This window comes from Paenibacillus xylanilyticus (genome assembly GCF_009664365.1).
GTDB lineage: Bacteria > Bacillota > Bacilli > Paenibacillales > Paenibacillaceae > Paenibacillus > Paenibacillus xylanilyticus_A.
The window spans coordinates 5,205,172-5,320,514 of the sequence record NZ_CP044310.1 but is presented as its reverse complement, the minus strand read 5'-3'; the positions used below and the strand labels follow the sequence as shown (position 1 = coordinate 5,320,514).

Here is a 115,343-nt window from a genome sequence, read left to right as displayed (position 1 = left end):
CGGGTCATGCGGACACTAGGCTGGTTCGTGGATGTACCATCCTCCGGCCAGAAAGTAAGCACTCGCCGCTGGCTCAGTAAATGGGGAAGCGGGCTACCCTGGAATGCAGGGAAAGCCTATCGCTATCTCATTACCAAAACATTCATTCGAACCGAAGTGTTCACGATTGTGCTGCGATTGATCGTACTGGGCATGCTGCTCAGCTGGTGGACAGCGGGAAGTTACTTTGGCGTAGGTGTATATCTGTTCTTCCTTCTGCTGGTTGGTGTTCAGCTTGGCGCATTACGCCGCAGTCATGGTGAATCCTTCTGGATCATGATCTATCCCATCTCTGCAGAGAGCCGCCGTTCCCAGGTGCTCGGCTTCATCTTCAATCTGCATGCTATTGCGGCTCTATTGATGTGGCTTCCGATGTGGGCTGCAGGAATAAGTGGGTTGAGTGTTACGGGAATAGCGCTGGTGCTTGGCGCGCTGGTGATCTACCTCATGAGGCGTTCACAGGCCAACAAATGGTTGAAGGAAGAAGAAGACGAGTGACTTGACCTTATTGCTGCAAACGTGGATTGGAGAAGATGAACTCCAGCGGCGAGAGTGTTACGATATCATCAATCACGAAAAAGACGGTTATGTTGGGGCTGAGTCCCCAAATAACCGTCTTTTTTGCTGCGGTTAGCCTATCTGGCTCTCCCGCGTAGGAAAGATGGAACTAACAGAGGAATGATTTAGTGATGATTACCAGCAGGATGAACAGGACAAGAATCGCACCTGTATTTGTAAATCCTCCGAAACCGCCGCATCCGTAACCGCCGTATCCATAACCGCCTCTTGTTTCTTCAACTCCAGACATGGGTCATTCCCCTTTCGAGTGGTGTTTGGCACGCCCTTGCGTACACCGTATACTATGTGCCCTGGGTTTCTGCTGATTGGGCCACTGCCCGGAATCGTTTAGAAATAAATTTATTTCAGGTGAAGCACAGCAGCTTCTGCCGCTGAAAAGAAAACATGCCAAACAGCCCTCTATGGGACGGTAGTGTACACGTCACTGGATAGAGGGCTGTTTATATTACAGGACTTGCCCAGAAGCCTGGGAATGTCCTGAGCTATTCATTTTTACAAGAGCGAAGCCTGATCGGAATCAGTCTTGCTTCAGATCGGTGATGCCACGGTAGATGGTATCAAACAGATCTTCCAGTCCGGACTCTTCAATACAGGAGAAGGCGATGCGCAGATCAGCTTCACCCAGTGCAATGGTACCTACACCGTACTTGTGCAGCAAGTGGGAACGAAGTGTTTCTGCATCAACGTCTTTTAGCTTCAGACACATGAAGTAACCGGAGTTGAATGGATAGTAATCCCAGACCTCGCCGTATTTGCCGCTATCGAGAATGGCTTTCACCTTGTTCGCACGGCCTTTCATGATCTCAAACTTCTCCTGTTTCTGTGCTTCAAACTCCGGTGCTTTCAGTGCATCCAGGACAAATGTCTGTGATGGATGCGGACCACTGGAGATGGTTGCCCGGATAATGCCAAGTGTTTTTTGTTCCAGCGCATGCAGAACCGCAGCATTTTCATGTGCATAAGTGATGAAACCAACGCGGAAGCCCCATACGAACTCTTCCTTCGTTGCACCGTCCACTTTTACAGTGAGCACGCGTGGATGAATGTTTGCCAATTTGCCAAACAACGATTCGTGAATGGAATCCTCGAAGAACAGACCAAAGTAGGCATCGTCTGTCACGGCAATCACATCTACGCCTGCTTCCGCAGCCTGACGGATCGTGTCCACAATCGCATCGGCTTCTTGGCCGCCAGGTGTGTAGCCTGTTGGATTGTTCGGGAAGTTGAGCAGCACGATGGCTTTGCCTTTGCCCTTCTGTGCAAGCAGTGCTTCAAGCAGTCCCTGACTATTAAAGTTCAGTTGCTCATCGAACAGGGGATAATGAACCAGCTGGCCATGACGACGAATTCCGAAAGTCAGCTCGTAATTTTCCCAGTTTTTATCCGGATATATAACAGCGTCCCCTTCTTCAACGAAGAGATCGGCTACAATACTAAGTCCATGAGTCAATGCATTGGTAACAATAGGGTTGCCAAACGTTTTGCCTTCAAGTGAAGGGGTCTCCTTCAGCATCTTGTCTCTCCATACCGTCCGCAGTTCAGGCTTACCCGCAGGCGGAGCGTAAGGATAGAGGTCCTTCGGTTGGAATGCAGACAGCTTCTCCTGAATAACCGGAAGATGCATCGGCACACCGCCCTCCAGAGCAATACCAATCGTAGCATTATAGGTCTTGGCCAGGCTTGCTGCTTCAGCAGACTGACTCAGGATACCTTCTTTTGGGAAATAGATCTCTTTGCCGAGCTGCGACAGCATGGAGTAGACGTGACTGCTGCCTGCCTGAATACTTTCGTTCAACTGTTCAGCCAGTGGATTCATTCTTTTCATCCTTCCAAGTCTTTGGGATTCAACTGCCTAACATTATATCACCTTGACATCCCCCCGTCACGGAAATTACGCAATATGACAGTTATATCACTTCACCGCGTTGTTGCAGGAGGTCAAAAGGCGGAATTTAGGCACGTTGTTCCCTAGGGTGTGGCAGGAAAATATCGGTTTATTGCTGATGAAAAGGACAATATTTCCGCATCATTTCGGCTGTTTCGGCATCTCTTCCTTCATTGCGCTGTTCCAGCTGCCCGCTAATATGCTCGAATCGCTCGGTGGAAAGATTCTGACCAAATTTGAATTTGGCACTGAGGTGATCCGGTACAATCCGAACGACAGCAACCGCTTTGAGATTACCCTTATACCGGGAATCGGCAGCATCAATGGGAACATATCCACCCTGCGGCTGCAGCTTCTCCATGAAGCGCTGCAGCACTTTGCCCTTGATGTCCAGATTCTGAACAGGCTCTGCCTGCCCGGATGCCATGACACTTTTGAAAAAGGAGGTTGCGGGACAAGCGAGTTCGGGATCACTGAAATAGGAGGGGATCAGGGAAAACTCTTCAGCCACCGTAAAGCTGACCGAGGAATCATGCTTGATCTGTTTCATTTTCTCTCCGGCAAGACTGCCATGGAAATAAAAGCATCCGTCCATATATACGAAATTGAGCGGTGTTACCCGTGGTTGTCCATCCGGACTGACGGTTCCCAGAAATCCGAAGGAGCACTGATCCAGAAATGTTGTAATTTCTTTCTCTTCATCCACTGTAAATTCCTTACGTCTCATATGGTTTTCCCCCTTGGTTGTGATTCATCTGAACTTGAATGGCAATTGAAATGTTGCTCTAACGATAAAACATGCATTGACATAAAAATAGATCCAATTTACATTCATTTTTATAGGCCAATTATTGATTTGAAAGATGGAGAATACAATGAACTTGGAGTAAGAGGCACCGCCATATGGTTTGAAAATATGAAAGAGAGGGGAGCGAGAGTTATGGAACTATGGCTGCCCTTGGATTCCTATGAACACCAGCATCGTTATAAATACACGGCACTATATCATGCCTTGCGCGATGCTATTCATGCCGGAACACTCGTGGAGGGGGCACGTCTTCCTTCCACGCGAGAACTCGCGAGCCAATATGACATGTCGCGCGGCTCTGTGGCACAGGTCTATGACATGCTGCTCGCGGATGGTTACGTAGAGGCACATCGGGGCAGAGGTACGTTCGTTAAAGGTACATATAGGACAGAGACACAGGGGGAACAGGAAGCCGTCATTCAGCTTTCTCCATGGGGAGAACGCGTGAGCAGACTGGATACCCAAAAAAGAACGGAATCTGTCTCTGTGCCAGATCGGCATATCATTGATTTTCATGTCCATCGCATGCCGGCAGGCCACTTCCCCACATCGGAATGGAAAAGTGCACTCGCCGCCGTACACCGAAGCGATTGGCGGGAGCAAAGCGGTGCAGCAGGAGACCCTGAACTGCGTGAGGCCATCGCTTCACATCTGAGATGGACACGGGGGATTCAGGCGGATGCATCCCAGATTGTCCTGTTCAGTGGTTCGATGCAAGGCATTACATTGCTGGCACAGCTGCTGATCCCGGAAGGGGCGCAGGTCATATTGGAAAATCCGGGGTACCAGGGAATCGCGCATGCGGTGAACGCCTCTGGGGGCAGAGCTGTCCCGGCAGCTGTAGATTCACAGGGCATCATTCCTGAAGATTGGAACGCCCAGACGCTGTTCGTTACCCCAACCCGGCAGTTCCCGACTGGGGCGGTGTTAGGACTGGATAGACGAAAAACGCTGCTAGCCTGGGCCTCAAAGCGTAACGCCGTCATCATTGAAGATGACTACGACAGTGAATTTCGCTGGGGAGGCAGACCGATTGAACCGCTTAAAGTATTGGATCGCGAGCAGCGGGTGATCTATGTCGGATCATTCTCACAGACCATGATTGCTTCCTTCCGGCTGGGCTATGCGGTCCTGCCATCAAGCCTGGTGCAGCCACTCCTTGCAGCGAAAGCCCTGTATGAGCCGGTACCCCCTGCGTTATTGGAACAGCGAGCCTTGGCCAAATTCATGAGCAGAGGTGGATATCTGCGGCATTTGAGACGGTTAACCCGGTTATATGGGGAACGGCATGCTTTTTTTGTCCAGGAGATGGTACATCAGTTACCAGAGGCTTTCACCATGCAGCCAGGAGATGCAGGACTTCACATCTACGCGACCTGGAATGGCAGTCCGGACAGCTTTCTGAAATTCAAAACGATAGCAAAGGAAGAAGGTGTGTTATTTCGGGATGCCGAGCGTTATCAACTGATCCCTGGTCCTCCTGCTGTTTGTTTTGGCTTTGCGCACCTGGAGAAAGAGGAGATCACGGAAGGCATCAGAAGACTGCGCCTGGCTTGGGAGAAGAGTACATTTTCGTTTCGCTGAAATTCGCTGTATAATGGATGAAGACATTTCGCTCCGGAAGGAGCAGGAATCACATACAAGCACTTTGCATCAGATTCCAGGAAGTTCTACTGAGCTTAGGGACAGGCTGAACCGAAAGGATTTTGTTCTAATTCTAAGGCTTGTTAACCGTAAGCGATCTATACGCGATTGGAATTCAATGATGATGCAACATGCGGAGAGATTAACTTTCAAGGGGGAGTGGCGACATGCTGCAGGCATCGCCGTCATCTTTTGTTATTTTGCCCGCCGTCGCCAAAATTGTCTGCGAACCGGGATGGAAGTGGCAGAAGCGGGAAAAACCGATGCAGAACTATGACTTATTTTATGTATGGAGTGGGGAAGGGACCGTTGTGCTGAATGACCGGTCGTATGAGGTCGGCAAGGGCAGCTGTTTCCTGTTTAGACCAGGTGATCATCCTACTGCGACACATAATAAGCAAAAACCGCTGGTACTTACGTATATTCATTTTGATGTAGATATACCTGTGAATGATGTGCCCCAGTCTTATCGTGAGGTACAGGAAACCGTGGAATTCGAGCATTTGCTGGCCCGGTATGTAAGACTGTTCCTATCCGATGTATATGGGCGGGACGAGGAGAGTCGGCTTATATTGAAACAGCTGATGATTCATTTGCTGCGTGCGGATACGGAATCACCTGTGGAGAAAAGGGTCAGCAACCAATTGTCTGATGTCATTCAGGAAGTGGCAAACTATGTACGCCAGCATCCGGGGATTACCCATCGGGTAGAGGATCTGGCTGCACGTGCGGGCTTGTCGCCCAGATACTTCTCCATCAAATTCAAGGAACTAATCGGCTCTTCTGTTCAGTCGTATATCATTCGCATGCGCATTGAGCGAGCAGAACATTTGCTGGTGCATACGGGCATGAATGTAACCGAGGTCGCGGATGCCCTCGGGTATCGGGATATCTTTTTCTTCAGTCGTCAGTTCAAGCAATACACCGGCAAAAGTCCTTCCGAGATTCGTTAGGTACGCGCCGGAGATCAGGGTAACGTTTCAAGTCTGGAGGCCAGGGGTAAGTAAGTAGCATTCCAGACGAAACGAAAGGGGGAACTTGTGATGAACGGAAAACGGCGGATCCGCAACCGGGGATGCTCTATGAAGGGATGCACTATTTTCCGGAACCGTCTGCGTCGCTTCAAACCGGCGGAGGAACTGCAAAACGTGTGGTTTTGAAGAAAAGTCAGAGGGCCTGTACATACGGAGCGATGTTTCGTATTGAATGTATATATGGAATCTCCAGTGACTAACGTAGAACAATCATATTTCAATCCTAAAGAGGATGGCGCAAGCACCTGCAATCAGGTCTTGCGCCATCCTCTTTATTTGGATCTGGAGTATTCAGCGATTTGGCTTCAGGCGGCCAAGCAGTGTACCCATTTTGACGGAATCACCCGGCTGGAGACGGGGATCAGGTTCAAAGGTGCCGCTCTGCGTCAGCAGTACCACAGTGGAACCGAATTCAAAATAAGCCAGGTCATCCCCTTGTGCCCAAGTGCTTGCAGCCGTATCCGCGTACTGAATGCTGCTTACGTTCATGGCGCCGACTTTGACGACAGCGACTTCTCCATAAGCATGACCGATATACGTAATCAGACGTTCGTTTCGACTTAGCACCGACTTCATATGCGTCAGTCCAAAATCATTTACAGGGTAAACCTTCCCCTTGATATGCTCACTTTCGATTCTGTGCCCGCTAACGGGAGCATGAATCCGGTGATAGTCACGAGGGCTGAGGTACAGGACGAATGCATAACCGTGCTTGTACTTCTCCAGATGTGGTGAGTGGTTTAATAATTCAGCAAGTGTATAATTTTGTCCCTTAACATTCAGGAGTGTGCCTGCAGATACGGGCCCTGCTGCCGTGATTTTGGCATCGACGGGGCTGATGAGTGCATGTTCCGAAAGATCCAGCGGGCGCATGCCCGGCTTTAATTTGCGGGTGAAGAAATCATTCAGTGAACGATATTCCTTCCAGTCTTTCTCGGCTTCCTGAACAGGGATGTTGTAGGTCCGGACAAAATAAGGGATAAATGCCTTGCTTCCCCTGCTCTTGGAGAAGGCTCCCACGGTCCGGGAGATCCACTTGCGAGAAGAAAGCTCGGTCATTAACCGCAACAGCGTTTTTGCCATGAATATCCCCCTTAGGGTTAGTGCGAACTTCAAGGCCGGCAGGACCGGCCGTTCTGCATAATATTGACACAGAATGCCAGCGAAATCAATACGGGTACTTACGGTAGGTTTGCGGTTGACGCGGGATCTGCGAATTTTGCTCCATCAGCAGACGTCCATATGCCATGGGCTCACGGTAGCTGGCCTTCCAGTGTTCGGGCATTCCCGCCTTGAGAAAACCGTACCGCTGGTCCCGTCCATTACATTCAATGAAGTAAATCTGTCCGTTTCTGGCAATCCCCAGATCAAGGCCCAGGTCGGCCAGATGCGGCAGGCTGGAAGCCAGTGTGCGTGCAATTCGGAGCCCGACTGAACTGATCCGGGCTTCGAGCTCTGGAATGCTGATTCCCAGTTCTTCTTCATCCAATGCTTCTGCCAGGGTCATCACCTTGCCCCCTTGAGCAATATTGGTGACAAAGGTGTGGGTCGGTGCTGCCTTGGCGAACATGCCCGTGATGCCCCATAGACCGTCAATCCCCCGCTGTACAGATACACGCAGATCTACGGGTCTTCCTTCGTAACGAACCAGTGGAATCCGTTCTTCAATAAGATATGCATGGCGAAAAATGCGTCTTAAAGTGGCGGATGGCAGTTGTCCCCTGCTGAGCCGGAAGGTCGCCCATCCTTTGCGGGAAGCCCTGGTTTGGCACGTCAATTTCCAGTCCCCGTCTCGTTTATACAAACGCATGATACCGTGACCGATACTGCCGCTGCACGGTTTGATGATCAGGTCATTATAATGTTCCATCATATAAGCCAGAGACTCCGGCGTAGCTTTGGCGGCATAAGGGAGATGTTTCTTCAGTGCAGGATCCTGGTGCAGCATGTCATGAATATGATCCTTGCGATACCGATTCCGAACGTTAAATACCTGTATGCCCTGCAGCAGCAGCTTGGTCACCTCATGCTGATCTGCCCGGCGAAGCTGGAGAGCCCGATTATGGATAACGGGAGGCAGAGGCATTTTTTGACGAACGTAAACGCCATCCTTTTTGACATATGCCAGACAGGTCTTCGTCTCCGAATCCACATCTTCAAGCCGCAAAAAGCAAGGCATTAATCCATAACAGGCCGCTGCCTGCTCATAATTCGCGAGCGATTCCTGACCGGTCCTTCCGGCCGGTATCCCCCGGTACATGCGTGAATCGAACATGATGCCGATCGTTTCTGGGGGCATGACCGTTCCTCCTTCAATATTATCGCGACATGGATCGTCCATATATGGGATGCCGGTCTGTCAACGCATGATGGACATCACAATCACGCAGACCGGAATAATGATGCACCTTCATGCACCGGCGTGTTATTCATAGCTCCACACATCCAATTGAACCCAGGTAAGGGGTGAAATGAATAAAGCGCATTGCATTGTAAGCCGTTTTACGGATGTATACGGAAGGCTTATGAAGTATCGTATGACATTTTTCCAGCAGGGGCGTGGACAGCCGCCTTACATCCATAGCCGGGCACAGCCTATTTCACTATGGACAGGTTTATCTTTTGCAGTTAGGCCCCCTCATCCACCCAATCTTACCTTCAAAAGTCGTGATATGAAGTGGCAGATGCCCATATCAGCGCATATGATGCCGGAGATGAACGTTAGAGGAAGGAGCAAGCTGCATGAGTAAAAAAGGCAATAAGAAGGTTCCTACGCCGAAACTGCGGCATGTGAGCCCCAAATTCAAGGAACTGGAACTGACCGAACGCCGTGCAGGCACCATGAATTCAGGTCTAACCCAGAATAGGGAAGAGCGCTTGAATACCAATAAACCAGATTCGAGAGCAAATCAGGCACCCGGAGAAATCTTAGACGAATCAACAGAACTTCCTGCCTCTACGAACGAGCTGGAAGATCTGGTTATTGCAGCCGAAACGAATGATCCGGAACCGGCCGCATCGAATAGCGAGGATGTCCAGACGCAAGATAGCCCTGAAAAGCAGATTCAGGTAAGCAGTGTGGCTTCGCCTGCTCTGGAAGAGCAAAACATCATCCAGCAGGAGACCGCAGGTAGAGACCGGTTGGAGATTCTGAACCAGAACCAGATGCCGGGCCATACCGGACATTATATCTACACGGATGATTTGAGTGATTATGCGGTTACGGAGAGCAAGCTGGCTCCATTCTCTGTGGATGACTCCAAGCTGAAACCGGGTTCAGTCGGCAGTGAAGCATTGCAGGATTATGCGGTGACCAGCATTCACATTGCAGATGGGGCGATTGTCTCCGCCAAACTTGCTGAGGCTTCGGTATCCGAGGAACACCTGATTGATGGCTCGGTGTCCGGTCACAAAATACGCAATGCGTCGATTGCCGGCGAGAAAATCAAAGACGGCAGCATTACATCGCAGAAGCTCGGCAATCAGGTCATCGATTCAGCCAAAATTGCCGATGGTTCCATCGGCACAAGACATCTTAGCCGCATGCTGGTTACAGAAGATTTAATCAAGAATCACGCGGTAACTGGAGATAAGATCGCCATTAGCGGTGTGGATACCCGGCATCTCACGGGAGGTGCGGTGCATACATCCAAATTGGCTGACGATGCAGTAACCACTTCCAAAATTCGTGAAGGTGCTGTCACAGGCAGCAAGATCGAAGATAAATCCATCGAGTCTCACCATATCCAGGACGGAGCAGTGAAACAGTCCCACCTGGCGGAAGGAGCGGTCGGTCGTTCGCAATTATCGATTGGCAGCATTGGAAGTGATCAGATCGAGGATGGATCCATACAGACCAGACATTTGGCTGAGGGTTCACTCAGTGGAAAGCATTTGCTGGATGGTTCCATCGGTTCAAGCCAGATTCGTGCTCAGGCGGTAGGTAAGGAACAGCTGGGCAAAGGGGAAGTCGGAAGTGAACACCTGGCTGAGGGAGCCGTAACCAGCAGCAAACTGGCTGACCAATCGGTTGGAACGGCAAAATTGCTGGAGCAATCCATTACGGCTTCCAAGATCTCGGACCAAAGTGTCATTGCTTCCAAAATTGCGGATGAAGCGATACAGGGCAAACATCTTGCCAAAGGCTCCATTCGAGCGGAACATATCGTCAATCGGGGAATTACACCGGTACATGTGGATAATGCTGCGATTCATTCGATCCACATTGCAACTGGAAGCATTGAGGCACCTCACCTGTCTGCCGGAAGTGTGTCAGGAGAAGCGCTTGCAGATGGCGTGGTATCCGAGCGGCATCTGGCTGAGGCTGCGGTGGGTACGTATGAATTACAGGATGCTGCAGTGACAGAGGCGAAGCTTGCGGATGGAAGTGTGACATCCGAAAAACTGGGAACCGGATCGGTTAGCAGCAGGGCGCTCGCTCCGGGAAGTGTCGCATCCTCACATCTTGCAAGCGGTGGTGTTACGGGTACACATCTGGCTCCAGGAAGCGTGGGATCCGAGGCCCTGAGACCCTATGCCGTGAAATCGGAGCATCTGACGGAACACGCCGTAGGTGTCCCTCACCTTCAGCCGGGTAGTGTTGAAACGGAGGCCATTGCACGTGCGGCAGTTACAACAGACAAATTGGCTCCTGGCAGCATAACTTCGGCTCAGCTGGCTGGAGGGGCCATTTATCCGCCGCATCTGACAGATCATTCGGTCACCTCCCCCAAGCTCTCACCAGAGAGTGTTGCTACGGATAAACTGGCGGATTTTGCTGTCACATCAGCCAAACTGGCAGACGGCAGCGTGACTTCTTCCAAGATCATGGCAGAAAGCATTAATGCGAAGCATATCCCTGCCGGAACCATACGTGGTTATCATTTGAAGCAGCATGCTGTATCACTGGAACATTTATCGGAGGAAATACGTTCACCGGAGCTATTCGCCGATGGCAGTATCACAGGCAACAAACTGCGCCATGGGTCCGTAACTGCAGACCACTTAACAGCAAACTCGGTATCGGGGACAGAATTACAAGAGGGTGCCGTAAGCAGTAAGCATCTGCAGGCTTCCGTTGTGCAAACGGAACATCTGGCAGACGGCAGTGTGAAGTCGGACCATCTGGATCATCATGTCGTAAACTCACAGCATCTGAAGCCGGACATTATTCATGCCGAGCATATCGCTGAACAGGTCATTACCTCCCATCACCTGGCTCCGGGGGCTGTTGAAACAGATCATTTGGCACCTTTATCCATTACAGCGGCTCACCTTCAGCCCGGCTTGATCAGTGGGCTGCACCTTCAGGCAGAGTCGACAAGTGCGGTTCACCTGCAGCAGGGCGCAGTACATTCCCGCCATATTCAAGATGGTGAAATACTTCCGCATCACATCCATGAACGCAGCATCGGCACGGTTCACCTGGAGGAAGAAGCAGTAAGTACAATTATACTGCAGGATGGAGCAGTAACAGGCTCCAAGCTGGCAAGCGGCAGTGTGGATGGCAGCAAATTGGCCGCAGGAACGATTGAGGCTGCCCACATTGGAGACGAAAGTGTGCAGTCCCGTCATATCCAGGAGGGGGCCATTCTCGCACATCATATTCAAGAGGGCAGTATTGGCGAAGCTCATCTGGAAGAGGAGTCGGTAAGTGCGGTTCACTTGCAAGATGGGTCGGTAACGAGTGCGAAGCTGGCGGAAGGCAGCATCAGCGGCAGCAAATTGCTCGAAGGAACGATAACCGCAGCTCATATCGCAACGGAAAGTGTGCAATCAGAGCACATACAGGCAGATGCCATCCATGCCGATCATATTCAGGAGCGGAGCATTGGTACAGTTCATCTGGAAGAAGATGCCGTAAGTGCAATTCACCTGCAAAATGGATCTGTCACGAGTACCAAACTGGCCGACAACAGTGTGAGTGGAAGTAAGCTGCTCGAAGGTGCGGTATCCGGTATTCATATCGCCTCCGAAAGCGTGCAATCCCGTCATATCCAGGAAGGAGCCATCCTTGCTGACCATATCCAGGAGCGCAGCATTGGCACACCTCATCTGGAAGAGGAAGCGGTAAGTGCGATTCATTTGCAAAATGGATCTGTAATCAGCGCCAAACTGGCAGACGGCAGTGTAAACGGAAGCAAGCTGCTTGAGGGAGCCGTATCCGATATTCACATTGCAGATGATAGTGTGCAATCCCGGCATATCCAAGAAGGGGCAATCCATGCTGGCCATATTCAAGAGTGCAGCATCGGTACAACTCATCTGGAAGAGGAGTCGGTGAGTGCGATTCATTTGCAGAATGGATCTGTAACCAGTGCCAAACTGGCCGATGGCAGCGTGAGCGGCAGCAAGCTGCTGGATGGAACAATATCCGGAATTCACATTGCAGATGATAGTGTGCAATCCGGGCATATTGAGGCAGGTGCCATCCATGCAGATCACATCCAGGGGCGCAGCATCGGCACAAACCATCTGGAAGAGGAAGCGGTAAGTGCGGTTCACCTGCAAAATGGGTCCGTCACGAGTGCCAAACTGGCCGACGGCAGTGTGAGCAGCAGCAAAATACTTGAAGATACGGTAACGGGAGTTCATCTTGCATCGGATAGCGTACAATCCCGCCACATTCAGGAAGGGGCCATCCTGGCTTACCATATCCAGGAGAACAGCATCGGTACGATTCACTTGGAAGAGGAAGCGGTAAGTGCGGACCATCTGCAAGGTGGGTCGGTCACGAGTGCCAAACTGGCTGATGGCAGCGTAAGCAGCAGCAAATTGCTTGAAGATGCCGTATCCGATGTCCATATTGCGAATGGAAGTGTGCAATCCCGGCATATTCAGGAGAAAGCCATTCATGCCGACCATATTCAGGAACGCAGCATTGGAATCTCGCATCTGAAGACGGAATCGGTGAGTGCGATTCATCTGCATAATGGTTCCATCACAAGTGCGAAGCTTGCCGATGGCAGTGTAAATAGCAATAAATTGCTTGAAGGTGCAGTATCCGCTATCCACCTGACAGACAAAAGTGTGCAATCCCGGCATATTCAGGGTGGAGCCATTCTGGGTGACCACATTCAAGAACGCAGTATCCGCACAGCTCATTTGGAAGAGGAAGCGGTAAGTGCGGTTCACCTGCAAAATGGATCCGTCACGAGTGCCAAATTGGCTGACGGCAGCGTAAACGCCAGCAAACTGGCTGAACAAAGTATCACTTCCAATCACTTGAACGCGGGCATTGTAGGCCCGGCGCACTTGAGTGAAGAGATCTGGAATGCGATTCGACAGTTCAGTGGAGAAACGCTGGAGAAGCTGGCAGCGATCAAACGTCAGGAAGCGCTGCTTCAGGAAGAAGAGGAGGCTGTACAGCCATCACAGTCTGCCATCCTAACTGAACAGCCGAGTGCTGATCTGGGGGAAACTTCAGCGTTCCACACTCCGGGTCAGGAGCTGGGCCAACAAGTAACAGACCAACAAGTACAGTCCCAACAAGTACTGGACTCACAAGTACAGGAACAGCCATCACTAACCAATAATGTAGGAGAAACATTGGCGGAGGGTCCCTTGACGACAGTGGATGCAGTTCAGCCAGAGGTACTGCAGCCAGAACCTGAACTTCCGCAGGAGATCGATAAAATTACGGAGTTTGAGCTGAGTGAGCAGGCGGTTAAACAGGAGCATCTGAGTGAAGGTGCTGTTGGAAGCAGCCAGCTGCAGCATGGGGCAGTTGGGCCTGAACACCTGTCATTCCAGCCGGTTCGCAGTGTCAGTCGTCAGCCGGTCGTTCAGCAGTTCGGCATGGAAGCTTTTATCCTGCCTGAAGATGAAGAATGTGTTGAGGTAACGGTAGCATTCGAGCAATCATTCGCATCAGAACATTATGTAATTGTAGGAATGAGTAATGATCGCGGATTCCAAGTATCATTGCTGTCCCAGAGTGAGGATGAAGCGGTATTGGAAGTGTTCCGTACACCTGGATGCAAGCACACCTATGGTTTGTTGTCCTGGATTGCAGCGGGTCCTGCAAATTAAAAAGATACGTCAAGTCATGAAGTTCATGCACAAAAGCGGTTCCTGGAATTGTCCGGGACACCGCTTTTGTTCCTATATTAGAAGGTCCTCTCTAAAAAGAGAAGGAGGAGGTGTGCGACGTTTATTTTGACGAATAGGCACTAAAGGGTGAGGCTGAATAACTCTTTTCCTGCCAGAAGCTTATGGAAATCAAGGACAAACGCCGTTTCCACTATTCCCTAATTACATAGAATAACGTGTACTCCCTTGGCATGTTGAGTATTTTTGAGGGTGGGAGGTGACAGTATTGCAGCAGCGTCGTCGTACTGTTCATTCAGCCGCCAAAGTGGTGAGCCGAAAGAGGAAGCCGTTGCACAAAAGACGTGTAAAACCCATGCGCAAGAAGGGTGCGGGAACCCCCAGATACGTCATCTCCCCAATACGGGAGGAAATCCATCCAAACAACCCCATGCTTTCGGTGATCATACCGGCAATGAATGAAGAAAAGACGATTGGCAGAGTTGTTAGGCAGGCGCTTCGCATCTGCAAGGATTCCGAAGTGATTGCCGTTGTCAACGGCTCAACGGACGGCACGGCAGCAGCGGCACAGGCAGCAGGTGCAAGAGTGCTTTTGTATACGGAAGCTCTGGGTCACGATGCAGGAAGACGTATGGGAGCAGCGGCTGCCAGAGGAGGAATTATCCTTTTTACCGATGCAGATATCCCCATACTTGCAGAGCAGCTCGCTCCCTATGTGCAGGCCATATTGGATGGGACAGATGTAGCGCTTAACGATTATGACGGACCGGTTAAACGAAATCCTGTACATCCCGTGGTGGAGGCCAAGCATGTCCTGAACAGCATCCTGGCCAGGCCGGACCTGCAGGGAGCTTCAATGACAGCCATTCCGCATGCGTTAAGCCGCAGGGCACTTGATGTTATAGGCATTCCTTCGCTGGAGGTTCCTCCGCTTGCATTAGCCAAAGCCGTGTCGAGTGGGTTAGAGGTACGCGCCGTTCATCATGTACCTGTAGGTAAAATGAATGCGGTTCGGGTGAAACGGCGAAGCGGGCCAGATCCGCTGAGCCAAGTGGTGCTGAATGATCATCTGACAGCGATCAGGTGGATCACCGACGAACGCGGTCCACGCGGAGGGTATTCCGACCTGCAGCGTGTTCGCTGTCTGACGAGGTGAGAAGATGAAAGAACGTTCGAGAGTTGTCCGCCATCGTCAGACGATGAAAAGACAACTGGCGTCCAGACGTAACATTCCCGGGAGAAGGCGGCCGAAGGGACCAGCAGCCAGAGCTCCAGAACCCAGTTTGAATGCAGTATGGAAGTCGGGTCATCAGGCAGGACGCAGTGCACCTGAAGATAGGGCGCTGGCTGCCCAACATGCACGTCTTGCCTGGCGTGAGCACTGGCAGTCCATCTCGGGAAATTTCGGAAGCTATGAAGCTGCCATGCAGGCAGGGAAAGCATATATGCAAGGATACGAGAAGAGTGCAGGATATCCAGTGGATATCGTTCCGCTCCCCCTCCATCATTCTGCTGCCGCTGTTGTCTGTGCGTGCAATGAAGAACGGACACTCGGTAAAGTAATGGCACAGTTAAAGCGGCTGCCGCTGAAGGACATCATTGTTGTGTTGAATGGAACAACGGACGACAGTTTGAATCTGGTGCTGGCCGAGTCCGATATAACCCTTGTGTATGAACCAGATCGGGCAGGACATGATGTAGGCCGTGCACTTGGAGCGAAAATGACCGAAGCGGAAGCGATTCTTTTTGTGGATGGGGACATGGTGCTTCCGGCCGAACAGCTGGCCCCATTTCTATATGCAGTGGACCGGGGAAGCGATGTGGCCTTGAATGATCTCAATTCGTTACTGCCGCCTTTTGCCCGGCAGGATGATGTGAGCCGGATCAAGGCGTATCTCAACCGTACTCTCGGAAGACCTGATCTGGGATCCAATTCCCTGACTGCCGTCCCGCATGCCCTTTCCCGCAAAATGGTTCTGACCGTGAAGCCTGAATCTCTGGCTGTTCCACCGAAGGCGCAAGCCATGGCGATCCGGCATGGTCTAAGTGTCACGGCGCCTTGCCAAGTGGACGTGATTCGTTCCAATCGTCTGCGTACCACGAATACAGGCAGTGGTAACGAAGTCGCGGGATTGATCATTGGGGACCACCTGGAGGCGATTGCAGCCTGGATGGCGTCAGCAGAGCATGAGCCGGCTTCGCGGATGTTAACCCGAGCCGAAGTGGCTTACAGGAGGAACGCCCGATGACACTGACGAGCATCGTGATTCCAACGTATAACGGACTGGACCTGCTGAAGCCGTGTATTGATGCCATTCGGGAGTATACCGGAGCAGGCACGCCTTACGAGATTGTGGTAGTGGATAACGGTTCCGTCGATGGTACGGCAGCCTATTGTGCCCGTGAACAAGTTCGATTTGTTCGATTACCGGAGAACCGGGGTTTCCCAGCAGCCTGTAATGCCGGGCTGCGTGCGGCCTGCGGTGATGAGCTGCTGCTGCTCAACAACGATGTCACGGTGACCCCGCGGTGGCTCGAAAATCTTCGGCTCGGACTCTACAGTGAAGCAAATATCGGAATCACCGGACCGGTAACCAATTATGCAAGCGGGATTCAGCAGGTTGACCTGGACTTTGGGAGCATGGAACAGTTCCAGCAATTGGCGGCAGCCAACAATGTCTCCGACCCAACCAGGTGGAAGGAAGTCAACCGCATCGTAGGACTGTGTATGTTGTTTCGGCGAGAGGTCATGACGTCCATTGGCTTGCTTGACGAAGCCTATTCGCCAGGACATTATGAGGACGATGATTATTGCTACCGGGCTCGCATGCAAGGGTATCGACTGCTTGTATGCAGAGATGTACTTGTGCATCATCGCGGCAGTGCGAGTTTTCAGAAGACAGACCCGGCTGCATGGAAGCAATTGCTTGAACGGAATCGCTCGATATTTATCCATAAATGGCATGTCGATCCACTTGAATATATTGAGACATCCGATGAGGGAGGGAATGTGGAATGAAAGGTGTAATTCTTGCTGGAGGAACGGGAACACGGCTGTATCCTCTGACGCGGCTGATTAACAAACATCTGCTTCCGGTCGGTAAACATCCGATGATTGTGTATGGCATCGACAGACTCCGTCAGGCGGGCATTGAGGATATTTTGATTGTAATGGGCAAACATTCGGCGGGACTGTATACGGAGTATCTGGGCGGCGGAGCCGAGCTTGGGGTCCGGTTGACCTACCGGATTCAGGAGCAGGCGGGAGGCATTGCAGAAGCACTTGACCTGGCAAAGTCCTTTATTCTTCCTGGTGAAAAGTTTGTTGTACTGCTGGGTGACAATCTGTTCAGTGATGATCTGAAACCTTATGTTGATCGTTACGTGCAGCAGCCAGCGGGAACAGCACGTGTGCTGCTGAAAGAGGTGGATGATGCCAGACGTTACGGTGTACCTGTCTTTGACGCGAACCATCCGGAGCGCATATCGTACATTGAGGAAAAACCTAGCCAGCCGAAAACCTCGTACTGTGTAACGGGGATTTACATGTACGATGATCATGTATTCCATCTGATCGATGGCATTACGCCTTCGGCACGCGGGGAGCTTGAAATTACGGATGTTAATAACCACTATGCCTCTGCTGGCGGCCTGGAGTATGACATCTTGCAAAAATACTGGAGCGATGCAGGTACCTTCGAATCGCTGCAGGAAGCTGCAGTCCGCATGAAGGGACAACTGCCATAACATCATGCGCCTGATGCTGCCGCTGTGCGGTGCCCCATGGGACCCGAGTAACCTGCGCCGGAGCTGGAAGGAGGCTCCGGCGCTTTGTGCAGCGGCGCTCCCGTGCATGTCAAGGGAGGGAATGCCATGAGAGTAGCGAAACGGACCGGGCACACGGAAGCCAGGGCGACAGGTAAGCCGCGAGGTACTCGCCCGGCAGCATTTCAAGGGCAAGGCGTTCTGATGGTGACTGGAACCCCAGAGGCCGGAATCCGGCGGGCTGCCGTCAAGCCCGGGCATCGCACTGCGCGGGCCCCGGCAGGCGCGAGTACTGCTGTGCCGCGTAAGCCTGCCGGCAGGAAGGCCGCTGCACGCCGCCGCTCCGCTGGCAGGCGCGGGCATACCGCGGCTCACGGCCGCCGCCGCGCAGCACCCCGGCGGGCGCCGCGCCCGGCTGCGCGCCGTGCGCCTGTGCCCGCACCGCAAGCCAGCACGCCGAAGGCGGTGCCTGCCCGCGGTGCGGGCACGGCCCCGCTCCGGGCGACACACCACCCGCACGGTGGTGTCGCCCCTGCGGGGCAAGCTGGCGCTGCTGCCGGCTCTGCGGGCAGCGCCAAGGCCCTGCCGCCTGCAGAGCCGGCAGGTGCACCCGGCGGCTACGCCGAGGGCTACCGCGACGGCGTATTCGCGGGCGGAGAGGCGCTGGTGGCGCAGCACATCCCGCCGGACCATATTCTGCCTGCCGTAGCGGCGGCAGATCTGATCGCGGCGGGTTTCCGCCAATATGCGCCCAGCCTCACCCGTCTGGCCAGCCCCCACGAGGTGGCTGACCAGATCCGGGGGGCGCTGGATGCACAGCGCCCCCTGTCGGTCGTTCGCCTCGGAGATGGCGAACTGCTCACGCTGGCAGCCGATACGGTGCTGCCCGGCGAGCAGGTGCAGGAGCTGGCACCGTTTCTGCCTTACGCAGGGGTGCCGCGCTCCGTTCCCGAGATTCGGGCTGCGCTGGCCGAAGCAATACAGGGGGCGGATTGGGTAGGCGTTCCGATCTCCCGGGCGCCCACGTTTCAAGGCTTGTTATTCCCGGTGATGCGCCACTTCGGGATTGACTGGTCCCGGTTGAAGCTGACCAGTTCCACTATCAACTATAGCCTGCATCAGACGGGGCTGCTGCTGCCTATCCTGCAAGGTCGCCGCGTGCTGGTGATCGGCAGTCAGGCAAGCGGGCTCGGTGCACTGCTTCTCAGTCACGGAATCCATGTGACAGGCATCATTGGTTCGGTTGCGGGGGTTATGGATGTGCCCAGGGTGGTGCAGGAAACGGCAGCGCATTCCTTTGATATTGCTCTGGTTGCTGCAGGAGTTCCGGCCGTAATCCTGTGTCGGCGCATTGCCGGCGAACTCGGCAGGGTTGCTCTGGATTTTGGGCATTTGGCAGATAAATTGGTTACAGGAGAGCTTCATCTCTAATGGAGTCTGGCGGATGGCTGACGCGACGCGATGCATCCGGACGAGGGGAAATGGGGGAAGCAGCATGAGCAAACCAGGTATCATATCTAAGCATCGGGGCTCCGGACCCGCCAAAGTTGTTCTGCATTCCGCTGGAAAGAGCACGGTTCGGAAGTCGGGATACAGAGGGAAAGGCAAACGGGGGGCTCGAGCTGTCAAACTGTACAAACAAGGGTACAGTAGGGGATACGATGAAGGGGTAAGACAGGGTCAGAGTTCTTTTGGATTGTTATTTGAAGGGGTCAGCATCATTATTCCGACCTATAACCAGCGGGAGTATGCCCTTAAATGTGTATCCAGTATCGAGAAACATACGCCTGCTCCCTACGAAATCATTGTAGTGGATAATGGTTCGAAGGACGGGACAGCAGAAGCGATGCTGCGTAAAGGCGGCATGGTGAGAGTGGCTGCACTGGAGGTTAACCGCGGATTTGCCGGAGGTGTCAATCAGGGGCTAATGATGGCGAGAGGCCGTCATATCGTGGTGCTGAATAACGATACGCTGGTCACGCCAGGCTGGCTTGATAACATGATGGCCTGCCTGGACAGTGATCCGGAGATTGGCCTGGTCGGCCCAGTCACCAACTATATAGGAGGCGATCAGCAGATCGATGTTCCGTATTCCGAGGTGCAGGATATGTGGTCCTTTGCCGCCAGACACAACCGGCCTGACCCTGGTAAACACCGGGTAACCGAACGGCTTGTCGGCTTTTGCTGGCTGTTCTCACGAGACCTGCTGGAGCGGGTGGGATATCTGGACGAAGGATATGCGGTAGGCAACTTCGAAGATGATGACTGGATGATTCGGGTGAAGATGGCAGGATACAAGCTTGCGGTCGCAGGAGATGCCTTCATTCATCACTTTGGCAGCGTCAGCATGAAGGCGCTGGGGGAACCGGATTTTGCGGCTGTGAACAAGGGGAACGAACAATTTCATTCCAGGAAGTGGGGAGATCCTCACGCTTTGGTCGCGAAGACATTGCAGCTTGCACAACATATGGCACAGGAGAAATCATCGGCAGCGCCGGATTCCGCCCATTTGGGCAAAGCCAACCCGCGTCAGCAATTGTCCACGAAGGGCAGTCAGGACGAGGTACCGAAGACAAGACGCAGCAGCGACTTTTATCCTGAAGGCTGCTTCGTGTCCGATGCAAAAGGCGATGTATACCGTCTGGCGGGAGGACTGCGCCGCAAGCTGAATATTCCCGTACCGCGAGGCATATCCCCTGTTCAGGTAGCCAAACCGGATCTGCTGGGGATCCCTGCCGGAGAAGCTGTAGTGTCATCAAGTGAAATTCGGGGCTGGCCGCTTGAAGTGAGGCATGTGCATGTTTCATCGATTCATGACTCGGACACGGGTTGGACGGAAGGCTGTATCCTTGCGGCAGCTGATGCGCCGGAGGTTCGGTATCAGATCAGCGAGGGCAGACGAAGAAAATTCGCAACGGTATATGCAGCAGAACAATGGGGCGTACATTCCGGTCATGTATTGAGCGTGTCTCCGGAACAGCTGCATGCAATTCCGGAAGGCTTGCCCATCATTGCACCGCCGCAGCTTTTAAACGAAGATCTGTAAAGATGAGGCTCGCTGTGAACCGGTTCGGCATGATGCGAGATGTAATGTGCAGCGTACGGCTCCATTTCATTTCGCATCCAGGCTTTCCATGCGTTACATACAAGGCAATCTTTGTGTTTATGGATGATTGTAAAGTAAGCGATTTCATTTTACACTATGACCAATTGAATCATCGCAGAGCTAACTTAAGCATGCGATATGGGGATGGTGCATGATGAAGAATGAAAGCATCGTACTGGCTGAACGAATAGCCAGTCATTTTTTGCAGGAAAAAGTTAAGGCAGCACATCAGATTGTTGGGAAGGGTTTCGTCAATCAGGTTTGTGTGGTCGAGACGGAGCAGCATAATGTTATTGTGCGTATGAACGATAAAGACCAATATCCGATTTTTATGAAGGAACGATGGTGCTTAGAGCAAGTAGCAGCCGTTGGGGTTCCAGGACCTGAGACGTTATCGGTTGGTATTATGGATGAAACAGCTTATATGATACAAACGGTTGTCCAAGGAGATAATGGACTGGATGCAAAGACAGACACGGTTGAAATCTGGAGAAAGCTCGGCGAGTACGCCAAACGGATTCATTCCATTCCAGCAGCAGGTTTCGGCGAACGGATGGACCCGGTCTCGGGTACATTTTATTCCCCGCCGCATGCGGGATCAGATGGCAGCTGGGAGGGATACGTCCAGTACAATATCAATAGCTTGACGGAGCATGATACCTTAATTGAGCTGGGCGTACTAACTCAAGCAGAATCGAAAAGGGTAAGACAGCGGTTCGAGCGTTTGAAAATGGAAACGTTCCGTTTTGGCCTGTGTCATGGTGATCTCTCTTTGAAGAACACGATGGTTGATTTGGCGGGCCAGATTACACTTTTGGATTGGGGAAATGCAGAAGTCACTGTGGTACCGTTCGGCGATATCATACATATGATACGATGCCAGATCCATGGAGAAGGACCCAATAAGGTAGAATTAGAAGCCTTTATGGAGAGCTACGGACTGAATGAACATGAGCTGGAACAGATGAGACTTGTGATGGTCTTGAAGACCTTTGATACGCTTAGATGGGCTATCGATCAAAGTCCAGATGAGGTTGATTTTTACGCCGGGATGGCCCGGAAAGTCCTTACTCTGGTCAAGGAAGCATGCAGAGATGGATGGATGTAATCGCTTTTTCAAAAAAATTAAATTTAATCTTTCTATGCTGCTATAGGTTTATTCTATTAGGAGCTCCATTGACGCTTGAGGGTACGAAGAGTACATTTATAGCCATAATTCTTATTTAACAGGTAGGAATTAAAGGTCTGAGGCATGCCTCGATCTTATCCTTGAATACAATCAGGAGGGTTATCGATGTCTACATCACCCAAAAAAGTAGTGCTATGGAGCAAAACAGGCTGTCATTTCTGTGGAGAGGTCAAAGCGTTTTTGACATCACGGAATCAGCCTTTTGAGAACATTGAAGTGGAAGGCCATGATGTGCTGAGGGATGTGCTTGAAGCGAAATACGGCATTCGGCATGTTCCTGTGATTGAAGTTGGAGGAGAAGGCAAGTTTGAGGCTTTGCTGGAACCGGATCTGGAGAAGCTTGCCGCGCTTTTGGCCCATCCGGATGAGGCAGCAGCGGTCTGATCGTCCTTTGCACTATCGGATTAAATTCGTCGTTTCCGGCTATAGAAAGCTGCTGGGACAGTGGAACGTAGCCGGGAGCGTACGAATGAACCTGTCTTATACAGATCTCTGATTTATATATAGAAAAGTTCTATTAGTCACCCCGTTGACCCTTTCACAGGGCAGTGATAAGATTTGTGAAATTATAAAACTGACCAAACTCATAGGAATAGTTACTTTTGAGTTTCGAAAATGTAAATGTCGTGTCCTGGATCCTGTTGCATCAACCTAAATCCAATATGAGGGAAGGCGGAATGTATATGACGGCAAAACGCAGTTTGAAATTTGGAGCCATTGTTCACGGTGTCGGAGGCAGCATGACCACATGGAGACACCCGGAGGTTCAACCGGATGCGAGTGTGAATTTTGAGTTCTATAAGCGCCAGACGCTGAAAGCGGAAGAAGGTAAGTTTGATCTCGTTTTTATTGCCGATGGTCTGTACATCACCGAAAAATCCATTCCCCACTTCCTGAATCGGTTTGAACCGATCAGCCTGTTGTCTGCCTTGGCAGCCGTCACTTCGCGGATTGGTCTGGTGGGAACGCTCTCCACGTCCTACAGCGATCCGTTTACCGTTGCCAGACAGTTTGGTTCGCTTGATCTGATCAGCGACGGCCGCGCAGGCTGGAACGTGGTTACCTCCCCGCTTGAAGGATCAGCCAAAAACTATAGTAAAAGCAATCACCCTACCCATCCAGAGCGATACCGAATTGCAACCGAATATTTGCAGGTAACCAAAGGCCTGTGGGATTCATGGGAAGATGATGCGTTTGTTCGAGACAAAGAGAGCGGTGTTTTCTTCGATCCATCCAAACTGCATACACTCAATCACGAAGGGGAGTTCTTCTCCGTACAGGGACCACTGAACATTGCCCGTTCACGCCAAGGTCAGCCGGTGATCTTCCAGGCAGGCTCCTCCGATGATGGCAAGACCCTTGCAGCGAAAGAAGCGGATGCGGTGTTTACCGGACATGATACGATCGAGGATGCACAGGCCTTTTACAAGGATGTCAAAACGCGTGCGGCTTCCTATGGACGTTCCTCTCAGGATATCGTCATTCTGCCAGGCATCAGCCCGATTGTAGGACGGACGGAAGAAGAAGCCGAACGTAAATACGAGGAGATTGCCAGCCTCGTTACGATCGACAAAGCGCTGGATTATCTGGGACGATTCTTCGAGCACCATGACTTCTCCCAATATCCGCTGGATGAACCGTTCCCTGAACTGAACGGCATTGGCAGCAACAGCTTCCGCAGCGGCACGGATAAAATCAAGAAGGATGCCAAAGAACAGGGATTGACCCTGCGCGAAGTGGCATTGCGTGCGGCTACGCCGAAGAGCAAATTCCTGGGTACACCGGAACAGGTAGCTGACAAAATACAGGAGTGGTTCGAAGCAGAGGCTGCTGACGGGTTCATTATCCATTCGGAATTGCCAAGTGGTCTGTCTGATTTTGTGGAACTGGTCGTTCCGATTCTGCAGGAGCGCGGCATTTATCGTACGGAGTACGAGCACGATACACTCCGTGGCAATCTCGGTGTGCAGATTCCGGTGAATCGTTATACGGCTGCCCGGGAGCAAGTGCAGCAGGCATAAGATGAACTGCACGTGAGATGGGCGCTAGAGCGATATGAATTCTTAATTGCAATACTTCCGTGTTTTAAAACCGACTTATCTCATAGGTTATATATAAAATAAAAAATGACACCTGTATACACAGAGGGGGAAACGATATGAACAGGTCTATCGCATGGATGAAATTTATGGCACTGGCAGCAGTATTGGTAATGGTATTGTCCGGTTGCGGAGCGGGCAGCAGCTCCAGCGGTGCGGCTCAGGCATCGGGTGGTGAACAGGCGAGTGAAGCGGAGGGCGGGAATCTGACTTTCGCACTCGCAACTTCACCGGATACGCTGGATCCTCACCGAAGCGGGCTTGCCGTTACGGTACGTGCCATCCGGACCATTTACGACAATCTGGTGGTGCAGCTGCCTGATGGTTCCATCAAACCATGGCTCGCCACGGAATGGAGTGTATCTGAGGATGGCAAGAGTTACACGTTCAAGCTGCGTGAAGACGTGAAGTTCCACGATGGCACGCCGTTTAACGCAGAAGCCGTGAAGTACAACCTGGATCGTGTCATCGATCCTGCTACCAAAGCTGCCAATTCCCTTGCGCTGATCAGACCCTATCAATCTTCCGAGGTCATTGATGAATACACCATCAAGGTGAATCTGGAAACACCTTCACAGGCCTTCCTGGGCAACTTAAGCCAGGCTCTGCTGGGTATCGTGTCCCCTACAGCTGCCAAGAAATATGGCGATCAACTGGGCAAAAACCCGGTGGGCACCGGGCCGTATACCTTCGTGAAATGGGATGAAAATGCCGATATCGTCGTTGCCAAAAACAAGGATTACAACTGGGGCCCAGAGACGGTTGAAAACAAAGCTGCACCTCATCTCGATACGATCACGTTCAAAATTGTACCAGAGGAAGCGACACGGATTGGAAGCGTACAGAGCGGTCAGGTTCTCGCTGCAGAGACCGTTCCACCGCAAAATGTTGCGGCTCTGAAGAATGATCCGAACCAGCAATTGCTGCAGGCCAATACGGTGGGACTGCCGTATACTCTCTTCTTCAATCTGCGCAAAGCCCCTTGGGATGATGTGAAGGTCAGACAGGCGGTACAATCCGCCGTAGATGTGGAATCCATCGTCAAAACGTTGTATCTGGGCAACTATGAACGAGCATGGTCTGCATTGTCTCCTGGCATTTTGGGTTACGATGCCTCGCTGGAAGGAAGCATCAATCCGGACATCAACAAAGCCAATCAGCTGCTGGATGAGCAGGGCTGGGTGAAGGGTGCGGATGGCATACGTGAAAAGGATGGTCAGAAACTGACGCTGCGTTATGTGGATGGTTCCCCAAACCGGGAGAAGCGCAATGATATCGCCGCCATCATTCAGCAGCAGCTGAAACAGGTTGGCATCGCCGTTGAAGTTGAAATTACAAAAGACATTGCCACGGTCATTTATCAGAACTGGGACTATGATCTGTATGGCAACAGCCAGGTCAATTCCGATCCGAATGCCCTATACGCCTTCTATCATACAAGCGCAGAAGGGGAGCGTCCTACGTTGTCCGGGTTGTCTGATCCGAAGATCGACGAGCTGCTGGAACAGGGAGCGGTGGAAACGGATCCCGAAAAACGTGTGAAGATCTATAACGAGATTCAGCAATTTCTGATTGATCAGGCTGTCATTCTACCGATCTATGTATTCCCTTATACGGTTGCAGCATCCAAATCCGTTCAGGGAGTCAAGTTTGATTCGCTTGGGTACCCATTGTTCAACGATGTGCGAATTCAGCCCTAACATGACAGCCCATCACGCATTCAGGAAGGAGACGACCCGGTATGGTTCAAACGATACTGACTCGGCTTGCAACATCACTATTTGTAATATTCGGAGCTTCGGTGCTGGTGTACTGCATCATGTATCTTCTGCCGGGTGATCCGGTCCTGCTCATGCTGGACCCATCCTCGGCTACGCCGGAGATGATTGAGAATTTGCGGGCGCAGCTTGGTCTGGATCAGCCGTTTTACATTCAATTTGCGAACTATTTCGGCGACATGCTGCGGGGCGATTTTGGCAAGTCCATGATGAACTCGGATCCAGTACTTCCCAAAATTCTGGAGCATTTCCCGGCCACCCTGGCACTGACGGCACTGAGTTCCATCATCGCCATTACCATCGGCATCACGCTTGGCGTGCTGTCCGCCATCCACCGAAATGGCGTGATTGATTTTATTGCCCGTCTTGTTGGACTGTTTGGTATCTCCATGCCAACGTTCTGGACCGGCATTCTGTTGATTCTGCTGTTCTCGGTTCAGCTCGGCTGGTTCCCGGCCATGGGTTCGGAGGGCTTCGCCTCATTGGTTCTTCCAGCAGCCACCCTCGGTCTGGTTGGTGCAGGTTTCATCGTGCGGATGGTACGTAACAGTATGCTTGAAATTATTAATGAACCGTTTATCGTCGCCTTGCGTGCCAAAGGGCTTACGGAGCGAACCATCATGTACGTTCATGCACTGCGCAATGCACTGATTCCCGCCGTAACGGTCATTGGCATGTTGATTGGGGATCTGCTCGCGGGAACCGTCGTGGTCGAAACGGTATTCTCCAGACAGGGAATCGGACGGATTATTGCCGATGCCTTGATGGCGAAAGACCTGCCTGTGGTACAGGGCGTTGTCTTTTTTACGGCAATCATCTACGTGGTGCTGAATCTGTTGGTGGATATCTCGTATGCGTACATCGATCCAAGGGTCAGACGTGCAGTACGTACTTGATTGCGAGGACCATCTGTACTTTGAGGGATGAGGAAGGAGGACTCTTATGAGCATGAAACCATTGGTGGGTGACAAAAAGGCATGGGCCGGCAGCAAAGGGCGTGTACGCCTGTGGAATCGCCGTTTGGGACGTTACCGCTTCTCGTTTGCGGTTTCCCGGTTATTCTTTTATGCAGCGCTGCTGGTCGTGTTATTCACCGTTACCTGTGCCATTGTTCCGGGCTGGATTGCTCCTTATGATCCAACTCAGATGATGACGGATGCGATCCTGCAGGCACCTTCTGCTGCGCATTGGTTTGGAACGGATTATTTCGGAAGGGATATCTTCAGCGTCGTCGTGCACGGCAGCAGGGATTCACTGCTAATCGGATTCGCTTCAGTGCTTGTCGGTGGCCTGGTGGGAAGTGCCCTGGGGATTATCTCAGGGTATGTTGGTGGAATGGTAGATACGGCGATTATGCGTACTGTCGATATTCTGATGGCTGTCCCGGGAGTACTGCTGGCCTTGTCCGTAGCTGCGGCACTGGGTCCTGGACTGCTGAACATTGCACTGGCCGTTGCGGTAGCCTCCATTCCGGGATATGCACGGGTCATGCGCGGACAGGTGATGTCTGTCAAAAGCCTGCCGTTTATCACAGCGACACGGTCGCTTGGCGGTTCGAACGGACGTATTTTCTGGCGGCATGTCCTGCCGCATTCCCTGTCTCCGCTGCTTGTGATGGCAACATTGGGGGTGGGTACTTCCATCCTGACGGGTTCCGGTCTCAGTTTTCTTGGACTTGGGGTGTTGAAGGAAATTCCGGATTGGGGCGCACTGCTCTCGCAGGGACGCGGTTACCTGACCGTAGCCTGGTGGATCTGTACTTTCCCTGGACTCGCCATTACCATGTTTGTACTCGCAGTGAATCTGATTGGAGACGATATTCGTGACCGGCTTGATCCAAGAGTAAAAGGAGCGGCTTGACCGCTATTCCAAGGAGGAGATTAATGATGTCTCATGTCGTTATTATTGCCGGAGCACCTTCCAAACGTTCACGTTTGACCGGCCTAACCGAGTATAGCAGCAATAAATTAACCGAAGCAGGCATTACTGTTGAGGTGATACATGTAGCGGATCTGCCAGCTGAAGATCTTGTGCAGGCCCGGTTCGACAGTTCACATGTGCGAGACGCGCTTGCCGTCGTTGAAGCCGCAGACGCAGTAATATTGGCTACGCCTGTGTATAAAGCATCCTACTCCGGTGTACTGAAGCTGTTCCTGGATCTGATTCCACAGGAAGGGCTGCACGGTAAAGTGTCACTTCCGCTTGTTATCGGCGGCTCCATTGCGCATCTGCTGGCTATCGATTATGCATTGAAGCCTGTACTTGCCGCACTTGGGGGAAGACATATTTTGGGTGGGGTTTACGCGGTTGATCAAGGCGTAGAGCGTCTGGATGACGGAAAATATGCGCTTTCGGCTGACATTGCAACCCGATTGGACCGTTCGCTGGATGAATTGATATTGACACTGGAAAAGGATGGTATTACGATTACTTAAACCCAAGTAAATTGATTGGTTAAATTGATATAAGGTCAAACGTCTGTGGACCTGGATGCGGAGGCGCTTATGAATATTGAGAACATTGAAGCATTTGTATATATCAATCATTACGGAAGCTTCAATAAGGCTGCCGAAGTACTCTTTTTGTCCCAACCATCTGTAACGGCTCGTATTCAATCCCTGGAACGTGAGCTTGGCTGCAAGCTGTTTGATCGGCTTGGCAAACAGATCGTGCTCACGGATGAGGGGAGAAAATTCCTACCTTACGCGCAGCAGGTGCTGCAGGTTATCCAAAAGGGCAGGCAGAAGATTCAGCAGCGCCGGACGACACCAGACGCGCTTCGTCTCGGCAGTACCGTATCGGTATCCAACTATGTCATTCCGGACTTCCTCCCCAAAATCAAGGAAGCCTATCCTGAGGTCAACATCAAGCTCACAACGGCTACAACCGATCAATTGGTCGCGAAGCTGCTGAATCAGGAGATTGATCTGGCATTTGTACGCAAGGTTATGCACCCGGCCATACGTACCATTGCTTTTTATGAGGACCCGATCCAGCTGTATGTTTACAAGGGACACCCATTTATAGAACGCGGACACGTCAGCATGGAGGCGATTCGCAATGAGCGGCTGGTTTTCTTCGAATGCGGTTCCCTGGACTGGCTGCGTATTCACCGTGCGTTCGACTCCCTGGACCATCCGCCGGATATTACATATCATGTGGACCATTCGGAAACGGCGAAGAAACTGGTTCTTCAGGGAGCGGGTATTGCCTTCCTGCCGGGACTGACGGTGCAGAAGGAAGTGCAGGACCAGGAGCTGTTTCCCATTCAGGTTCATGAAGTGGCTGGTGTATCGCTGCAGATTAGTGTCGTGACGTTAAAAGAAGAACATTCACCGTTTGCAGAGCCCTTTGGGGAGCTGCTGCGGCAGTTATAGAAGCAAGAACGGGCTTGGCAGCCGAATACGGCAGCTTAATTGGAGGAGGAGAAACGTATGGGGATTCGTCTTGGCATATTGGATCAGACCCCAATCTATGAAGGGGAGACACCGGTGGATGCATTCCGGCATACCATTGAGCTGGTGCAGCGAGCAGAGCAGCTTGGATTTCACCGATTCTGGGTATCGGAGCATCACGATTCAGGACATGTGGCAGGTTCTTCACCAGAGGTGCTGATTTCGCATTTGCTGGCACATACAGAGCGAATTCGTTTGGGTTCCGGTGGGGTGATGCTCCAGCATTACAGTCCTTACAAGGTTGCCGAGAATTTTAATGTGCTCGCAGCGCTTGGACCGGGAAGGATCGATCTGGGCATAGGACGTGCGCCAGGAGGACTGCCCCGTTCTACGCAGGCTCTGCAGCAGGGCATTCAGGAGGCAGCGTCACTGAAGGAGAAAATACGTCAAGTGAAGCAGTATATTCATAATGAACCGTACGCAGATGAAGCCCATCCACTTGCCGGTTTAAGTGCTGCACCTGTGTCCGAAATACCTGCCGAGCTGTATGTGCTTGGAGCAAGTGTCGATAGCGCTGGCATGGCGGCGGAACTAGGACTCCCTTATGTGTTCTCCCTGTTTATCAATAGCAATATTGAAGTGGCACAAGAAGCTCTTCGGGTATACCGCGAGCAATTCAACCGCTCAGAAGGCCGGGAGCCTTACGCTGTTCTTGCGATCTCCTTAATTGTGGCAGAGAGCAAGGAAGAGGCTGAAGAGCTGGCAAGTGAGCATATGCTGGTCAAGATCCACCTGGAGAATGGCAAAGTACTGACGGTTGGTTCAGTGGAGCAGGCAGAAGAATTCGGACGGCAATCAAATGAGAAATATCGCATTGAGGTTCTGGAGCCGAGTGTAACCCGTGGAACAAAGGAAACCGTAGGTCAGGCTCTGCAAAAGTTTCAGGATGAGTTTGCCGTGGATGAGTTGATTGTCACAACAGCCACACGTGATTTCGCGAAACGCATTCGCTCTTTTGAATTGCTGCGCGAGGCATTGGATGAACAGGGACTGGGTGAATTCTGGAGTGAATCCGAACCTGCGCAAGCGGCTATTGGTTAGATTGGAATTCAGAAACTGCTTTTTTTGCAGCACATAGATGACGATGAAGGAGGCAGCGTTATGAAGAGTGAGCTGGAACAGCCCAAGCAGCAGATAGGGCAAGAGGAAAGAGGCACGCAGCGCATCCCTGCGGTAACCGATGAAGCATTTGCGGAGCGGTTAATCGCGATTCGGCGGCATCTGCATCGCTATCCGGAATTGTCGGGCGAGGAAAAGGAAACGACGGCCGCCATCCGCGGCTGGCTGGAGGAGGAAGGGGTACGTATCGCAGATGAATATTCACTGCGTACGGGTCTTGTCGCCGAAATCGGTCAAGGGGACGGCCCTGTTGTTGCCCTTAGAGCAGATATAGATGCTTTGCCGATCCAGGAAGAGACGAAACTTGAATTTGCTTCCCAGGCTGCAGGCAAGATGCATGCTTGCGGGCATGATGCACATACGGCCATATTGGTTGGTGCGGCTCGTTTGCTGAAACAGCGGGAGTCCGGACTGCCGGGCAAAGTGAGGCTGCTGTTCCAGCCTTCGGAAGAAAAAGCAACGGGCGCACGGCAGGTTATTCAGAGCGGAGCGCTGTCTGACGTCCGTGCCGTGTTTGGTCTGCATAACAAACCGGATCTTCAGGTTGGCACCGTCGGTATCCGTGAAGGAGCACTTCTGGCAGCGGCGGATGGTTTTGTGATAAACGTTGAAGGGGTGGGCACACATGCTGCGGTACCCGAAGCGGGAATCGATCCGATTGTTGTTGCCTCGCATATTGTAACGGCTTTGCAGGCAATTGTGAGCCGGAATGTGGGTGCACAGGAGAGTGCCGTGATTAGCGTAACCAAGATTCACAGCGGTACAGCCTGGAATGTCATTCCGGATCAGGCCATATTGGATGGCACGGTGCGTACCTTTGACGAGAAAGTCCGTGCACGTATTCGTGAACGATTCAACCAGGTCGTGTCCGGTGTGGCGGCTGCATACGGTACACGGGCGACGGTTCGCTGGATTCAGGGACCGCCTGCGGTGGTTAACGATGCTTCGCTGGCTTCCGCGGCGGAACAGGTGGCTGCTGAAGTAGGATTGAACAGTGTTAGACCGCTGCCCTCTCCGGCAGGTGAAGATTTCTCCTTTTATCAGAAGCAGGTTCCAGGCCTGTTCCTTTTCCTTGGTACATCCGGACCACATGAGTGGCATCATCCTGCATTTGATCTGGATGAACGGGCGCTGCCGCTGGGAGCGCATCTGCTCGCTGCTTTGGCAGAGCAAGCGCTGCAAAACCTGCAGCAGCAGGGTGAGTGATGCGATAAACGCAAGTACCAAACAGTGTGCTTTGAAAGGACGGTTATCCTCATGGGGTGACCGTTTTTTTGTCTGGCAGGCAGAAAAATGAATGCACAACAAAGAGATGGATTCAAATCAAAGAAGCTTCTTGAAATGGAAAAATATTGTTGACGGTCTCAATTTTGTATGCTATATTTTTCTCGATTATTAATCGTAATAATTACTATTAATGCAGTGAGGTAGCGCACAGGTGAAACTCATCCGAATCTGAATGAACAGGAATAGAGGTAGCTGGGATGAAACAGGAGATCGAATTTATCAAGTTTAATCCAACACAGAACATGACGGTTTTGGTGAAAACAAGTCATCCAGCAGAGGAGTACCAACATATCGCTTCAAGCATCATGTCCTACGATCATGTCTATGCGGAGCAGGTCGGATTTATTGTGCCAACCCTTCAGCGCGGAGCTGCAGCGCGGTTGCAGATGGCCGGAGGAGAGTTTTGTGGTAATGCCTGCATGGCTCTGGCAGCCTACCTTGCATCTGAACAGGAGCTGGGTTCTCGAGATTACACTGAATTGCTGCTTGAGGTATCGGGTACAGAGCAGTTGATCACCTGCCAAGTGAGAAAACAGCTGAATGAATACTTTTGTCAGGTGAACATGCCGATTCCCAGACAGATTGAACGGCAGACCATAACGTACGAAGGATTCGATCAGGATATGATTATTGTCCGGTACGAGGAATTCATTCATATCGTGGTGGAGGTGGATGGGTTCGATGATGGGATCCGAACAAGAGCACAAAACCTCGCGCGTCTGCTTGGACTAACCCTGGGAGACAAACTGATTGGCATTTTGTTGTTCAACCCACTTTCGGAAGAGTTGGCTCCACTGATTTATGTTCCCGGACTGGATAGCCTGATATGGGAGAGAGGATGCGGTTCAGGTACAGCTTCGCTTGGTGCTTACCTTGCATGGAAGACAGGAAGAGAGATTACCGCCCTAATTAAACAGCCGGGAGGTTCGATTAACGTCGTGGCCCGGTTTGATGAACATGGGCTGGGAAGCATTCACATTGAGGGTTCTGTCGGCATTGTGGCACAGGGGACAGCTTTTATTGATGTACAACAGATGGACATGAATAAGGGGGAAACACATGAATATGGTCGTGGATTTTACCAGACAGTTGAATGATTTTCTGAATACCTTTGAACAACTTGCCCGGAAATATGATCATTCCATTCTTCATGCAGAACAGATGGAGCTGGCCATCAATGCCTATTCCCAGTGGATCACGGATAAGCGCCATGAGTCGTTCTGGGCAGAGCAGGAGCATGAGGAGGGCACCGGGTTCACACAGCTTGTACTGGATTTAAGGCATCAATCCTCCCGCTGCGTAGCGATCATGGAGAAATATCGGGCATTGAAGCTGCAGCACGGAGAAGTGGAGATTGCGGATTATTTCAAAAATATTGAGGAATGCATTGAGAAGGAATTCGGTAGTTTCCATGTAACTTCAGACTCCAAGGTGCTTCTGATCGGATCGGGAGCATTTCCAATGACTCCCCTGCTTATCGCCAGAAGAACGGGGGCACAGGTGGTAGGCATTGATATTGATGAAGAGGCGATCGGCTTAGGCCGGGCGGTTGTGAATACATTGGGGGCTGGTCTCCGCATCCATTTGCAAAAGGCATTTGTTCAGGAGCTCGATTTTACGAAAGAAGCCACGCATATCATTTTCAGTTCCACAGTCGCCATGAAATATGACATCCTGAATCAGCTTCATTCGCTTACTAATGAGCACGTTGTTGTTGCGATGCGATATGGCAATGGATTGAAGTCCTTGTTCAATTACCCTCAGCAGGAGACGGACCCGCGGAAATGGCGATTGGTTGATAACATCTTGCGTCCACACGATGTGTTTGACATTGCACTGTATCAGAAATCTTCGCATGTCGGATAAGGAGGAGGCACATATGAGTGGTTTTGAACGAGTCTTAATCATGGGAACCGGGCCTGCATCCATTCAACTAGCTGTATTATTCAAGAAACAACGAGGATCCACCATTGGTGTGGCCGGAAGGGAATCGGTTAGATCCAATGAATTCTTCGGTGCATTGGACCGTCATGATCAGCACATTCTTGTAAGCGTTCAGAATGAGAAGCATCGGAGTCTGGCAGGCGAGTGTAGAGTGGATCGGGTCTTTACCGGGTACAGCCGTATTGAAGGCAGCTGGGATACGCTGATTCTTGCTGTCACGACAGATGCTTATGTTCAGGTATTAAGTCAGGTGGATCCGGACGTTCTGAAGCAGGTCCAGTGCATCGTGCTGGTATCTCCCACATTTGGATCGAACCGCCTGGTTCATCAGTATGTAAGTGAGTTAGGGTACACGCCGGAAGTGATCAGTTTCTCCACCTATTGCGGGGATACGCGATGGACAGATGGACAGCCTTCCAATCATGTCGTGACAACCGGAGTGAAGAAAAAACTGTATATCGGCTCCACTCGAACCCCTTCAGAAGCAGTAAACGAATTATGCAAAATGGTTGATCAGCTCGGAGTGGTGATGGAAGTGATGGCCTCCCCGTTTGAGGCGGAGACACGAAACATCTCGCTGTATGTGCATCCGGCGTTATTCATGAATGAATTTTCTTTAAACGCGATCTTTGGAAATGCTGGCGTCCAGAGGTATGTCTACAAGCTCTACCCGGAAGGGCCTATCAACCAACATCTCATACGGGATATGCTCGCAGGATGGAAAGAAATCATGAGGATTACAGACCGGCTGCACATAACGCCGCTCAACCTGCTTCAATTCATGACGGACGATAACTATCCGGTTCATTTACAGAGTTTATCGCGTTCTGATATCGAAGAATTTGTCGGTTTGCAGGACATACATCAGGAGTATTTGCTGTACATACGGTATACCTCGTTACTGATTGACCCTTTCTCGCAGCCAGACGAACAAGGGAAATATTTTGACTTTTCGGCTGTGCCATTCCGGAAGATGTTCATCAATCACGAAGGACAGCTTGAGATCCCAAGGATGCCCCAGGAAGATTATTACCGGATCAAAATCATTCAGGGCATTGCAAGGCATCTCCGGGTGGACTGCCCCACCTTAGACAAATTCATCGCAACCTATGAGAACAAACTGGTGCAAGTAGCACAGGAACAGAGAGAATTGCCGTTATCCAGCACATTTCAGATCCGGACGTTTGCTGATGATCTGAACATGATCTGTGAAGGACTTGAAATTGATCATCAGGAGGAAACATTGTGAAAAAGGGAACATCCAGTATGGGCTTAAGTATTATATTTGCGCTGATGTTGGTCGTATTGGCCGGCTGCGGCGAGAAGGGAACTGCACAGACGGGGGCAGCCGAGGGAGAGAAGAAGACGGATCTGATCTATGCTTCCGCCAAGGATATTAATGATATGAATCCCCATTTGTATACAGGCTCCATGCCTGCTCAAGGTATGGTATATGAGTCATTGGTCGAAAACACGGCAGATGGCATTCAGCCCTTGCTTGCGGAATCATGGGATATTTCCGAGGATGGGAAGGTCTATACCTTTCATTTGCGAGAAGATGTGAAATTCCAGGACGGAGAACCGTTCAACGCCGAGGCGGTCAAAGCTAACTTTGATGCGGTCCAGGCCAATAGTGAGAAACATGCGTGGATTAAGCTGTCCACCAAAATTGTGAGTACCAATGTCATTGATGAACACACCGTTGAATTGGTGCTGTCCAGTACCTATTATCCGACATTGGTGGAATTGTCCATGACCCGGCCCTATGTGTTCATTTCCCCCAAAGACATGATCCAAGGCGGGACCAAGGATGGTGTGAATGGCTACCATGGAACAGGGCCGTACATGCTTACGGAGCATAAGGTAGACGAGAATGCAACGTTTGAGGCGAACGAAAGTTATTGGGGAGGCAAACCCGAAATTCAAAAAATCGTAGCCAAAGTTCTCCCGGCAGGAGAGACAACGTTTCTGGCCCTGCAAAAAGGTGAAATTGACTTCGTGTTCACCGATGACCGGGGTGCCGACAGTATTGATGTTCATGCGATGAATCAACTGGCTGAATCAGGGGAGTATCAGGTGATACGAAGTGAACCGATGAACACGAGCATCATTGCGGTCAACAGCAGCAAAAGGAATAATCCGGTCAGTGAAACAGCCGTGCGAGAAGCCATCTGGCATGCCATAGATCGGGATACCATCAGCAACGACATTTTTGAGGGAACACAGACCCCTGCCCAGACCCTATTCTCTTCCAATGTGAATTACGCCGACGTGGAATTGAAGACACGACCTTATGATGTAAGCACAGCAGAGAAGCTGCTGGACGAAGCGGGCTGGACTATAGGCAGTGGTGCTGCTGTACGAACCAAAGAAGGGCAAGAGCTGAAGATGGATTTGTATTATGACAGCAATTCCTCTACGCAGAAAACGCAGGCTGAATATATTCAAAATGAATTGAAAAATATCGGTATCCAGCTATCGATTATCGGCGAAGAATCCTCATCCATCGCTAACCGAAGATCTACGGGCGAGTATGATCTGCTGTTCAATCAAACGTGGGGACTGGCTTATGATCCTCAGAGCACCATTTCTGCCTTTGCCTCCAGCTCAGCCTATCTGCATACAACAAGCGGGATGGCTGGTGCCAAGGAAATGTACGCCAAGATTGAAGACGTGATGGTGTCTACCGATGAGAGTGCAAGGAAAGCACTGTATGCTGACATCATGAGCATGGTTCACGAGGAAGCCGTGTTTATCCCTCTTACGAACGGAAGCATGACGATTGTGGCACCCAAAAACCTGGATGGCATTGCATTTAAGCAGACTCAATTTGAGCTGCCATTTGAGCGCATGAAATTTCAATAGGGTCCATTCGATTTTATCTGAAAAAGGAGATGGATATGGGGAGTTTTATCGTCAAACGGATTCTGCTCGCAATACCCCTGCTGCTGATTATTTCGTTTTTAACCTTTGTTTTGATCAATCTGTCACCGCTGGATCCTGCCGTTGTTGTACTGCAGGCGCAGGAAGTACCGCAGATTACGGATGAGTTGATTGCCCAAACCAAGGCAGAGCTCGGCATGGATCGGCCGTTTATGATTCAATACGGAAACTGGCTGATGGCCTGTCTTCAACTGGACTTTGGCGAATCCTATGTGACCGGAAATCCCGTCTGGTCCATGATTGGCCCGGCATTTGTGAACACGCTCAAATTAACGCTGATTTCTTCTGTCTTCATTATCCTTTTCTCGATCATGTTAGGTGTAATCTGTGCGATGAAGGAAGGGAAAATGATGGATAAGTCCGTACGTGGCTTCTCCTTCCTGCTCACGGCGATACCTTCCTACTGGCTTGCAGCGATGCTGATCTGGTACTTCTCCGTCAAGCTTGATCTGCTGCCCACCAGCGGAATGGATTCGGCGCAGAGCTATATTCTTCCGGTCATCGTCATTACGGTAAGTTATGTAGGGATCTACTTCAGGAGCGTTAGAAGCTCCATGCTTAACAATTTAAATGAAGATTATGTTCTATACGCCCGAGCCAGCGGAATCCCCGAGAGAAAGGTAACAATGCATATCTTGCGGAATTCGCTGCAGGTGTCCGTTTCCATCTTTTGTATGGCTATTCCCATTGTACTTGGAAGCACGGTTGTGATTGAAAATGTGTTCGCCTGGCCAGGCCTGGGCCGTTTAAGCGTCAGATCCATCCTGAGCCGGGATTTTCCGATTATCCAGGCGTACGTGCTTATTCTGGCTGTCACGTTTGTACTGTTTAATACACTTTCCGATATCGTGAACGCGGCACTGAATCCCAAACTCAGAAAGGAATTCGAATGAGAAACCTTCGCAATTTAAGCCAGGATAAGCTCGCCATGGCATCTCTTGCCTTTATCGTGGTGATGATCGTTGCTGGCGTTCTTGCTCCCTTGTTTGCACCGCATGATCCCGAAGAAGTGAACATGAAGCTCAGGTATGCATCAGCATCGTGGTCGTATCTCCTTGGCAATGATCATCTGGGCAGATGTGTGTTGTCGCGGCTGATCTATGGCATTCGGCCAAGTGTACTGTGGGTTTTGGTTGCTCTGCTGGCTTCTGTTCTTCTGGGGGCCCTCGTGGGGTTCATCTCAGGTTACTTTAAAGGAAAAACCGACGCCATCCTCATGAGGATCTGTGATATTATGCTTTCTTTTCCGGGATACGTGATGACGCTTGCGGTCGTTGGCATTTTGGGTGCTGGACTTGAAAATATTCTGATCGCTTTTGTGGTCATGAAATGGGCATGGTTTGCCCGGGTTATTCGTACATCAGTCATGCAATATTCCGAGATGGATTATGTGAGATTCGCCAGGGCTTCGGGAATCAGCCACCTGCGCATCATTCACAAGCACATTTTGCCCGTCACCTTTTCCGACATTGCTGTCATTTCGAGCAGCTCCATCTGCTCCATGATCCTGCAAATTTCCGGGCTGTCATTTCTCGGATTGGGCGTTCAGGCACCGCAAGCAGAGTGGGGCATGATGCTGAATGAGGCCAGAGAAGTCATGTTCTCCAGGCCGGAGCTGATGCTTGCGCCAGGTCTGGCGATTGTTTTGGTCGTATCGGCATTCAATTTTCTGTCCGATGCGCTGCAGGTGGCACTTGACCCCAAATTGATGACGTCCAAACCGGGCGGCAAGCTTCGCGGAAGGAAGAGAGGTGAACAGGTCTCTTATGAATATATTGGAAGTTGAGCAGCTGCGAATATGGGATGCCCTTACGGAAGAAGTCATCGTGCCCAATAGTTCATTCCAGTTGAAGCAAGGGGAGTGCCTCGCCATTGTAGGAGAAAGCGGGAGCGGCAAGTCGATGACATGCAGGTCCATCATGCGCCTGAATAAACCAGCCATCCGGCAGTCCGGCCGGATTCTATTCCAAGGAGTAGATCTGAACCAGCTCACGGAGCAGGACATGCGCAAAAAAAGGGGCCGGAATCTGTGCATGATTCTCCAGAACGGAATGGGTGCATTTGACCCCTCCTGTGTGATCGGTGTTCATCTGAGAGAGACCCTTCAAGCGCATTATGGATGGAATGGCAAGGAAGTGGAGCAGAACATGAAATTGGCCATGGAGCGGGTCATGCTGAGAAATCCGGTGCACATCATGAATCAATATCCTCACCAGCTGTCAGGAGGCATGCTGCAGCGAATCATGATTGCGCTGGCACTCGTGCTGGAACCGGATGTGATCATAGCGGATGAACCTACAACGGCTCTGGATACGATTTCTCAATACGAAGTGGTCGAGCAGCTGATCCAATTGCGGGAACGAATGGGATGCTCCATGATTTTTGTTTCGCATGATCTTGGAGTCGTACGAAAGATCGCGGATGAGGTTCTGATCATGAAGGATGGACATATTGTGGAGTCCGGCAGCATTCACTCCGTCTTTTCGAAACCGCAGCACCCGTATACACAGTTCTTGGTGTCCACCCGCCAGGAGCTGAGCAATCATTTCAGGCAATTGATGCAGGAGGAACAGCATATTGCTAAACGTTGATCATGTTCATAAATCCTATCCACTAGGCGGCTTGTTTTCCGGAGGACGGAAATCCGTTCTGCATGATGTCAGTTTTGAATGCTCGCGCGGAGAATGCCTGGGGATCATCGGGGAGAGCGGGAGTGGAAAGTCCACCTTGGGCAGACTGATTTTGGGGATGGAACGCCCGGAGCAAGGAAAGATTTTGCTCGAAGGCAGATCTGTGCTGGACAGAAAGGCAAGAAGGGGCCGGATTAGTGCCGTTTTTCAGGATTACAAGTCGTCGATCAATCCGTTTTTTACGGTCGAGGAAGCCATTATGGAACCACTGCGCCTACAAAAAAAGAACCCGGAAGGCCATGCCCATTCGCTCAAAATCGATGTGCTGCTTAGCCAGGTTGGGCTGGATAACTCATACCGATCCAGGTATCCGCATGAATTGTCAGGGGGAGAAGTGCAGCGGGTTTGTATCGCCAGGGCCATCTCAACAGAGCCTCAGTGCATTGTGCTGGACGAAGCAATCAGTTCGCTGGATGTATCGGTTCAGACTCAAGTGCTCCATGTGCTGAAAGAGCTGAAGGAGATCTATCAGCTGACCTATATATTCATCACCCACGATATCCAGGCAGCTGCCTATATTTGTGACAGAGTGGTCATTTTCAGAGAGGGTCGCATCGAAGAAATTGTGCCTATCCAGCAGCTGAGAACCGTGAAGTCCGAGTATGCGAGAAAGCTGCTGGACCATTTAATTACTTTCTAAAGGAGAACACACCGTGAGTGGAGCATTGTCATGGCCTTTTCTGCGTTTATATCTATTGACGCTCTTATACTTTAGCGCTAACGCCATCCTCAATGTCATCATCCCTTTAAGAGGTGAATCGTTGGGGGCAAGCAGCACTGTCATTGGTCTCGTCATGGGAGCGTACATGTTCACAACGATGTTTTTCAGGCCATGGGCAGGTCAGATTATTCAAAAGCATGGCCCGATCAGGATCCTTCGAATCATTCTGATTCTGAATGGGCTTGCGCTGATCCTGTATACCTTTACGGGATTGGGGGGCTATTTCGCAGCCCGTGCCCTGCAAGGGGTGTCTACCGCCTTTTTCTCCATGGCGCTCCAGATCGGCATCATCGATGCCTTGCCCGAGAAGGATCGTTCTCAGGGGATCTCATACTATTCCCTCTTTTCCTATATTCCGGGCATTGCCGGGCCGGTGCTTGCGCTGGGACTGTGGAATGCGGGCGGAATGGATTATTTCTCCATCTTCATGATTGGGATTGCCATGATAACAGGACTGTTTGGTTACAGTATCAGGATGGACAAGACGAAGGAACCAGGGATTGATGCAACACAGGACAAGACTGGACAGAAGTCCGGTATGCTGGCTTCCTTCGGAGAACTGATCCGAAATCCATTTTTGTTCAAATGCAGTGTCATTATGCTCATCTCGTCGATTGTGTTCGGTGCCATAACGGCATTTATTCCGCTGTACGCTCCACAATTGAATTACGGAAATGCTGGCGTGTTTCTGATGATACAGGCTGCGGTCGTTGTGGTTGCCCGTATTGCGCTTAGAAAAAAAATCCCGTCGGACGGAACATGGCACTCTTCATTTATGATGGGAACGATGCTGCTGCTGACACTCGCTGCTGCGTGTATAGGACTGTCCATTCAGGCAGGTGTAATCGTATTTTATCTGGGCGCGGGACTCATGGGCATTGCACAGGCCATCGTGTATCCAACGCTGACGACCTATCTGTCTTTTGTCCTGCCGCAGACGAACCGCAACGTGCTCATTGGTTTATTCATTGCAACGGCGGATTTGGGCGTATCGCTTGGGGGTGTCGTTATGGGGCCGGTTGCTGATCTGTTTTCTTTTTCCTGGATGTATTTGATCTGTGCCGTACTTGGCGTACTGATGATTATTTTTGCGTATGACCGTAGGGGACTATTGTCAGCGATGAGATAGCAGGAAGGCTGATGCGGAATGCGTCGGCTTTTTTCTGTTGTTTCATTGTTAGCATAGGAAGTATGCATACCAAGCATTGACAAGACAAGCAGTATACGATAAATTGTCTTTTTAATCATAATGATTACGATTATTTGACTTGTCTGTTCTGGTAATAGTGAGAAAGTGGGGACAAACTTTTGGATGCTTCTGCAAACAATCATGGCAAATTAAACCCGGTTTCTTTTTCCTTTATCCGGTTTTATATACTGGCTTTTTTATTTTTTGCCGCTAATTCGGCCTTAACGATTATTCTTCCACTGAGAAGTGAGGCAGCAGGATTGAGTCAGGCCGAGATAGGCCTCATGATGGGAGCTTACATGTTCACGTGTATGCTGCTGAGGCCGCTGGCTGCACAGCTTCTGGGGAAACATGGTCCTCTCCGGGTCATGCAATGGCTGCTTCTTCTGCATGCCGTAACGTTGGTGCTCTTCATGATCAGTGATGTGGAAGCTTACCTCTGGCTGCGGGCATTGCAGGGCGTGGCGACTGCGTTTTTCTCCATGACCATGCAGGCTGGCATTGTGGAAAAGCTCGAAGATAAGGACCGCGCACAGGGGTTATCCATGTATACACTCTTTACGATGGTTCCTTCTCTTATCGTTCCGATTCTGGCGATACAGATCTGGGAGAGTGCCCGCGAGATATGGTTTACGGTCCTCATGATTGGTTTGGCGGCACTGCCAATGCTGATCGGATATCGTGTAGATCTGCCCAGACGTACGGTGCAAAATCAGTCATATACGCTAAGGGACATGATCCGCTCCTTTCGTGGCATTTGGCGCAGTACACCGCTGTTGATCAGCAGTGCAGTCATGCTGTTTGCTTCCTGCGTATTTGGAGCAACGGCGACGTTTCTTCCGCTGTATATGGTATCGACGGGACTTGCGAGTGCCGGGGTGTTTTTAACGATCCAGGGACTGGTTGTTATTCTATGCCGATTTGTGCTGCGCAAAAAAATACCTTCCGACGGCAGCTGGAATACCTGGCTAATTGCCGGATTAATGCTGTGTACAGCTCTTGGAACCCAGATGCTCGCGCTGCTGGAGTTCATTGGTCCCCTGGTGTATTTGTCCGCGGTGTTTAGTGGTTTTGCCCTGGCACTCATGTATCCCACATTAACGACGTACCTGTCCTTCGTGCTCCCTGCCGATTCCAGGTATGTGCTGATGGGCATGTTCATGTCATCCTACGATCTGGGTTTCTCCTTGGGCGGACTCGCTATGGGTCTGATTGTTCAGAACAGCTCCTATTCCACGATGTTTACGATCTGTACGTTGCTTTCCGTGGTGGCCATGATGCTGGTCGTCATATTTAGAAAACGGATGGAATCTGGAAATGGAGAAAGGCTCTCTACTGCAAACTGAGAAAGCTCTCTGACAGGCAATGCGTTGTTGTGTGCTGGTTTTAACGACACGTGCTGGCTGACCTTAGGCTGTGATTTGGATGCAAAGTTAAAGGCTTACGGACTGGATTTTTCGGGACGCATCATGTTGATGCGAGCTGCCGGAACGAGACCGTAGGTCTTTTTATTATAAAAATGATTTGACAAGAGAAGCCAACAGGATTATAGTCATTGTTGTTAATCGTAATAATTACTAATAAGGCTAATAACAAATTGGCTGTCACTATAAGGAGCAGATATAAATGACACAAAAGCAAGTTCCGGTAACGGTCCTCAGCGGTTACCTTGGTTCAGGTAAAACGACGGTGCTTAATCATGTACTGCACAATCGGCAGGGGCTTAAGGTAGCCGTCATTGTGAATGACATGAGTGAGGTGAACATTGATGCAGCGCTGGTGAAGGGAGAAGCCACGTTGTCAAGAACGGAAGAGAAGCTGGTTGAGCTATCCAATGGCTGCATCTGCTGCACGCTGCGGGATGATCTGATGCAGGAAATCGAGAAACTGGTGAAAGAAGGCCGGTTCGATTATATCCTGATTGAATCCACAGGCATCAGTGAGCCTGTTCCGGTAGCGCAGACCTTTACATACGCCGATGAAGAATCGGGTATTGATCTGACCCGTCTGGCGAAGCTGGATTGCCTGGTAACGGTGGTGGATGCCAATCGGTTCTGGCATGATTTTGCCTCAGGACAGAGTCTTCTGGATCGGAGCCAGGCAGCAGGAGAGGAAGATACCCGTGACGTGGTGGATTTGCTGATTGACCAGATTGAGACGTGTGATGTCCTGCTGCTGAACAAATGTGATCTGGTTGATGAAGTGGAGCTGAACAAGCTTGAAGGCATCATCCGTAAACTTCAGCCCCATGCCAAGATTATTCGAACCGTGAAGGGACAGGTGAATCCTGCTGAGATTTTGAATACGGGTCTCTTTGATTTTGAAAAAGCGAGCATGTCCGCCGGATGGATTCAGGAGCTGGAAAAAGAATCACACACCCCCGAAACGGAAGAGTACGGAATTGGCTCCTTCGTGTACCGTCGCAGGAAGCCATTCCATCCCGCACGTCTGGCTGAGTTCATGAGCTACTGGCCGGAAGAGGTCGCTCGTGCCAAAGGCCTGGTTTGGCTGGCGGCTGAAGGAGATGTAGCAGCAAGCCTGAGCCAGGCGGGGCCTTCCATTCAGTTTGGACCTGCCGGACATTGGGTCGCGGCCTTGCCGGAAGCGGACAAGGAATTGATTTTTCGCACCGAGCCGGATGTCCTGGAGAAATGGGATGCTCAGTGGGGAGACCGTCAGACCGAGCTGGTGATGATCGGGATTGAGATGGAGCGTGACATGATTGAGGGTGAGCTGGACCAGTGCCTGCTCAGTGATGAGGAGATGCAAGCCGACTGGGGAGGATTTGATAATCCGCTGCCGTGGCCTGTTGAAACTGTCTGATCGGAAGAAGGTTCTGTAATTGGAATTGTAAGGTGTAACATGTTCAAAAAAATCGTAGAGGAGCTGTAAATGATGGCCAAAAAATCAAAAGTCGTTCGTGAAAAACAGCGTCAGGCAACGGTAGCGAAGTACGCAGAGCTGCGACGGGAGCTGAAGGAAAAAGGAGATTACGAAGCGTTGCAGAAGCTGCCGCGTAACGCCTCTCCAACGAGACTGAAAAACCGCTGCGAACTGACAGGACGTCCAAGAGGATATTTACGCAAATTCAAAGTTTCACGAATTGTCTTCCGCGAGCTGGCCCATCAGGGACAGATTCCGGGTGTGACCAAGTCCAGCTGGTAACGAAGAGGACATTCATTTTAGCAAATGAAAGGCTGTGAACTGATATGCTGGACTCGTTTACCATTCGAAGAATTCAGTCACTCATGAATGGGTATATCCACGAGAAGGTGCCTGCACCACTCCGCACGATGGTGAAGCTGACCTATGTGATGAATGACGACGAACTCATTCTTACGGAGGAAAGGCCAGCGGGTGAAAGGTTTCAATGGGATGTGCTGCCGATCGCCCGGTTTCATTGGGAAGGTGAACAATGGAAGGTATATGCCCGGGATGAATCTAGCAGCTGGAATGCCGTAGACATGATCGAACCCTGCCCGGACTTTGAGGAACTCCTTGAACAAGTTGAACGGGATGAAACCGGTGTGTTTTGGCGCTAATAAGTGATGAGCTTGTACCATCCAGCATGCAGCAGAATTTGCATCAACGCCTTACAAGGAGCTAACAAACATGAGCAAACGTCTTACAAGCGATTCATTAGTGCTGCCAGATAAGGCGGAGCGGCTGCGTTTATTTGGGTCGGTAGATCCCGTGCAAGGAGCTAAACCTGTTCGTAAGGAAGACATGCAGGACTTGCAGAATAGCAAAAATGATTTTCTTTTTGAGCTGCAGCAGGTGGGGATCAGTAATGTGAAGTACCCTTTGAATGTTATTTCAGCCAAGGAACCTGAAAAGTGGTCCACCATTGGAACCTTCCGGGTAACCACATCCTTGGATCGCGAGTCCAAAGGTATTAACATGAGCCGGTTGATGGAACAGCTTCATTCCAGCTACCTGGAGGGTCTGAGTGACCGATTGCCGGACTTGGTTGAATTGACACGGCAGCTCGCGGAGCAGATGAATCAGCCAAAAGCTGAGCTGAAGGTGACGTATCCCTGGTTTTACGAACGTGCTGCACCTGTTACGGGTTTGCCCGGATTGAATCATTCACTGGCCTCCATCACCGTGGGCTGGGAAGCAGGCAAGTCTCCGGTGATCGGTGCGGGCTTGGATATACAAATTACTACGTTATGCCCGTGTTCCAAGGAAATTAGTGAATATAGTGCGCACAACCAGCGTGGAATGCTGCGCATACATATTGACGGGAAACGAGGAGAACTGCTTCCGGGTTACTGGAAGGAAGAATTGTTGAATGCAGCAGAGTCCAATGCGAGCAGCTGTCTGTACCCCGTACTCAAGAGGCCGGATGAAAAAAGGGTAACGGAACATGCTTATGAGAACCCGCGGTTTGTTGAAGATATTGTTCGTTTGGTCGCCGCCGATCTCTATGAGAAGCACTGGATACGCAAATTCCGGGTCGATTGCCGAAACGAGGAATCCATTCATCAGCACGATGCGGTGGCCCGCATTGTATATGACAAGTCCGTAACTCCCTGAAATGATGTTTGAGGAGAACCTTATATATGAAGCAAAAAGAAAAGACGCCGCGAGATGCACGGCGTCTTTTGCTTTTGGCAATGGTTTGAATCGCGCTATACTTCGTACAAAATCTCACCTGTACGGGAAACGTCATAGCCTTCAAAGGATTGTAGTTCCTGCCTGAACTCCGAAGATTGAAGGATGCGCAGGACCGAATCGGTCCACATCTCATTGCCCGGTTTCTTTAACATCACCAGATCATAGCGCTCCTGAGTCAGTGGAATGAAATCAACCTGACCGACAAGACGCGCAGCCTTTTCAATGCCAATGCCCACATCGGCTTCACCGGAACTGACTTTCGCGGCAACCCCCATATGACTGGTCTCTTCCAGGTTATAACCGATCAGGCGGGAAGAAGGAATCCCGTGCAAACGCAGCTGCTCATCAAGCAGAACACGTGCCCCGGAACCTTTCTCGCGGTTAGCGAGTCGCAGGTCAGGCTGATCCAGGTCTGCCCAGCCTTGTAAGCCGCGCGGGTTACCACGCTGTACATACAATCCTGCTGGTCTTGAGAGCAGGTTTACAACGACGTAGGACCAGCCAATCAGAATTTTTCGGATGTAGGGTAAATTGTATTCGCCCGTATCTCCATCGAGCAGATGCGTGCTGACCAGGTCAGACTCACCGCGGTACATGGAGATGAGCCCGTCCAGGCTGCCCATGAAAGAACGCAATGGACGAATGTCCCGCGTTTGTTTCTCCATATGGCGCATGAGAATATCCAGGCTCACATCCTGCCCGGTAATGACGACATGCCGCGCTGCATGGGGGACAGAAGACTCCTCACGTACGATGTGGGATGCTTCGGATACCGGTCTGGCTGGAGCATTGGAGTAGTCATGAACAGATGCAGCCAAAGATTTGCTTGCATCAGCACTATCCATTACTGGCGCTGTCCCCGAGGAATGGCTCGAAGTGGATAGCGGCCCAGCTGAGGACTGCAGCTGCTTGGCACGCCGCTTATATGCTTCCAGGTCGGTGGCATCAATCCTCATTTGTTTGCCGACGCGATAAGCGACAAGGTCTCCTTTTTTAATCAGGTCATACACGGTTAGTTTGGATATTTTGAGCAGCTTGGATATTTCTTCGGTCGTATAGGATTGCTCCTCTGTCATGTGTGAAGATCCTCCTTCAGGTGGCAAAAGCATATATGATCAAGTTCATCAACATCATGTGTAGTTTGCTGAAAGGTTTGATAGTCTCTTGTACTATACCATTAACTGCAGGAGTGTATAAACTAGACCTTCCCATTTGACCGATCTTATGTATAATGAAATATAATTAATTATAACTAGTTATAACTAAATATAACGTGTAGCAGGATCAGGGGGAGAAGAATTGAGAAAAAGGATAGGATACATACTGGGGAGCATGTCTCTCGGAATGGCTCTTGTATTGGCGGGTTGTGGTGCTGGTGCGGACAGTGCGGATTCATCTACAGCAGTTGAGCCGGTGTCCTCGGCACCTGCGACATCAGGAGAGTCCAATTCAGCAGGGAATACAGAGCCGCAAGAAACTGTAGAATTAATCATCTCGGCAGCAGCCAGTCTGACCGATGCGATGAAAGAAATCGAAACAGGCTATGAGCTTGCCCATCCTTCTGTTGAACTCAACTTTAACTTCGGGGCATCGGGGGCACTGCAGCAGCAGATTGAACAGGGTGCACCTGCGGATATCTTTATATCGGCGGCAGCGAAGAACATGAACGCTCTGGTGGACGAGAACCTGATTGCAGCTGCTGATCAGAAAAATTTGCTGCAAAACTCCCTTGTTGCCATCGTTCCAGCAGGTAGTGAACATGCAGTATCAAGCGAGCAGGATCTGACATCAGATACCGTTAAAACCGTAGCTATCGGCATTCCGGAAAGTGTCCCTGCAGGAACGTATGCGAAGGAAGCACTGACGAATGCCAATCTGTGGGGTCAGCTCGAAAGCAAGCTAGTGCAGGGCAAGGATGTCAGACAGGTTCTCCAATATGTGGAGACTGGGAACGCAGACGCGGGATTTGTGTACAAAACGGATGCACTGACCTCGGATCAGGTGAAAATTGCATTTGAGGTGGACAAGAACCGTTATACGCCGGCCAATTACCCGGTAGGCATTATTGAGGGCACGAAACACCGGACAGAAGCAGAACAATTTTACGTGTATTTGCAAACCCCTGAAGTGCTGGATGTATTTGCGAAATACGGATTCTCTATTCCGGAATGATTGTTACGGAGATCGACTGGTCAGCGTTCTGGTCACCTGTCCGCTTGTCACTTCAGGTTGCTCTGTTATCCAGCATTATTGCAGGCGTGCTTGGCATTGCGGTAGCCTGGCAGATGTCACGCCGCTCATTTCGCGGCAAAATTGTGCTGGAAACCGTGTTCATGCTGCCGCTGGTGCTTCCGCCGACCGTCGTTGGCTTTCTGCTGCTCGTTTTGCTGGGCCGCAAAAGTCTGCTGGGACAATGGATCGAAGCCATCTTCTCGGCGCCGGTCATCTTCTCCTGGTGGGCAGCGGTAATTGCTGCGGTGGTTGTAGCCTTCCCGCTCATTTATCAGACCATGAAGTCCGGGTTCAGCGGTATTGATAAGGATCTGGAGGATGCGGGCAGGTCGATCGGGGCGAATGAGTGGCAGGTGTTTCGCTACATTTCGCTCCCGCTTGCAGGACGTGCATTGATGACTGCTTTTATATTGGGATTCGCTCGTGCACTGGGGGAATTCGGGGCCACACTGATGATCGCTGGTAATATTCCTGGCAAAACCCAAACCGTACCTACAGCCATCTATGTTGCAGTCGATTCCGGTAATCAGACCATGGCATGGGCATGGACAGTTTCCATCATGATCATCTCATTTGTCATGCTGCTTCTAACGAGGCAGCCAAATCAGGAAAAAGCTTGAACGACGCATGGCCGATACAGAAGGGATTACATGATGAAGACCCGCACAAGGAGTGCTCCTTGGAGCGGGTTTTATGCTGTATGCTCCAATCCAAACGATCTATATATAGATAGAAAACTTCTATGCACAAAAAAACCAAAAAAATTTCCAAATTTCGTACTTTCAACCCTCGCCTAAAGCAGCCCTTTTCCTGTAAAATAGAAGTAACTGATTCCAGCAAGCACTGAAATAAGGAGAGAGACGACAATGAATACTAAGCCTGATTGCGGCGTATCGTTGCAAATCGACGATTATCTGGATCTTTTGCATTTTGCCATCCAAATTCAGGATCAGGAATGGCAGCAGTCCCTTATCCACCAGCTCAAAATATTTCAGCCGGCAGCGGAGCAGCAGCGGACACCCGAAGAGGAATTATGGACACGGCTGGATTATATCAACAGTAAGCTGACGGGGCTGTGCAATCAGCTGCATGCAGCCCACACCCAGGATGAACGCGACAAATGCAAAGAACGAATTGGCCTCCTGCAATCCCAGCGGCTCGAAGTCGCACGTAAAATTAAATGGGCCAGTCGCAGATAGATGACATCATGAATCGAAGGAGCCTTTTCTCCGCCAGACCGGTCGGGGAGGGGCTTTTTTTGGTATATGAATTTCCTATGCAATGTCCGGATAGAGAAGTTCTATAACATTATCAGGATGTCCTATTAGGCTTCGTATTGCCTCAGGATAACCTAGGGTGATATTCTTTGATCAACCTAATTCCGACTATACAAGTAAGAATGGTTAGTTAAGAATCGGAGAGATGGGAGTTTACATTATATTGGCTGTGTAACACAGCCTGTGGAGGAGATCGGGAATGGCTAAACAATGGGGGATTCATCAATTTCGGACAGCGCTGCTGTTCGTAACTATGCTCGCGGTGCTGGCAGGATGCAGCACAGGCAATGCTTCAAATGAAGCGGAGACCACATCTGCGTCCGGTCAAGATACAGTGAAGAAGATTATCGTAGGTACAGGTACGCAATTTCCGAATGTGTGCTTCATTGATGAGAATGGCAAATTGACTGGATACGATGTGGAATTGATTCGCGAGATTGATAAACGGCTGCCGGAGTATGAGTTTGAATTCAGCACCATGGAGTTCAAAAACCTGCTGCTCAGCCTGGAGACGAAAAAAATTGATCTGATCGCTCACCAGATGGAAGTGAATGAAGAGAGACAGGCGAAATTCCTGTTTAATGATGAAGCTTATAATATTTTCCCCAACAAAGTGGTCGTGAGTCAGAAAAACCAGGATGTGAATTCCATTGACGATCTGAAAGGGAAAAAACTGATTGTGGGTGCAACGAGCAATGCGGCTGTACTGGCTGAGAAGTGGAATGCGGACAATGGCAACAGCATTGATATCGTATACTCGGGAGCTGGTGAAGACACGATTACCCAGATCAAATCAGGCCGGGTGGATGCAACGATCAGTACGCAGTTCGCCATCGATTATCAGAATAAGGCTGTGGACGCCCAATTAAAAACGGTTGGGGAAGCTTTATCGAATTCCAAAGTATATTTCATCCTCAACAAGGACGAGCAGGAGCTCAAAGCCAAAGTGGATGAAGCTCTCAAATCAATCAAAGAAGACGGAACATTAGGCAAGCTGAGCACAGAGTGGCTTGGTGCGGATTATACGGTTGAAGAGTAGCCCGAGAAAGGTGTGCAAGCGGTAATGGGAAAAGCATTCGATATATCCTTGGTTCTGGATTTCATCCCGGAACTGTTAAGGTATCTGCATATTACTCTGATCGTGCTGGGCGGGTCCATTGTGCTTGGTCTGGTAGGCGGTGTGCTGTTAGCAGTTCCTAGACTCTACCGAATTCCGGTATTGAGTCAGCTCGCCACCCTGTATGTATCTTTCATGCGCGGCACACCGATTCTCATCAAGCTGTTTCTGGTCTATTACGGCCTGCCCGAATTGCTTAAGCCAATTGGCATTGACCTGTCCAGAACCGATCCACTGGTATTTGTCATCGTGACCTACGCACTTAGCGATGCTGCATCCTTTGCGGAGATCTTCCGCGGAGCCGTTCGCAGTGTTGACAAGGGCCAGACCGAGGCGGCATATGCAGCAGGGATGACTACGTTTCAGTCCTTTCGACGGATCGTTGTCCCCCAAGCGCTTATTGTGGCTTTCCCCAATATGGCGAATACGCTGATCGGTTCGCTCAAGGACACGTCCCTTGCTTTTTCCATCGGTGTCATGGATATGGTGGGCAGAGGGCAGACGCTGATCTCGGCAACGTCACATGCGCTTGAGGTGTATATCAGCCTGTCGGTTGTTTATTATGTCATTGTTATTGTCCTTGAAAAAGGGTTTGCTCTTGCTGAACGCAGACTGCAGCGTCATGAACGCAAGAGCACGGTGCCTAAGCCAGCGGTTAGAGCTGAACGCCTGAAACGATTAGCGGGGTGAGCATATGTCCATTGATCTCCAGTTTATTTATACGTCTTTTTTCAAAATTCTGACGGCATTGCCACTGACACTCGTGATCACGATTGTGCCGCTGATCGCAGGTTTCGGGATCGGCCTTGCCACTGCGCTGATTCGAATCTATCAGGTGCCCTGGATTCATCGGGCAGCCGCCTTCTACGTTTCCTTTCTACGCGGTACGCCGATGCTCATGCATCTGTTTCTGATCTATTACGGTATACCGATGATTATTGATAAACTCTCTGAACGGTACGGATGGGCTTTTCAATCGGCTTCCATACCTATTCTGGTATTTGTATTGATTGCCTTCTCGCTGACAGCCGGAGCGTATATGTCCGAGATTATCCGTTCAGGTATTCTGGTTGTGGACCGTGGACAGATGGAGGCTGCGCATGCCGTAGGCATGAGTACCTCACAGGCCTTGCGGCGCATCATTCTCCCACAGGCCATCGGTGCTGTATTGCCCAATATGTGCAGCATGTTTGTCGGATTTCTCCATGGATCGACGCTGGCCTTCACGGTTTCACAGATGGATATTCTCGGAAAGGCAGATGTCGTTGCATCCGTCAGTTTGAAATTTCTGGAGGCTTTCATTGCAGCGGCAGTGATCTATTGGGGCCTGACAATCATCGCCGAACGGATTACCGCTCTGCTCGAACGCCGGGTTGCCTTGTATAGCAAAGGAGGGGTTTCATGATTACACTAAGCAATATCCACAAGTCTTTTGGCAAGCAGGAAGTGCTGAAAGGCATTAATCTGACGGTAGAGCAGGGGGATGTGGTCGCCATTCTTGGACCCAGTGGGTCGGGCAAAACAACATTGCTGCGCTGCGTGAACTTCCTGGAACGTGCGGATGAAGGCAAGGTCCAGATCAGCGGATTGGGCGTGGACTGCAAACATGCGCGCAAACACGATATCGTGCAGATCAGACGGAAAACGGCCATGGTTTTTCAGCATTACAATTTGTTCAAACACAAAACGGTGCTGGATAACGTCACGGAAGGGCTGATCGTGGCACAGAAGATGTCCAAGGCAGATGCCCGTGCGCGTGCCCTGCGTGTTCTCGAACAAGTAGGGCTGTCTGCCAAAATCAATGAGTATCCGAGCATGCTCTCTGGCGGACAGCAGCAGCGGGTCGGCATTGCCCGCGCACTGGCGCTGAATCCAGAGGTCATCCTGTTTGATGAACCGACTTCTGCCCTGGATCCAGAGCTGGTCGGAGAGGTATTATCGGTCATTCGTTCGATTGCCCAGGAGGGCATCACGATGATCGTTGTTACCCATGAAATGGGTTTTGCCCGTGAAGTGGCGAATCGGGTTATCTTCATGGATGGGGGGCATGTCGTGGAGCAAGGAACACCCGAGGAAATCTTTTTACGGCCCAAGCAGGAACGAACCCGCCAATTCCTGAGCCGATACTCCTCTGATTGGAGTTATGTCATTTGACGATATAGGCGCAAGCTGGAGTAACTGACGATCCCGGCCCGGCATATGCTGTAGCAGGCAAATGCTGATAGGCCGGGTTTTTCTATGGGTGAAGCAGGCCGTGACGGTAAGGAGGAGGACCATGCAGAGCAAAGTTGATGAAATACTCACACATATTGCACACTCACACCAGCAGCTTGCACGAGTATTGGATGCCAAACGTCAAGTCGCTGTGCGGATGTCTGAAATTATTAATCATTTGCCGGATATCGAACCGGAGTTGGATGGCGTAGAGGGTCTGCTGGATAGCTCTGGACAAATCAACAAAAGCATCATCTCCTATTTGGGGGGCCTTGCGGATCTGGAGGAAGCTGTTGCCGAAACGCTGACCCAGGTCATGCGGGAGATGGCAGGTCAAGAGGAAGAATAAGCCCGGAAGGCGGGTGAGAGAACATGAGCAGAGAACAAAGTCTCATACTGATGCTGGATGCTGCAGCCAAGATGCAATGGAACATTGCACTGATCCTTGAAGCCAAGGCGATTGAAGCTGAGAAAGTTCGGAATTGGGCGCTGAATCACCTGAACGGTGAAGCATTTCTAACCCACGGTGATCAGGTGGCAGAACCGCTGAAAATGCATGATCAGCTGGTTGAAATGCTGGAAGGGTTAACCCGGATGGAAACAGGGCTCTGCAACAACCTGAAAGCTGTCATGGTCGATAACAGTGCTGAAGAAGGCGGGATGGACGGAGGCATGTTTGGCGGCATGGATCTTGGAGACATGGGAAAATGAGTCTGCTGCAGCGTGAGCAGGAAGTTAAACTGGCTCTCATTGAATCCATTGCACACAGCCAGCAGGCCCTGGCACGCATTCTGGACAGTGTAGCCAGCGTAACCGCTCATTCGGAAGTATCTGCCCGCAGTCTTGCCGAGAACATTCGTCTGCTGAGCAGGTATCAGGAAGAAATGTCCCGTATGGTTACGGGGATCAGGTTAGCACGAATTCAGCAAGGGGAGCCCGGCTTGCCGTGGCTCAAAGAACCTGAATATGCGGTACGTATCGTTCGGGACATACAGGAGGAATGTTGATATGTTGAGAAAGAAAAAGTTGAAGCTTAGAACGAAAAGAGCTTTGCTTACACGTGGTGCACGTCTGCGCAAAGTCCGTAAGCTGCGTGCCATCAAAGGCAAACGTGTACTGCACAAACGCACGCTTAAAGGACGTAGTGCGTGGCTCAAAAAAAAGAAACGTTCGGTCCGGCGGCACCGGAGTCCGAAGCCCGTACAACCAGTCGTCCCGGCTACCCCTACCGATCCGAACCCGGACAACGCGTACAGTCAGGGCTACAACGAGGCGTACAACGAGGGATTCAACGCGGGTTTCGCCAAGGGTTTCGAGGACGGACATCAGCTGGCGTACAAGGCACAATAACCGAATAGGCCTGATCAGTGGCAGACGGATTGCTGCAGGTCCAGCACATAGGATCACCCGGGGGATTTATCCCTCCGGGTGATTTGCATGGCCGCAGAAGCGGACATGCCCGTACAGGCCAATGTGGAGGGCAGACGCCAATTTTGCGCCTTGCAGGACACCCGTCCATGATGCATCTGACCCCGGGGCATATCCTTTAGAGGGAAGACCAATCTCGGGGAGAAACGGATACGGAATCTCCTGAAAGGAAGACAGGGTGAAGGATGTGGCAAAAAAACGACACCGATCGCTTCCGGAAGCGAAGATAGCTTACCGCAGCGGATATGCTGAAGGCCGCAGATTCGGCGGCTGTCAGGCCATGATGGAGCGAGTTCAGATGTTTGAGCCGACCATGCGGGATATGAAAGTACTGTACATTCCGCAAGGATTTGATGCCATCGATGAAGGTGTCATCTTAGCTCTGCAGCAGTCTGTGCGTGAATGTGTTGTCGGGTCGCCGGCAACCATGCTGCAGGATGCAAGTCAGCACAGGCCGGATGTCGTGTTGGTCATGAACGGATTGCACGTTTTTCCTGCGGATCACCTGGAACAGGTAGACGGGATACGGGCTCTCGGTATTCGGACAGCAGTATGGTTTGTGGATGATCCGTATTTTACCGAAGATACGGCGACCATCTGCAGGCATTACGATGTGGTGTTCACGCATGAAGAAGCTGCGGTTCCATTTTACGGAGGGAACGGAGCGAGCAGAGTCATCTATATGCCACTCGCGGTTAATCCCGGCATGTTCCAGCCTCGTCGCATCGAGCCTCAGCACCAATACGATATTTGTTTTATCGGCACAGGCTTCTGGAACCGGATCGCCTTGTTCGATGAGCTGGCCCCTTTTCTGGCGACCAAAAAGGTATTCATTGCCGGCAGCCAGTGGCACCGGCTGACACGGTCGGATGTACTCGGCCCTTTTATCCATGAGGGATGGATCGATCCAAGCTCAACTGTTAATTATTACAACGGCGCCAAGATTGTCATTAATGTTCACCGGACCTGCGAGAATGGCGAGGACAATCGCAATACGCATCATCTGCAAGGGCGATCCATTAATCCAAGAACGTATGAGATCAATGCCTGCGGCACAATGCAGATTACGGATGCACGCGGTGACTTGCCCCGCTTTTACCAGCCGGGTTACGACATTGAGACGTTTACGACAGCAGCTGAACTGGAGAGCAAAATCAAATATTACCTGAAGCATGAGCAAGAACGGCAGGCCATGGCTTGGCGGGGGCTGTTGACCACGTTGAACCAGCATACGTTTGCCCGCCGAATCGCCCAGCTGCTGGAACATGTGTAGAACAGCAAACCTGCAATACAGCGAACGTTATTTCATACAGAAGGAGTGGCGGTATGTCTATCAAACACCGTAAAAAGAGGAATTACCATACGCCAGTACTCAGCCTGGCTGAACAGGCACGCAAAAACGGGCAGCATGCCGGTTATGATGCAGGCAAGGAAGAAGGGTACCTGCGCGGGCGTGCCAACTATATTGTCAATTGCGCACAGGAACCATTGCCTTTCCGGCAGATCCACGTCCTGTACGTCTCTTCGGGTAAAGGATTCCCCTATTCACCGCTGGATGAGGCGATTATGGCGACCCTGCAAGGCATGGTTGCTCAGGTGTCGCTGACTGATCCGCGGCAGCCGGTATCTGAAATTGCGCTGCAAAATCGCCCCGATTTGGTTCTTGTCCTGGATGGCATGGACATTCCGCTCGAGCATGTTGATGCGATTCGCCAGGCAGGGATTCCGACAGCAATCTGGCTGACGGATGATCCGTACTACACGGATATGACGATGGAACGTGTCCATCACTTCGATCATATCTTCACACTCGAATTGAACTGCGTAGAACTATACCGTCAGAGCGGCTGTGCATCTGTACACTACCTGCCGTTTGCGGCATTCACCAATCATTACTTCCCGATCACGACGCCATCTCCCTTGCACCGGGACGTCAGTTTTATCGGATCGGCTTACTGGAACCGGGTTTATTTCTTCAATCCAATCATGGCACAGATCATGTCGCACAATACGGTATTTAATGGGATCTGGTGGGACCGTCTGCCTGGCTATGAAGCCTATGGCGAGAAGATTGAGCATGGACGCTGGATGAGTCCGCAGGAAACCAATGATGTATATAACGGGACTAAAATTGTGATCAACCTGCACCGTTCCCACGAGGATGATTCCGTCAATAACAACCATCTCAAAATACCACCAGCTTCGCCGAATCCAAGAACGTTCGAGATCTCGGCTTCCGCAACACTGCAGCTGACGGATGCACGTGATGACCTGGCGCGGTTCTATAAGCCGGGTGTAGAGATCGAAACCTATTCTTCTCCTCAAGAGCTGCTCGATAAAGTTGAATACTATCTTACGCACGAGAAAGAGCGCCGTGAAATCGCCCTCCGCGGATTGGAACGGACGCTCAAGGAACACACGTATGGCAGAAGGATTAATGAAATGCTGACCATTATATTCCCTTAATTTCCGGTCGGGAGGAGGTGTGCACAGACCTGCATCCGATATGCATGCAGGTCTGTGCAGCCATGGCGACTAAACCGAAACTCATGTTGTTTTCCCATGTGTGCAATACCCGGAGTATTACCGGGGCAGAGAAACTTTTGCTCCATTTTATGAGGGAAATGGGCTCCATCTTCGACTGCGTGCTTGTTGCTCCGCAGGAAGGCAAGCTCGCCGGACTTGCGCGGAGATTCGATATTCAGGTCAAGATATGCTCGCTGCCCATGCTTCACGGTGTGTACACACCCTACCAGGGCATTGCCAATGATGCAGAACAGCTTCGTTACACACCAGCTTATCAGGACGTGGTTTCCCTTATCAGGGAAACTTCTCCTGCGCTGGTATTGACGAATACCTGTGTGAATGTGCTGCCTGCCATTGCAGCCAAATCGCTGCAGATTCCAGTCATCTGGAAGATTACGGAGATTATTCAGATCAATGCTCATACAGACGAAGCGGTGCAGATGATCGACCGATATTCGGACTGGATTATCGGCATATCCGAGACGGCTGCGGCCCCGTTCAAACATGCGGGCATGAGCGGCAAGCTGTCGGTTCTTCCACCAACCTGGGACCCCGCACTGCCTGCCCCGGACCGCTGGCTTCATTTGCGTGAACGCAAGCGCAAGGAGCTCGGTTTCAGGAACTCGCATGTCTGTATCGGCTATATCTCTTCTTTTATATATGATGCCAAAGGGCTGAGACCTTTCATTGACATGGCACTGCAGCTCTGCGAAACCCACTCAAAAGCCAGGTACTGGATCATTGGTGCGCCAGCAGACAAAAAGTACTATGACGAATGCGTAGCACGGGTGAAGAAGTCAGGATATGCCCGCAGATTTACCTTTACGACATTTGAAGAGAATGTATCTCTTGCCTATACAGCGATGGATATGGTGGTTATTCCGAGCATGGTCAAGGAAGGCTTTGGCATGACTGCGCTGGAGGGCGTTTATTTTGCCAAACCGGTTATTGCTTTTGCCCAGGGCGGTCTGTCGGAGCTGCTGGAAGGAGTCGGCAGCGGCCAATTTCTTGCTCCTCCTGGAGACAGCAATGCACTTGCCGTCTTGGCGACGACCCTGCTGAATGACACGGAGCTGGCGTCCGATATGGCCTGGCGAGGCCGGGCAGAAGCGGAACGATTGTATGGAATTGAAACCTACAGGGCTGGCATGCATACGATGGTGACACAGTGGTTGCTGCGATACCCTGGCTGGTTCCCTTACATTCAGGCACCTAATGGCCCGGTGTATACCTGGGGAGAAGGCGGTTTGCGTACCGTACTTGCCCTGGACCCCGGGGCAGTCAGAGCACTTCTGTTCCCGCTGTCGGTTATTCAGGCATTACCACTCTCTCCACTTCCGCCGATTGCCGTAGGCCACCCTGTTCCCGCTGATGTGATTGAAAAGCGTCCGGCGAGCAAGGTCAGGAAACGGAAAACGGGGGTAAAGAAGCGAACCCGAAAAGCAGCTCAGCAAAAGAGAAAGCATCTGTACAGGGCGAAACCAACGGCTCGCAAGCGCACGACTTCCAGGTCAAGGCGCCGGGCGCGTCGGAAAGGTTCCAATACACGATGAAGGCGGGATAACGATGAAGATCATGACGGTGCTGGGCACGAGACCAGAGATTATCCGGCTCAGCCTGATCATTTCCAAGCTGGACCAGTACGCGTCCAAGCATATTCTTGTGCACACAGGACAGAACTTCACGGAAAGTCTCAGCGGTCAGTTTTTCAAGGAAATGGGCCTGCGGGCGCCAGACTACGTCCTTCAGGACGAAGCTGCCTCGCTGGGCCGACAGCTATCCTCCATGTTTACTCAAATGGAAGATCTGCTGCTTCAGGAAAAGCCGGACAAAGTGCTGCTGCTGGGTGATACCAACAGTGCACTCTGTGCCGTGCTGGCTGAACGCATGGGGATTCCGGTCGTCCATATGGAGGCAGGCAATCGGTGCTTCGATCTGGATGTACCTGAAGAGAAAAATCGAAAAGTCATTGATGCCATATCGACCATTAATATGCCTTATACCGAACAGAGCAAGAAGCACCTGGTTAATGAAGGTGTGCCCAGTCGGCGAATTGTGCTCACGGGCAATCCGATATACGAAGTCATGCGTCACTATGACGCCCAAGTGAACGCCAGCAAAATATTGAAAAAGCTCAAGCTGAAGTCCGGGCAGTACTTTTTGGTAACCGCCCACCGGGCAGAAAATGTAGATCATCCGCCTCATCTGCTGGAGATCATGAAAGGACTGAACCAGGTTGCGGAAGAGCACGGCCTGCGGGTGATCTGCAGCATCCATCCCCGAACGGCCATCCGTATCGCAGAACATTTGCAGCTGGAGATGAATCCGCTTGTGGAATTCCACGAACCGTTCGGCTTTTTTGACTTCGTCATGCTGGAACGTCATGCACGCTGTGCACTGACGGACAGCGGTACCGTTCAGGAAGAATGCTGCATCATGGGTGTACCCACAGTCACCATGCGGCGGACAACCGAACGTCCAGAGACGGTGGACTGCGGCAGCAACGTAGTCTCCGGGCTGGATGCAGCCCGCATTGCGGGATGTGTGAAGGTCATGACGGAGATGGCAAGTGACTGGGAATGCCCGCAAGGTTACAAGGCAACAGATGTATCCGGTAAAGTGGTCAAATTTCTGCTTGGAGGGAAAATACATGTTTGAAAATAAACGTATACTCGTGACAGGCGGTACTGGATCATGGGGGTATGAACTCGTGGCCCAGCTGCTGCCCCAAAATCCAAAGGAAATCATCGTTTACTCCCGTAATGAATCAAGCCAGGTGGCCATGAGCCGCGAGTTCGAGGATCCTCGTCTTCACTTCCGAATTGGGGATATTCGTGACAAGGAAGCATTAACGGCGGCTTGCCAGCAAGTGGACTATGTATTCCATCTGGCGGCGCTCAAACATGTGCCGGTATGTGAAGATCAGCCTTATGAAGCGCTCAAAACCAACGTGATTGGTACTCAGAACGTAATTGAGGCTGCCATCGAAAACCATGTTGAAAAAGTCATCTATATCTCGACTGACAAGGCGGCCAACCCATCCAATTTCTATGGCATGACCAAGGCGATCGGCGAGAAATTAATCGTATATGCGAATTTGCTGCACAGCAATACCCGTTTTGTGACTGTACGGGGCGGAAATGTACTTGGTACCAACGGCAGCGTGGTGCATCTCTTCAAGAACCAGATTCGTCAGAAAGGTGAAGTATCCATCACGGATATGAATATGACCCGGTTCTTCCTCACACTGAAGGATGCCATCACGTTGCTGTTCAAGGCTTCCGTAGAGAGTGTAGGCGGGGAGATTTTTGTCATGACGATGCCTACGTGCAAAATTGTGGATCTTGCAGAAGTGCTCATTGAGGATTCCGGCGTAGAGAACGTGGCCATTGTGGAACGTGGTACCCGGCCTGGTGAGAAAATTCATGAAATTCTGATGAGTGAATTCGAGAGCATGACAACGGTTGTTTACGACGAACAATATCTGGTCATTCTCCCTACACTCGGCATACCGGGATTGCGTGAGCATTACACGAACTGCCCTCCGGTTTCCTTTAGCAGCTTCAGTTCAGAACATCAGTTGATGACGAAAGAGGAGATTCGCGACATTCTGAAACGCGGAGGATTCCTGTCATGAAGCTCCTGATACTTGGGGGAAACGGAATGGCCGGCCATGTTATGGTCGACTATTTCCGCCGTCAAGGTCTGCACAGTGTCTTCTACACCACGCGGGATGTGTCTGACCCGAACGGTCTGCTGCTGGATGTAAATGACAGCTATATGGTGGATCGTCTGGTGGAGGCTGTGCACCCGGACGTTATCGTTAATGCTGTTGGAGTGCTGAACAGCTTCGCAGATGAAGATAAAATTACCGCGTATCACATTAACGGCTTCCTTCCGCATCGTTTGCGGAGGGTGGCCGACACCATTGGTGCCCGACTCATTCATATCAGCACGGACTGTGTCTTCAGCGGGGACCGTGGTTCCTATACGGAGAATGATGTTACGGATGGGACATCATCCTACGCGATTACCAAGGCACTGGGTGAGGTTCATGATCCAGGGCACCTCACGATCCGCACCTCGATAATTGGGCCGGAAATCCGGAAGAGCGGCATCGGCCTGATGCATTGGTTTATGTCCCGCACAGGTGAAGTGGGTGGATATACGCGTGTGTTCTGGAACGGTGTAACTACACTGGAGCTGGCAAAATGGGTGGATCATTATCTGGCGTCACCTGTCAGTGGCCTGATTCATCTGGCGCATCCTGAACCGGTTAGCAAGCACGATCTGCTGCTTCTTTTCCAGCAGACCTGGAATAAGCAAGATGTGAATATTGTGCCTGATGACAGTCTTGTGCAGGATCGTACCCTCGTTTCCACACGCGAGGATGTGAAGACAGACCTTCCGGATTATTCTACGATGCTGAAGGAGCTGGCATTATGGATGGAGCAGAGCTAACGGGCAAGAACGTGCTGATTACAGGGGCCTCCGGTTTTACCGGACGGCATGCTGTAGCATATTTCAAGAGCGTCGGCGCTAAGGTTGCCGCCGTGGTGCGGCGAGCAGGCGTGCATTCGTTTGGCGAAGGCGTGGCTGTACATGTGTGTGATCTGAATGATAAACAGCAGGTGCGTCAGCTGATTGATGAGGTGCAGCCGGATTACGCGCTGCATCTCGCTGGGAAAAACTCAGTCCCCGACTCCTGGTCGGACCCGCTGCTTGTACTGGAAACGAATGTGATGGCTGTTCTGTATTTACTGGATGCTCTTCGGAGCTGCCCATCGGCACGGACCGTCATCGTGGGATCCCGGTTGAAATACACCGTCGAACCAGGCCGAAAACCAGAGCCTCCTCATCCTTACAGTCTCAGCAAAGCACTGGAAGAGATGGTGTCATTGTCATGGATGTCCCTGTTTGGGCAGCAGATCATGCTGGCTGAACCCGGGAATTTGATCGGGGCCGGTCCTTCTACGGGGATCTGTTCACTGCTTGCAAGGCATGTGGTTGCCTGTGAGCAAGAGGGCAAACGTGAAGCTTTCCGTCTATCCGGACGGGATAATACAAGGGATTTCCTGGATGTACGGGATGCGGTCAGAGCCTATGCCACACTTCTTGTGCATGGAACTACGGGGACTGTCTATCCGGTGGTTTCCGGGACGGAGCGCAGTCTGGGCGAAATCGCGGATACCTTGCTCTCCATGTCAGAGGCAGAAGTGCCTGTCCGCTGGGACGGAGCCTCTTCAGGACCGGATGGGGCTGGCAAGGAGGAGGAGCTGTCGCTCCTGCGTAAACTGGGATGGCAGCCTCAGATTCCATTTGCCCAATCCCTTCAGGATATTCTGAGCGATGTTCGGAAGCAAGGGGGAGGGGCCAAATGAATCCAAAAGTATCCGTGGTCATTCCATTTTACAATTGCCCTTATGTGCAGCAGGCGATCCATAGCGCGATCAACCAGACGTATACCAACGTGGAGATCATTGTGGTGGACGACGGCTCGACAAGGCATGCGGAGCTTCTCCAGCCCTACCTGCCTCATATCTATGTGCTTGGCAAAAGCAACGGCGGCACAGCCTCGGCTCTGAATCACGGCATTCGTCATGCTTCGGGTGATTATGTGGTCTGGCTAAGCTCGGATGATCTTCTCTATCCGGATAAAATACGTTATCAGGTCGAGTTCATGCAGCGGGAAAATGTGCTTGCCTCACATACCAACTTTCATTACATCAATGAACATTCAGCGGTTACCAAGCTGCATGGTGGAGCAGAACCGATGGCTGACGTTGAATGGCTGCGCCGTTTTGTGGGTGGCAATCCTGTCAATGGTTGTACCGTCATGATCCGCAAGGATCTGTTCGGAGCTGTAGGCCTCTTCGATGAGCTGCTTCCATATACGCATGATCTGGATCTCTGGCTGCGTATCCTGCTGAATGGATATCGTTTTCCATACCTGAATGAACCCCTTACGGCATATCGCTGGCACGGCGGGATGGGGTCGGTGCGTCATGCGGAGACGATTGGCAGGGAAGCCTCCATGGTCTGGTCCAGATATCGTGAACCTTTGCTGCAGCGAATTGCAGCCATGGGTGGTTGAACCGTATGAAGGGATTGAGGGGTTATGGGAGCAAGTCGCCATAATACCCTCTTTCTATGTATCCGCTCATGCGTAATTCTTGATCTTTCCCTCACAGATGCCCGCGAACCGGAGACAGTTCCATCATATGATAAGGGTAGGAGTTTTATAGAGACAGGCGAGGAAAGGGGAGGCCCGAATGGAACCCAAAGTTTCAATTGTCATCCCGTTTTACAACTGTGCTTATATTGAGCAGGCTGTTCACAGTGCTCTGAACCAGACATATCCTCATATCGAGGTTATCGTGGTGGATGACGGGTCTACGAAGCATGTGGAGAAGCTGGAACCATTTATGGATCGTATCACCTATGTTCGAAAGGAAAATGGGGGGACGGCTACAGCCCTGAATGAAGGGATCAAGCGTGCGTCGGGGGACTATTTCGTCTGGCTCAGCTCGGATGACGTCATGCTGCTGGATCGGGTAGAGAAACAACTGGAATTCATGCTGAAGGTTAAAGCCTCCTTCTGCCATGGGGCCTATCATTATGTCAATGAAAACAGTGAATGGATGGATACGGTGCAGCCGGAAGTAGGCAGCCGTCTCGAGATGCTGCAGGTGCTGCTTGAAGGCTGTCCCATTAACGGCTGTACCGTGATGCTGGAGATGGATGCATTTCGGAAGTTCGGCTTGTTTGACACCGAGTTCCGCTATACCCATGACTATGAGATGTGGCTGAGATTATTCCCGGTCTATGAGCTGTTTTATTTTAACGAGCCTTTGATGTGTTATCGGGTTCATGATTCAATGGGTACCAAAAAACACTTTGAAGCATTAAAGGCCGAGATGGAAATGGTTCAGGCCAAACATCGGCCCATTTTGCTGAATCTGCTTCAGATCGGCGGTTATTGGCAGTAATCATGGGTACAATCCGACATAAGAAAGATAAAAAGCACGTAAAAGAGAGGGTAATTCTTCTGGTTCTCCTGAGTTGTGGACCAGTGGGGATGCTCTCTTTTTGCTTTTTCATGATTCAGATCGTCTTTCAATGGAAATAACCCTCTTGCAGCAAGAGGGTCAGCATCCCCAATATGATTAATCATTAGAGCACATAATAGCCATTGCTTCCGGATCAGGCAGGGTATACCCCTTGGGGAGTGTTTCTACCAAGGCATTCATAATCTCGTAATTCACTTCAATGTGGGGGGTAGAGACAGGGACGGAAAACCAGCCATTATATAAATCACTAGGTACCAGCAGGGTCATATCAGGTGCCCTCCTTTTTGAATTGCTTCCTGGTATACCTGAAGTGTGCGCATTCCCATTTCCTCCAGGGAGCGATACTTCTCTGCCCAAGCCTTGGCCTGTGCGCCGACCCGCAGACGAGTGGCGTCATCCTGCAGCAGGGCGTTCAATAGTGCGCTCAGGGAGTCCGCATCCTGCGGAGGAACGACCCAACCGGTATGAGCAGGCTCAACCATCTCCGGCATGCCTGCCGTACCGCTTACGATAACAGGAAGTCCGGCAAGCTGGGCTTCCGTAACCGAGAAGGGCTGCGTGTCCTGCAGGCTGGGCTGTACATAAATATCGGCACGGCGCAGGAACGAAGGGATGTTGTCCAATTTGCCCCAAAATACGATATCTCCTGCTACACCAAGATCATTAGCCTGGGAACGCAGGTCTTCCATCAAATTCCCTTCTCCCGCAATCCAGCAGACCCAATCAGAGCGAAGTTGCTTCAGGCTGGCCAGAGCGTTGATCAGGACATGAACGCCTTTGATAAATTCCAGTCTGCCTGTGAAGGCGATGACCTTCTTGCCTGCAGGGGGCCGCTGCCGGAACCGGACGGAGGCCTGGGAACGGTAAGCGGGAAGGTCCACAGCATAAGGGATCAGCCGGAATTTGTCCTCAGGAACCTGCAATGATGTGAGTGTACTTTTGATCCAGCGGCTGGATACCAGAATAAGCTCGGATTGTGCGGCGCTCCGCTGCTCCAGTGAGAGGAAATAGCGTCCCCGTCTGGATTGCAAATAGGCTGGAAGCGAAAGCTGCGGTTTGGATTTTTGCTCATCATAAAAGGTTTCGCGTGCAAGTGCCCCGTGATAACTGGTTACCATGGGGGTGTTCTTCTTCAGAATACGTTTCATCGCGACGGCTGCTACGGGATCTTGTGCATGAATCATGTCATAGTGTTCTACACCCAGACAGGCAGCAGCCATTTCAAATGCATATCGATTCAGTTCGTAATACGCGAGGAGAGGGTCGGCTGTAAATTGCGGAAGATCTGTCGGATTGAGCTTGGCTTGCAGCATAGGCCATACGTTTTCTTTGGAAAAGTTCCGATTCAGGTTACGGATATAAACTTCATTCTTCGCGCCGTTCGTTCCCATGATATCGACTTCGACGCCAAGTGCCATCAACCTGTCGGCGAGCTGTTTCACATAGGTCCAGATGCCTCCCATCTGCGTAAGCTCCCAATAGGTAACGAGCAGAACTTTCATAAGTACCTCCTTGTCACGGCCTGCACAGGCGGTTCTGCTATCCTTCTATTCTATGAGAGAAGCTGTGCCAAAGGCCGGGCAGGAAGGTACATCTGTCAAAAATGGGTGAATACAACTGGCATAGGATGTAGGGCAGCATAAACTATTTACAGGTCGTACACAGCAGAAGGAGGCACAAGTGTGGGGGCATATATAATGGAAGTCCATGAGGGCATGCTCCAAACAGCTATTCCGATTAAGTATATCGACGTGGAGGTCGCATTCGCAGGGGAAGACGGAGCGGATGTATATGTCGGCGGGATCAGCCCAACCAGTGGAGAACTGTATCGGCATATCTTTCATATTGGAGCAGAGTTGACCGGCAGCAGCCGTAACCACATCATTCATGACCTGAACGTTTCATCTCATATGTGGCAGCTGCGAATCATCAGCAACAAGAGCAGACCCTATCATCTGGCGGTTCGGCTGTATTGCAGAAGTGCTTGCGGCCAGACACTGGGTGTGCTCTCTGAACACCAGATGATTAAGCTGGCAGATTAGTTAGGCAAGGCGAATGATGGAGAACTAGCCAAATCGGCGGAGCAGGGGAGAGCCTGTTCCCTTTTTTGTGTTTGCTTATACTGAATTTTACATAAGAAAATGGCTTGACAGCAAAGGTATTTTCATTAAAATAAAACCATGGTTAAAACAAAAGTTTAAAACGACGGTTTAAAACAAATGTTTGAATCAGTCATGATTATAAGGCTGTACGCGAGGGCTTTCCCTCCAAGCCGGAAAAGAGAGTGGTCAATGAAACAACAAACAGCAGTTCACCAGAATCCGGAGGAGTTCTCGATCAAAACGATTATTCTTCCGCTCTTGGCCATCATCGTTGGTATGATTATGGTCATTCTGGATAGTACGGTCGTGAACGTCGCCATTCCGAATCTGGTACAGTACTTCGAGACGGATCTGAAGACAATCCAATGGACCGTAACGGGCTATACCTTGGCATTATCGGCAGTGATCCCATTAGCCGGATGGCTCACGGATCGTTTCGGTGCCAAAAGAGTCTTTCTTTTCACCATAGCCATGTTTACCCTCGGATCGGTATTATGCTCGATTGCACAGTCTCCCGAGCAATTGATTGTGTATCGGATTATCCAGGGACTTGGCGGAGGAATGGTGGCTCCAATCGGGATGGCTATGGTTTTTCGTCTGGCTCCTCCCGAAAGAAGAGGCTCCATCATGGGCATGCTCGGGATTCCAATGCTGCTGGCTCCTGCGCTGGGACCGGTATTGTCTGGCTGGTTCATTCAGTCCCTCAGCTGGCACTGGATCTTTCTGATCAATCTGCCAATCGGTATCGCTGCTTTTATTCTATGTATCAAATTTCTGCCTGATACGGACCGTGGAAGAACACCTGCGCTGGACCTGTTAGGCATGATTCTCGCACCGATCGCCTTCTCTATGCTTGCCTATGGTGTAAGTGAGGGAGGCACAAGCTGGACGTCCACCTCAACACTGACAGGTGTAATCGTTGGAGGCGTGGCGTTGATCCTGTTCATCATTGTGGAGCTGCGTCACCAAAATCCATTGCTGGAACTACGGGTGTTCAAATCCTCTGATTTCACACGAGGCATTATTCTGGCGTGGGTTTCGCAAATTGCTTTGTTTGGGGCCATGATTTTGATTCCGCTCTACCTGCAGCAGATCAAAGGCTACACGGCTTTGGAAACAGGGTTAATCCTGCTACCACAAGCGTTGGCATCCGGTGTAGGCATGCCGCTTGGTGGCCGTTTGTTTGATAAAATCGGGGCGAGACCCCTTGCATTCGTGGGTCTGGGTATCATCTCGGGGGCACTCTTCATCCTGTCTTCCATTACATCGGAGACGGGCCTGGGTCTAATTATTCTGAGTCTCGTGATGATGGGACTCGGTATGGGTCTATCCATGATGCCACTGAATACCCATGTGCTTAACGCTGCTCCGCGCAAATTGGTTGGTCGGGTCACACCGCTTACCGCTGCTGCGCAGCAAGTCGTTGTATCTTTTGCGGTTGCTGGTTTGACCGGTTTCCTGACTTCCCGAATTGCGTCCAACACAAGTGGTACGGACGTTGCATCTGTCATTAAGGGTCTCGTGTCTGGTTTTAACGATACGTTTTTCCTGGCCGCGTGCATTGCATTGTTCGGTTGTTTACTGAGTCTTATTCTCCGTAAACCAAAACGAATGCAGGAAGAAACGCTCCAGACCGGGGATGAACCGGATCCGGCCATGATGATGGGGCACTAATGATCATCCTATTTTATGAATAGGTGCTTAATCTCTTTAATCCGAGGCAGTTCAGAACATATCTGAACTGCCTTTTTGCATTGCTCATGAGAAGATGCTCAGGGCGGTCATCATTTCCCGGAAGGAAATAGCGTACCGATCCGGAGAGAAAGAGGCTGTCATATGCTCTCTGCCCTGTTCACGGATATATTCACGCAACTTTTGGTTACGCATGAGTTCGATCCCTTCATCTACTGCTGCATTTACATTGCCCAGAGGATAGAATTTGCCTGTCTTGTTATGGGTTATGAACGAACGTACACCATCCGAATCGGTGCTGAGTACGGGGCATCCGCAGCTGATGGCTTCAGCAACCGCATAACCAAAGCCTTCAAGAAGGGATGTGGAGAGCATGATTCCTCCAGAAGCTGCAATCATGGAATAGAACGTAGGCATCTGGGAGTGAGGAACATTGACAAAGATGCCGATGCGGTCCTCCAAACCATATTCAGCCAGCATATGACGGAACATCACTTCGTCTTCGGGATTGGCCAAGCTTGGATCATGAAACAGCCAAAGTCTGGCTTTGGGGATTTTTTTGATGATCTTGCTTGATATGCTCAAATATTCTCGCCAGTTTTTGTTGTGTTCCAGCCTCCCGACCCAAGCCAAAACCGGATAGGGTGGAGTGTCAACGGGAACTGGAGCAAACGTCTCGGTGTCCAGCATATTGGGGATAACAAATCGGTGCAGCCAAGGGCAGATATGAATAAACATATCCAGCAAGTGATCGGTAGGAGGCAGAACAGCAGCGTCACAATGGGCCTGGAGGTAAGGAATCGCCATCTGAATCGTTTCAAGTGCCTGATCTCTCGTACCGAGACCCTGAGCTTCAAATATAATTCGTCCTGTATAGCCTAGTCCTCTCAATCTGCCAGGCATGGAAATATCCGAAGTCACAATAATGGCGTCATAACGCTGGCTGTGAATCAAAAAACGTATTTCTTCATCATTGGACGCGGTGAACACCGGAGTGCCGGTGCTGTTCTGCAAACCTGATCCTGTATAAAGGTACAATAGATGCGCTTCAATGCCATGACGTTGCAGAACGGCTGTCCGCAAGCGGTTCAAGGTATCCACGCCACCGCTTGGTACAAAAAACGTGAATAATACTTTCACACGGTTCACCCTCTGACTTTTGTGCAGGAACTCATACTCCTGAGCATTTTGCATCAATCCAATAAGCGACTTCCAATCCTCAATATATAGATCGAGATGGTCCTATTCGTCTATAATATTGTTCCTAGGAGCGAGTGGAATCGAATGATGCAAAATGCTGACTCCTGTACTGTATGGTACGTATCCCCAATGCACAGGGTGTGGGTGAAACCCAAGTTGTTCACATTTTGGACATATTTTTTTAATCTTTCTTTTAAGTGTCATTAAGCTGGGTTTAGGATAGCCCCCGTAAAATACAAGGAACTTCCCGTGTAGACCATCAGGATTGCTTGATGGCACACGGGTATTTTAACGGGAAAGGATGAATAATGTGCTCGAAGTGAAACAGGTCAGCAAAGTGTATGATGGACGGCGCGGCGTGCATCAACTGGATTTCACAATGGAGCGCGGTGAGATTGTTGGTTTTCTGGGGCCCAATGGTGCCGGCAAAACGACAACGATGCGCATGATCACCGGTTACCTGCAACCCACCGCCGGGTCGATTGTGGTTGATGGACAATCTGTGCATGATCAGGGCAGAGCTGTTCGTTCCAAAATCGGTTATCTTCCGGAAACACCGCCGCTATATCCGGACATGACGGTGCAGTCCTATTTAAAATTCGTGGCGAACCTGAGGGATGTTCCGGCACGCGAGATTAAACTGCGGATCAGTGAGATGGTCAGCAGGCTGGGGCTTCAGGAGCGGGAGAAACAACTGGTGCGTGGACTATCCAAAGGTTATAAACAGCGACTGGGACTGGCGGGAGCCATTATCCACAAGCCTGATCTGCTTGTCCTGGATGAGCCTACATCAGGGCTTGACCCGAATCAGATTATGGAGATTCGTGATCTGATCCGGGAGCTCGGCGAAAATCATACGGTGCTGCTCAGTACACATATTCTGCCTGAAGTCAGCACGCTATGTAACCGGATGTTGATTATTAATCAGGGACAGCTCGTACTTGACGGTTCACCACAACACTTTGGTTCTTCAATGGGGGATCAGTTCAAGGTATCCATTGAAGTCAAGGCGACAGAGCAGCAGCTACATCATTTGCTGACACCTTGGGAGAAGGTGAGGAGGGAAGTTATTCAACCCACGGACGGAAACGGCAGCACAGATCAGCAGGGAACGGTTAAAATGCTGCTTACCGGAGATTCACCCGAGGACTTCCGGGAAGAGCTGTTTTATCTTTTATCCGGAGCGGGACTGCCGATCCTGGAAATGAAGAAGGAAAATCTCAGTCTGGAGCAGATCTTCCTGAAGCTGACTACAACGGAACCGGACAATGAGTCACCGGATGAAGATACGCCTGACCCGGCTCGAGAAGACTCTGCGGATTCGCCAACAGAGGAGGAATCCAAATGAGACGAATGATGGCTATTTGCAATAAGGAACTTCAGGCGTATTTTTTGTCACCCACATCCTATTTCGCCTTTGCGGTCTATGTGCTGATGACAAGTTTATTGTTTTACTCCAGCTTCGTGTATTACCAGCCCAGTATTGTGGATTATCGCCTAGTTCTCGGTGATATCTTATCCATGCTGCTGTTTGTGGTGCCTTTATTGACCATGAGACTGGTTGCTGAGGAATTCAGGCAGGGTACAGATGAGCTGCTGCTGACCTCCCCGGCTCGGGTAACGGAAGTCATATTTGGGAAGTATCTGGCCTCTCTGGCCATTCTGATCGTGCTCATTCTGTGCAGTCTGGTCTATCCGTTCATTATGTCGTTCTTTGGAACGTTGGATCTGACCTCGGTTTGGCTGTCGGCGCTGGGACTCTTCTTCCTGGGCGGCAGCATGATGGCGATCGGATTGTTTGCTTCTACATTATCTCAGCATCAGATGGTGTCTGCGGTGGCCGGTTTTATTATTTTGCTCGTATTGTGGATGCTTGATTCATTCGCAGGCAATACCGGTTCTGCACTGCAGAAATGGCTTGATCCATTTGCGCTGACGAACCGTTTTGACAGCTTCACGAAGGGTGTGCTCAGTGGACCGGATATCTTGTATTATGTGACGCTATCAGGCGTATTTCTGCTACTGAGCATTCAAATCGTGGAACGGAAGCGGTGGAGGTGAGAAGATGAAAAAATGGTTGAGTCATACGAATAGTACGGTGCTGTCTGTAGCGGTCATCGGCATTTTTATTTTGCTTACGCTGTTTCTGAATTCGCTTGGCGGATTCCAGCTGGATCTGACGGCAAACAAACAATACACCTTATCGGACCAGTCACTGACCGCGATCAAAAATGTAAAGGATGACGTTAGCATTAAGGTATTAACGGTGGAGAATGCCAACAATACCGTCTTGAATCGCGAAGTAATGGACATGGTTCAGGAGTATACCAAACGAAACAGCAAGCTCAAGATGGAACAGTATAATCTGACACAGGAACCGACGCTGGCCTCGAAATACGGCATCACAGGCAGTTCCATCGTCCTGGAGCAGGGGGATCAATATAAAGTTATTGATATAGCCAGTCTGTTTACAGCAGTAGGGGATGGCAGTGATGGGTCATACCAGTTCACGGGGGAGGAAAAATTAACGCAGGCTCTGATGAATCTCTCTTCCACCGAAAAGAAGAAAATGGTATTCCTGACAGGGCATGAGGAACTTGGTCTGGATCAGTTGACCACGCTTCGTTCGTCCCTGGAGCAAAACAACATTACAACAGAAGAACTGCAGCTCAATCAGGCCGGAGTGGTTCCCGAAGATGCGGACGTACTCGCGATCATTGGCCCGCAGCGTGATCTGAGCGACACTGAATTAAAAGCCATTCGAACCTATCTGAGTAATGGGGGCAAGCTGATGTTGTCCCTCGGTTTTGTGGAGGATATGAAATCCAGCTGGAAAAATATCGACAAGCTCATGGCCGATTATGGAGTGGTTGATGAGCATGCCGTGATGGTGGACAACAAGCAGGCCAGCACGATGGGACCACTATGGGTTGTACCCGAATACGGTACACATGCCATTACAGATAAACTGTCCGCAAGTCAGTTGTATCCGATGTTATCCCTGTCGATTGCCCTGACAAGCAAGGAACAGGAGAAGTATACACTGTCGCCACTGATTCAATCTTCGGATGATAGTTACGGCGAGACGAATATTGAGGGCTTGCTGCAAAACGAAACCGCGAATGATCCGGATCAGGATATTCAGGGACCTGTCGAGCTCGGTTATGCAGCAGATACGACTGAAGGCAAACCAAAAGCCGTAATCCTTGGATCTTCCATCTTCATGCAGGATTCGGAAATCGGGAATGGCGGTAACCGTGACTTCATTTTGAATACCGTTAATTATTTAAGTGAAAAAGAGGACGGGTTAACCATTCCCCCGCGGGTGCAGGCTGGTTATGAAGTGGCTTACCTGAATGGTGAGCAGGCCAGAACGATTTTTTTCGCTGCGATTGTGGGTTTCCCGCTTATCTTTGTTATCATAGGTGTATTCTTATGGTGGAGGCGCAGACGCGTATGAAGAAATGGATTCCGACGATTCTGGTCGTATTGGTACTGATTGTGGGCTGGATTTATGCGGCCAATCAGAATTATTTTCGCGAAGAAGAGGCGGTCAAGGTCCAGCTGCTTGGCATTCAGTCTGATGATATCCAGTCGATCACCATTCATGACCCGAGTACAGATCAGACGGACGAAGATGCTTCTTCCTCTTTATCTGCCCAATTGGAGCTGAAAGACGGCGTATGGAGCATGGTGGAACCCAAGGCGTACCCGATTAACGGTTATACCATCAGTAGCTGGCTTGATGCGCTAACCGGAGCAGAACAGGAACTGGTGGTGGAAGAGACACCGACCGATCTGGAGAAGTATGGATTGGGTTCGACTGCTGCCCGTTTGGATATCAAAACCAAGGACAGCCGTGACATCATATTAAAGATCGGCGGACAGCTTCCGGCAGATGATGCCCGTTATGTTCAGGTGAATTCCGGTCCTGTTGTTGCTGTGAAGTCGGAGTCGATCAGCAATATGGAGCTGACAAGGCATGATCTGCTCGATACGACACCGTTTAATCTCGATGATACGAATGTGGCTTCTCTGGACTGGGAAGGAGAAGCAGCGACCTGGGTACTGAAGTCGGCTTCGGAAGGCGGTGCGGCCGAGCGGACATGGACGCTAAATGGTGAGACGGTTGAATCCACGGAAGCCGTATCTCTCATCGGCAAAATTAAAAATCTCTCCACGGCGGACGACGTTCGCAAAGCCTCCGAGCTCAAGGATGCTGTGCCCCGATTCACACTTTCTGTGGAGCAGAAGGTAAATGGAGAGAATGTAACCGATGTGTATCGGGGGCTTAACGTTGCATCCGAACCGGATATCATTTACGTGATAACACCAGATGGCCAATGGGCATATTCCCTACAGGCGGATGCCTTGCAGGATGCGGAGAAATTTCCTGATACGGTGAAAGCAGCTGACGCATCGTCGGATGCAGGAAGTGCAAGTGAAGATTCAACCTCATCAGCAGAGTAGTCTTGGAAATGTGATATACGCAGTTAGATAAACTAAATCCATAGGTTCATTCGGAAAAAAAGCGGTGTCGCACATAACGTGCTGGCGCCGCTTTTTTGTTTTTTTGTTGCGCAGGACAGGTTCCATATCCTTTCAGCATATCGGGTACTTCAGAAGCGCATCCTATCCTTGTGACCTAAACCATACACATTGGAGGATGAGACATGCCAGCAGCCAAAAAGGCGAAAGCAATCAGCTTATCATTGTCTACTGCAATTTTTGTAATGGCCGGACTGACAGGGTGCGGTGATGGCCGGGATAACAACAATTTGCAAACCAATAATGCGGGTCAGGAAGTTCGAGGCCTGAACCGTTATGGTGTGGAAACCAATGGAATGGATGGCATTCGTGCCAAGAGTTATCGCATGCATAATGTCACTGACCTGAAATCCAGTGACGAACTGGCTAAACGCATTACCGAAATGAAAGAGATCAAGTCGGCCAATGTACTGTTAACCGACCGTAACGCTTATGTTGCTGTCCGTTTAACTGACGGTCATGCCGGCAAGATGGATAGTCAATCGAATCGTAACGGTAACCATAACAGCACGATGAACGGTACTTTGCGGAATCGTGCGAGTGGAACCATGCGAACGGAGAGCATGAATCAGGATCTGGGTGGTATGCGCGTTCATGCGGGCGACGGAACGATGTCACCGTACACGACCAGTGGTATTGCGCCAGGATTGAACACCGGTTCGGCTACAGACCGCAGCCATATGGGGAACGACCGCAGCATTTACGGAACAATGGGTACCGGATCATTTGGCATGATGCGCGGGCTCACGAACACGGGCAGAGAACGTACGATGAGTGATGGCCATTATGGAATGCAAAGTGAAGGACAGGGCGTAGGACAACGCCAGGACAGCTCGGATGACAACACGTCTGAAGAGATCAAAGGCAAAGTTGCAGCCAAAATCAAGCAATTTGCACCGAATGTAGAGAATGTCTATGTATCGGCCAATCCGGAATTTGTCGAGCATGTGGAGTCCTATGCCAAGGATATTCGTAACGGCAAACCCGTTAGCGGCATGATTGATACGTTCCAATCGATGGTTGAACGCATCTTCCCCACCAACGCCATGAATCAGCGCCGTGATGGTATTCTTGGTGATGGCGTGTTAAACCGCAACAACAATAATGATGGCATTATGCATCCTAATCATCGGTAAAAACAGCTCAACAAATATGCCTTTGCGCGGATGGGTACATCAGTGGCAAAGGCATATTTTTTTATCCCAGCATCTACGAAAAAGCAGAACTACATAACGCTGTGTATCTTCCATTACGAAGGATCAACAAATGACAGCCCATTTTTTTCATAAAACTGAACCATCGCCCTTGACCTGACATAAGATGAGTTGACTGTATCCCCTTAACCTTGTTACACCAACACAACCCGAGCAAGGAGGGGTGAACATTGAAGGGTATCGATCATAAAAGCAAATTTTTGTTGACCCACCGTGAACGCGAAGTATTCGAATTGCTGGTTCAGGACAAAACGACGCGTGACATCGCAGGGCAGTTATTCATCAGCGAGAAAACGGTGCGTAACCATATTTCGAATGTGATGCAGAAACTCAATGTTAAGGGTCGTTCGCAAGCAGTTGTAGAGCTGATTAAGCTCGGAGAACTGAAGATTTAGTTGCGAATAACAGTTAAGATGTCGAAGCAGCATGAAAGCCTTTCTCTATTCTCCAACGTTGAAGAATGGGGCAAGGCTTTTTTGCTTTTTAGACGGGGTAGCCGATCATGAAGTGAACAGTAAAGATCAAGTGATAGCGGTTGCCGCTATTATTAAAATCAACCATAATAAGCTTATAGATCATGACTACATAAGAAATGAGAGGAAAGAAAAATGGATCAATTCTTAAATGAATTTGAGGACAAGTTCAGAGCCGGCTTTCTTCCCGATCTGGAGCAAACGCTGCAAGAGATGCAGCATGAAAAAGTATATGCTTGTGCGTTTGGAACAGACAGTGACTGGATCACCCTGTTTATGGCGGCCAATACGGAGGAATCGCTTGCGAGGCATATTGCCAGGATGAAAGAAGAAGGCCTGTGTGACAGTGAGCAGGACGAAATCTACTATCGATGGGGCTGCTCAGAGTATCAGTATGGCGAAGATACGCATTTCAACCATATCAGCCGATTGTTGTATGCTGCGGAAGATGTACAGCATTATAAGGATGAGATGATACAGATTATTGCCAAGGTCGTGAGTGAAACACCTGATGAAGTTTTTGCCCGTTACGGACAATCCAAGGCAGACATTACGTTCTTCATATCCATGACCGATGATGATGAGGCTGAAGAACTGGAAAATCAATCGGTTGTATTGATGACAGAAAGTAGCCTGGCCAGTGAGTTTTTGAAGCGGTATGATGGTCTGGAGTAGTTTATCGATTGGAGACAAGCTAGCCTTGCCACACCATGTATAAGATGAGTTAACGGAATGGACTGCAGTATATTTGGGTTCTTTCAGAGTCTTTCCCTGTTCTTCATCGGATTAGGGAGAGGCTTTTTGTTATAACCTGAAAAGAAATGAACTCCCTACATAAGGCTGTTTTCTCGAATAAACAATCTCCATGAGCTCTTCGAAAAAGGCTGATAAAAGAGCTGCTCCAACGCCTCGTACCGGGCCTGATCCAGATGCAGATAGAGCGCCTTTTTGGCGATTTTGGCAGCTGGTTGCGAAGCAGACTTCCGACTTCCCGCTTTTCGCCTGACCGGAATATGAAACTGCAACAAGTCCTCCAGGCGGTGCCATCCTTCCCAGCTCATTCTTCCGCCACGTTTCCAGTCGATTGCATACAGGGCATAATAGTCCCGACCACCGCTTTGCTTGACAGCAATAACCCAGGAGGAAGGGATAATTTTTGTTGTTGTCGTTGATTCACTTGGGGGTGCTCCTTCGTTGATCGATAGACTGCATTCATCATTACTATAAGCCTTACGTCTTGTCTGCTTCAAGAAGCGATGATGTAAACTTTCATTTTGAAGATGGAGTAAATTCCCTTGATTTGCAGATGAAGCTTGATTAAAATGAAGTTATAAAAATTATTTTCTTTATTTATTATAAAAATATAAAAATTATTTTCAGAGGAGTATACTCATGGCAGCCATCATACATGCCTTACAGCAAGAGCTGGATGGACTTCCATCACAGGAACGGCGAATCGCAGAGGTTATCTTGCAATCTCCGTCGGATATCCCCGGCTGGACAATTAATTACCTTGCTGAACAAAGCGGTACCAGTCCGGCAACGGTCACTCGTTTCTGTAAGTCCTTTCACTTCAAGGGCTTCCCGGATTTTAAAATGAAGCTCGCCGCAGAGCTGTCTCATTCAACGGATAAAACGGCTTATCAGGATATCGTGGCAGGCAATCCGTTGTCCAAAATTGTGGAGGCCATCGAGGCCAACCACCTTGCCTCCATTGCGGATACCACCCGGCTGCTGGATTTGGGCAGATTGGAGCATGCAGTTCAGCTGTTATGCCAAGCACGTCGCATTGATCTGTACGGTGTGGCGACCTCATCCATCGTGACACAGGATTTCTATCAGAAACTCGTGCGAATCGGCAAAAGCTGTACGGCCTTTTCGGATTCACATATGCAGATTACGTCAGCTTCCTCGCTAAGTGAAGGAGATGTGGCCATGGCCGTATCCTACTCGGGTGAAACGCCTGAGACCATCGATGCCCTGCATTGCGCCAAACAGGCGGGAGCTGCAACGATCTCACTTACTTCCTACGGGAACAACAAGCTCGCCGGAGTATCCGATATTCCGCTATTTACGTCTTCACTGGAAGAGGGCATGAGACGGGGAGATATGGCTTCCCGGATTGCGCTGCTGCATGTCATTGATATTTTGTTCACAGGCATGATGAGTGCCGATTTTGACCGCTTTATCCCCAAACTGGAACAATCGTATCACAATGTGCAGTCCTATCGAGTTCAACAACATGGAGGTGCGTGAGATGAACATTCGTATTTTTGAAAATGAAGAAGACCTGAATGCTACAGGTGCTGGCCTCATTGCCAGCTTGCTGCAAACAAAACCACGGGCTGTGCTCGGACTTGCAACGGGAAGTTCTCCGGTGGGCATTTATAAACAGCTCATTAACTTGTACCAGAAAGGGCTGGTGAGCTTCGCGCAGGCTTCTTCCTTCAATCTGGATGAGTACGTCGGGCTTCCGGTGGAGCATCAGGAGAGCTATCGCAGCTTCATGAATGAGCAGCTCTTTCATCATATTGATATGGATCTGGCTAAAACGCATGTACCGAACGGGCAAGCAGCAGACCTGGACCAGGAATGTGCCTTGTATGAACAGCGGCTGGATGACCTGGGACCTGTAGACTTGCAGCTGCTGGGTATTGGACACAATGGTCATATTGGCTTTAACGAACCGGGGAATGAACTGACCGGACGCACGCATGTGGTGGATCTGAAAGAAGAGACCCGCAAGGCCAATGCCCGTTTTTTTGCAAGTATTGATGAAGTCCCTGCTCAGGCCATAACGATGGGGGTAGGTACGATTCTGAAAGCCAAACAAATTTTGCTGATCGCCCGCGGTGAGGAAAAGGCCGAAATCATTCGCGAAGCCTTCATGGGGCCGATCACAACCCAGTGTCCTGCGTCCTTGCTGCAATGCCATCCGAATGTGGTTGTACTGCTGGATCGTGCTGCCGGGAGGTTGGTAAAATGAACGGAACTGACATAGCCCACTCCAACAAAGAGAGCGGCAGCCCCGTTTATCTTCTTCGCGGTAAAATGGTACTGCCTGAAGGTCTGGCGCAGGATGGCCTGCTCGCCTGGACCGAAGGGAGAATCATATACGCCGGGTCACTGGAAGGTCTGCCGGCATCCATCCGTGATCAGGCGGTTCCTGTGCCTGTACCCGCTGGGGGCGTTATCGTCCCCGGGTTCATTGATATCCATGTCCACGGTGGTTATGGAGAAGATTTCATGGATGCAAGCCAAGAAGTGTTGGACAAGATTACTTCCTTTCACAGTACGCAGGGTACCACTGCCATGCTTGCAACGTCCATGACTGCTCCGAAGGACAGACTGGATGAGGTGCTCGCTGAAGTGTACCGTTATCGTTCCAAGCCCATGCCATACGCCCAGCTTGAGGGCGTGCATCTGGAAGGGCCGTTTTTTAGTCCAAAATGGCCTGGAGCACAAAATCCGGACCATATTGTACTGCCTAATGTATCATGGCTCGCCGAATGGGAAAAAGAGTATCCCGGCCTGATTCGCCAAGTTACGCTGGCGCCGGAACGGGAAGGGGCACTTGAAGTTATTGCATGGCTGCGTCAGCAGCGGATTACTGCAGCGCTCGGTCACACGGATGCGACCTACGAAGAGGTGGAGCGAGCGGTTGAAGCCGGGCTGCATCACGCGGTACATACGTACAATGCAATGACTCCGCTGCATCATCGTAATCCCGGAGCCGCGGGAGCCGTACTGAGTGATCCAAGAATCAGCGCTGAAGTGATTGCTGATGGCATTCATGTACACCCTGCAGCGATCTCCATCCTGGCCCAGCTGAAGCAGTCTGCCGATCAGCTTGTGCTAATCACAGACGCCATGTCCGCTGCCGGACTGGAAGACGGGGAATACAAAATCGGCGACCTGCCCGTGATCGTGAAGGAGGGCGTAGCCCGATTAAAGGACGGCGGCGCACTAGCGGGAAGCACCCTGACGATGATTCGTGGCTTCCGCTATCTGGTACAGGACGTAGGCATGAGCCTGAACGCTGCATCTCGCGCAGCCAGTCTCACCCCGGCACGCCTGCTCGGGATTGATCATCGCACCGGTTCCCTGGCTGCAGGGAAACAGGCAGATATCGTTTTGCTTAACCAGGAATTGGGTATTGAGGGTGTATGGGTTAAAGGCAGAATGATTGGCGGTTAAGGTAGTGGGTGAGGGTACAGAACTTTATCATCAGGAGTAAGACAGAAGCATGACGGTTTTTCGCTGGAGAGGCAATCGGGTGAGTAATATGTTAAAATAGTCTCAAAAAAAGACGGGATCTGCGGATCACGCATAACGGAGGCGTGAAACATGGAACGTAACGCTATGCTCGAGTTCGATCCATTTCTCACAGAGCTGGCGGAAAAACTGCACGTGCACGGATATTATGCCTTTTATGGTGAGCATTACAATGAAGCCGATATGGAGCAGTACCGCAGACACCTGTTTAACTCATTCCGCAATATCGTATGGGTAGAGCTGGATGCACGCAAAAAATATATGATTGTCGATCATCGTGGACGAAACACCGTCATGAAATTGATCGATGGCATGCTGAATACCCGTAGAACGCTGCGGGCCAATCAGGCGATGGCGGGCACGGATACGTCCAACGTTCAGCAGGAGATTACCCATCTGACGCAGTTGGTGCACATGCTAAGATTTACGACGTTTAGAACATAGAAATATCAACTAAGCGAGACTTACCCGAAGGGAGTCTCGCTTTTGTATTCGATCAACCCTAACGAAACCATACCACCTAATCGCAAGGCTCCATACAGTCTGCCAAAGATAACGAACTCCAGTCACGTTAACACAACGTTTTCCTACTCGAGGTACGTCTACAGCATGGAATAACACGTCTCGGATTCGTTAAACCAACCATCTCATGATAATCGCTTAATAACGCTCGCTCAGTTCGTTAAACGGTCCAGGTCTCAGATTAAGCATTAATTTCTATCCTAGCACTACAATTTCTACCGACAAAAAGAGTGCCCCGTTATAAATCAAACGGGACACTCTTCTTTTTGATTACACTTAACCTCTATCCACATGTAAAGATAGCCTCAATCGTAAAATAAGTTTTGGGAAATGCTGAAAAGTAGTGAAGGGAACGAAATCGACTCAAATAAAAGCGACAGCCGTTAGGGCTATCGCTTTTCTTTGTTATTCCTCTATCTATACTTAAGTTGGATAACTATTTACACGATTAACGGAGCGGGGAGAAAAAAGCTGAAGAAGCGGAGCGTTCGCGTTTATCACCGGGATTTCTCCCTTTAACAAAGGGAATCAAAGAAATCCGGGGATAACAGCGATCGGAAGCTTGTTCTCCCAGCGTAGTGTCCTCGTGTAACGAGTTTTTTAACTTTACAAGCTCTTCAAAAATTGTACAATCGTCAACAACCCTTTATCAAAGTTCTCCAGGTTGAAGTGTTCATTCGGTGCGTGCAGGTTCTCATCCGGCAAACCAAAGCCCATCATCACGGCAGGTACGCCGAGTACACGGGAGAGCTTCTCAACGATCGGGATGGAGCCGCCATCTTTGGTAAACAGGGCACGAACGCCATACACCTGCTCATAAGCGTCAGCCGCTTTTTGCAGGATTGGATCGGTCGGATCGGTATTGAACGCAAAGGCTTTCTCGATTTGTTTCACATGCAGCGTGGCACCTGGCTGTACGTGTGCACGCAGGTGTGCTTCAATGCGATCCAGCACCTGTTGAGGGTCTTGGTCGGCAACAAGGCGGCATGTAATTTTGGCATGAGCCTCTTTTGGAATGACGGTTTTGGTACCTTCACCCTGGAAGCCGCCCCATACACCGTTCAGCTCCAGTGTTGGACGTGCGCCAACACGTTCCACGAACGAGTAGCCTTCTTCACCGTACAATTGTTCCAGTCCAAGATCCTGGCGAAGCTGCTCTTCATTGAAGCCTTGCTTCACGAACTCTTCTCTCATTTCCGGAGAGAGGGGGAGAACGCCATCATAGAAACCATCCACGCTCACGCGGCCTTGCTCATCATGCAGCGAAGCGAGCAGGGATACGAGCGCATGCAGTGCGTTCGGTACACCACCGCCGAAGGAGCCGGAGTGTAGGTCGGTGTTGGCCGTATTCAGATCTACCTCGAGCGAGCAAAGACCGCGCAGGCCTGTGGAGATCGCTGGTTTTCCTTTTTCGAGCAGGGAAGTATCGGAGATCAAGACCATGTCTGCACGAAGCTTGTCTGTATTGTCATTCAGGTAGATCGGCAGGTTCGGGCTGGAGATTTCCTCTTCGCCTTCGATGCAGAATTTCACGTTAACCGGAAGTTCCTTGTTTTCAGCGAGCAGGGCTTCTACGGCTTTAATATGTAAGAAGATTTGTCCTTTGTCATCTGTCGCCCCACGTGCGAACAGTTTTCCGTCCCGAACAGTAGGTTCGAAGGGAGGCGTTTCCCACAGGTTAAGCGGATCGACAGGTTGCACGTCATAGTGTCCATAGATCAGTGCTGTTGGTTTGCCATGTGCATGCAGGTGGTCTGCATAAACAATGGGATGACCAGCGGTTTGAATAACCTCTACATTTTCCATGCCTGCACGTGTCAGTGCATCTGCCGCCCATTGTGCAGCACGGTTAATATCCTCTTTATGAGCCGAAATGGCCGAAATGCTGGGAATGGACAGCCATTCATTCAGTTCTGCCAGATGTTTTTCTCTATTCTCTTGAAAATAAGCCTGTTCTTTCATTAAAAAAGCCTCCTTCATGTTTTGCTTTATCCTATTGTAATCCATTTTGGCATCTTAATAAAACATTGGTTAAAAAATGATCAGCTGTGTACCGTTCCATTCCGCCGGAAATTGTGAGTATAATACAGGAAACGGATTTCATCCATATTTTCTCAGCAGGGGAGTTGGGGAAGTTCCCATGATAGTCAGACCACATGCAAGCAGGCAGGTGAATGATGATGGAAACGACTAAAAGAGAGAGACCGCCAGGTCGATTGGTGCGTTTACCCAGGTTCACTTCCGGACGCCATAAAGGACGTTTTTACCGGAATAGCCTGATGATTATTTTGCTCATTGCCAGCATCCCCGGCTTGATTACAGGTATCGTGATGTACCAGATGGTTGTTGGCAGAATGGAAAATGAATTCAATCGCATGCATCAAAGCCAGATCGAGAATCGGGCACGCAATGTGGACGACCAGCTCGCTTACCTGGAGATGACCCTGTCACATTGGGCCTTTGAACCAAGGTTTGGCAATGCACTGCGAACGCTGGACTTTGTCTATTATTTTAATGAAACGCAGGAGATCGTTACCACATTATATGTACTGGAAGGGTCACATCCCCTGATTAAGTCTGCACAGCTGTATTTGCAGGAACCGAAGCCGATCCTGTTCAACCGGGAGTATAACGAATTATTAGATGATGCGAAAATAAAAGCCTATGACCGTTACCTAGCCATGGGCAATCATGTGTACTGGACAGACTGGGTATCCAACCCAAGTATTGAACCAGCAGCTGCCAAGAACAGCAGTCTGCTGCATACCGATGCAGGCAACGCGCTGGTTCTGGTACATAAAATCCCGGGCGAACATAATAACCCGTTCGGTGCACTCATCATTACCCTGGACAACGAGAAAGTCGCCAGTTTATTGAAAACGCTTACTCCTTATGACGAAGGCTTAACCTTTCTTATGGATCAGGAAGGCAACACGCTGGTCACCGGTAATCCGGGAGGGGGCCAGCAGAATTCAGCCTTTGAACAGCAGCTGAAGGAAGAGGTTGCACAGCATGCGGACAGCACATCTTTTTTGTTCAAATATGAAGATCAGACCTACTCCGTATCCTACGGCTCCTTAAGCCGAATTGATTCCGAATGGACGTATGTCTCCGCTGTACCGCTGACATCTGTGACATCACCGGTGAAGCTGGTATCCAAAATTATTGTCATTGCGAGCGCAGGCAGCCTGCTGCTGGGGCTCATGTTATCCTGGCTTGCTTCACGGCGGATTTACTCTCCTGTGGCGAGAATGCTCCATCTCCTGACACCAGGCAAACATGAGGCTCAGGCCAATCCGAGGCTGGACGAATTCCAGCTGCTGGAACAGCAGTGGAATGAGCTAACTTCCCGGAGTCTTACCGCACACCGTCAACTGCAGGAGCAGCTGCCTCATTTGCGTGACAGCTTTGTGCTGCAGCTGGTTCAAGGACACTTATATGCCTACAACGAGGAAGACCTCCAGAAGCGCATGAAGAATCTCGGATTCGAAGTGGAGGGCCAGCAGTTTTTGCTGCTGCAAATGTATTTTACGGGTTATGCCCGGCTGCAGGGACGATTTGGAAGCCAGGATACCGGCCTGGTGACCTTTGCAGCTGTAAACATTATTGAAGAGGTGGCCAAAAGCTATTTTAACCAAGTCAGTATGATGAACTTTCATGACCTCTCATCAGCCATGCTTGTCATTGCACCGAAGGATGAACAGCTCAAGCCGCAGGCATTGCTCTGGGGTCAGGAGCTGGTAGAGGTTATCGGGAAGACGCTCAAAATGAATGTCACGGTCATGATCAGTCACTCCACAGATTCCTTGCATGAGCTGCCCGGCATCTTTGTTGAGATGGAACAGGCTGTTGCTTATCGCAGCATTGAGGAAGGGAGTCAGATACTCGATCTGGAAGATGAGCAGTGTTTTCGCAGGGCGGAAGAAGCGACTTATCCGCTGGGCTTGGAACGTGAGATGATTCAGGCAATCAGGCTCGGCAAGCAGGAGGAAGCGGATCGGGTGCTGGAACAGTTTATGGGCGAAATCGCCCGGACGGGCAGTACGGAGTTTCAGGTGCAGCAGATGATGCTGCAGCTGCTCGGAAGTGTTCAGCATATGATGCTGCAGACGGGGGTAACGCCTTATAAGCTGTTCGGAGGCTGCAATATGTACGAACGATTGTCAGCAATCCGCGAACCTGCACAGATGAAGCAGTGGATGATGAGTAAGGTGCTGCTGCCCTATATACAGGAAATCGAGCTGCGATCGCAGGAGCCGCTGAAACAGGTGGTGGAACGGACGATGCTGTATATGGATGAGCATTATCGTAACGAAATCTCACTGGAAGGCTGTGCAGATGCAGAACAGATGACACCCTATGCGCTCAGCAAAGCCTTCAAGCAAGTATCGGGCATGAACTTTATTGATTATTTGACAAAGGTCCGAATGGAGGCGGCCAAACAGCTGCTGCGTGAGACAACGATGAAAATTAATGATATCGCAGCTGCTGTTGGTTATCAGCACAGCTATTTTAATCGCATCTTCAAAAAACAGGAGGGAGTAACGCCAAGCCAGTATCGGGATCAGTGGTTTGGCAAATGATCTGTGTACCACCTTGCTGTCTCACCGGGATCCGAACCATCGGATTCCGGTTTTTCTTGTGGAGAAGGATGGAAACAAAGAAGGATAAGGCTGCAAAAATGTGCAATGGGGTATTATGCAAAATGTCCAAATTGAAGCAAAAGTGGCGTCATAGCGGGTTTTGTGGCCTCGCACAGTACGTGAGCAAAAAATGAAGGTTGCCGGAAAAGGGGGCTCTGTATAGTCTGAATTACAAGCTTAATTGATAACGCTTACATAAATGAGGGAGGGGAGAGATTATGAACGGGAAGACCGAATGGAATGGAAATACCGCAGCTGCAGCCCAGGCGGATATGACCACGATGCCGATGAAGCGAGAGTCGAACTGGAAGAGGCAGATCAAGCGCAACAAATGGCTGTACGTGCTTGTGCTTCCCGGATTTCTGTACTTTGTTATCTTTAAATATTTGCCCATGTGGGGAATCGTCATTGCCTTTCAGGACTATCAGCCTTTTCTCGGTATCAAGAACAGTGAATGGGTGGGCATGGAGAACTTTACGACTTTTTTCTCCAACCCGGACTTTTTTCGATTGCTGCGTAACACGCTGGTTCTTGCCATATATGATCTCATATTCTTTTTCCCGGCACCGATCATTATTGCCCTTTTATTAAATGAAATCAGGGTCGCGTTCTTCAAAAGAACGATTCAAACGCTGGTGTATGTACCCCATTTCGTGTCCATGGTGATTATCGCCAGTATCACTTACGTCTTCCTGACCCCTCAAGGCGGGGTACTGTACGACCTGATTGCCTGGATAACTGGAAAGCCAATTGATGTATTATCCAGTCCGGGTTCGTTTCGTCCACTGATTATCATTCAGATGATGTGGAAGGAGATGGGCTGGGGAACAATCATCTTCCTGGCCGCACTCGCAGGCGTGGACACCGAGCAGTATGAGGCCTCTATTGTGGATGGTGCGGGACGATTGCGACGCATGTGGCACATTACGCTGCCGGCGATTCGCACAACCATTGTGATTCTGCTCATTCTAAGACTGGGGAACTTTTTGGATACGGGATTCGAACAGATTTATCTGATGACCAATTCGCTTAACCGGGATGTGGCCGATGTATTTGATACCTATGTCTATACGGTAGGGATTACGCAAGGGGCATTCAGCTACAGTACCGCAGTAGGATTATTCAAATCGGTCGTGGGGATCATCCTAGTCCTCGGCAGCAATAAACTTGCCAAAAGATTTGGCCATCCAGGGATTTATTAAACTGGCATTCTGCATGATTCCATAAGGAGGAAAGCTCATGAACAGCCGTCTCTACAACAGCCCAGCCGGCAAAGTATTTGATATTTTCAACTACGTCATGCTGGGTATCCTGGGCATACTGACTGTCCTTCCTTTCCTGTATATTATAGGGAATTCGTTCGCAACCGAAGCCGAGATTACGGAACGCAGTTTCTTTCTCATTCCGAAAGTCTTCTCCTTCAGCGCGTATGAATATATTTTTTCTTCGTCCACCATTTTCCGCAGCATTGGCGTCTCCGTATTTGTAACGGTAGCAGGCACGCTGGTCAATCTGTTCTTCACGCTGACGATGGCTTATCCGCTATCCAGAAGCGACTTCTGGGGCCGAAACGTCATGATGAACATGGTGATCTTCTCCATGCTGTTCGGCGGAGGAATGATTCCGACGTATCTCGTCATCCGTGGACTAGGATTGCTTGATTCTTACTGGGCCCTTATGCTTCCTGGCGCAATCAGCGCTTTTAATTTAATTGTTGTCAAAAACTTTTTTCAGCAAATGCCGCCCGGGCTGGAGGAAGCGGCCCGTATCGACGGTTGCTCGGATCTCGGGGTACTCTGGCGAATTGTCCTGCCATTATCCAAACCGGTGATTGCCACGTTTGCGTTATTTTATGCCGTAGGGCATTGGAATAACTTCTTCTCGGCACTCCTGTACATTTCTGACAGTGACAAATGGCCGCTGCAGGTGATGCTGAGGCAGATTGTTCTGCTCTCGCAGGCAAGCGTTGGGGATATGGCCAATATGGATCCCAATTTCGTACAGCCACCGGAACAGTCCATTAAAATGGCTGTCATCGTGGTAGGTACCATTCCGATTTTGCTCGTGTATCCGTTTTTGCAAAAGCATTTTGCCAAAGGTGTCATGTTAGGCTCAATCAAAGGCTAAGGCCAAGGGGGAGAACGTATGGGACAAAAAGCGGGAATCAAAAAAACAGCACTTGTACTTTCGGCAACATTGTTACTGAGCACGGTTCTGGGAGCATGCTCCACGGACAAAACCAACGATACGGGCGAAGCGGCTGCAGGTGGAACCGATCAGATTACCATCATGCTTCCGAACTTTGAAGCCGAAAATCCGCCTGAAAACAGTCCAGTCATCCAGAAGCTTGAGGAATTAACCAAAGTGGATGTGAATCTGCAATGGGTACCGAGCAGCTCTTATGAGGACAAATTCAACATTACTCTGGCCTCGGGCAAACTGCCCGACGTGATGGTCGTGCTCGGCAAATCCCCAAGCTTCATTAACGCTGCACGCACCGGGGCTTTCTGGGAGCTGGGGCCTTATCTGAAAGACTACCCAAACTTGAGCCAGATGAACGAAATTATTACCAACAATGCCTCCATTGACGGCAAAACCTACGGCATCTACCGGGGAAGGCCGCTGGGACGTAACGGGATAACGATCCGGAAGGATTGGCTGGAGAATCTGGGTCTGGAAGCACCCAAAAATCTGGATGATCTTTATAATGTGCTGAAAGCATTCACTACAGATGATCCGGATGGCAACGGCAAGGATGATACGTACGGTTTGGTAGCGAGCAAATTTAACGGGCCGTGGGACAACATGCAAATCTGGTTTGGTGCACCCAACAAATGGGGCGATGATGGCAGCGGTAATTTGATTCCAGCACACGAAACGCCTGAGTATATGGAGGCACTGAAGTTTTTCCGTCAGATTTACAGCGAAGGTTTGGTGAACAAGGACTTTGCTGTGATGGATGCGACCAAGCTGCCTGATCCGTTTGTCAACGGGCAGGCGGGTGTCATGATTGACGTAGCGGATAACGCACAGCGGATGGAGCAGAAAATTCTGGAGAAGGACCCATCGGCCACCGGGCGGGTGGATGTGCTTCAGGCGGTGGAAGGACCCAAAGGGCTGCGTGACATGCCAACCTCAGGCTACTCCGGTATGATCGCCGTCTCCAAAAGTGGTGTGAAAACGGAAGAAGACCTGAAAAAGGTGCTCGCATTCCTGGATCAATTGAACGAGCCGGAGCTCCAGGCTTTGCTGTCCAATGGTCTGGAAGGTAAACAATATGAGAAAAAAGGGGAATATGTTGTTCCAACCACCGACAAGCTTGCACTGCGAGATCTGCAGGGTCTGAACCAAATATTGATGTTCCTTCCGGAAGACCGCGCCTTCCGGGTTGAACCGACGCCGGTTCGTGAGAAGGTAGCAGAGGTACAAAAGGCCAACGAGGAGATCGTTGTTCCGAATCCGGGTGAGCCGTTGATCTCTGACATTTATGCACAGAAAGGGCCCCAGCTGGATAACATCATCAATGATGCCCGTATCAAATTCATCGTGGGACAGATTGATGAGAAGGGATTCCAGGATGCAATCGCACTGTGGAAGAGCAGCGGCGGTGATGAATATGTGAAGGAAGTCAACGAATTGTACGCTGCATTGAAGTAGCCAAGATCGAGAGCCCGGCAGCCGTACGTAAGTACAACAGAAGCTGTCGGGCATTTCCATCTATATCAATTTTTTAAAACATTTTGTATTTACAGGCTCCCTAATTGCTTTTTTAAGGTATAATCTTAGCCAAAAAAACGTATATGAACACAAATGAACTGTAATGGAAAATGAAAACACTCTTTCTAACAGGGAGGAAAGCGACATGTGGAACGGGGAGGCATTTGCGAATCCTGCCGCGCAGTACCGGATTCATCCCTTCTGGTTTTGGAATGGGGATATGGAGGAAGAGCAGATCAAACGGCAAGTGAATGAAATGTCATCACAGGGTGTGGGCGGTTTTTTCATTTGTCCGCGTCAGGGGCTGCAGGTCCCCTATTTGTCGGATGCCTGGTTTGATAAGGTTCGAATTGCGGTGGAAGCAGCCGAGACCTGCGGCATGGAGGTATGGCTGTATGACGAATACCCCTATCCTAGCGGCATGGCAGGTGGTGAGGTCACCCTGGATTTTCCTGAAGCCAAGCAGCGCCAGCTTGTGCATCATCAGCTGCATGTGCAGGGCGGAGAAGCTGTTGTGAATCATGAGCTGCCGTGGGGGCGAATTCTGGTTGCCAAAGCCGTTCCAAGAGACACAGAGGGTAATCGGTTATGGGATGAGTCTATTGATTTGCGACACAACATCGGCAATGTCCAGACCGATCAGGTCTATCAGGAGACGGGTCTGACGTCTTATAATCGCAAGCGATTTTTTACATATCGCACGGCTTTCCGCCTGGTGTGGGACCCCCCGGCAGGGAATTGGGATGTAATCCTGTTTCAGGAAGTGGAGATGGGTGATTTCAAATATTACGGCCATTTTGTTGACCCGTGCCATAAGGAAGCGATGAGCCGTTTTATTGAACTTACTCATGACCGATATGCGGCGGCTGTTGGAAGTCATTTTGACAGCGTTATCAAAGGTATGTTTTCTGATGAAATTGCACCGCTCGGACGTATTCCATGGTCTCCTCAGCTGCCTGCATATTTTGCCGAACGCTGTAGATACAGTCTGATAGATTCGCTTCCTGCCCTGTTATACGGTGATGTTCCGGACTCGGCTCGTATTCGGTATGACTATTATCAATCGCTGCATCTGCTTCTCAGGGAGTCATACCATCAGCAGGTGCATGACTGGTGCGAGGATGCGGGAATCCAGTATGCCGCAGAGGTTCCTGGCGTACGGATGACGACTCAGTTGTTTAGCCATATGCCAGGGGGAGACTCTGCACATGAGAAGATTGGGCGTCCCTTATCCTGGATTCTGGAACGGTACGGCAAAAGAATGCGTGATAATCCGAAGATGGTCAGTTCCCTGGCGAGACAGCTGGGACGCAGCCGTAATTTGATCGAGTGCTTTCATAGTGTGGGCTGGTCGATGACGCTGCAGGATGCGAAATGGATGATTGACCGGATGGCTGCCATGGGCACGAATTTCTATAATTTCCACGCTTTTTTCTATACGATTGGCGGGTTAACGAAGCATGATGCACCGCCATCCCAGTTTCTGCAGAATCCATACTGGAAGCATTTCCGTCAGCTTGGAGATTACACGGGACGAATAAGTTATCTCATGAGCACGGGGACAGCCGATATTCGGATTGCCGTTCTTGATCCGACGACCACATTCTGGAGCCTGATGGGCAATCCTCTGCATGGGTTTGAATACAGCGGTGAGGATGAAGCCGAACGGGCGAGATTGGAGCGCCTTACGAATGATTGGATGCGAATTGGTGTGCATCTGCTAGAGAACAGACGTGACTATGACCATCTGGACCCTGAACTGCTGGCTGAAGCCGAAATTACGGGTGGAACGATTCAGATTGGTGCTGCCAAATACGAAGTGCTCATCCTTCCACCGATGCTGAACCTGGAGGCGAATGCCTGGAAGCAGGTTAGACGGTTTGCTGAGCAAGGAGGAACCGTCATATCCGTCGGACTGCCTCCGTACATTTCAATTCAGGAAGGGAGTCCAGAAGGCAGTGAAGCAGCAACTTTCTTCGGTGCAGGGGATCAACCCGAGGAAGAGTATTGGGGGCATGCCGGTGAGATCAGGCAGGCCAGCAGCGAATTAATGTGCCTGCAAGGTGAGGGGGAAGTCTACTTCCTTCCGGTTGGTGCAGGTCAGGGGGATGATTCAACTCTTGAATTGATCTCGCTGCTGCTGGATCAGGTGCTGCCAGAGCCTATCTGTTGGATTATGGAGGAAGAGAGTGCTTCCTTGTTGATGCAGACCCGCCAGTTATCAGATGGTGAATATATGGTGTTCCTGTCCAACCAGGAGGGGCAGCAGTTAAAGGGACAATTGAAGGTTGTTGCCAAGCGGTTATGGAGCAGTACGGATGCCTCATCGGATAAACGTGTGCTGGCAGAGCGGCTTAATCTGGAGACAGGAGAACGGGAAGTCTTGCCACTGACCAGCAGCGGTGGTGAGTGGTGTATCTCACTCGGGTTTGCCGGATATGAAGCACACGCTGTGCGGCTGACTCTGCAAACAAAATCTTCGGACGACACTTTCGTTGCTATAGGCAAGACCGGAGCGGCTGCATCATTCAAGCCTGATGCTGCATCTATGCCATCTGAATCCGTTATTTTACCTGTAGAAGGGCCATGGCGACTGGAGGCCATTCAGCCCAATACCCTTCGAATGGGACAGTTCCATCTTACGGCAACGAATGATAATGGCGTGATCCTGGAGAACAAGCATGCAGGCGTGAAGCCCTTTATCGATCAAGCGGCTGAATTATCGGGGCATCATCACTTACCTGTTCAATTTAATCAAGTATTTGGCACGCCGAAGAAAGCAGCAATTGCCTATCCGATTCAGTGCCGTTACACTACAGCTTTTGAACTGGGAACGACTTTGCCGGAGTGCCGTCTATTTATGGATCGGGCAGCCATTGCAGGGCTGTGGATCATGGAAATCAACGGCCACACCATAGGACCGGATCAATTCGAATCCGTGGAGATCACAGATTATACCAACATTGCCTGTGACATCAATGAGTGGCTGCGCACGGGTTTGAATGAAATCACGATTACGGTACAGGTCACGAAGGATGAGGAAGGAATCCTCGATCCTCTGTATCTGCAAGGACGGTTTGGCGTGCAGTTTCATCACGAAGGGATGGTCTCCTTGGTCCGTGAGCCGGATACGGCCATTCGGATCACACCTGAGCCACAGCCGCTGTATCCGTATTATGCAGGAGAGATGAGCTATAAACGCAGCTTCTGGCTGGATGAGCCTGATGCAGACGCCGAATCCTTTGAATTCGAATTCAGTGAATGGCTTGTGCAGGATGTGGCGGAGGTTCTGGTCAACGGTTATAGCCTTGGCGTGCGCTGCTGGTCTCCGTATCGCTGGAGTGGAGAAACGTCCTGGCTCCGTTCAGGTGACAACGAGATCGAAGTTCGCATCACCAATACGTTGATTGGTCTGCTCGAAGGTACCTATTTTGATTCGGATAGCCATAGCTTGCATGAGTTTGGTGTTGGACTAGCTGAAGAATAAATTTGGAGATACAAGCAGCCAGATAACCATTTGCATGCAGATGAATCGGAAGAAGGCGTTTTTCGATATTTTGAGGTGAACGAAACGGTGGAATAACAGGGTGAGAAGGAGGTCCAAGATGGGACATCGCATTCAGTTTGATCGATATCCTGGCGGTGTGATGAAGGCACTGACGCTTAGTTATGATGATGGTGTGGTCCACGACCGGAGGCTGGTAGATATTTTTAATCGCTATGGACTGCGAGGCACTTTCAATCTGAACTCCGGTACGCTCGGGAAACCTGGGCGAATTGAGTCGGAGGAAGTCGCTGAACTGTACGCCGGGCATGAAGTGGCTGTGCACACGGTTACTCATCCTACTTTGCCTTATGTACCGGATGAGCTGTTGAACGAAGAAATCATGGAAGATCGCCGAGCACTGGAGCAGCTTGTTGGTTATCCGGTGAGGGGAATGGCCTATCCCAATGGAGGGTTTGATCGTGCACTAAGCACCAAACTGGAATGGTTAGGTCTGGACTATGCCCGGACGGTTGAATCCCACGGGAGATATACGCTGCCTGAACGCCCGCTTGAATGGCGCCCAACCTGTCATCATAAAAATGACCTGGCAGCACATGCCGAGCGTTTTATCCAGCATTCCAAAACGGGTACACCGCTCCTGCTCTATGTTTGGGGACACAGTTATGAATTCAATGATAATGATAATTGGGAGATCATTGAGCAGTTTGGCCAGCAGATCGGCGGCAGGGACGATATATGGTATGCAACGAATATCGAGATCGTTGCCTATTGGAAAGCGATCAAACGCCTCGAATGTTCAGCGGATCGATCCATCATTCATAATCCGTCAGCCATATCCGTCTGGTTCACGGCAGATCAGCAGGTTATTGAAGTGCGTGCAGGGGAGACATTGCGTTTAACCGAACGAATCAAGGTACAGGGAAGGGGCTGATGAGCATTCGTTATTTTCATGCAAACGAGTCGATTGCAGGTAAGGTGCATCATTCCATTCCGGATATTCTGACGACGGTCGCCCAGCGTTATATCGGCGATCATCCGAAACATTCTTTTTTGTTCCGGGCCTACCATCGTGGAGGTTTCCGCAGACTGGGGGATTACCGTTACGATCTGAACCTGGACGACAAGTGGCCAGAAGCGAGTGCTGGCCAGTACGTATACGTATGGGGCAAGTTATGGAGCCAGCAGGAGACTACGCTGAACACTGGCCTGAATTGCTACAGTCCGGTAACGATCTATGTCAACGGGGTAGAGGCTTTCAAATCCGAGCTGCTGCAGGAGTTATTCCCCGAGCGAAGAACCCAGATTCCGATTTCTATGAAGGCTGGCTGGAATGACGTCTTGCTTTGTTTTGTCAAAACAGAGGTTGGTTTCGGCGGCATTTATGGTACCGCTTCCTTCAAGAACTTCCCGCTTCATTTCCTCACTCCGGGAGTGGACCGGCAAGGTCAGGAAGGCTGGCTGTATTCCGAGCCTCTTGATGAACCCGTAACTTCGATTCCTCATGACGGAATGACGGAAGAAGAAACAGGGCTTTCCTGGTATCCACGAAGAGAATGGACAGAAGAAGAGCGGGAGGCCGGCTCTTTCTCGAGGATCTTTGGTACAGAGCAACCAGGGGTGGCCTACGCGTGGACCAAGCTGGATGTAACATTGCCGGGATCATCTCCTGTAGTATTGCAAGGTCAGCATGAAGGTGCCTTACAATTGTACCTGGACGGTAAGCAAGTATATACCTCAGACAAAAGTGGACCTTATCGCGTGGAACTGACGCGTCGCTATGGATTATCTGATCTGGTTGCAAGAGGGGAAACCAAGGCCGGGGAGGACCATTGGGGGTTCACGCTGGAATCGCCCGGGGTCACGGGTTCTGATGGCTGGAGATTGAGCTCTCCACATTCGGTTGCCGGTAGTTCAGATGTATGGCTGTATACCGGGAAATTTGCTCCAGGATCTGCACCTTCACCCTCAGATATTGTCGTGACCCATACTGTTTTTGATGATGGATCGAAAGGAGTCTATTGGCATGTGGACCAACCTGATACGAGTGTTCGCCCATATCTCGAAAATACACATTACGGAAAATGGAATTATCCATTAGGGGTTACGCTGCTTGGACTTCTGCGTATCGGGCAGGAGCTGAAACGTGACGATTACATCCAGTATGTTCGGGAGCATATCGGCCTGAGTACTTCATTTGACCATTACAGTCTATGGGATCGGGAAACCTACGGAGCGGCAGGAATTAACAACCAGTTGTCAGCGATCGACAGTCTGGACGATTGCGGTTCGTTCGGATCAACGCTGCTGGCTGCGATGGAACTGGGTGACATTCGCGGGGGCCGAGATACGGCGGATCGCATTGCCCATTACATTACAGATGAACAGGAACGGCTGGAGGATGGAGCCTTTTATCGTGTTCGCGGAAGTGGAGAGATGCGTCACGAAACGATGTGGTGTGATGATCTGTACATGAGCACACCATTCCTGATGCGTTATGGTCAATTGACGGGCAATACGGCGTATTGGGATGATGCCATTAACCAGTTTCTGTTATTCCGTCAATATCTCTATATTCCTGAGCAGCAGATCATGTCGCATGTGTATGATTTTGTGCGTGGACGGGCAACAGGCATCCCCTGGGGGCGTGGAAACGGTTGGGTTCTCTTCTCCCTGACGGAGCTATTAAGCATTCTGCCTCAGGATCATGCAAGGCGTTCGGAATTGCTGAGTTTCTACCGTGATCTGTGTCAGGGATATTTGGCGCTGCAAGGGGGAAATGGCCTGTGGCATCAGGTCCTGAACCGTCCGGACTCCTATGAGGAAACCTCATGTACGTCGATGTTCATCTACGCTTATGCCCGTGGAATTCGCGAGGGCTGGCTTGAGACACCGACCCCGTATCTGGAAGCTGTCCGCAAAGGATGGGAAGGCATCACAAGACTTTCCATTGACTACAAAGGCAATATATATGGCGTATGCCGCGGGTCGGGTTATTCCTTTACCGCGCTCTATTATCGAGACGATCTGGGCTGGATTCTGAACGATACTCATGGGATCGGCATTGTACTCCTGGCAGGGATTGAAGTGCATAAAATGAACCTGCAGCTCAGCGGGATGGATGTTACTGAAGAAGAGGGTACGATGCAGAAGGCTTGAACAAATTTATAATTCAACTAATTATATGAGGACTATTTTAGGGGGGATTTCACCTGTAGTAGTCCTCTTTTTGTGATCTTAATTATATGATTTTATGCTCTATTGAAAGAAGGGAAACTTTGATTCTCAGCACATATGTATTCCGACATCATTGAGTTTCAGTAAAAAGTTTGTCAACAGAGGCACGAAATGTATCATAATCAAATGAACTGGTTACTTCGTATCTTTGATAACCTTTCGTACTGCCAATTGAAATTTGTTTGCTATTATCAACTCCAAAGTTAACGATTTCTCTATGATCGCTCTTATCATAGACGTAAATGTTATAGATATAAAGCGAGCTTTTATCTTTAATTGGTGTACTTATTTTCTGAAGTTCAAGAATTGATAATTGATTTAAAATGTCCTGCAAGCCATTCATATCCATTCGAAATGTTTGAATTCCTTCAGTTGTCTCTAGTGAAGTAGGCACACGAACGATAGTTAGATACGCATTATCCACATTATGGACTTCATCAAGAACAGCCTTTTGAAAGGTTGTATTCAAGGTAACCAAATAATAAATCGCAAACGCAGCGACTGCAATGACGATTCCTATAATTCCACCCACTAGAGCTCGATTCTGTTCTCTCATCAGTCACTTCCTTGTTGGATGTTTTCAGATTAACCAATGAATGTCTGAAACGATAAATTCAAGCTAAAATAATCTCACCTCCAATCGATATGTCATTGTATATAATGGTCGTGCCCTGATTTTTAAAATAGCTCCAGCTGCTCAGGCCCATCCTCTTCCTCGTCAGGTGTGCGATCTGGAAATGGTCGGATCGGCATATCGAGCAGTTCCATCATCATTTGTGCATTGGCTGCTGCATCGCCACCCGAATTGTTATTGAAAATCACATAGACATCCTTACTCTGCTCATGCAGCTGTTCCAGATATCCTTTCCATTCCATCAATTCTTCCTTGTTGTACCGGTACAAGTAACGGGTCTCCCGCCAGTTGGGTGCACCGTTCTGGTGCCAGCCTGACACATTGCGTCCGTGCATTCGCACGAGCGTCATCTCCGAATCCGTCGCCTGCGGCACAATCGGAATGGAGCCTGAGCCCGCCTGGGGCTCGTCACAGACACTGTGAATCCAGCCTTGTTCCCGCAGAAAAGCAAGTGTGCGCTCACGCATGCCATCCTCGTACCAACTGCGATGGCGAAACTCGAGCGCACACGGAATGCCTTCCATTCGTAGTCTCACCTCACGCAGCTCGTTAACGTTATCACGATTGCAGTCAAACCACGGCGGATATTGGAACAGGGCTGCCCGCATTTTGCCGGCTTCCATTACCGGCTCAAGTGACTCCCGAAAAGCGTTGTACATGTCTGAGGTACTGGTGAAATAAGGTTTGCCCCTTAGATGCCCGGTCATCCCCTGATACGCTTTGACGATAAACGAAAAGTCATCCGGTGTTTCTGCTGCCCAGCGTGCCATCCGGTCCCGAGGCTGAACAGCATAGAAGGAACTGTCGACCTCTACGGTTGAAAAGTACTGTCCATATAAACGCAGCTTGTCCTTGGCTTTGGTACGATCGGGATACAGATCATCATGATCTCCCCATCCTGTGAGTCCAATATGAATCATAAATAACACCTCCTGCTGTGCTGTTACTAAATAGTCCAATGGCGATTCAAGTGTGTATGTCTCTGAATGGTTGGATTATATACCAGTCCTCAGGTAAACCTTTAGAAAAGCTTATATATAGTTAACCGGTTTGCGGGTTCATGACTATGTTTAACATTATATAGGGCGAACTCAGGCCGTTCAACGAACGGGAGCCGCTGGAAATCTTTGAGTTTGAAGAATAAAGAAGATACAATGACTACAAGCTTAGGTATGATCAGCCCTATATCAAGTACGATACAGAGAGAACAGGGCCATTGACCATGTGGAGGGCGATACGAATGACGGAATGGTATGAAGATAGCTTTGGAGAAGACTACCTTCTCGTATACAAGCACAGGGATGTGCAGGGAGCATATGAAGAAGTACATAAAATGATCAATTGGTTAAAACTTGAGCCGCAGGCACGGGTTCTGGATCTATGCTGCGGTATGGGACGCCATTCCTTGGCTCTGGCAGACGCAGGCTTCCGGGTCACCGGAATTGACCTGTCGGATGTGCTTCTGCGTGAAGCGCGGCAGATGGACACCGAGAATCGGGTGGAATGGGTTCATGCCGACATGCGTAATCTGCCGCTCCAAGGTGGATTTGATGCGGTAGTCAACCTGTTTACATCGTTCGGTTATTTTCGTGAGGATGGTGAGCAGCTCAAGGTGCTTCAGGGCATCCGTCATATGCTGAAGCCTGGCGGCAGCTACATTATTGATTTTATGAATACGGCTTACGTAACCCGTCATTTGGTTCCGCATTCCAAACGAGAGACGGAGGGGCATCGGATTGAGGAGTTTCGCCAGATCAAGGACGGATTTGTGCAGAAAGAAATTCACATTACAGATTCAGGGTCCAGTCAGAAACCCCGAATTCATGAGGAACGTGTCAAGCTATACACCCGCGAACAATTAAGTGAGCTGCTGCAGGAGGCGGGGCTTGTGGTAGATCAGGTTCATGGAGGTTATGACGAAGAGCAATATGATGAGCAGGATTCCCCGCGCATGATTTTTGTGGGTCATCGGCCTGTGGAGTAAGAACAGCAGGGAGGAGAAGCAAATGAAACGAACGGAAGCAATCAGCATGCCAGAGGGCATGCATCGGCTCCAGATCACGATGTCTTTCCCGCTGCGATGGGTGAACAGTTACGTGCTCTATGATGCTGATGGAAGGATAACCGTTGTTGATCCAGGCCCGCGCAACCAGGGAACAGAACAGGAATGGCAGGAAGCTCTAACCAATCTGGGATTGTCTTTTCAGGACATTAGTCAAATCGTGTTGACCCACCATCATCCTGATCATCTTGGCTTGTCAGGCTGGATGCAGCAGAAGTCGGGCTCTCCTGTACGCATGTCTGCCAGGTCTCGTCAAGAGGCAGATTACATGTGGGGCCCGGGTGCAACCATTGATAGGGTACTGCCTGAATACTATCGCCAACATGGAATGCCGGATGAGAAGACCGTACAAATTGCTGAACATATGAAGGGATTCGTCTCTCAGATTACCCCCTTGCCGGATGTGACGTTCATTGAAGATGGGGATTGGCTGGATATGGGCGGCAAAAGGTGGGTAGCCATCGAGACAGGTGGACATGCCCCAGGGCATCTATCCTTTTATGCACCAGAATCCAGAGAAATGTTGTGCGGCGATGCCGTACTGCCACAGATTTCGCCCAATATCAGCTTGCAGCCAGGAAGTGATAACCAGCCATTGTTTTCTTATCTTCAGGGGCTGCACCGTCTAGGAAGTTTAGATGTCGAGAAGGCATATCCGGGGCATCGAAAACCATTCAGCCACTTTACAGACCGAACCTCTCATCTGCTGGCTCATCATGAGGAGCGGCTTCAGAAGATGGATGAACATATTGCTCAGCACCCGTCGAACGGGTATGACGTTTGTGTTTCCTTGTTTGGTGATCGGTTGGGCACACATCAACTGCGCTTTGCCATGAGCGAAACGCTCGCTCATCTTCAGGAGTTGATCCGGCGCGGGCATATTGTGCAGGAACAGAGAGCGGATGAATCATTTTTTTTCAAAAAAGCATAACGGAGTTCATTCGAAAATAGGAAAAGCAAAAGCAAACATTCATAAGGCTAAGGCTCTGTAATGGGAGAATCTCTCCCGTTCAGGGCCTATTTTGTGTATATGGAATCGGAGGAAATGGAAAGCTTTAGCCTTTCTTAACGGTTCATTCATCTGCTTTTAATCCAGGGCACATAAGATAGGTGCATGAACTTCGCTAGAGAAAGTAGGGAAAAGCGATGAACAGAAAGAAACGAAATCAATGGAGAAAATGGCAAGCCTCAGCAGTTGCAACTTTAACGGTGGCTGCACTCTTTCAATATGTAAGATCCTCTGATGCCTTTGATGCTGCATATGCAGCAGCAAATGGAATAGATACCGATAGTTTACCTGCAAGTCAGTCGAATACCCGGGACGATGTGATGGATGAATGGACAGGCAGCTTTGTTCCGAATCAGGAAGAGGAGCGTGGAGACCGGAGCAGATCCTATGGCGGGAACTTCGGTCGGTCTGATGGTGAATCTGACTTCGGAACTGGCAGTGGCAGTTACCAGTCACGCACAGGTGCATCATGAGTCGCGCTTACGAGACGGCGCGTCCGTTTAAGTTCAAATTTCGTGCCATGAATACGGATGTGGAGGTTCAGCTGGTAACTGCCGGACGTGAAGAAGCTGAGCATGCAGCAGCGCTCGTAAAAAACTGGTTTGAAACTCAAGAGCAGCGCTTCAGTCGGTTTATATCCAATAGTGAATTGAATCGTCTGAACCGTTCAGTGGGATGGATGCCCGTTTCTGCTGCCATGGATGAGGTATTGAGTTTGGCATACGGATATATAGGTCAGACAGAAGGGATCTTTCAACCGGGTATTTCAAAAGCTCTTCGGCAGCAGGGATATGATGTCAGCTTCGATCAGATCGGGCAGCAGGAGCGAGGCATGACGCCCTCCCTGCAGCATACCTTAACCACGGTTGCCGCACTAATTCTGGAAGAGGAGCACGATTATTCCTGTCCAGGATGGATACACAGACAGGGCAGCCGGATGGTACGTCTGGATCCCGGGATTGAACTGGATCTGGGCGGCATTGTGAAAGGCTGGGCAACGGAACGCATTGCCGATTGGCTGCAGCGCACACTTCACATTCCTGCAGGCATGATTAATGCGGGAGGAGATATTCAGATGTGGGGTACACCTGCGTCTTCTGCATGGACTGTTTATATCAAGGATCCTATGCTGGATAAACGCAATCTGACAGGAAGCATTCAGTTAGACGCTGGGGCGGTTGCGACTTCAGGAATTGCACGAAGACAGTGGCAGCAGGCAGATGGAAGTCTGTCCCATCATTTGATTGACCCGCGGGCAATGAAGCCGGCTGATACAGATGTGGTGCAATGCACCGCTCTAGGCCAGCATGTCTCGCAATGCGAGATTATCGCGAAGACCGTCTGTATCCTCGGAAGTGCTGAAGCGATGGGTTGGCTGAACAGGCATTATGACCGGCATGATGTTTTATGGGTGACCCGGGAAGGTAAATTCTGGTTCAGAGGGGATATGGATGCACTCGAAGAGCAGTGGCCAGGCTTTGAACCGGATCACTGCTTCAGCCTTATCTAAAGATGAGTATCCTGTATCCAGTTTTTTATATTGACGCAAAGTGATGAAACGATAAGTCTATCAGATATGGGGGAGCCGGCTATGGCACAATGGATTGTTGATCATGTACCGACGTGGAATATTATTCGTATTAGCGGGATAGCCGCTTATCTGCTGCTCTTTGCTGGTGTCTTTCTGGGAATTGCCCAAGGGATGACTGCCGCCAAAGGCAAACCCAAAGCCACCATGTACCAGTGGCATACCCGGACGACCTGGCTTGCCTTTGGACTTGGTATCCTGCACGCATTAACCTTGTATATCGACCATTACAGTCCGTTTACCTGGAGTGAACTGCTTATTCCGTTTAGCGCGTCTGTACATCCGGTTGGCAGCGGACTTGGGACGTTGTCCTTTTACGCCCTGCTGATCGTGCTGCTCTCCAGTGATCTGCGTAATAAACTGGGCCGCAAATGGTGGTTTATGTTCCACATGCTGTCCTATCCTGCATTTATCGGTTTGCTGGTGCATGGCATGGTTACAGGCTCCGATTCGGGGAATGTACTGATGCGTTTAATGTATGTCTTTACCGGCTTATCCATCCTTGGTATTACGGTGCTGCGGGGGCTTCTGCGTGAACGCAAAGGACCGCAAATCACGATTGGACCGAATCGTTCACAGTCACAGCCAGCCATGGAACGGAACTGGGGCGAAGCATACGGACTCGTTGGAGCGGGGAGACAGGAAGGGTTAAAATAGGCATGATCACACCTGATGTATATACGAAAAAGAAGCGGCCCAAGGGCCGCTTTTTCCATGAGCTCGTCCTTTATAGGCATGTCTCATTTCCATATGACAAAAGGGGGTTAAACGACATCATCACTGACCGGTTTCTGGCCTAACGCTTCTTCCAGCTCCGACTGTTTGCGGTGCGCGATTCGGCTGCTTGCTGCCGAGGCTATGGCCCCGACAATATCATCCAGAAACGTATGTACAGGTCCCAGGCTTTTATCGTTCAGCCGTTCAAGTACACCAGGCTTAAGCTTGTCTACATAACCGTAATTCGTGAATCCAATGCTGCCATATACATTGACGATGGAAAAGGCAAGAATCTCATCCACGCCGTACAGCCCTTCATCATTTTCGATCATCTCCTGCAGAGGCGAAATGAGTTGACCCTGCTCTGCGAGCAGATCCAGCTGAATGCCTGTCAGAACAGCGTTCTGCACTTCCCGCTTGCGAAGAACCTTCTCCACGTTATCGATACATTCTTCCATCGTGAGATCCGGATAGTACTTTTTCTGCAATAACATGACCAGTTCTGCGATCTCTGGGATCGTGACGCCCCGCTTGTGCAGCCATTCCCTTGTAGCGTCCGCGACTTTGCGGCTGTTCAGGCTGTAAGGGATTTTTTCTTGTTCTGGATGTTCCATGGGCGATTCCTCCTCTGAAGTTAGCAATGTCCCTACACTTGATTCCTAATACGTATTAACCCGTTTTGTGTTTCTTTCTTTCAATATTGTTTTTGCTTGGTGTATCAGGGCTTGTTTAAAAAGTAGTTATTTTTTGGACGAAGGCTCGTATACATGGTAGTACAAACTGTAAAAATGATGAGGGGGAACGTGATCATGAGTAAGATCCGATATATGCGTACGGCATCAGCAGCAGCGCTGCTGAGCATTCCGATGGTGTTGTCCGGCTGCGGCATGTTTAATGCACAGTCATCCGAGGCTATCGATCCACCGCCGCCCATCCAGGAGGCAGCCATGATTCAGGCAGCCGAGGGCAATGGGACACTCGCAACCCTTCCGCTCACAACAGTCTATTTGCAGGATCAGCAGGGATTGCTCGCTCCGGTATCATTGACGCTTCCGGCAGGTTCGGACGTTAGTAGTCCGAAGACGGCCCTGGATACACTAGTAACAGGTGGTGCTTATGCAGGAATGCTACCTGAAGGATTCCAAGGCGTTCTTCCACAAGGCACGGTGGTGCAGAATGTGACCGTTCATCCGGACGACAAGCTTGCAGTCGTGGAGTTCTCAGGTAACTTTGCCAAATACGACGCCAAGGATGAGCGCAAAATGCTGGAAGCCGTCACGTGGACGCTGACTGGTACACCGGATGTGGAGAACGTGCAGATCTGGGTGGACGGCAAAAAGCTGACTCAAATGCCGGTAAACAGTACTCCGCTTCCTGAACCGCTGAATCGGGCGGTAGGTATCAATCTTGATTTGGGAGACACGTTCACCACCAACAGCAGTCCAGTCACCGTGTATTTCTCAGCTGCTTCGCCTGCGGGCATTCAATATTATGTTCCGGTTACGCGCCTGGTCACACCAGGTACGGACCGGGTGCAAGCCGCGCTCAATGAGCTGATTAAAGGGCCAGCCAAGGGTGGTGAACTGGAAGAGGTCATGACAGGCGGCACCGAACTGCAATCCGTCAAAACGGCGGAGGATGGAACCATTACGGTTGCACTCAAAGACGATATGTTCGTCGAAGGAGATGCTGTGCCAAGCGAGCTGCTGCAATCGGTCGTATTGACAACGACAGAAAATACAGCGAGCAAGGATGCCAAGGTTCAAATCGAGTGGAACGGCCAAAAAACAGTCATGGGTGATGATAACCGTGATTATAGCTCGCCGGTCTCCAAGCCCGAGTATATCAATGAAATTCCGATCTAGGATGGGGACAAAATTGGGGATGGGTAACAGAGTCTTTGGCGGATAGATGCTTTTAACAGAACTCTTTGGTAAAATAAAAAGGATTAGTAAAGTGTGACTCAGTTCAACAATTACAGGATGCTTAAGTCGTAGGAGGCAGAAATGATGAGATCTAACGGACGAACCAGCGAACAGCTGCGGCCGATGAATTTAACAATTAACACAAATAAATACGCCGAAGGTTCTGTACTGATTGAAGTCGGGGATACCAAGGTTATCTGTACCGCAACGGTGGAGGAACGCGTTCCTCCGTTCATGAAAGGTCAAGGCAAGGGATGGGTTACTGCGGAATATTCCATGCTACCCCGTGCTACACATACCCGGAACCAGCGTGAAGCGAACCGCGGGAAGCTGACTGGACGTACGATGGAAATCCAGCGTCTGATCGGCCGTGCACTTCGCTCTGTGGTGAACCTGCAGGCGCTTGGCGAGCGGACCATTACCCTGGACTGTGACGTTATTCAAGCCGATGGAGGGACGCGTACAACGTCCATTACCGGCTCGTTTGTGGCGCTGGCATTGGCTGTGAACAAAATTGCCCAGCAGCATCGCCTGCAAACCTTCCCCATCACGGATTTCATTGCAGCTGTGAGTGTAGGTGTAGTCGGAGAACAGCCTGTTCTGGATCTGAACTATGATGAAGATTCCAAGGCAAAAGTAGACATGAACCTCGTCATGACCGGTGGCGGAAAATATGTAGAGCTGCAAGGAACAGGTGAAGAAGCCCCATTCGATCGCCGGGAGCTTAATGTCATGCTGGAACTGGGTGAGCAGGGAATCCTGGAGATGATTGAGCGGCAAAAAGAAGTGCTTGGACCGATTGCGCTCAAGATCGGTGCTAGTGGATTAGGAGAAGCCTAAGATGCATCTGGACAGCCCAATCATCATTGTTGCAACCCGGAATCAGGGTAAAGTAAGAGAGTTTGCCCATGCATTTGCACCCCTTGGCAAAGAGGTCAAAAGCATGTTCGATTACCCCGAGCTTCCGGATGTCGTGGAGGACGGGGTAACCTTTGCCGAGAATGCCTGGAAGAAAGCAAAAGCGGTAGGAGATGCACTTGGTCTTCCTGTGTTGGCCGATGATTCAGGACTTTGTGTGGATCTGCTGGATGGGGAGCCGGGTGTGTATTCGGCAAGATATGCTGGCGAAGGAGCAACAGATGCCCTGAATAATGCCAAGCTGCTTGCAGCGCTGGAATCCATCAAATCCGGTGAGGATACACAACAGCCGCTGCTCAGTCCGGCACGCTTTGTATGTGCCCTGGTTCTGTATGACCCGGCAACAGGGGACAAGTTTGAAGCGGAGGGAACAGCAGAAGGCTGGATTACGAGCGAGGCTGCCGGTGGTGGCGGTTTCGGGTACGATCCTCTATTCTATGTACCTGAATACGAGATGACGATGGCTGAGCTTACGCTGGAACAAAAGCAGGCTATCAGTCATCGTGGTCATGCATTACGAGCGCTTGTATCCCGGCTTGAAGGCTGAATCCTGGTTAACCGGAAATCTTATGAATCAGGTATAACAACCTGAACAACCTATGAAGGCGTTAATGGAAGGAGTATCATTCCCGAGGATTGTGGAATGGACTCCGGCTATTAACGCCTTTTTTGATATTACCAAGAAGGGCGCAGAATCGAAGTATATAGAACCAAGATAACCATTGGTGATCTTAATTTATATCCACCTATATACCTAACCGGAATCACCCTTTTGAAACAAATCGAAAAAGAACATACGTTCCCTTTCCTAGTTAATGATGTATAGCCATTTCGTGTTTGAGAATCATCATGGGACCGGAGTTGGAAGAAGTTGCAAGCCTCATGCAGGATGGGGTAACATTCGAATTAACGAATCAAGAATGAACTCAATCGGAGGGATTAATCAATGCAGGAAGTGAAGCTAACGGTATCTTTCGATGACTATGAGAACGGTATCCGTATGGAGAATTTGATCAGGGAATTGGCTGCCAACCCCGAAGCGGGTACACTGGAAAGTCTGGTTATCGGAGATTGGGGACAAGCTTACGAGAGTTCTCCGGACGAATTCATGAATGTTCTTATTGAATTGGCGCCAAGTTTTCGGTCATTAAAAAAGCTGTTCATTGGAGATATGGGCTTTGAAGAGTGTGAAGTTTCCTGGATTATTCAGACTGATCTGACCCCGCTTCTAAAGGCTTTTCCAGAACTGAAGTCCTTTACGGTAAAAGGCAGTAGCGGATTAAGCCTTGAACCCTTGCAACATGCCAAGCTTGAAGAGCTGGTCATTATCTGTGGTGGACTGCCTCAGGAGGTACTCTCTTCCATTACCAATGCTCAATTGCCTGAGCTGCGCAAGCTCGAATTGTACCTGGGTGTAGATGATTATGGCTTCGACGGTTCACTTGAAGATGTGCTTCCGCTGCTGGAACAGGGACGATTCCCCAAGCTGGTGTACCTTGGCCTGAAAGACAGTGAAATTCAGGATGACATCGCCAAAGCCGTGGCACAGGCACCCATTGTTGATCAACTCGAAGTACTGGACCTTTCCCAAGGCACATTGTCGGATGAAGGGGCTGAGGCTCTGCTTGCCAGCGACAAGATTAAGAAGTTGAAGCATCTCGATCTCAGCTACCACTACATGACAGACGAAATGCTCATTCGCTGGAAACGTTCAGGCTTATCCGTTGATGTCAGCGATCAGCAGCAGAGTGATGAAGATGACTGGCGTTATCCGTCATTAACGGAATAAGAGATGTCAGGCGTTACAGCGAACCAGACAGATCAGAGACGACAACCCCAATCCCAGAGCAATGAGCGGCACATAGAACGGCCGTTTTGGTTGATCGGAAACCCGGATAATCGCAGAACCAAAGGCCTGCAGCAGGCGAGGCTGGAATGTGGCTTGAGCCCTGCTAAAGTGATCCCCTATGCCGACGTGCTCAAGACCTGGAGACAGGGTGGATCCTTGGCCGATGTGGTCAATCCAGGTTTACAACGCAAGGCTACAGCGGAAGTGGCACCCCTGATTCGAATGGATGCACCGGGAGAGCAATGGGATGTGGAGCGTGAATTGTTATCTCTTGGGGCGAAGGATGGCGACCCCAACACTGAATCATTAAGCAGAGAGTCGTTTACAGCAGAGGAGGCGCTTGAGCTGCGGCAGGATTGGGGGCGCATCTATGCACCTGCCCAGTGGTTTAATGGCTGGAAAGGCTGTCTGAAGCGAATTGGAAGGGAAGCGGGTGAATTGTGGCCTTCTGCCAGATTCCTGAATGATCCAGAAGATATTGCTACCATGTTTGACAAAAGGAAGTGCCAACAGCATTTATCGGCTCACAGAGTTGATGTTCCTCCCGTTCTCCAGTCTCCGGAGCAAATATTGAGCTATTCGGAACTGCGCGCGGCCATGCAGGCTTCAGGCATGTACCGGGTATTTGTTAAGCTTGCCTGTGGCTCGGCGGCATCTGGTGTTGTTGCTTATCAGATTAACCCGCGAACGGGTGCTGAGATTGCTGTTACCACTGTGGGGATGGCAGTGGTTAAGGGCAGGCCGATTTTCTACAACGAAGGCCGCATGCAGAGGTATACCCGCAATGAGGAAATTAAGACTCTGCTGGACTGGTTATGTGCAGAAGGGGCTCAAATTGAACGGTGGATGGCCAAGGCATCATATGGCTCGCGTGTATTTGATATTCGTCAGCTTGTGGCTGGCGGTCATGCAGGTCATGCCATTGTGAGGCTAAGCCAGACGCCTATAACGAATTTGCATTTACGCAACGAGCGGATGCTGCCCGAGGAAGCGGGCGTGGACGGCTATAGGCTGGGTCTGGTCCAAACCGCTGCCCAAACAGCGATGGCTGCATTTCCGAATTCATGGTCTGCAGGCATTGATGTCATGCTCAGCGGTGGGGATAACCCACGTACCTATGTTCTGGATGTAAATCCGTTCGGTGATCTGCTGTACCACGTACAGCACAACGGACTTGGAACATATGAGTGGGAGATGGACATTCTGCGAAAGGAGCCTTACGAACATGCCTGATATGAACACCATTGTTGGCTCCCATGATCTATTAATGATTACTCTGGATACGTTAAGATATGACGTAGCGAAGCAGGAGGAAGCGAATTGTCCCAATCTGTGCGGATCAGGCCCCTGGGAGAAACGCCATACCCCAGGAAGTTTTACATATGCAGCACATCATGCCTTTTTTGGTGGTTTCATGCCTACGCCCGCCAATACGGACAAGGCCTCGCATGTCCGGCTGTTTCATTCCCGTAATACCGGATTGAAGACTCATCCGCATACGTGGCTGTTTGATACACCGGATATCGTATCTGGTTTGGCAGAGGAAGGATACCGCACAATTTGTATCGGTGGAGTCATATTTTTTACGAAAAAAAATCCGCTGGCCAAAGTGCTGCCGGGCTACTTTCAGCAGAGTTATTGGCGAATGACCTTTGGGGTTACCAATCCTCGCTCGACAGAGCATCAGGTCCAGCACGCATTGAAGCTGCTTGAACAGATACCACAGGATGAGAAAGTATTTCTATTTTTGAATGTGTCGGCCATTCATGGTCCCAATCGCTATTTTGTGGAAGGGGCAAGGGAGGACTCTGTTGAGACTCAACGGGCTGCCCTTCGGTATGTGGATCAGGCGCTGGGGCCGTTGTTTGATGCCATGCGGGGACGTACGCGGCCAACGTTCTGTCTTGCATTTTCGGATCATGGAACAGCTTATGGCGAAGATGGGTATCAGGGACACAGACTGGCGCATGAGGTTGTCTGGAATGTACCTTATCGTGAATTTGTTTTATAGCATGCATTGCAACCATTTTATTGTGAGTGAAAACAACCGGAGACAGGAGGAAACCGATGAGCAATCCGTCTGAGTTTACAACAACAGGTCATTCCGCAGCGTCCGGATCCAATAGAGCTACAGGTCTTAGGGAAGTACTGACTTTACCTTATCGTTCTTATCTATACTCTTATCCGCATAAGACGGCATATCGGAAATTGGACCCGCCGCTGCCCTTGGGAACTTTGTGGGAACGCGAGAATACTGACACTTATTTTTTATATATGCATATTCCTTTTTGCGCTGCCCGCTGCGGATTCTGCAATCTGTTCACTTTGCCTGACCGGCGTGACGATACACATGAACGTTATGTGGATGCACTGGAACGCCAGGCGAAGCAATGGGCTCCCCTAACCTCACGCAGACCGTATTCCAGGTTTGCCATTGGTGGCGGGACGCCAACCTTATTGAATGAGGTTCAGTTAAACCGATTGTTTGACATTGCCGAACATGTGATGGGACTTGATCCCGCCCATGCTTCCATCTCAATAGAAACCTCTCCTGACACCGTGACGGAAGGCAAGCTTGCGTTACTGAAGGAACGCAGCGTGGACCGCGTCAGTATGGGGATCCAGAGCTTTATTGAAGCGGAGGCTGCCGCAATCTATCGCCCGCAGAAACCACAGGAAGTAGAGCGCGCACTGGAGAAGCTTACGCGGTACGACTTTCCTTTGCTGAACCTGGATTTGATCTATGGTCTTCCCGGCCAAACGGTGGAGTCGTGGTTGTATTCCCTTGAACGTGTCCTCTCTTATGAGCCGGGAGAGATTTTCATTTATCCGCTGTACACCCGCGAGAATACAATCGTGAAGCCGGAGGATATTCAGCGTCAAGGGCCGGATATTCGCATGGAGCTATACACTGCGGCAAGAGAAACCTTAAAAAGCAGGGGATATGTTCAGTATTCCATGCGGAGATTTGCAAAAGAGTCATCCTCACATGCAAGCAAAGAGCTGCTGCCGTACAGCTGCCAGGAGGAAGGCATGGTTGGTCTTGGATGCGGTGCCCGTTCCTATACCAGCGAAGTACATTATGCATCGAAATATGGTGTGAGCTATAAGGCTACCCAGAGCATCATCGCCGATTATGTGGCTGCCGAGCGATATGATGCTGCCGATTATGGCATTGTGCTGAGCAGGGAAGAGCAGAAACGCAGATTTATTTTAAAAGCACTGCTGCACCGGGAAGGTCTGACTTTGGATGATTATCTTCAGCGGTTCAGAAGTGAAGTTATGACGGATTACGCCTGGCTCTCAGAACTGCTGACAGAGGGAATGGCTGTAATTGAGCAGGAGAATGAACATCAGGTGCTGCGTTTAACCGAAGAAGGTCTGGGATATTCCGATGCTATTGGAGATTGGTTAATATCTGCCGAGATTCGCGAGCAAATGGAAGGGTTTGTGTTCTCATGAGAGCAACCTTGTATTATCGGGGGAAGCTGTCGTCCTGTAATTATGATTGTCCCTATTGTCCGTTTAGCAAAACTGTGGATTCCAAGGAGACGCTGGAAACAGACGAACAACAATTACGTCAGTTCGTGGATTGGGTGAAGGCTCAGGAAGAGGTGGGACACGAATTGTCCATTTTCTTCAATCCATATGGCGAGGCGCTGGTACGGCGCTGGTACAGGGAAGCCATGGTGGAATTGTCACATATGCGCCACATCCATAAAATTGCTGTGCAGACCAACCTTTCCGTGAAGTTGGATTGGGCCCGTGAATTGAATTCCAAGACAGCTGCGTTCTGGGCAACCTATCATCCTCGTGAGACCAAGGAATCTTCTTTTATTAAACAATGCCTTACTTTGCGTGAAATGGGTCTTGAATTCAGCGTGGGCACGGTGGGCCTCCGCAGTGCATTTCCTGCCATTCAGTCCATGAGAGAGTCGCTGCCGGACGATATCTACATGTGGATCAATGCCTTTAAGGATAAGCCTAATTATTACGAGCCGGAAGAGGTTGCCTATTTGCGGTCGATCGATCCGCTGTTTGAGGGGAACTTACGGGATTATGAGAGTTATGGCAAAGGCTGTGCGGCAGGCTCGGAAGTGTTTTATGTGCAGGGTTCGGGGCATGTAAAAAGATGTTATAAGGATCGCCGGATTATTGGCCATTTGTACCGTGACGGGTTGGAAAAGCTGTCTGCGGATCGGCCCTGCAGGATGAAAAAGTGCGGCTGTTATATTGGATACGTTCATATGACGGACTCTCCATTCAGGGAGATTTATGGCCGTGGCTTGCTTGAACGAAACCCGGAATCCGCTGTGATGACTCGATGATTCCCTTATGTAAGGTCGAGATCATGAATGCTTCTTCTGATTAATACTTTTAGCTAAACTAAGACATGATAATAAATATAGAGGGGTGCCCAGGTGAATGCATAAATGCTATTTACCAGGCACCCCTCTTTTTAAACTACATTCTGTTAACGAATGGCAACCTTATATGTGCGCAACCAGGAATTAATCTGTGTCAAGTAAGCAAACAGCTGTGGACCGGACATGAGCTGCCCAAACCAGGGCAGATTAGACGAAGCATCAGGTGAAGATGCCAGCTTGCGAATCTGGGCCTTGTCAATCAAAGGCAGAATTGGCGAAGATGCATCATCAAGGATATCCAGCACCTGCTGCTTGACGGCCGCCAAATATTCCGGATTATGTGTTTTGGGATAAGGACTCTTTTTACGATATAAAACATCATCAGGCAATACACCCTCTAACGCTTTTCTGAGGATTCCCTTCTCACGGCCGCCCGTTATTTTCATTTCCCAGGGAATGTTAAATACATATTGAATCAGGCGATGATCGCAGTAAGGAACTCGAACCTCGAGCCCTGCCCCCATACTCATCCGGTCCTTCCGATCAAGCAGGGTAGGCATGAAGCGGGTGATGTTCAAATAGGACATGACACGCATTTGTGCTGCCTTTCCGGTCTCCCCATCCAGCAAAGGAACCTCAGCCACAGCATCCGAATAACGGTCGGCAAGATAGTCCAGCGGTCTGATCCACTCCCGAATGTCTGCAGATAATAAACCTGCGCGCATGTCAGGTGCTACCGACCAAGGGAACGTTCCCGAATTCAGCATCTCGTCCCGATGGAACCAGGGATACCCTCCAAACACTTCATCGGCTGCCTCCCCCGAGATGGCGACGGTAGCCCCTTTCTTGATTTCCTTACAGAACAAATAGAGAGAAGAATCCACATCCGCCATCCCGGGCAAATCCCGAACTAACATGGCCTGATTCAAGGCATGAACCAACTCTCCATTCTCAATCTCGATCCAGTGATGATCTGTCTTCAGTTCATCCACCATACGCTGGATCCAGGGGCCGTCTGCACCAGGCTGGAACGAGTGCGCCTGAAAGTGCTTGGCATTATCCACGTAGTCGACAGAATACGTACTGACTTGACCTTGACCCGTGCGGTTGTAATAGTCTACGGCCAGGGCAGACAGAGCACTGGAGTCGAGTCCCCCTGACAGAAGGGAGCAGACTGGAACATCGGAAGCGAGCTGACGCTCAAGCGTATCCTGCAGCAGACGCCGTACCTCGGCGGCAGTCTCATCCAGATCATGCTCATGAGGCTGGCTTTCCAGCTTCCAGTATGCGTAGGTTCGTATTCCATTCCGGTTGAAGATGAGCGCATGTGCTGGTTTGAGTTCATTCAACGAGGAATAGACACCGTGTCCAGGCGTCCTGGCTGGACCTACGATAAATACTTCTGCCAAGCCCTCGGGACCCACAGCAGCTTCGACATCGGGGTGAAGCAAAAGGGATTTGGGTTCGGAGCCGAACACGAGAGCGTCTTTTGCGTTGCTGTAAAACAATGGTTTGACGCCAAGGCGGTCACGTGCCATGAAGACCTGTTCGCGTCCTCCATCCCAGATGGCAAAAGCAAAAATGCCATTAAAACGGTCTACACATGCCGGTCCCCATTCGATATAAGAGGCGAGCAAAACTTCCGTATCACATTGCGTACGGAAATGGTGCCCCCGTTGAAGCAGCTCTTTTTTCAATTCGGGTGCATTGTATAGTTCTCCGTTATACACGACGGTATAGGAGGTGTCTCCCTGTAACGCATGCATGGGCTGAGCCCCGTTCTCCGGGTCCATTACGCTGAGCCGGCGATGTCCAAATGCACAAGGATTGGAGATCCATGTACCTGAAGCGTCGGGCCCCCGGTTCGACAAACTGTCCGTCATTCGGAGCAGCAGTTCCGATTCCTGGGTCAAATCCCGATTCCACTGTATGAAGCCGGTTATACCGCACATGGTTGTTCATCCTTTCTTAGTCGATTCGTTGATCCTGTAGAGTGTTGCATGGCATGGAGCCAGCGAATATTGTCTTTTTCGTCAGAAGTCGTAACAAATATATGCCGAAAGCAGGCATAAAATGTCTGTCCTCTTCGGAAACTATATCTAGGAACAACGGCCTCAGCATGCCTGTGAAGGAGAGAATGGACTGTGGACAAAACAACCTATTATGTTTCTGTGGGTGGACGTTCCGTTTTGCAGGATCAGCACGCAGCTGCTTATGAATGGGTTATTCAGGCGACACCTCACGAAGTAGATCATTTAGTGGGACTCCTCAACCTGATGCAGGAAAAAGAGGAAGAGGCCTTTCCAGGAATGGTATTCCCGTGGCCGGATACACCTGAAGAATCGGTGAATCGGGCATATGAAGCTGCTATACAGCAGGTGTATCAAGAGATTTACCGTTTGGGGACACCTGAGACAAGACGAGAGATCGAACAAAGTACATGAAATGATAAGGAGCGATAACAATGTATGCAATTCAGGATGCCAAGATCCGTAGATTAACCGAAGTGGATGGGTTGTCTTGTGCTGAAGTGGAGGTACAACCAGCGAACGCAGGAGATCCTTCTTTATTAGTATATGTAGCAGCAACTCAGCCTGGAAGCACATTGGAAGTGGTAAGGATTGTACGTAACCATTCGGATGCTGTTCTGGATTGGTACAACAACAATATGCACACTGCCTTTGAGGATGCAACAGAGACAGCGTTTCAGAACAGTGAAGGTGTAACCGCAGGAGAGGATAAAGCCCGATTCCAAAGTGAATTGTTTGCGTTTGGCCTGCTCGGTTCAACCCTTAAACGCTACTTAGTTGGTCAGGCGTAATTATCTTCCAGCACGGATAATGGAGCTTACCCGGAGCATACTACAACCAAGTTCCGGGGAGGTGATAGCAATGGCTTCCAAGTTCAAGAAAAACAAAGGAAACCTTTACGCGCATCATACCGAGTTTGCCGGGGAAGTGCTCGCCGTTAACAGCAAGCGTCCTACGCTTAGAAATCCATGGCGTAAGGGAAACAAGTAACCGGAATGAAGAACCCGCCGTTTTTTTGGAAACGGCGGGTTTCTGCATGTAATCTGATGGTAAGGACGGTGTAGAAGTCACGCATACTCACGAAGGACTTGAATCCCTTTGACGATATTGTAAATAAAGCTTAATCCATAAATCACAAAGAACAGAATGACATACCCGATGGCGCCACCGATGCTCTGGGAGGTAACGAAGAAATAAAAGAGGGGAATGGCAGCGAGAAACGGGAAAATGTGTGAAAACAAGGCCCGTTTGGCATGTCCCTCAATATAATTGTCCCGCGCAACAATCCAAATGATAATCGGGAACAGAAAAGGAGCGAAGAAAATACTGAAATAGGATAAGGCGGACAAAAGCTGTCTCATAATAATTCTCTCCTTCTTGGAATGAATTCAGATGTAAAGGTATGTATGCAAAAGATTACCCAGCCACGCTGACAATGAATAGTCTATGTTCCGTAGGGTGTATATGGGGTAAACCCTGCCTTCAACAATATTGCCTGCGAATCCGGATCATATTCGATCAGTTGAGCAGCGTATGAAAATTATACGTAAATGTATGTAACAGGATGCAACTTATTAATTTTTTTATAAAAGTATTGAAAAATATAGAAAACCGAGTATAATAGAAATCGCGCCAAAAATTTTATTTATACATATTTGTCTCAGTAGCTCAGCAGGATAGAGCAACGGCCTTCTAAGCCGTCGGTCGGGGGTTCGAATCCCTCCTGGGACGTTCAAGAAAGCTTCCTATGGGAAGCTTTTTTTACGTACAGGGGATGAGAACCCCATGGTTCGTCGGAGGATAAGCATCGAGAGGATTACTTCGCAGTCTCGACTGGAAGGGGAGTATCCCTCCTGGGACGTTCAAGAAAGCTTCCTATGGGAAGCTTTTTTACGTACAGGGGATGAGACACCCCATGGTTCGTCGGAGGATAAGGATCGAGAGGATTACTTCGCAGTCTCGACTGCAAGGGGAGTGTCACTCCTGGATAGAACTATATAGGCTTTACCTATTAGTTGGATAGAAATTATATATTTTGATAATAAGTCTGGATATGCCACAATAAACTTATCATTACGAAAGCGACGGTGGTCTCGATGAAATCAATCAATCAATGGCAGGCAGAGGAGTACGATCACAAATTAGCCTTTGTATCGGGATACGGAAAAAGTTTAATTTCATGGCTTCAACCTAAGAAAGGCGAACGGATTCTCGATTTAGGCTGTGGGACGGGTGATTTGACAAACGAGATTGCCATGTCTCAAGCAGAGGTGGTTGGCATGGATGCCTCTCCGGAAATGATTCAGCGGGCGAGAGAGAAGTTCCCTGAAATCACATTCGTGGAAGGGGACGGACACCGATTCGAGGTGAGCATACCTTATGATGCAATCTTCTCCAACGCGGCATTGCACTGGATGAAGTCTCCTGAACTTGTCGTAGAAAGCATATGGAATGCACTAAAGCCTGGCGGACGCCTGGTCGTGGAGTTTGGAGGAAAGGGTAACGTTCAGACCATAGTAACTGCACTAGAGACAGTGCTCGAACAAAAAACAGGAATTCATGCTGCAGATCGCAATCCCTGGTACTTTCCGACAATCGGTGAGTACAGCTCCCTCTTGGAAGAGAAGGGATTCCTGGTCCGGCAGGCCTATCATTACGATCGCCCTACCCAGCTTCAAGATGGGGAAAAGGGTATTGAGGGCTGGTTAGCTCATTTTGGAGGGGACTATTTTGCTGGTCTAACCAAGGAACAAATGGAGGGTATTTGCCTTGAAACGAGTAAAATAGTAGTACCCAAGCTCTGGAAAGAAGATGCCGTCTATGCGGATTATAAGCGTTTGCGAGTGGAGGCGGTTAAACCTCATAAGTAATATAAATGTATCATTTTCTTTGTTAAATGAAATTTGAAAGGTCATCACTCTTTAAAGTCTGTATCTTGCTGGGATCATGATTCTCATGCTTCAATGAGGATTGTGGTCTTTTTTCCTATGAACTATTTCAAGATTCAATATCTTTATCGACAAATAAATACAATTTCGATATTTTCCTCTTACTCAAGAACCATATAAGTAATTTTTATATCATATCTGTAATTTTTTAGAAGGGAAATCTGATGATTTAGTAGAATAATTTACCATGGGTCAAACTTCTTGCGGAAGGGATGGTGACATTATACAAGTATTGCAGTACTTGTTCGGACAAGACCCCAGTGATTGGTGAGGTATTCATATTTAAGAAGGAGGGGCATCGCCTTGAATAAACGATTAATATCCATGCTATTAAGTGTCCTTATGATTTTTTCCATCATCA

The 115,343-nt window shown here is 50.2% G+C and carries 108 protein-coding genes and 1 tRNA gene (2 of these 109 only partly in view); 93 read left to right on the top strand and 16 right to left on the bottom strand.

Annotated elements, in window-relative coordinates:
* A protein-coding gene (locus tag F4V51_RS23675) for an ABC transporter permease (RefSeq protein WP_153979862.1) crosses the window boundary here: on the top strand, positions 1–537 show its 3' end. It extends 681 nt beyond the left edge of the window; 537 of the gene's 1,218 nt are visible here — the last part of the coding sequence; the start codon falls outside the window, past its left edge; the stop codon is at positions 535–537.
* Between the two features lie 169 nt (positions 538–706).
* Here the strand turns inward: F4V51_RS23675 and F4V51_RS28885 are convergent, their stop codons facing one another.
* The 3 genes from F4V51_RS28885 to F4V51_RS23665 form a co-directional block, all read right to left on the bottom strand.
* Positions 707–847, bottom strand: coding sequence for a hypothetical protein (locus F4V51_RS28885; RefSeq protein ID WP_167301709.1), 141 nt, complete (start codon positions 845–847; stop codon positions 707–709).
* A gap of 288 nt (positions 848–1,135) precedes the next feature.
* Entirely contained in the window at positions 1,136–2,434 is a 1,299-nt protein-coding gene (locus F4V51_RS23670) for an aminotransferase class I/II-fold pyridoxal phosphate-dependent enzyme (protein WP_153979861.1), read from the bottom strand.
* Positions 2,435–2,612: 178 nt separating this feature from the next.
* Complete coding sequence (locus F4V51_RS23665; RefSeq protein WP_153979860.1) at positions 2,613–3,230, bottom strand: pyridoxamine 5'-phosphate oxidase family protein; 618 nt, start codon at positions 3,228–3,230, stop codon at positions 2,613–2,615.
* Between the two features lie 213 nt (positions 3,231–3,443).
* Between F4V51_RS23665 and F4V51_RS23660 the strand changes: the two genes are divergently transcribed.
* Positions 3,444–4,895: a MocR-like pyridoxine biosynthesis transcription factor PdxR gene (locus F4V51_RS23660; RefSeq protein ID WP_153979859.1), complete on the top strand. Its 1,452-nt coding sequence runs from the start codon at positions 3,444–3,446 to the stop codon at positions 4,893–4,895.
* 227 nt (positions 4,896–5,122) lie between these two features.
* Complete coding sequence (locus tag F4V51_RS23655; protein ID WP_095292024.1) at positions 5,123–5,908, top strand: helix-turn-helix domain-containing protein; 786 nt, start codon at positions 5,123–5,125, stop codon at positions 5,906–5,908.
* A gap of 372 nt (positions 5,909–6,280) precedes the next feature.
* Here F4V51_RS23655 and asd read toward each other — a convergent pair whose 3' ends face one another.
* Positions 6,281–7,072, bottom strand: coding sequence for an archaetidylserine decarboxylase (asd, locus tag F4V51_RS23650; RefSeq protein ID WP_153979858.1), 792 nt, complete (start codon positions 7,070–7,072; stop codon positions 6,281–6,283).
* 85 nt (positions 7,073–7,157) lie between these two features.
* Positions 7,158–8,288: a YheC/YheD family endospore coat-associated protein gene (locus F4V51_RS23645; RefSeq protein WP_153979857.1), complete on the bottom strand. Its 1,131-nt coding sequence runs from the start codon at positions 8,286–8,288 to the stop codon at positions 7,158–7,160.
* Between the two features lie 443 nt (positions 8,289–8,731).
* Here F4V51_RS23645 and F4V51_RS23640 point away from each other — a divergent pair, with 443 nt between their 5' ends.
* The 31 genes from F4V51_RS23640 (at position 8,732) to folE2 (ending at position 45,862) form a co-directional block, all read left to right on the top strand.
* Positions 8,732–14,020, top strand: a complete 5,289-nt coding sequence (locus tag F4V51_RS23640; protein WP_153979856.1) for a WIAG-tail domain — start codon at positions 8,732–8,734, stop codon at positions 14,018–14,020.
* A gap of 286 nt (positions 14,021–14,306) precedes the next feature.
* Entirely contained in the window at positions 14,307–15,194 is an 888-nt protein-coding gene (locus F4V51_RS23635; RefSeq protein ID WP_236146634.1) for a glycosyltransferase family 2 protein, read from the top strand.
* Positions 15,195–15,198: 4 nt separating this feature from the next.
* Positions 15,199–16,287, top strand: a complete 1,089-nt coding sequence (locus F4V51_RS23630) for a glycosyltransferase family A protein (protein ID WP_236146633.1) — start codon at positions 15,199–15,201, stop codon at positions 16,285–16,287.
* The gene (locus F4V51_RS23625) at positions 16,284–17,057 is read left to right on the top strand and encodes a glycosyltransferase family 2 protein (RefSeq protein WP_153979855.1); all 774 of its coding nucleotides are present in this window, start codon (positions 16,284–16,286) and stop codon (positions 17,055–17,057) included. Before F4V51_RS23630 ends, F4V51_RS23625 begins: the two co-directional genes overlap by 4 nt.
* Entirely contained in the window at positions 17,054–17,785 is a 732-nt protein-coding gene (locus tag F4V51_RS23620; protein ID WP_095292014.1) for a sugar phosphate nucleotidyltransferase, read from the top strand. The genes F4V51_RS23625 and F4V51_RS23620 overlap by 4 nt, the downstream gene beginning before the upstream one ends.
* Before the next feature lie 126 nt (positions 17,786–17,911).
* On the top strand, positions 17,912–19,234 hold the full coding sequence (locus F4V51_RS23615) for a GT-D fold domain-containing protein (RefSeq protein ID WP_323131785.1): 1,323 nt from the start codon (positions 17,912–17,914) through the stop codon (positions 19,232–19,234).
* A 64-nt stretch (positions 19,235–19,298) separates the two neighbouring features.
* Positions 19,299–20,849 (top strand): glycosyltransferase family 2 protein, encoded by a 1,551-nt coding sequence (locus F4V51_RS23610; protein WP_162009985.1) that lies wholly within the window; start codon positions 19,299–19,301, stop codon positions 20,847–20,849.
* A gap of 211 nt (positions 20,850–21,060) precedes the next feature.
* Positions 21,061–22,017 carry an aminoglycoside phosphotransferase family protein gene (locus tag F4V51_RS23605; protein WP_236146632.1) on the top strand — a complete coding sequence of 319 codons (957 nt, stop codon included), beginning with the start codon at positions 21,061–21,063 and terminating at the stop codon, positions 22,015–22,017.
* 186 nt (positions 22,018–22,203) lie between these two features.
* A complete protein-coding gene (locus tag F4V51_RS23600) occupies positions 22,204–22,482 on the top strand; it encodes a glutaredoxin family protein (protein WP_153979853.1) in 279 nt (92 codons plus the stop codon).
* A 299-nt stretch (positions 22,483–22,781) separates the two neighbouring features.
* The gene (locus F4V51_RS23595; RefSeq protein ID WP_153979852.1) at positions 22,782–24,119 is read left to right on the top strand and encodes an LLM class flavin-dependent oxidoreductase; all 1,338 of its coding nucleotides are present in this window, start codon (positions 22,782–22,784) and stop codon (positions 24,117–24,119) included.
* 137 nt (positions 24,120–24,256) lie between these two features.
* Positions 24,257–25,897, top strand: a complete 1,641-nt coding sequence (locus F4V51_RS23590; protein WP_153979851.1) for an ABC transporter substrate-binding protein — start codon at positions 24,257–24,259, stop codon at positions 25,895–25,897.
* A 41-nt stretch (positions 25,898–25,938) separates the two neighbouring features.
* Positions 25,939–26,871, top strand: coding sequence for an ABC transporter permease (locus F4V51_RS23585; RefSeq protein ID WP_110756487.1), 933 nt, complete (start codon positions 25,939–25,941; stop codon positions 26,869–26,871).
* A 46-nt stretch (positions 26,872–26,917) separates the two neighbouring features.
* On the top strand, positions 26,918–27,835 hold the full coding sequence (locus F4V51_RS23580) for an ABC transporter permease (RefSeq protein WP_153979850.1): 918 nt from the start codon (positions 26,918–26,920) through the stop codon (positions 27,833–27,835).
* Positions 27,836–27,861: 26 nt separating this feature from the next.
* Positions 27,862–28,410 carry an NADPH-dependent FMN reductase gene (gene ssuE, locus F4V51_RS23575; RefSeq protein WP_153980835.1) on the top strand — a complete coding sequence of 183 codons (549 nt, stop codon included), beginning with the start codon at positions 27,862–27,864 and terminating at the stop codon, positions 28,408–28,410.
* A 69-nt stretch (positions 28,411–28,479) separates the two neighbouring features.
* On the top strand, positions 28,480–29,352 hold the full coding sequence (locus tag F4V51_RS23570) for a LysR family transcriptional regulator (protein WP_153979849.1): 873 nt from the start codon (positions 28,480–28,482) through the stop codon (positions 29,350–29,352).
* A 57-nt stretch (positions 29,353–29,409) separates the two neighbouring features.
* Positions 29,410–30,471 carry an LLM class flavin-dependent oxidoreductase gene (locus tag F4V51_RS23565; RefSeq protein WP_153979848.1) on the top strand — a complete coding sequence of 354 codons (1,062 nt, stop codon included), beginning with the start codon at positions 29,410–29,412 and terminating at the stop codon, positions 30,469–30,471.
* 60 nt (positions 30,472–30,531) lie between these two features.
* On the top strand, positions 30,532–31,755 hold the full coding sequence (locus tag F4V51_RS23560) for an amidohydrolase (protein ID WP_153979847.1): 1,224 nt from the start codon (positions 30,532–30,534) through the stop codon (positions 31,753–31,755).
* Between the two features lie 278 nt (positions 31,756–32,033).
* Positions 32,034–32,933, top strand: coding sequence for a histidine racemase CntK family protein (locus F4V51_RS23555; RefSeq protein WP_236146631.1), 900 nt, complete (start codon positions 32,034–32,036; stop codon positions 32,931–32,933).
* On the top strand, positions 32,896–33,702 hold the full coding sequence (locus F4V51_RS23550) for a nicotianamine synthase family protein (RefSeq protein ID WP_153979846.1): 807 nt from the start codon (positions 32,896–32,898) through the stop codon (positions 33,700–33,702). Before F4V51_RS23555 ends, F4V51_RS23550 begins: the two co-directional genes overlap by 38 nt.
* 13 nt (positions 33,703–33,715) lie before the next feature.
* A complete protein-coding gene (locus tag F4V51_RS23545) occupies positions 33,716–35,029 on the top strand; it encodes an opine metallophore biosynthesis dehydrogenase (protein WP_153979845.1) in 1,314 nt (437 codons plus the stop codon).
* 17 nt (positions 35,030–35,046) lie between these two features.
* A complete protein-coding gene (cntA, locus tag F4V51_RS23540; protein WP_153980834.1) occupies positions 35,047–36,645 on the top strand; it encodes a staphylopine-dependent metal ABC transporter substrate-binding lipoprotein in 1,599 nt (532 codons plus the stop codon).
* A gap of 35 nt (positions 36,646–36,680) precedes the next feature.
* Positions 36,681–37,616: a nickel/cobalt ABC transporter permease gene (gene opp1B / locus F4V51_RS23535; RefSeq protein ID WP_153979844.1), complete on the top strand. Its 936-nt coding sequence runs from the start codon at positions 36,681–36,683 to the stop codon at positions 37,614–37,616.
* The gene (gene cntC, locus F4V51_RS23530) at positions 37,613–38,509 is read left to right on the top strand and encodes a staphylopine uptake ABC transporter permease subunit CntC (protein ID WP_153979843.1); all 897 of its coding nucleotides are present in this window, start codon (positions 37,613–37,615) and stop codon (positions 38,507–38,509) included. The genes opp1B and cntC overlap by 4 nt, the downstream gene beginning before the upstream one ends.
* Entirely contained in the window at positions 38,490–39,314 is an 825-nt protein-coding gene (cntD, locus tag F4V51_RS23525; RefSeq protein WP_153979842.1) for a staphylopine uptake ABC transporter ATP-binding protein CntD, read from the top strand. The genes cntC and cntD overlap by 20 nt, the downstream gene beginning before the upstream one ends.
* Positions 39,301–40,053 carry an ABC transporter ATP-binding protein gene (locus tag F4V51_RS23520; protein ID WP_153979841.1) on the top strand — a complete coding sequence of 251 codons (753 nt, stop codon included), beginning with the start codon at positions 39,301–39,303 and terminating at the stop codon, positions 40,051–40,053. The genes cntD and F4V51_RS23520 overlap by 14 nt, the downstream gene beginning before the upstream one ends.
* A gap of 13 nt (positions 40,054–40,066) precedes the next feature.
* Entirely contained in the window at positions 40,067–41,263 is a 1,197-nt protein-coding gene (cntE, locus tag F4V51_RS23515) for a staphylopine family metallophore export MFS transporter CntE (RefSeq protein ID WP_153979840.1), read from the top strand.
* Positions 41,264–41,442: 179 nt separating this feature from the next.
* Positions 41,443–42,669: a staphylopine family metallophore export MFS transporter CntE gene (gene cntE / locus F4V51_RS23510; protein ID WP_153979839.1), complete on the top strand. Its 1,227-nt coding sequence runs from the start codon at positions 41,443–41,445 to the stop codon at positions 42,667–42,669.
* A gap of 280 nt (positions 42,670–42,949) precedes the next feature.
* Complete coding sequence (locus F4V51_RS23505; protein WP_153979838.1) at positions 42,950–44,146, top strand: GTP-binding protein; 1,197 nt, start codon at positions 42,950–42,952, stop codon at positions 44,144–44,146.
* A 72-nt stretch (positions 44,147–44,218) separates the two neighbouring features.
* A complete protein-coding gene (gene rpsN, locus F4V51_RS23500) occupies positions 44,219–44,488 on the top strand; it encodes a 30S ribosomal protein S14 (protein ID WP_063566651.1) in 270 nt (89 codons plus the stop codon).
* 44 nt (positions 44,489–44,532) lie between these two features.
* Positions 44,533–44,865, top strand: coding sequence for a DUF3024 domain-containing protein (locus F4V51_RS23495; RefSeq protein WP_153979837.1), 333 nt, complete (start codon positions 44,533–44,535; stop codon positions 44,863–44,865).
* 70 nt (positions 44,866–44,935) lie between these two features.
* Positions 44,936–45,862: a GTP cyclohydrolase FolE2 gene (folE2, locus tag F4V51_RS23490; protein WP_153979836.1), complete on the top strand. Its 927-nt coding sequence runs from the start codon at positions 44,936–44,938 to the stop codon at positions 45,860–45,862.
* Positions 45,863–45,957: 95 nt separating this feature from the next.
* Here folE2 and F4V51_RS23485 read toward each other — a convergent pair whose 3' ends face one another.
* The gene (locus F4V51_RS23485) at positions 45,958–47,019 is read right to left on the bottom strand and encodes a helix-turn-helix transcriptional regulator (RefSeq protein WP_153979835.1); all 1,062 of its coding nucleotides are present in this window, start codon (positions 47,017–47,019) and stop codon (positions 45,958–45,960) included.
* Between the two features lie 256 nt (positions 47,020–47,275).
* Here F4V51_RS23485 and modA point away from each other — a divergent pair, with 256 nt between their 5' ends.
* The 20 genes from modA (at position 47,276) to F4V51_RS23385 (ending at position 63,726) form a co-directional block, all read left to right on the top strand.
* Positions 47,276–48,115, top strand: coding sequence for a molybdate ABC transporter substrate-binding protein (modA, locus tag F4V51_RS23480; protein WP_153980833.1), 840 nt, complete (start codon positions 47,276–47,278; stop codon positions 48,113–48,115).
* Entirely contained in the window at positions 48,112–48,795 is a 684-nt protein-coding gene (gene modB / locus F4V51_RS23475) for a molybdate ABC transporter permease subunit (RefSeq protein WP_153979834.1), read from the top strand. Before modA ends, modB begins: the two co-directional genes overlap by 4 nt.
* Positions 48,796–49,041: 246 nt before the next feature.
* Positions 49,042–49,374 carry a hypothetical protein gene (locus F4V51_RS23470; protein WP_095291961.1) on the top strand — a complete coding sequence of 111 codons (333 nt, stop codon included), beginning with the start codon at positions 49,042–49,044 and terminating at the stop codon, positions 49,372–49,374.
* A 277-nt stretch (positions 49,375–49,651) separates the two neighbouring features.
* Positions 49,652–50,491: a transporter substrate-binding domain-containing protein gene (locus tag F4V51_RS23465; RefSeq protein ID WP_153979833.1), complete on the top strand. Its 840-nt coding sequence runs from the start codon at positions 49,652–49,654 to the stop codon at positions 50,489–50,491.
* Positions 50,492–50,515: 24 nt separating this feature from the next.
* Positions 50,516–51,259 (top strand): amino acid ABC transporter permease, encoded by a 744-nt coding sequence (locus tag F4V51_RS23460; RefSeq protein WP_153979832.1) that lies wholly within the window; start codon positions 50,516–50,518, stop codon positions 51,257–51,259.
* 4 nt (positions 51,260–51,263) lie between these two features.
* Positions 51,264–51,974, top strand: a complete 711-nt coding sequence (locus F4V51_RS23455; protein WP_153979831.1) for an amino acid ABC transporter permease — start codon at positions 51,264–51,266, stop codon at positions 51,972–51,974.
* Positions 51,971–52,723 (top strand): amino acid ABC transporter ATP-binding protein, encoded by a 753-nt coding sequence (locus F4V51_RS23450; RefSeq protein ID WP_153979830.1) that lies wholly within the window; start codon positions 51,971–51,973, stop codon positions 52,721–52,723. The genes F4V51_RS23455 and F4V51_RS23450 overlap by 4 nt, the downstream gene beginning before the upstream one ends.
* Positions 52,724–52,844: 121 nt before the next feature.
* Entirely contained in the window at positions 52,845–53,132 is a 288-nt protein-coding gene (locus F4V51_RS23445) for a nucleoside-diphosphate sugar epimerase (protein WP_095291953.1), read from the top strand.
* Positions 53,133–53,155: 23 nt separating this feature from the next.
* Positions 53,156–53,494 carry an alpha-helical endospore appendage domain-containing protein gene (locus F4V51_RS23440; RefSeq protein ID WP_095291951.1) on the top strand — a complete coding sequence of 113 codons (339 nt, stop codon included), beginning with the start codon at positions 53,156–53,158 and terminating at the stop codon, positions 53,492–53,494.
* Positions 53,491–53,790 (top strand): hypothetical protein, encoded by a 300-nt coding sequence (locus F4V51_RS23435; RefSeq protein ID WP_153979829.1) that lies wholly within the window; start codon positions 53,491–53,493, stop codon positions 53,788–53,790. Before F4V51_RS23440 ends, F4V51_RS23435 begins: the two co-directional genes overlap by 4 nt.
* Position 53,791: 1 nt before the next feature.
* Positions 53,792–54,133 (top strand): FliH/SctL family protein, encoded by a 342-nt coding sequence (locus F4V51_RS28880; protein ID WP_095361345.1) that lies wholly within the window; start codon positions 53,792–53,794, stop codon positions 54,131–54,133.
* 256 nt (positions 54,134–54,389) lie between these two features.
* Entirely contained in the window at positions 54,390–55,484 is a 1,095-nt protein-coding gene (locus F4V51_RS23425) for a CgeB family protein (protein ID WP_236146630.1), read from the top strand.
* A gap of 53 nt (positions 55,485–55,537) precedes the next feature.
* Positions 55,538–56,677 carry a CgeB family protein gene (locus F4V51_RS23420; RefSeq protein WP_236146629.1) on the top strand — a complete coding sequence of 380 codons (1,140 nt, stop codon included), beginning with the start codon at positions 55,538–55,540 and terminating at the stop codon, positions 56,675–56,677.
* A 62-nt stretch (positions 56,678–56,739) separates the two neighbouring features.
* On the top strand, positions 56,740–58,290 hold the full coding sequence (locus F4V51_RS23415; protein WP_162009984.1) for a glycosyltransferase family 4 protein: 1,551 nt from the start codon (positions 56,740–56,742) through the stop codon (positions 58,288–58,290).
* A 13-nt stretch (positions 58,291–58,303) separates the two neighbouring features.
* Positions 58,304–59,395 (top strand): non-hydrolyzing UDP-N-acetylglucosamine 2-epimerase, encoded by a 1,092-nt coding sequence (wecB, locus tag F4V51_RS23410; RefSeq protein WP_095291945.1) that lies wholly within the window; start codon positions 58,304–58,306, stop codon positions 59,393–59,395.
* Entirely contained in the window at positions 59,388–60,374 is a 987-nt protein-coding gene (locus tag F4V51_RS23405) for a polysaccharide biosynthesis protein (protein WP_095291944.1), read from the top strand. The genes wecB and F4V51_RS23405 overlap by 8 nt, the downstream gene beginning before the upstream one ends.
* Positions 60,371–61,198, top strand: coding sequence for a dTDP-4-dehydrorhamnose reductase family protein (locus tag F4V51_RS23400; protein WP_153979827.1), 828 nt, complete (start codon positions 60,371–60,373; stop codon positions 61,196–61,198). The genes F4V51_RS23405 and F4V51_RS23400 overlap by 4 nt, the downstream gene beginning before the upstream one ends.
* Positions 61,180–62,118 carry an NAD-dependent epimerase/dehydratase family protein gene (locus F4V51_RS23395; protein WP_153979826.1) on the top strand — a complete coding sequence of 313 codons (939 nt, stop codon included), beginning with the start codon at positions 61,180–61,182 and terminating at the stop codon, positions 62,116–62,118. Before F4V51_RS23400 ends, F4V51_RS23395 begins: the two co-directional genes overlap by 19 nt.
* Positions 62,115–62,831, top strand: coding sequence for a glycosyltransferase (locus tag F4V51_RS23390; protein WP_153979825.1), 717 nt, complete (start codon positions 62,115–62,117; stop codon positions 62,829–62,831). Before F4V51_RS23395 ends, F4V51_RS23390 begins: the two co-directional genes overlap by 4 nt.
* Before the next feature lie 178 nt (positions 62,832–63,009).
* Positions 63,010–63,726: a glycosyltransferase gene (locus tag F4V51_RS23385; RefSeq protein WP_153979824.1), complete on the top strand. Its 717-nt coding sequence runs from the start codon at positions 63,010–63,012 to the stop codon at positions 63,724–63,726.
* A gap of 177 nt (positions 63,727–63,903) precedes the next feature.
* Here the strand turns inward: F4V51_RS23385 and F4V51_RS28875 are convergent, their stop codons facing one another.
* Positions 63,904–64,074 (bottom strand): hypothetical protein, encoded by a 171-nt coding sequence (locus F4V51_RS28875; protein ID WP_167301708.1) that lies wholly within the window; start codon positions 64,072–64,074, stop codon positions 63,904–63,906.
* Positions 64,071–65,309 (bottom strand): glycosyltransferase family 4 protein, encoded by a 1,239-nt coding sequence (locus F4V51_RS23380; protein ID WP_153979823.1) that lies wholly within the window; start codon positions 65,307–65,309, stop codon positions 64,071–64,073. Before F4V51_RS23380 ends, F4V51_RS28875 begins: the two co-directional genes overlap by 4 nt.
* A 180-nt stretch (positions 65,310–65,489) precedes the next feature.
* On the opposite strand from F4V51_RS23380, the gene F4V51_RS23375 reads away from it, so the two are divergent.
* Positions 65,490–65,849, top strand: coding sequence for a hypothetical protein (locus F4V51_RS23375; protein ID WP_153979822.1), 360 nt, complete (start codon positions 65,490–65,492; stop codon positions 65,847–65,849).
* Between the two features lie 249 nt (positions 65,850–66,098).
* Positions 66,099–67,583, top strand: a complete 1,485-nt coding sequence (locus F4V51_RS23370; protein WP_153979821.1) for a DHA2 family efflux MFS transporter permease subunit — start codon at positions 66,099–66,101, stop codon at positions 67,581–67,583.
* A gap of 84 nt (positions 67,584–67,667) precedes the next feature.
* Here the strand turns inward: F4V51_RS23370 and F4V51_RS23365 are convergent, their stop codons facing one another.
* Complete coding sequence (locus tag F4V51_RS23365) at positions 67,668–68,741, bottom strand: glycosyltransferase family 4 protein (protein ID WP_236146628.1); 1,074 nt, start codon at positions 68,739–68,741, stop codon at positions 67,668–67,670.
* Positions 68,742–69,111: 370 nt separating this feature from the next.
* Between F4V51_RS23365 and F4V51_RS23360 the strand changes: the two genes are divergently transcribed.
* From F4V51_RS23360 to F4V51_RS23330, 7 genes are all read left to right on the top strand, one after another.
* Positions 69,112–70,149: an ABC transporter ATP-binding protein gene (locus F4V51_RS23360; RefSeq protein WP_236146627.1), complete on the top strand. Its 1,038-nt coding sequence runs from the start codon at positions 69,112–69,114 to the stop codon at positions 70,147–70,149.
* Positions 70,146–70,862 (top strand): ABC transporter permease subunit, encoded by a 717-nt coding sequence (locus F4V51_RS23355; RefSeq protein ID WP_153979819.1) that lies wholly within the window; start codon positions 70,146–70,148, stop codon positions 70,860–70,862. The genes F4V51_RS23360 and F4V51_RS23355 overlap by 4 nt, the downstream gene beginning before the upstream one ends.
* Positions 70,863–70,866: 4 nt before the next feature.
* Positions 70,867–72,261, top strand: coding sequence for a GldG family protein (locus tag F4V51_RS23350; RefSeq protein WP_153979818.1), 1,395 nt, complete (start codon positions 70,867–70,869; stop codon positions 72,259–72,261).
* The gene (locus F4V51_RS23345; protein WP_162009983.1) at positions 72,258–73,271 is read left to right on the top strand and encodes a DUF4340 domain-containing protein; all 1,014 of its coding nucleotides are present in this window, start codon (positions 72,258–72,260) and stop codon (positions 73,269–73,271) included. The genes F4V51_RS23350 and F4V51_RS23345 overlap by 4 nt, the downstream gene beginning before the upstream one ends.
* A 203-nt stretch (positions 73,272–73,474) precedes the next feature.
* A complete protein-coding gene (locus F4V51_RS23340; RefSeq protein ID WP_153979816.1) occupies positions 73,475–74,485 on the top strand; it encodes a YhcN/YlaJ family sporulation lipoprotein in 1,011 nt (336 codons plus the stop codon).
* A 248-nt stretch (positions 74,486–74,733) separates the two neighbouring features.
* A complete protein-coding gene (locus tag F4V51_RS23335; protein ID WP_017692532.1) occupies positions 74,734–74,958 on the top strand; it encodes a helix-turn-helix domain-containing protein in 225 nt (74 codons plus the stop codon).
* 213 nt (positions 74,959–75,171) lie between these two features.
* Positions 75,172–75,711 (top strand): DUF4303 domain-containing protein, encoded by a 540-nt coding sequence (locus F4V51_RS23330; RefSeq protein ID WP_153979815.1) that lies wholly within the window; start codon positions 75,172–75,174, stop codon positions 75,709–75,711.
* 155 nt (positions 75,712–75,866) lie between these two features.
* Here the strand turns inward: F4V51_RS23330 and F4V51_RS23325 are convergent, their stop codons facing one another.
* On the bottom strand, positions 75,867–76,286 hold the full coding sequence (locus F4V51_RS23325) for a hypothetical protein (RefSeq protein WP_236146626.1): 420 nt from the start codon (positions 76,284–76,286) through the stop codon (positions 75,867–75,869).
* A 142-nt stretch (positions 76,287–76,428) separates the two neighbouring features.
* Here F4V51_RS23325 and F4V51_RS23320 point away from each other — a divergent pair, with 142 nt between their 5' ends.
* The 4 genes from F4V51_RS23320 (at position 76,429) to F4V51_RS23305 (ending at position 79,755) form a co-directional block, all read left to right on the top strand.
* Positions 76,429–77,292: a MurR/RpiR family transcriptional regulator gene (locus tag F4V51_RS23320; RefSeq protein WP_095361363.1), complete on the top strand. Its 864-nt coding sequence runs from the start codon at positions 76,429–76,431 to the stop codon at positions 77,290–77,292.
* A 1-nt stretch (position 77,293) separates the two neighbouring features.
* Positions 77,294–78,022: a glucosamine-6-phosphate deaminase gene (gene nagB / locus F4V51_RS23315; protein ID WP_153979814.1), complete on the top strand. Its 729-nt coding sequence runs from the start codon at positions 77,294–77,296 to the stop codon at positions 78,020–78,022.
* Positions 78,019–79,233, top strand: a complete 1,215-nt coding sequence (nagA, locus tag F4V51_RS23310) for an N-acetylglucosamine-6-phosphate deacetylase (RefSeq protein WP_153979813.1) — start codon at positions 78,019–78,021, stop codon at positions 79,231–79,233. Before nagB ends, nagA begins: the two co-directional genes overlap by 4 nt.
* A gap of 150 nt (positions 79,234–79,383) precedes the next feature.
* Complete coding sequence (locus tag F4V51_RS23305; RefSeq protein ID WP_153979812.1) at positions 79,384–79,755, top strand: hypothetical protein; 372 nt, start codon at positions 79,384–79,386, stop codon at positions 79,753–79,755.
* 684 nt (positions 79,756–80,439) lie between these two features.
* On the opposite strand, the gene F4V51_RS23300 is transcribed toward F4V51_RS23305, so the two are convergent.
* Positions 80,440–81,795, bottom strand: a complete 1,356-nt coding sequence (locus tag F4V51_RS23300; protein ID WP_153979811.1) for a dipeptidase — start codon at positions 81,793–81,795, stop codon at positions 80,440–80,442.
* A gap of 212 nt (positions 81,796–82,007) precedes the next feature.
* Here F4V51_RS23300 and F4V51_RS23295 point away from each other — a divergent pair, with 212 nt between their 5' ends.
* From F4V51_RS23295 to F4V51_RS23265, 7 genes are all read left to right on the top strand, one after another.
* Positions 82,008–84,416, top strand: a complete 2,409-nt coding sequence (locus F4V51_RS23295) for a helix-turn-helix domain-containing protein (RefSeq protein ID WP_153979810.1) — start codon at positions 82,008–82,010, stop codon at positions 84,414–84,416.
* 332 nt (positions 84,417–84,748) lie between these two features.
* Positions 84,749–85,678: an ABC transporter permease gene (locus F4V51_RS23290; RefSeq protein ID WP_167301746.1), complete on the top strand. Its 930-nt coding sequence runs from the start codon at positions 84,749–84,751 to the stop codon at positions 85,676–85,678.
* A gap of 37 nt (positions 85,679–85,715) precedes the next feature.
* Complete coding sequence (locus F4V51_RS23285; RefSeq protein WP_095293262.1) at positions 85,716–86,603, top strand: carbohydrate ABC transporter permease; 888 nt, start codon at positions 85,716–85,718, stop codon at positions 86,601–86,603.
* Positions 86,604–86,621: 18 nt separating this feature from the next.
* Complete coding sequence (locus F4V51_RS23280) at positions 86,622–88,133, top strand: extracellular solute-binding protein (protein ID WP_153979808.1); 1,512 nt, start codon at positions 86,622–86,624, stop codon at positions 88,131–88,133.
* A gap of 205 nt (positions 88,134–88,338) precedes the next feature.
* Positions 88,339–91,680 (top strand): glycosyl hydrolase, encoded by a 3,342-nt coding sequence (locus F4V51_RS23275; RefSeq protein ID WP_162009982.1) that lies wholly within the window; start codon positions 88,339–88,341, stop codon positions 91,678–91,680.
* Between the two features lie 118 nt (positions 91,681–91,798).
* On the top strand, positions 91,799–92,632 hold the full coding sequence (locus F4V51_RS23270; RefSeq protein WP_153979806.1) for a polysaccharide deacetylase family protein: 834 nt from the start codon (positions 91,799–91,801) through the stop codon (positions 92,630–92,632).
* Positions 92,632–94,857, top strand: a complete 2,226-nt coding sequence (locus F4V51_RS23265; protein ID WP_167301707.1) for a glycoside hydrolase family 88/105 protein — start codon at positions 92,632–92,634, stop codon at positions 94,855–94,857. Before F4V51_RS23270 ends, F4V51_RS23265 begins: the two co-directional genes overlap by 1 nt.
* A gap of 148 nt (positions 94,858–95,005) precedes the next feature.
* On the opposite strand, the gene F4V51_RS23260 is transcribed toward F4V51_RS23265, so the two are convergent.
* A complete protein-coding gene (locus F4V51_RS23260) occupies positions 95,006–95,491 on the bottom strand; it encodes a hypothetical protein (RefSeq protein ID WP_153979805.1) in 486 nt (161 codons plus the stop codon).
* 122 nt (positions 95,492–95,613) lie between these two features.
* Positions 95,614–96,489, bottom strand: a complete 876-nt coding sequence (locus tag F4V51_RS23255; protein ID WP_153979804.1) for a DUF72 domain-containing protein — start codon at positions 96,487–96,489, stop codon at positions 95,614–95,616.
* Positions 96,490–96,809: 320 nt separating this feature from the next.
* Between F4V51_RS23255 and F4V51_RS23250 the strand changes: the two genes are divergently transcribed.
* The 5 genes from F4V51_RS23250 (at position 96,810) to F4V51_RS23230 (ending at position 100,885) form a co-directional block, all read left to right on the top strand.
* Entirely contained in the window at positions 96,810–97,553 is a 744-nt protein-coding gene (locus F4V51_RS23250; RefSeq protein WP_153979803.1) for a class I SAM-dependent methyltransferase, read from the top strand.
* A gap of 22 nt (positions 97,554–97,575) precedes the next feature.
* A complete protein-coding gene (locus F4V51_RS23245) occupies positions 97,576–98,562 on the top strand; it encodes an MBL fold metallo-hydrolase (RefSeq protein ID WP_153979802.1) in 987 nt (328 codons plus the stop codon).
* Between the two features lie 215 nt (positions 98,563–98,777).
* Positions 98,778–99,113: a hypothetical protein gene (locus F4V51_RS23240; protein ID WP_153979801.1), complete on the top strand. Its 336-nt coding sequence runs from the start codon at positions 98,778–98,780 to the stop codon at positions 99,111–99,113.
* Positions 99,110–100,150 (top strand): FAD:protein FMN transferase, encoded by a 1,041-nt coding sequence (locus F4V51_RS23235; RefSeq protein WP_153979800.1) that lies wholly within the window; start codon positions 99,110–99,112, stop codon positions 100,148–100,150. The genes F4V51_RS23240 and F4V51_RS23235 overlap by 4 nt, the downstream gene beginning before the upstream one ends.
* Positions 100,151–100,231: 81 nt before the next feature.
* Positions 100,232–100,885, top strand: coding sequence for a ferric reductase-like transmembrane domain-containing protein (locus tag F4V51_RS23230; RefSeq protein ID WP_162009981.1), 654 nt, complete (start codon positions 100,232–100,234; stop codon positions 100,883–100,885).
* A gap of 107 nt (positions 100,886–100,992) precedes the next feature.
* Here the strand turns inward: F4V51_RS23230 and F4V51_RS23225 are convergent, their stop codons facing one another.
* Positions 100,993–101,559: a phosphatidylglycerophosphatase A family protein gene (locus tag F4V51_RS23225; RefSeq protein WP_095361378.1), complete on the bottom strand. Its 567-nt coding sequence runs from the start codon at positions 101,557–101,559 to the stop codon at positions 100,993–100,995.
* Between the two features lie 195 nt (positions 101,560–101,754).
* Here F4V51_RS23225 and F4V51_RS23220 point away from each other — a divergent pair, with 195 nt between their 5' ends.
* The 8 genes from F4V51_RS23220 to F4V51_RS23185 all read left to right on the top strand — a co-directional run bounded on the left by F4V51_RS23220 (position 101,755) and on the right by F4V51_RS23185 (position 109,965).
* On the top strand, positions 101,755–102,810 hold the full coding sequence (locus F4V51_RS23220; RefSeq protein WP_153979798.1) for a GerMN domain-containing protein: 1,056 nt from the start codon (positions 101,755–101,757) through the stop codon (positions 102,808–102,810).
* A gap of 141 nt (positions 102,811–102,951) precedes the next feature.
* Positions 102,952–103,710 (top strand): ribonuclease PH, encoded by a 759-nt coding sequence (rph, locus tag F4V51_RS23215; RefSeq protein ID WP_153979797.1) that lies wholly within the window; start codon positions 102,952–102,954, stop codon positions 103,708–103,710.
* Position 103,711: 1 nt separating this feature from the next.
* Entirely contained in the window at positions 103,712–104,335 is a 624-nt protein-coding gene (locus F4V51_RS23210; RefSeq protein ID WP_095293275.1) for an XTP/dITP diphosphatase, read from the top strand.
* 399 nt (positions 104,336–104,734) lie between these two features.
* Positions 104,735–105,577 (top strand): STM4015 family protein, encoded by an 843-nt coding sequence (locus tag F4V51_RS23205; RefSeq protein ID WP_153979796.1) that lies wholly within the window; start codon positions 104,735–104,737, stop codon positions 105,575–105,577.
* Between the two features lie 3 nt (positions 105,578–105,580).
* Positions 105,581–106,870 carry an STM4014 family protein gene (locus F4V51_RS23200; protein WP_153979795.1) on the top strand — a complete coding sequence of 430 codons (1,290 nt, stop codon included), beginning with the start codon at positions 105,581–105,583 and terminating at the stop codon, positions 106,868–106,870.
* Positions 106,863–107,648 (top strand): STM4013/SEN3800 family hydrolase, encoded by a 786-nt coding sequence (locus F4V51_RS23195; protein WP_153979794.1) that lies wholly within the window; start codon positions 106,863–106,865, stop codon positions 107,646–107,648. The genes F4V51_RS23200 and F4V51_RS23195 overlap by 8 nt, the downstream gene beginning before the upstream one ends.
* Before the next feature lie 56 nt (positions 107,649–107,704).
* Complete coding sequence (locus F4V51_RS23190) at positions 107,705–109,099, top strand: STM4012 family radical SAM protein (protein WP_153979793.1); 1,395 nt, start codon at positions 107,705–107,707, stop codon at positions 109,097–109,099.
* The gene (locus F4V51_RS23185) at positions 109,096–109,965 is read left to right on the top strand and encodes an STM4011 family radical SAM protein (RefSeq protein ID WP_153979792.1); all 870 of its coding nucleotides are present in this window, start codon (positions 109,096–109,098) and stop codon (positions 109,963–109,965) included. Before F4V51_RS23190 ends, F4V51_RS23185 begins: the two co-directional genes overlap by 4 nt.
* 146 nt (positions 109,966–110,111) lie before the next feature.
* Here F4V51_RS23185 and asnB read toward each other — a convergent pair whose 3' ends face one another.
* Positions 110,112–111,956 (bottom strand): asparagine synthase (glutamine-hydrolyzing), encoded by a 1,845-nt coding sequence (gene asnB, locus F4V51_RS23180; RefSeq protein WP_127539034.1) that lies wholly within the window; start codon positions 111,954–111,956, stop codon positions 110,112–110,114.
* A 192-nt stretch (positions 111,957–112,148) separates the two neighbouring features.
* Here asnB and F4V51_RS23175 point away from each other — a divergent pair, with 192 nt between their 5' ends.
* The 3 genes from F4V51_RS23175 (at position 112,149) to F4V51_RS29320 (ending at position 113,024) form a co-directional block, all read left to right on the top strand.
* Positions 112,149–112,448, top strand: coding sequence for a hypothetical protein (locus F4V51_RS23175; protein WP_153979791.1), 300 nt, complete (start codon positions 112,149–112,151; stop codon positions 112,446–112,448).
* Between the two features lie 20 nt (positions 112,449–112,468).
* Positions 112,469–112,825, top strand: coding sequence for a hypothetical protein (locus tag F4V51_RS23170; protein ID WP_153979790.1), 357 nt, complete (start codon positions 112,469–112,471; stop codon positions 112,823–112,825).
* 70 nt (positions 112,826–112,895) lie between these two features.
* The gene (locus F4V51_RS29320) at positions 112,896–113,024 is read left to right on the top strand and encodes a hypothetical protein (protein ID WP_255248063.1); all 129 of its coding nucleotides are present in this window, start codon (positions 112,896–112,898) and stop codon (positions 113,022–113,024) included.
* 77 nt (positions 113,025–113,101) lie between these two features.
* Here F4V51_RS29320 and F4V51_RS23165 read toward each other — a convergent pair whose 3' ends face one another.
* Positions 113,102–113,395: a magnetosome magnetite crystal formation protein family gene (locus tag F4V51_RS23165; protein WP_153979789.1), complete on the bottom strand. Its 294-nt coding sequence runs from the start codon at positions 113,393–113,395 to the stop codon at positions 113,102–113,104.
* Between the two features lie 296 nt (positions 113,396–113,691).
* On the opposite strand from F4V51_RS23165, the gene F4V51_RS23160 reads away from it, so the two are divergent.
* From F4V51_RS23160 to F4V51_RS23150, 3 genes are all read left to right on the top strand, one after another.
* Positions 113,692–113,765, top strand: a tRNA-Arg gene (locus tag F4V51_RS23160).
* A gap of 365 nt (positions 113,766–114,130) precedes the next feature.
* Complete coding sequence (locus tag F4V51_RS23155) at positions 114,131–114,904, top strand: class I SAM-dependent methyltransferase (protein ID WP_153979788.1); 774 nt, start codon at positions 114,131–114,133, stop codon at positions 114,902–114,904.
* Positions 114,905–115,285: 381 nt separating this feature from the next.
* Positions 115,286–115,343, top strand: partial view of a S8 family serine peptidase gene (locus F4V51_RS23150; RefSeq protein WP_153979787.1) — the beginning only. It continues 3,902 nt past the right edge of the window; only the first 58 of its 3,960 coding nucleotides appear in the window; it begins with the start codon at positions 115,286–115,288; its stop codon lies off the right edge, out of view.

What these genes read in the sequence shown, in the direction of transcription:
- F4V51_RS28885 (WP_167301709.1), bottom strand. Translation starts at nt 847, where the DNA reads ATGTCTGGAGTTGAAGAAACAAGAGGCGGTTATGGATACGGCGGTTAC.
- F4V51_RS23670 (WP_153979861.1), bottom strand. Translation starts at nt 2,434, where the DNA reads ATGAATCCACTGGCTGAACAGTTGAACGAAAGTATTCAGGCAGGCAGC.
- F4V51_RS23665 (WP_153979860.1), bottom strand. Translation starts at nt 3,230, where the DNA reads ATGAGACGTAAGGAATTTACAGTGGATGAAGAGAAAGAAATTACAACA.
- F4V51_RS23660 (WP_153979859.1), top strand. Translation starts at nt 3,444, where the DNA reads ATGGAACTATGGCTGCCCTTGGATTCCTATGAACACCAGCATCGTTAT.
- F4V51_RS23655 (WP_095292024.1), top strand. Translation starts at nt 5,123, where the DNA reads ATGCTGCAGGCATCGCCGTCATCTTTTGTTATTTTGCCCGCCGTCGCC.
- asd (WP_153979858.1), bottom strand. Translation starts at nt 7,072, where the DNA reads ATGGCAAAAACGCTGTTGCGGTTAATGACCGAGCTTTCTTCTCGCAAG.
- F4V51_RS23645 (WP_153979857.1), bottom strand. Translation starts at nt 8,288, where the DNA reads ATGCCCCCAGAAACGATCGGCATCATGTTCGATTCACGCATGTACCGG.
- F4V51_RS23640 (WP_153979856.1), top strand. Translation starts at nt 8,732, where the DNA reads ATGAGTAAAAAAGGCAATAAGAAGGTTCCTACGCCGAAACTGCGGCAT.
- F4V51_RS23630 (WP_236146633.1), top strand. Translation starts at nt 15,199, where the DNA reads ATGAAAGAACGTTCGAGAGTTGTCCGCCATCGTCAGACGATGAAAAGA.
- F4V51_RS23625 (WP_153979855.1), top strand. Translation starts at nt 16,284, where the DNA reads ATGACACTGACGAGCATCGTGATTCCAACGTATAACGGACTGGACCTG.
- F4V51_RS23620 (WP_095292014.1), top strand. Translation starts at nt 17,054, where the DNA reads ATGAAAGGTGTAATTCTTGCTGGAGGAACGGGAACACGGCTGTATCCT.
- F4V51_RS23615 (WP_323131785.1), top strand. Translation starts at nt 17,912, where the DNA reads ATGAGAGTAGCGAAACGGACCGGGCACACGGAAGCCAGGGCGACAGGT.
- F4V51_RS23610 (WP_162009985.1), top strand. Translation starts at nt 19,299, where the DNA reads ATGAGCAAACCAGGTATCATATCTAAGCATCGGGGCTCCGGACCCGCC.
- F4V51_RS23605 (WP_236146632.1), top strand. Translation starts at nt 21,061, where the DNA reads ATGATGAAGAATGAAAGCATCGTACTGGCTGAACGAATAGCCAGTCAT.
- F4V51_RS23600 (WP_153979853.1), top strand. Translation starts at nt 22,204, where the DNA reads ATGTCTACATCACCCAAAAAAGTAGTGCTATGGAGCAAAACAGGCTGT.
- F4V51_RS23595 (WP_153979852.1), top strand. Translation starts at nt 22,782, where the DNA reads ATGACGGCAAAACGCAGTTTGAAATTTGGAGCCATTGTTCACGGTGTC.
- F4V51_RS23590 (WP_153979851.1), top strand. Translation starts at nt 24,257, where the DNA reads ATGAACAGGTCTATCGCATGGATGAAATTTATGGCACTGGCAGCAGTA.
- F4V51_RS23585 (WP_110756487.1), top strand. Translation starts at nt 25,939, where the DNA reads ATGGTTCAAACGATACTGACTCGGCTTGCAACATCACTATTTGTAATA.
- F4V51_RS23580 (WP_153979850.1), top strand. Translation starts at nt 26,918, where the DNA reads ATGAGCATGAAACCATTGGTGGGTGACAAAAAGGCATGGGCCGGCAGC.
- ssuE (WP_153980835.1), top strand. Translation starts at nt 27,862, where the DNA reads ATGTCTCATGTCGTTATTATTGCCGGAGCACCTTCCAAACGTTCACGT.
- F4V51_RS23570 (WP_153979849.1), top strand. Translation starts at nt 28,480, where the DNA reads ATGAATATTGAGAACATTGAAGCATTTGTATATATCAATCATTACGGA.
- F4V51_RS23565 (WP_153979848.1), top strand. Translation starts at nt 29,410, where the DNA reads ATGGGGATTCGTCTTGGCATATTGGATCAGACCCCAATCTATGAAGGG.
- F4V51_RS23560 (WP_153979847.1), top strand. Translation starts at nt 30,532, where the DNA reads ATGAAGAGTGAGCTGGAACAGCCCAAGCAGCAGATAGGGCAAGAGGAA.
- F4V51_RS23555 (WP_236146631.1), top strand. Translation starts at nt 32,034, where the DNA reads ATGAAACAGGAGATCGAATTTATCAAGTTTAATCCAACACAGAACATG.
- F4V51_RS23550 (WP_153979846.1), top strand. Translation starts at nt 32,896, where the DNA reads ATGAATATGGTCGTGGATTTTACCAGACAGTTGAATGATTTTCTGAAT.
- F4V51_RS23545 (WP_153979845.1), top strand. Translation starts at nt 33,716, where the DNA reads ATGAGTGGTTTTGAACGAGTCTTAATCATGGGAACCGGGCCTGCATCC.
- cntA (WP_153980834.1), top strand. Translation starts at nt 35,047, where the DNA reads ATGGGCTTAAGTATTATATTTGCGCTGATGTTGGTCGTATTGGCCGGC.
- opp1B (WP_153979844.1), top strand. Translation starts at nt 36,681, where the DNA reads ATGGGGAGTTTTATCGTCAAACGGATTCTGCTCGCAATACCCCTGCTG.
- cntC (WP_153979843.1), top strand. Translation starts at nt 37,613, where the DNA reads ATGAGAAACCTTCGCAATTTAAGCCAGGATAAGCTCGCCATGGCATCT.
- cntD (WP_153979842.1), top strand. Translation starts at nt 38,490, where the DNA reads ATGAATATATTGGAAGTTGAGCAGCTGCGAATATGGGATGCCCTTACG.
- F4V51_RS23505 (WP_153979838.1), top strand. Translation starts at nt 42,950, where the DNA reads ATGACACAAAAGCAAGTTCCGGTAACGGTCCTCAGCGGTTACCTTGGT.
- rpsN (WP_063566651.1), top strand. Translation starts at nt 44,219, where the DNA reads ATGGCCAAAAAATCAAAAGTCGTTCGTGAAAAACAGCGTCAGGCAACG.
- F4V51_RS23495 (WP_153979837.1), top strand. Translation starts at nt 44,533, where the DNA reads ATGCTGGACTCGTTTACCATTCGAAGAATTCAGTCACTCATGAATGGG.
- folE2 (WP_153979836.1), top strand. Translation starts at nt 44,936, where the DNA reads ATGAGCAAACGTCTTACAAGCGATTCATTAGTGCTGCCAGATAAGGCG.
- F4V51_RS23485 (WP_153979835.1), bottom strand. Translation starts at nt 47,019, where the DNA reads ATGACAGAGGAGCAATCCTATACGACCGAAGAAATATCCAAGCTGCTC.
- modA (WP_153980833.1), top strand. Translation starts at nt 47,276, where the DNA reads ATGTCTCTCGGAATGGCTCTTGTATTGGCGGGTTGTGGTGCTGGTGCG.
- modB (WP_153979834.1), top strand. Translation starts at nt 48,112, where the DNA reads ATGATTGTTACGGAGATCGACTGGTCAGCGTTCTGGTCACCTGTCCGC.
- F4V51_RS23470 (WP_095291961.1), top strand. Translation starts at nt 49,042, where the DNA reads ATGAATACTAAGCCTGATTGCGGCGTATCGTTGCAAATCGACGATTAT.
- F4V51_RS23465 (WP_153979833.1), top strand. Translation starts at nt 49,652, where the DNA reads ATGGCTAAACAATGGGGGATTCATCAATTTCGGACAGCGCTGCTGTTC.
- F4V51_RS23460 (WP_153979832.1), top strand. Translation starts at nt 50,516, where the DNA reads ATGGGAAAAGCATTCGATATATCCTTGGTTCTGGATTTCATCCCGGAA.
- F4V51_RS23455 (WP_153979831.1), top strand. Translation starts at nt 51,264, where the DNA reads ATGTCCATTGATCTCCAGTTTATTTATACGTCTTTTTTCAAAATTCTG.
- F4V51_RS23450 (WP_153979830.1), top strand. Translation starts at nt 51,971, where the DNA reads ATGATTACACTAAGCAATATCCACAAGTCTTTTGGCAAGCAGGAAGTG.
- F4V51_RS23445 (WP_095291953.1), top strand. Translation starts at nt 52,845, where the DNA reads ATGCAGAGCAAAGTTGATGAAATACTCACACATATTGCACACTCACAC.
- F4V51_RS23440 (WP_095291951.1), top strand. Translation starts at nt 53,156, where the DNA reads ATGAGCAGAGAACAAAGTCTCATACTGATGCTGGATGCTGCAGCCAAG.
- F4V51_RS23435 (WP_153979829.1), top strand. Translation starts at nt 53,491, where the DNA reads ATGAGTCTGCTGCAGCGTGAGCAGGAAGTTAAACTGGCTCTCATTGAA.
- F4V51_RS28880 (WP_095361345.1), top strand. Translation starts at nt 53,792, where the DNA reads ATGTTGAGAAAGAAAAAGTTGAAGCTTAGAACGAAAAGAGCTTTGCTT.
- F4V51_RS23420 (WP_236146629.1), top strand. Translation starts at nt 55,538, where the DNA reads ATGTCTATCAAACACCGTAAAAAGAGGAATTACCATACGCCAGTACTC.
- F4V51_RS23415 (WP_162009984.1), top strand. Translation starts at nt 56,740, where the DNA reads ATGGCGACTAAACCGAAACTCATGTTGTTTTCCCATGTGTGCAATACC.
- wecB (WP_095291945.1), top strand. Translation starts at nt 58,304, where the DNA reads ATGAAGATCATGACGGTGCTGGGCACGAGACCAGAGATTATCCGGCTC.
- F4V51_RS23405 (WP_095291944.1), top strand. Translation starts at nt 59,388, where the DNA reads ATGTTTGAAAATAAACGTATACTCGTGACAGGCGGTACTGGATCATGG.
- F4V51_RS23400 (WP_153979827.1), top strand. Translation starts at nt 60,371, where the DNA reads ATGAAGCTCCTGATACTTGGGGGAAACGGAATGGCCGGCCATGTTATG.
- F4V51_RS23395 (WP_153979826.1), top strand. Translation starts at nt 61,180, where the DNA reads ATGGATGGAGCAGAGCTAACGGGCAAGAACGTGCTGATTACAGGGGCC.
- F4V51_RS23390 (WP_153979825.1), top strand. Translation starts at nt 62,115, where the DNA reads ATGAATCCAAAAGTATCCGTGGTCATTCCATTTTACAATTGCCCTTAT.
- F4V51_RS23385 (WP_153979824.1), top strand. Translation starts at nt 63,010, where the DNA reads ATGGAACCCAAAGTTTCAATTGTCATCCCGTTTTACAACTGTGCTTAT.
- F4V51_RS28875 (WP_167301708.1), bottom strand. Translation starts at nt 64,074, where the DNA reads ATGACCCTGCTGGTACCTAGTGATTTATATAATGGCTGGTTTTCCGTC.
- F4V51_RS23380 (WP_153979823.1), bottom strand. Translation starts at nt 65,309, where the DNA reads ATGAAAGTTCTGCTCGTTACCTATTGGGAGCTTACGCAGATGGGAGGC.
- F4V51_RS23370 (WP_153979821.1), top strand. Translation starts at nt 66,099, where the DNA reads ATGAAACAACAAACAGCAGTTCACCAGAATCCGGAGGAGTTCTCGATC.
- F4V51_RS23355 (WP_153979819.1), top strand. Translation starts at nt 70,146, where the DNA reads ATGAGACGAATGATGGCTATTTGCAATAAGGAACTTCAGGCGTATTTT.
- F4V51_RS23350 (WP_153979818.1), top strand. Translation starts at nt 70,867, where the DNA reads ATGAAAAAATGGTTGAGTCATACGAATAGTACGGTGCTGTCTGTAGCG.
- F4V51_RS23345 (WP_162009983.1), top strand. Translation starts at nt 72,258, where the DNA reads ATGAAGAAATGGATTCCGACGATTCTGGTCGTATTGGTACTGATTGTG.
- F4V51_RS23340 (WP_153979816.1), top strand. Translation starts at nt 73,475, where the DNA reads ATGCCAGCAGCCAAAAAGGCGAAAGCAATCAGCTTATCATTGTCTACT.
- F4V51_RS23330 (WP_153979815.1), top strand. Translation starts at nt 75,172, where the DNA reads ATGGATCAATTCTTAAATGAATTTGAGGACAAGTTCAGAGCCGGCTTT.
- F4V51_RS23320 (WP_095361363.1), top strand. Translation starts at nt 76,429, where the DNA reads ATGGCAGCCATCATACATGCCTTACAGCAAGAGCTGGATGGACTTCCA.
- nagB (WP_153979814.1), top strand. Translation starts at nt 77,294, where the DNA reads ATGAACATTCGTATTTTTGAAAATGAAGAAGACCTGAATGCTACAGGT.
- nagA (WP_153979813.1), top strand. Translation starts at nt 78,019, where the DNA reads ATGAACGGAACTGACATAGCCCACTCCAACAAAGAGAGCGGCAGCCCC.
- F4V51_RS23305 (WP_153979812.1), top strand. Translation starts at nt 79,384, where the DNA reads ATGGAACGTAACGCTATGCTCGAGTTCGATCCATTTCTCACAGAGCTG.
- F4V51_RS23300 (WP_153979811.1), bottom strand. Translation starts at nt 81,795, where the DNA reads ATGAAAGAACAGGCTTATTTTCAAGAGAATAGAGAAAAACATCTGGCA.
- F4V51_RS23295 (WP_153979810.1), top strand. Translation starts at nt 82,008, where the DNA reads ATGATGATGGAAACGACTAAAAGAGAGAGACCGCCAGGTCGATTGGTG.
- F4V51_RS23290 (WP_167301746.1), top strand. Translation starts at nt 84,749, where the DNA reads ATGACCACGATGCCGATGAAGCGAGAGTCGAACTGGAAGAGGCAGATC.
- F4V51_RS23285 (WP_095293262.1), top strand. Translation starts at nt 85,716, where the DNA reads ATGAACAGCCGTCTCTACAACAGCCCAGCCGGCAAAGTATTTGATATT.
- F4V51_RS23280 (WP_153979808.1), top strand. Translation starts at nt 86,622, where the DNA reads ATGGGACAAAAAGCGGGAATCAAAAAAACAGCACTTGTACTTTCGGCA.
- F4V51_RS23275 (WP_162009982.1), top strand. Translation starts at nt 88,339, where the DNA reads ATGTGGAACGGGGAGGCATTTGCGAATCCTGCCGCGCAGTACCGGATT.
- F4V51_RS23270 (WP_153979806.1), top strand. Translation starts at nt 91,799, where the DNA reads ATGGGACATCGCATTCAGTTTGATCGATATCCTGGCGGTGTGATGAAG.
- F4V51_RS23265 (WP_167301707.1), top strand. Translation starts at nt 92,632, where the DNA reads ATGAGCATTCGTTATTTTCATGCAAACGAGTCGATTGCAGGTAAGGTG.
- F4V51_RS23260 (WP_153979805.1), bottom strand. Translation starts at nt 95,491, where the DNA reads ATGAGAGAACAGAATCGAGCTCTAGTGGGTGGAATTATAGGAATCGTC.
- F4V51_RS23255 (WP_153979804.1), bottom strand. Translation starts at nt 96,489, where the DNA reads ATGATTCATATTGGACTCACAGGATGGGGAGATCATGATGATCTGTAT.
- F4V51_RS23250 (WP_153979803.1), top strand. Translation starts at nt 96,810, where the DNA reads ATGACGGAATGGTATGAAGATAGCTTTGGAGAAGACTACCTTCTCGTA.
- F4V51_RS23245 (WP_153979802.1), top strand. Translation starts at nt 97,576, where the DNA reads ATGAAACGAACGGAAGCAATCAGCATGCCAGAGGGCATGCATCGGCTC.
- F4V51_RS23240 (WP_153979801.1), top strand. Translation starts at nt 98,778, where the DNA reads ATGAACAGAAAGAAACGAAATCAATGGAGAAAATGGCAAGCCTCAGCA.
- F4V51_RS23235 (WP_153979800.1), top strand. Translation starts at nt 99,110, where the DNA reads ATGAGTCGCGCTTACGAGACGGCGCGTCCGTTTAAGTTCAAATTTCGT.
- F4V51_RS23230 (WP_162009981.1), top strand. Translation starts at nt 100,232, where the DNA reads ATGGCACAATGGATTGTTGATCATGTACCGACGTGGAATATTATTCGT.
- F4V51_RS23225 (WP_095361378.1), bottom strand. Translation starts at nt 101,559, where the DNA reads ATGGAACATCCAGAACAAGAAAAAATCCCTTACAGCCTGAACAGCCGC.
- F4V51_RS23220 (WP_153979798.1), top strand. Translation starts at nt 101,755, where the DNA reads ATGAGTAAGATCCGATATATGCGTACGGCATCAGCAGCAGCGCTGCTG.
- rph (WP_153979797.1), top strand. Translation starts at nt 102,952, where the DNA reads ATGATGAGATCTAACGGACGAACCAGCGAACAGCTGCGGCCGATGAAT.
- F4V51_RS23210 (WP_095293275.1), top strand. Translation starts at nt 103,712, where the DNA reads ATGCATCTGGACAGCCCAATCATCATTGTTGCAACCCGGAATCAGGGT.
- F4V51_RS23205 (WP_153979796.1), top strand. Translation starts at nt 104,735, where the DNA reads ATGCAGGAAGTGAAGCTAACGGTATCTTTCGATGACTATGAGAACGGT.
- F4V51_RS23200 (WP_153979795.1), top strand. Translation starts at nt 105,581, where the DNA reads ATGTCAGGCGTTACAGCGAACCAGACAGATCAGAGACGACAACCCCAA.
- F4V51_RS23195 (WP_153979794.1), top strand. Translation starts at nt 106,863, where the DNA reads ATGCCTGATATGAACACCATTGTTGGCTCCCATGATCTATTAATGATT.
- F4V51_RS23190 (WP_153979793.1), top strand. Translation starts at nt 107,705, where the DNA reads ATGAGCAATCCGTCTGAGTTTACAACAACAGGTCATTCCGCAGCGTCC.
- F4V51_RS23185 (WP_153979792.1), top strand. Translation starts at nt 109,096, where the DNA reads ATGAGAGCAACCTTGTATTATCGGGGGAAGCTGTCGTCCTGTAATTAT.
- asnB (WP_127539034.1), bottom strand. Translation starts at nt 111,956, where the DNA reads ATGTGCGGTATAACCGGCTTCATACAGTGGAATCGGGATTTGACCCAG.
- F4V51_RS23170 (WP_153979790.1), top strand. Translation starts at nt 112,469, where the DNA reads ATGTATGCAATTCAGGATGCCAAGATCCGTAGATTAACCGAAGTGGAT.
- F4V51_RS29320 (WP_255248063.1), top strand. Translation starts at nt 112,896, where the DNA reads ATGGCTTCCAAGTTCAAGAAAAACAAAGGAAACCTTTACGCGCATCAT.
- F4V51_RS23165 (WP_153979789.1), bottom strand. Translation starts at nt 113,395, where the DNA reads ATGAGACAGCTTTTGTCCGCCTTATCCTATTTCAGTATTTTCTTCGCT.
- F4V51_RS23155 (WP_153979788.1), top strand. Translation starts at nt 114,131, where the DNA reads ATGAAATCAATCAATCAATGGCAGGCAGAGGAGTACGATCACAAATTA.